Origin of the sequence: Bradyrhizobium sp. WBAH42, from assembly GCF_024585265.1 — a bacterium.
Taxonomy (GTDB): Bacteria; Pseudomonadota; Alphaproteobacteria; order Rhizobiales; family Xanthobacteraceae; genus Bradyrhizobium.
The window spans coordinates 6780929-6896271 of sequence record NZ_CP036533.1 but is presented as its reverse complement, the minus strand read 5'-3'; the positions used below and the strand labels follow the sequence as shown (position 1 = coordinate 6896271).

100 protein-coding genes and 3 pseudogenes (2 of these 103 running past the window's edge) are annotated in these 115343 nt (G+C 62.2%); 73 read left to right on the top strand and 30 right to left on the bottom strand.

Annotation, left to right across the window (positions count from 1 at the left end):
* From sctT to DCG74_RS32590, 4 genes are all read left to right on the top strand, one after another.
* Positions 1–470, top strand: the 3' portion of a protein-coding gene (sctT, locus tag DCG74_RS32605) for a type III secretion system export apparatus subunit SctT (RefSeq protein ID WP_172787700.1). The gene continues 352 nt to the left of window position 1, outside the view; the window shows 470 of its 822 coding nt (coding positions 353–822); the start codon falls outside the window, past its left edge; its stop codon occupies positions 468–470.
* Complete coding sequence (locus DCG74_RS32600) at positions 467–1504, top strand: EscU/YscU/HrcU family type III secretion system export apparatus switch protein (RefSeq protein ID WP_172787699.1); 1038 nt, start codon at positions 467–469, stop codon at positions 1502–1504. Before sctT ends, DCG74_RS32600 begins: the two co-directional genes overlap by 4 nt.
* Positions 1505–3671: 2167 nt before the next feature.
* Positions 3672–4412: a glycosyl hydrolase gene (locus DCG74_RS32595; protein WP_172787698.1), complete on the top strand. Its 741-nt coding sequence runs from the start codon at positions 3672–3674 to the stop codon at positions 4410–4412.
* An 824-nt stretch (positions 4413–5236) separates the two neighbouring features.
* Positions 5237–5386 (top strand): hypothetical protein, encoded by a 150-nt coding sequence (locus DCG74_RS32590; RefSeq protein ID WP_246708926.1) that lies wholly within the window; start codon positions 5237–5239, stop codon positions 5384–5386.
* Between the two features lie 361 nt (positions 5387–5747).
* Here the strand turns inward: DCG74_RS32590 and DCG74_RS32585 are convergent, their stop codons facing one another.
* The 5 genes from DCG74_RS32585 to DCG74_RS32565 all read right to left on the bottom strand — a co-directional run bounded on the left by DCG74_RS32585 (position 5748) and on the right by DCG74_RS32565 (position 15282).
* Positions 5748–8180 (bottom strand): hypothetical protein, encoded by a 2433-nt coding sequence (locus DCG74_RS32585; protein ID WP_172787697.1) that lies wholly within the window; start codon positions 8178–8180, stop codon positions 5748–5750.
* Between the two features lie 1234 nt (positions 8181–9414).
* Positions 9415–10077: a CpaD family pilus assembly lipoprotein gene (locus tag DCG74_RS32580; protein ID WP_172787696.1), complete on the bottom strand. Its 663-nt coding sequence runs from the start codon at positions 10075–10077 to the stop codon at positions 9415–9417.
* Positions 10078–10086: 9 nt separating this feature from the next.
* Entirely contained in the window at positions 10087–11499 is a 1413-nt protein-coding gene (locus DCG74_RS32575; RefSeq protein ID WP_172787774.1) for a type II and III secretion system protein family protein, read from the bottom strand.
* A gap of 69 nt (positions 11500–11568) precedes the next feature.
* Complete coding sequence (locus DCG74_RS32570) at positions 11569–12258, bottom strand: response regulator transcription factor (protein ID WP_172787695.1); 690 nt, start codon at positions 12256–12258, stop codon at positions 11569–11571.
* A gap of 2046 nt (positions 12259–14304) precedes the next feature.
* On the bottom strand, positions 14305–15282 hold the full coding sequence (locus DCG74_RS32565; protein ID WP_246708925.1) for a hypothetical protein: 978 nt from the start codon (positions 15280–15282) through the stop codon (positions 14305–14307).
* 693 nt (positions 15283–15975) lie between these two features.
* Between DCG74_RS32565 and DCG74_RS32560 the strand changes: the two genes are divergently transcribed.
* Entirely contained in the window at positions 15976–16410 is a 435-nt protein-coding gene (locus tag DCG74_RS32560) for a VirK family protein (protein ID WP_172787693.1), read from the top strand.
* A 987-nt stretch (positions 16411–17397) separates the two neighbouring features.
* Here DCG74_RS32560 and DCG74_RS32555 read toward each other — a convergent pair.
* Positions 17398–18306 carry a hypothetical protein gene (locus DCG74_RS32555; protein ID WP_172787692.1) on the bottom strand — a complete coding sequence of 303 codons (909 nt, stop codon included), beginning with the start codon at positions 18304–18306 and terminating at the stop codon, positions 17398–17400.
* Between the two features lie 2329 nt (positions 18307–20635).
* Between DCG74_RS32555 and DCG74_RS32550 the strand changes: the two genes are divergently transcribed.
* The 5 genes from DCG74_RS32550 to DCG74_RS32530 are packed head-to-tail and all read left to right on the top strand — an operon-like array spanning position 20636 to position 27242.
* A complete protein-coding gene (locus DCG74_RS32550; RefSeq protein ID WP_172787691.1) occupies positions 20636–21976 on the top strand; it encodes an NtaA/DmoA family FMN-dependent monooxygenase in 1341 nt (446 codons plus the stop codon).
* Positions 21977–22010: 34 nt separating this feature from the next.
* Positions 22011–23699 carry an ABC transporter substrate-binding protein gene (locus DCG74_RS32545; protein WP_172787690.1) on the top strand — a complete coding sequence of 563 codons (1689 nt, stop codon included), beginning with the start codon at positions 22011–22013 and terminating at the stop codon, positions 23697–23699.
* A 4-nt stretch (positions 23700–23703) separates the two neighbouring features.
* Positions 23704–24660 (top strand): ABC transporter permease, encoded by a 957-nt coding sequence (locus tag DCG74_RS32540; protein WP_246708924.1) that lies wholly within the window; start codon positions 23704–23706, stop codon positions 24658–24660.
* Complete coding sequence (locus tag DCG74_RS32535) at positions 24657–25520, top strand: ABC transporter permease (RefSeq protein WP_172787688.1); 864 nt, start codon at positions 24657–24659, stop codon at positions 25518–25520. Before DCG74_RS32540 ends, DCG74_RS32535 begins: the two co-directional genes overlap by 4 nt.
* Positions 25521–27242, top strand: a complete 1722-nt coding sequence (locus tag DCG74_RS32530; RefSeq protein WP_172787687.1) for an ABC transporter ATP-binding protein — start codon at positions 25521–25523, stop codon at positions 27240–27242. It abuts the gene before it with no gap.
* Positions 27243–27767: 525 nt separating this feature from the next.
* Here DCG74_RS32530 and DCG74_RS32525 read toward each other — a convergent pair.
* Positions 27768–28169: a hypothetical protein gene (locus DCG74_RS32525; RefSeq protein ID WP_172787686.1), complete on the bottom strand. Its 402-nt coding sequence runs from the start codon at positions 28167–28169 to the stop codon at positions 27768–27770.
* An 81-nt stretch (positions 28170–28250) separates the two neighbouring features.
* On the opposite strand from DCG74_RS32525, the gene DCG74_RS32520 reads away from it, so the two are divergent.
* The 18 genes and pseudogenes from DCG74_RS32520 to DCG74_RS32435 all read left to right on the top strand — a co-directional run bounded on the left by DCG74_RS32520 (position 28251) and on the right by DCG74_RS32435 (position 46334).
* Positions 28251–28580, top strand: coding sequence for a pentapeptide repeat-containing protein (locus DCG74_RS32520; RefSeq protein WP_257187453.1), 330 nt, complete (start codon positions 28251–28253; stop codon positions 28578–28580).
* 3 nt (positions 28581–28583) lie between these two features.
* Positions 28584–28874 (top strand): pentapeptide repeat-containing protein, encoded by a 291-nt coding sequence (locus DCG74_RS32515; RefSeq protein ID WP_257187452.1) that lies wholly within the window; start codon positions 28584–28586, stop codon positions 28872–28874.
* 93 nt (positions 28875–28967) lie between these two features.
* Positions 28968–30512: pseudogene (locus DCG74_RS32510) on the top strand (VCBS domain-containing protein); the annotation flags it as partial.
* 561 nt (positions 30513–31073) lie between these two features.
* Positions 31074–33539 (top strand): hypothetical protein, encoded by a 2466-nt coding sequence (locus DCG74_RS32505; protein WP_306558286.1) that lies wholly within the window; start codon positions 31074–31076, stop codon positions 33537–33539.
* Positions 33540–34057: 518 nt separating this feature from the next.
* Positions 34058–34273 carry a hypothetical protein gene (locus tag DCG74_RS32500; RefSeq protein ID WP_018318137.1) on the top strand — a complete coding sequence of 72 codons (216 nt, stop codon included), beginning with the start codon at positions 34058–34060 and terminating at the stop codon, positions 34271–34273.
* Between the two features lie 105 nt (positions 34274–34378).
* Complete coding sequence (locus DCG74_RS32495; protein ID WP_172785657.1) at positions 34379–34885, top strand: prepilin peptidase; 507 nt, start codon at positions 34379–34381, stop codon at positions 34883–34885.
* Position 34886: 1 nt separating this feature from the next.
* Complete coding sequence (cpaB, locus tag DCG74_RS32490) at positions 34887–35852, top strand: Flp pilus assembly protein CpaB (RefSeq protein ID WP_172785656.1); 966 nt, start codon at positions 34887–34889, stop codon at positions 35850–35852.
* The gene (locus DCG74_RS32485; RefSeq protein WP_172785655.1) at positions 35852–37057 is read left to right on the top strand and encodes an AAA family ATPase; all 1206 of its coding nucleotides are present in this window, start codon (positions 35852–35854) and stop codon (positions 37055–37057) included. The genes cpaB and DCG74_RS32485 overlap by 1 nt, the downstream gene beginning before the upstream one ends.
* On the top strand, positions 37054–38499 hold the full coding sequence (locus DCG74_RS32480) for a CpaF family protein (RefSeq protein ID WP_172785654.1): 1446 nt from the start codon (positions 37054–37056) through the stop codon (positions 38497–38499). The genes DCG74_RS32485 and DCG74_RS32480 overlap by 4 nt, the downstream gene beginning before the upstream one ends.
* Positions 38496–39428 carry a type II secretion system F family protein gene (locus DCG74_RS32475; RefSeq protein ID WP_172785653.1) on the top strand — a complete coding sequence of 311 codons (933 nt, stop codon included), beginning with the start codon at positions 38496–38498 and terminating at the stop codon, positions 39426–39428. The genes DCG74_RS32480 and DCG74_RS32475 overlap by 4 nt, the downstream gene beginning before the upstream one ends.
* Positions 39425–40333, top strand: a complete 909-nt coding sequence (locus tag DCG74_RS32470; RefSeq protein WP_172785652.1) for a type II secretion system F family protein — start codon at positions 39425–39427, stop codon at positions 40331–40333. The genes DCG74_RS32475 and DCG74_RS32470 overlap by 4 nt, the downstream gene beginning before the upstream one ends.
* A gap of 2 nt (positions 40334–40335) precedes the next feature.
* On the top strand, positions 40336–40983 hold the full coding sequence (locus DCG74_RS32465; protein ID WP_172785651.1) for an isoprenylcysteine carboxylmethyltransferase family protein: 648 nt from the start codon (positions 40336–40338) through the stop codon (positions 40981–40983).
* 38 nt (positions 40984–41021) lie between these two features.
* Positions 41022–41453, top strand: coding sequence for a hypothetical protein (locus tag DCG74_RS32460; RefSeq protein WP_104464028.1), 432 nt, complete (start codon positions 41022–41024; stop codon positions 41451–41453).
* Positions 41454–41462: 9 nt separating this feature from the next.
* Positions 41463–42800, top strand: coding sequence for a pilus assembly protein TadG-related protein (locus DCG74_RS32455; protein WP_172785650.1), 1338 nt, complete (start codon positions 41463–41465; stop codon positions 42798–42800).
* Complete coding sequence (locus DCG74_RS32450) at positions 42800–43216, top strand: TadE family protein (RefSeq protein WP_172785649.1); 417 nt, start codon at positions 42800–42802, stop codon at positions 43214–43216. The genes DCG74_RS32455 and DCG74_RS32450 overlap by 1 nt, the downstream gene beginning before the upstream one ends.
* A gap of 433 nt (positions 43217–43649) precedes the next feature.
* A complete protein-coding gene (locus DCG74_RS32445) occupies positions 43650–45305 on the top strand; it encodes a type II and III secretion system protein family protein (RefSeq protein WP_172785648.1) in 1656 nt (551 codons plus the stop codon).
* Positions 45306–45317: 12 nt separating this feature from the next.
* A complete protein-coding gene (locus tag DCG74_RS32440) occupies positions 45318–45716 on the top strand; it encodes a hypothetical protein (RefSeq protein WP_172785647.1) in 399 nt (132 codons plus the stop codon).
* A gap of 201 nt (positions 45717–45917) precedes the next feature.
* The gene (locus DCG74_RS32435) at positions 45918–46334 is read left to right on the top strand and encodes a tetratricopeptide repeat protein (RefSeq protein WP_167772265.1); all 417 of its coding nucleotides are present in this window, start codon (positions 45918–45920) and stop codon (positions 46332–46334) included.
* 37 nt (positions 46335–46371) lie between these two features.
* Here the strand turns inward: DCG74_RS32435 and DCG74_RS32430 are convergent, their stop codons facing one another.
* Together DCG74_RS32430 and DCG74_RS32425 are read right to left on the bottom strand one after the other, a co-directional pair.
* Positions 46372–47142, bottom strand: coding sequence for a hypothetical protein (locus tag DCG74_RS32430; protein ID WP_172785646.1), 771 nt, complete (start codon positions 47140–47142; stop codon positions 46372–46374).
* Between the two features lie 212 nt (positions 47143–47354).
* On the bottom strand, positions 47355–47573 hold the full coding sequence (locus tag DCG74_RS32425; RefSeq protein ID WP_172785645.1) for a hypothetical protein: 219 nt from the start codon (positions 47571–47573) through the stop codon (positions 47355–47357).
* A gap of 218 nt (positions 47574–47791) precedes the next feature.
* On the opposite strand from DCG74_RS32425, the gene otnK reads away from it, so the two are divergent.
* The 10 genes from otnK to DCG74_RS32375 all read left to right on the top strand — a co-directional run bounded on the left by otnK (position 47792) and on the right by DCG74_RS32375 (position 58895).
* On the top strand, positions 47792–49078 hold the full coding sequence (otnK, locus tag DCG74_RS32420) for a 3-oxo-tetronate kinase (RefSeq protein WP_172785644.1): 1287 nt from the start codon (positions 47792–47794) through the stop codon (positions 49076–49078).
* Positions 49075–49722, top strand: coding sequence for a class II aldolase/adducin family protein (locus DCG74_RS32415; protein WP_172785643.1), 648 nt, complete (start codon positions 49075–49077; stop codon positions 49720–49722). Before otnK ends, DCG74_RS32415 begins: the two co-directional genes overlap by 4 nt.
* Before the next feature lie 13 nt (positions 49723–49735).
* Positions 49736–50524 (top strand): shikimate dehydrogenase, encoded by a 789-nt coding sequence (locus DCG74_RS32410; protein ID WP_172785642.1) that lies wholly within the window; start codon positions 49736–49738, stop codon positions 50522–50524.
* Between the two features lie 100 nt (positions 50525–50624).
* A complete protein-coding gene (locus DCG74_RS32405; RefSeq protein WP_172785686.1) occupies positions 50625–51734 on the top strand; it encodes an ABC transporter ATP-binding protein in 1110 nt (369 codons plus the stop codon).
* Positions 51731–52609: an ABC transporter permease gene (locus tag DCG74_RS32400; protein WP_246570736.1), complete on the top strand. Its 879-nt coding sequence runs from the start codon at positions 51731–51733 to the stop codon at positions 52607–52609. Before DCG74_RS32405 ends, DCG74_RS32400 begins: the two co-directional genes overlap by 4 nt.
* Positions 52606–53400, top strand: coding sequence for an ABC transporter permease (locus tag DCG74_RS32395; protein ID WP_172785641.1), 795 nt, complete (start codon positions 52606–52608; stop codon positions 53398–53400). Before DCG74_RS32400 ends, DCG74_RS32395 begins: the two co-directional genes overlap by 4 nt.
* Before the next feature lie 52 nt (positions 53401–53452).
* Complete coding sequence (locus DCG74_RS32390; protein WP_373569538.1) at positions 53453–54502, top strand: ABC transporter substrate-binding protein; 1050 nt, start codon at positions 53453–53455, stop codon at positions 54500–54502.
* A gap of 43 nt (positions 54503–54545) precedes the next feature.
* A complete protein-coding gene (locus tag DCG74_RS32385; RefSeq protein ID WP_172785639.1) occupies positions 54546–54896 on the top strand; it encodes a hypothetical protein in 351 nt (116 codons plus the stop codon).
* A complete protein-coding gene (locus tag DCG74_RS32380) occupies positions 54886–57147 on the top strand; it encodes a N,N-dimethylformamidase beta subunit family domain-containing protein (RefSeq protein WP_172785638.1) in 2262 nt (753 codons plus the stop codon). The genes DCG74_RS32385 and DCG74_RS32380 overlap by 11 nt, the downstream gene beginning before the upstream one ends.
* Positions 57148–57218: 71 nt before the next feature.
* Complete coding sequence (locus DCG74_RS32375) at positions 57219–58895, top strand: N,N-dimethylformamidase beta subunit family domain-containing protein (RefSeq protein ID WP_246708816.1); 1677 nt, start codon at positions 57219–57221, stop codon at positions 58893–58895.
* A 109-nt stretch (positions 58896–59004) separates the two neighbouring features.
* On the opposite strand, the pseudogene DCG74_RS32370 reads toward DCG74_RS32375, so the two are convergent.
* Positions 59005–59709 (bottom strand): annotated as a pseudogene (locus tag DCG74_RS32370) (GntR family transcriptional regulator); the annotation flags it as partial.
* A 166-nt stretch (positions 59710–59875) separates the two neighbouring features.
* Between DCG74_RS32370 and DCG74_RS32365 the strand changes: the two are divergent.
* Entirely contained in the window at positions 59876–61102 is a 1227-nt protein-coding gene (locus tag DCG74_RS32365; RefSeq protein WP_172785637.1) for an aminotransferase class III-fold pyridoxal phosphate-dependent enzyme, read from the top strand.
* Between the two features lie 76 nt (positions 61103–61178).
* Here DCG74_RS32365 and DCG74_RS32360 read toward each other — a convergent pair whose 3' ends face one another.
* The 3 genes from DCG74_RS32360 to DCG74_RS32350 form a co-directional block, all read right to left on the bottom strand.
* Positions 61179–61337 carry a hypothetical protein gene (locus DCG74_RS32360; protein ID WP_172785636.1) on the bottom strand — a complete coding sequence of 53 codons (159 nt, stop codon included), beginning with the start codon at positions 61335–61337 and terminating at the stop codon, positions 61179–61181.
* Positions 61338–61373: 36 nt separating this feature from the next.
* Complete coding sequence (locus DCG74_RS32355; RefSeq protein WP_172785635.1) at positions 61374–62957, bottom strand: amidohydrolase family protein; 1584 nt, start codon at positions 62955–62957, stop codon at positions 61374–61376.
* A gap of 190 nt (positions 62958–63147) precedes the next feature.
* A complete protein-coding gene (locus DCG74_RS32350; RefSeq protein ID WP_172785634.1) occupies positions 63148–64413 on the bottom strand; it encodes a D-amino acid dehydrogenase in 1266 nt (421 codons plus the stop codon).
* A 425-nt stretch (positions 64414–64838) separates the two neighbouring features.
* On the opposite strand from DCG74_RS32350, the gene DCG74_RS32345 reads away from it, so the two are divergent.
* Together DCG74_RS32345 and DCG74_RS32340 are read left to right on the top strand one after the other, a co-directional pair.
* On the top strand, positions 64839–65813 hold the full coding sequence (locus DCG74_RS32345; protein WP_172785683.1) for a LysR family transcriptional regulator: 975 nt from the start codon (positions 64839–64841) through the stop codon (positions 65811–65813).
* Between the two features lie 95 nt (positions 65814–65908).
* Positions 65909–66037: pseudogene (locus DCG74_RS32340) on the top strand (amino acid ABC transporter substrate-binding protein); the annotation flags it as partial.
* Between the two features lie 31 nt (positions 66038–66068).
* On the opposite strand, the gene DCG74_RS32335 reads toward DCG74_RS32340, so the two are convergent.
* A complete protein-coding gene (locus DCG74_RS32335) occupies positions 66069–67409 on the bottom strand; it encodes an aspartate aminotransferase family protein (protein ID WP_373569537.1) in 1341 nt (446 codons plus the stop codon).
* A 23-nt stretch (positions 67410–67432) separates the two neighbouring features.
* Positions 67433–68380: a GntR family transcriptional regulator gene (locus DCG74_RS32330; protein WP_172785632.1), complete on the bottom strand. Its 948-nt coding sequence runs from the start codon at positions 68378–68380 to the stop codon at positions 67433–67435.
* Between the two features lie 67 nt (positions 68381–68447).
* Here DCG74_RS32330 and DCG74_RS32325 point away from each other — a divergent pair, with 67 nt between their 5' ends.
* From DCG74_RS32325 to DCG74_RS32305, 5 genes are read left to right on the top strand one after another with little or no spacing between them, the layout of a single operon-like run.
* Positions 68448–69608 (top strand): C45 family peptidase, encoded by a 1161-nt coding sequence (locus DCG74_RS32325; protein ID WP_172785631.1) that lies wholly within the window; start codon positions 68448–68450, stop codon positions 69606–69608.
* Positions 69608–71173: an ABC transporter substrate-binding protein gene (locus tag DCG74_RS32320; protein WP_246708830.1), complete on the top strand. Its 1566-nt coding sequence runs from the start codon at positions 69608–69610 to the stop codon at positions 71171–71173. Before DCG74_RS32325 ends, DCG74_RS32320 begins: the two co-directional genes overlap by 1 nt.
* Before the next feature lie 13 nt (positions 71174–71186).
* Positions 71187–72131, top strand: a complete 945-nt coding sequence (locus tag DCG74_RS32315) for an ABC transporter permease (RefSeq protein WP_172785630.1) — start codon at positions 71187–71189, stop codon at positions 72129–72131.
* A complete protein-coding gene (locus DCG74_RS32310; protein WP_172785629.1) occupies positions 72128–72940 on the top strand; it encodes an ABC transporter permease in 813 nt (270 codons plus the stop codon). The genes DCG74_RS32315 and DCG74_RS32310 overlap by 4 nt, the downstream gene beginning before the upstream one ends.
* Positions 72937–74544 carry an ABC transporter ATP-binding protein gene (locus DCG74_RS32305; RefSeq protein ID WP_172785628.1) on the top strand — a complete coding sequence of 536 codons (1608 nt, stop codon included), beginning with the start codon at positions 72937–72939 and terminating at the stop codon, positions 74542–74544. The genes DCG74_RS32310 and DCG74_RS32305 overlap by 4 nt, the downstream gene beginning before the upstream one ends.
* 271 nt (positions 74545–74815) lie before the next feature.
* Here the strand turns inward: DCG74_RS32305 and DCG74_RS32300 are convergent, their stop codons facing one another.
* Positions 74816–75796 (bottom strand): LysR family transcriptional regulator, encoded by a 981-nt coding sequence (locus tag DCG74_RS32300; protein ID WP_172785627.1) that lies wholly within the window; start codon positions 75794–75796, stop codon positions 74816–74818.
* A 102-nt stretch (positions 75797–75898) separates the two neighbouring features.
* Here DCG74_RS32300 and DCG74_RS32295 point away from each other — a divergent pair, with 102 nt between their 5' ends.
* From DCG74_RS32295 to aroQ, 11 genes are read left to right on the top strand one after another with little or no spacing between them, the layout of a single operon-like run.
* A complete protein-coding gene (locus tag DCG74_RS32295) occupies positions 75899–76843 on the top strand; it encodes a ketopantoate reductase family protein (RefSeq protein ID WP_172785626.1) in 945 nt (314 codons plus the stop codon).
* Between the two features lie 4 nt (positions 76844–76847).
* Positions 76848–77234: a VOC family protein gene (locus DCG74_RS32290; RefSeq protein WP_172785625.1), complete on the top strand. Its 387-nt coding sequence runs from the start codon at positions 76848–76850 to the stop codon at positions 77232–77234.
* 13 nt (positions 77235–77247) lie between these two features.
* On the top strand, positions 77248–77718 hold the full coding sequence (locus tag DCG74_RS32285; protein ID WP_172785624.1) for a MaoC/PaaZ C-terminal domain-containing protein: 471 nt from the start codon (positions 77248–77250) through the stop codon (positions 77716–77718).
* A complete protein-coding gene (locus DCG74_RS32280) occupies positions 77715–78941 on the top strand; it encodes a CaiB/BaiF CoA-transferase family protein (protein ID WP_172785623.1) in 1227 nt (408 codons plus the stop codon). Before DCG74_RS32285 ends, DCG74_RS32280 begins: the two co-directional genes overlap by 4 nt.
* A 3-nt stretch (positions 78942–78944) precedes the next feature.
* Entirely contained in the window at positions 78945–79772 is an 828-nt protein-coding gene (aroE, locus tag DCG74_RS32275) for a shikimate dehydrogenase (protein WP_172785622.1), read from the top strand.
* 15 nt (positions 79773–79787) lie between these two features.
* Positions 79788–80642, top strand: a complete 855-nt coding sequence (locus DCG74_RS32270) for a shikimate dehydrogenase (protein ID WP_172785621.1) — start codon at positions 79788–79790, stop codon at positions 80640–80642.
* Positions 80643–80693: 51 nt separating this feature from the next.
* Positions 80694–81362: an amino acid ABC transporter permease gene (locus tag DCG74_RS32265; protein ID WP_172785620.1), complete on the top strand. Its 669-nt coding sequence runs from the start codon at positions 80694–80696 to the stop codon at positions 81360–81362.
* Between the two features lie 11 nt (positions 81363–81373).
* On the top strand, positions 81374–82030 hold the full coding sequence (locus DCG74_RS32260; RefSeq protein ID WP_172785619.1) for an amino acid ABC transporter permease: 657 nt from the start codon (positions 81374–81376) through the stop codon (positions 82028–82030).
* 51 nt (positions 82031–82081) lie between these two features.
* Positions 82082–82909: a transporter substrate-binding domain-containing protein gene (locus DCG74_RS32255; protein ID WP_172785618.1), complete on the top strand. Its 828-nt coding sequence runs from the start codon at positions 82082–82084 to the stop codon at positions 82907–82909.
* Positions 82910–82966: 57 nt separating this feature from the next.
* A complete protein-coding gene (locus DCG74_RS32250) occupies positions 82967–83713 on the top strand; it encodes an amino acid ABC transporter ATP-binding protein (RefSeq protein ID WP_172785617.1) in 747 nt (248 codons plus the stop codon).
* A gap of 13 nt (positions 83714–83726) precedes the next feature.
* Positions 83727–84176: a type II 3-dehydroquinate dehydratase gene (aroQ, locus tag DCG74_RS32245; protein WP_172785616.1), complete on the top strand. Its 450-nt coding sequence runs from the start codon at positions 83727–83729 to the stop codon at positions 84174–84176.
* A gap of 94 nt (positions 84177–84270) precedes the next feature.
* Here aroQ and DCG74_RS32240 read toward each other — a convergent pair whose 3' ends face one another.
* Complete coding sequence (locus DCG74_RS32240) at positions 84271–85155, bottom strand: LysR family transcriptional regulator (RefSeq protein WP_246708813.1); 885 nt, start codon at positions 85153–85155, stop codon at positions 84271–84273.
* Positions 85156–85291: 136 nt separating this feature from the next.
* Here DCG74_RS32240 and DCG74_RS32235 point away from each other — a divergent pair, with 136 nt between their 5' ends.
* The 4 genes from DCG74_RS32235 to DCG74_RS32220 all read left to right on the top strand — a co-directional run bounded on the left by DCG74_RS32235 (position 85292) and on the right by DCG74_RS32220 (position 90033).
* Positions 85292–86962 (top strand): MFS transporter, encoded by a 1671-nt coding sequence (locus tag DCG74_RS32235; protein ID WP_172785614.1) that lies wholly within the window; start codon positions 85292–85294, stop codon positions 86960–86962.
* Positions 86963–87005: 43 nt separating this feature from the next.
* Complete coding sequence (locus DCG74_RS32230) at positions 87006–87878, top strand: MBL fold metallo-hydrolase (protein WP_172785613.1); 873 nt, start codon at positions 87006–87008, stop codon at positions 87876–87878.
* Positions 87879–87895: 17 nt separating this feature from the next.
* The gene (locus DCG74_RS32225; protein WP_172785612.1) at positions 87896–88867 is read left to right on the top strand and encodes an alpha/beta hydrolase; all 972 of its coding nucleotides are present in this window, start codon (positions 87896–87898) and stop codon (positions 88865–88867) included.
* A 308-nt stretch (positions 88868–89175) separates the two neighbouring features.
* Positions 89176–90033, top strand: a complete 858-nt coding sequence (locus DCG74_RS32220) for an SDR family oxidoreductase (RefSeq protein ID WP_172785611.1) — start codon at positions 89176–89178, stop codon at positions 90031–90033.
* Positions 90034–90111: 78 nt separating this feature from the next.
* On the opposite strand, the gene DCG74_RS32215 is transcribed toward DCG74_RS32220, so the two are convergent.
* Positions 90112–90627: a ferritin-like domain-containing protein gene (locus DCG74_RS32215; protein ID WP_172785610.1), complete on the bottom strand. Its 516-nt coding sequence runs from the start codon at positions 90625–90627 to the stop codon at positions 90112–90114.
* An 87-nt stretch (positions 90628–90714) separates the two neighbouring features.
* Between DCG74_RS32215 and DCG74_RS32210 the strand changes: the two genes are divergently transcribed.
* The 5 genes from DCG74_RS32210 (at position 90715) to msrA (ending at position 94796) form a co-directional block, all read left to right on the top strand.
* The gene (locus DCG74_RS32210; protein ID WP_172785609.1) at positions 90715–90909 is read left to right on the top strand and encodes a hypothetical protein; all 195 of its coding nucleotides are present in this window, start codon (positions 90715–90717) and stop codon (positions 90907–90909) included.
* A 125-nt stretch (positions 90910–91034) separates the two neighbouring features.
* Positions 91035–91217 carry a hypothetical protein gene (locus DCG74_RS32205; protein WP_172785240.1) on the top strand — a complete coding sequence of 61 codons (183 nt, stop codon included), beginning with the start codon at positions 91035–91037 and terminating at the stop codon, positions 91215–91217.
* Between the two features lie 170 nt (positions 91218–91387).
* Positions 91388–93709: a molybdopterin guanine dinucleotide-containing S/N-oxide reductase gene (locus DCG74_RS32200; protein WP_172785608.1), complete on the top strand. Its 2322-nt coding sequence runs from the start codon at positions 91388–91390 to the stop codon at positions 93707–93709.
* A 19-nt stretch (positions 93710–93728) separates the two neighbouring features.
* The gene (locus DCG74_RS32195) at positions 93729–94151 is read left to right on the top strand and encodes an OsmC family protein (RefSeq protein ID WP_172785607.1); all 423 of its coding nucleotides are present in this window, start codon (positions 93729–93731) and stop codon (positions 94149–94151) included.
* Between the two features lie 129 nt (positions 94152–94280).
* Complete coding sequence (msrA, locus tag DCG74_RS32190) at positions 94281–94796, top strand: peptide-methionine (S)-S-oxide reductase MsrA (RefSeq protein ID WP_172785606.1); 516 nt, start codon at positions 94281–94283, stop codon at positions 94794–94796.
* Here the strand turns inward: msrA and DCG74_RS32185 are convergent.
* The 7 genes from DCG74_RS32185 to DCG74_RS32155 form a co-directional block, all read right to left on the bottom strand.
* Positions 94793–95944, bottom strand: coding sequence for an MFS transporter (locus DCG74_RS32185; protein WP_172785605.1), 1152 nt, complete (start codon positions 95942–95944; stop codon positions 94793–94795). The genes msrA and DCG74_RS32185 overlap by 4 nt on opposite strands.
* A 467-nt stretch (positions 95945–96411) precedes the next feature.
* Positions 96412–97638, bottom strand: a complete 1227-nt coding sequence (locus DCG74_RS32180) for a Zn-dependent hydrolase (RefSeq protein ID WP_172785604.1) — start codon at positions 97636–97638, stop codon at positions 96412–96414.
* Entirely contained in the window at positions 97631–98416 is a 786-nt protein-coding gene (locus DCG74_RS32175; protein WP_172785603.1) for an ABC transporter ATP-binding protein, read from the bottom strand. The genes DCG74_RS32180 and DCG74_RS32175 overlap by 8 nt, the downstream gene beginning before the upstream one ends.
* Complete coding sequence (locus DCG74_RS32170; RefSeq protein ID WP_172785602.1) at positions 98413–99186, bottom strand: ABC transporter permease; 774 nt, start codon at positions 99184–99186, stop codon at positions 98413–98415. Before DCG74_RS32170 ends, DCG74_RS32175 begins: the two co-directional genes overlap by 4 nt.
* Before the next feature lie 61 nt (positions 99187–99247).
* Positions 99248–100192, bottom strand: coding sequence for an ABC transporter substrate-binding protein (locus tag DCG74_RS32165; RefSeq protein ID WP_172785601.1), 945 nt, complete (start codon positions 100190–100192; stop codon positions 99248–99250).
* A gap of 105 nt (positions 100193–100297) precedes the next feature.
* Positions 100298–101023 (bottom strand): histidine utilization repressor, encoded by a 726-nt coding sequence (gene hutC / locus DCG74_RS32160; RefSeq protein WP_172785600.1) that lies wholly within the window; start codon positions 101021–101023, stop codon positions 100298–100300.
* Positions 101020–102378, bottom strand: coding sequence for a formimidoylglutamate deiminase (locus DCG74_RS32155; protein WP_172785599.1), 1359 nt, complete (start codon positions 102376–102378; stop codon positions 101020–101022). The genes hutC and DCG74_RS32155 overlap by 4 nt, the downstream gene beginning before the upstream one ends.
* Positions 102379–102465: 87 nt before the next feature.
* Here DCG74_RS32155 and hutI point away from each other — a divergent pair, with 87 nt between their 5' ends.
* The 3 genes from hutI to hutU are packed head-to-tail and all read left to right on the top strand — an operon-like array spanning position 102466 to position 106917.
* Positions 102466–103680, top strand: coding sequence for an imidazolonepropionase (gene hutI / locus DCG74_RS32150; protein ID WP_172785598.1), 1215 nt, complete (start codon positions 102466–102468; stop codon positions 103678–103680).
* Positions 103677–105236 carry a histidine ammonia-lyase gene (hutH, locus tag DCG74_RS32145; RefSeq protein WP_172785597.1) on the top strand — a complete coding sequence of 520 codons (1560 nt, stop codon included), beginning with the start codon at positions 103677–103679 and terminating at the stop codon, positions 105234–105236. The genes hutI and hutH overlap by 4 nt, the downstream gene beginning before the upstream one ends.
* 10 nt (positions 105237–105246) lie before the next feature.
* Positions 105247–106917 carry a urocanate hydratase gene (gene hutU / locus DCG74_RS32140; protein WP_172785596.1) on the top strand — a complete coding sequence of 557 codons (1671 nt, stop codon included), beginning with the start codon at positions 105247–105249 and terminating at the stop codon, positions 106915–106917.
* 9 nt (positions 106918–106926) lie between these two features.
* Here hutU and DCG74_RS32135 read toward each other — a convergent pair whose 3' ends face one another.
* The 4 genes from DCG74_RS32135 to DCG74_RS32120 form a co-directional block, all read right to left on the bottom strand.
* Positions 106927–108936, bottom strand: coding sequence for a bifunctional diguanylate cyclase/phosphodiesterase (locus tag DCG74_RS32135; protein ID WP_172785595.1), 2010 nt, complete (start codon positions 108934–108936; stop codon positions 106927–106929).
* Between the two features lie 275 nt (positions 108937–109211).
* Positions 109212–109484 (bottom strand): TonB-dependent receptor plug domain-containing protein, encoded by a 273-nt coding sequence (locus DCG74_RS32130; RefSeq protein ID WP_172785594.1) that lies wholly within the window; start codon positions 109482–109484, stop codon positions 109212–109214.
* A 63-nt stretch (positions 109485–109547) separates the two neighbouring features.
* Positions 109548–110678 (bottom strand): hypothetical protein, encoded by a 1131-nt coding sequence (locus DCG74_RS32125; protein ID WP_172785593.1) that lies wholly within the window; start codon positions 110676–110678, stop codon positions 109548–109550.
* Between the two features lie 237 nt (positions 110679–110915).
* Entirely contained in the window at positions 110916–111275 is a 360-nt protein-coding gene (locus tag DCG74_RS32120) for a hypothetical protein (RefSeq protein WP_257187450.1), read from the bottom strand.
* 87 nt (positions 111276–111362) lie between these two features.
* Here DCG74_RS32120 and DCG74_RS32115 point away from each other — a divergent pair, with 87 nt between their 5' ends.
* Positions 111363–112172 (top strand): substrate-binding domain-containing protein, encoded by an 810-nt coding sequence (locus tag DCG74_RS32115; RefSeq protein WP_172785592.1) that lies wholly within the window; start codon positions 111363–111365, stop codon positions 112170–112172.
* Here DCG74_RS32115 and DCG74_RS32110 read toward each other — a convergent pair.
* Positions 112146–112844: an ABC transporter permease gene (locus DCG74_RS32110; RefSeq protein WP_172785591.1), complete on the bottom strand. Its 699-nt coding sequence runs from the start codon at positions 112842–112844 to the stop codon at positions 112146–112148. The two genes, DCG74_RS32115 and DCG74_RS32110, sit on opposite strands and share 27 nt — an antisense overlap.
* A 326-nt stretch (positions 112845–113170) precedes the next feature.
* Between DCG74_RS32110 and DCG74_RS32105 the strand changes: the two genes are divergently transcribed.
* The 3 genes from DCG74_RS32105 to DCG74_RS32095 form a co-directional block, all read left to right on the top strand.
* Positions 113171–114022, top strand: a complete 852-nt coding sequence (locus tag DCG74_RS32105) for a 3-hydroxybutyryl-CoA dehydrogenase (RefSeq protein ID WP_157283960.1) — start codon at positions 113171–113173, stop codon at positions 114020–114022.
* Positions 114023–114160: 138 nt separating this feature from the next.
* Positions 114161–114625, top strand: coding sequence for a group III truncated hemoglobin (locus DCG74_RS32100; protein WP_172785590.1), 465 nt, complete (start codon positions 114161–114163; stop codon positions 114623–114625).
* Positions 114626–114870: 245 nt separating this feature from the next.
* Positions 114871–115343 carry the 5' portion of a ubiquinol-cytochrome c reductase iron-sulfur subunit gene (locus DCG74_RS32095; protein ID WP_172785589.1) on the top strand. The gene runs 181 nt beyond the window's last position, so only the first 473 of its 654 coding nucleotides appear in the window; the start codon lies at positions 114871–114873; the stop codon falls past the right edge of the window.

The window sequence follows — 115343 nt, the reverse complement described above, 5'->3', positions numbered from 1 at the left end:
GAATTTCAAGCCAAGTTGCGGGGGAGGATCCCGCGACGCATAGCCAAGCGTCCGGAACCGGGCTTTTTCTCGGTATTACCGCAGTTACGATCTTCGTTCTGGTCGGCGGGCTGCAGACCATGGTGAGCGGCCTTTATGGCAGCTACCTAGTGTGGCCTGTCTATCAGTTTCTGCCTGCCGTCACAGCGCAAGGGGCAATGGAATGTCTGGCCCTTCTCGACCGTATCATGATGACGACGTTGTTAGTCGCCGGGCCGGTGCTGGCCCTGCTGCTGCTGATCGATGTCTCGGTCATGATGCTGGGCCGTTTTGCATCTCAGCTCAAGCTGAACGATCTCTCCCCAATGATCAAGAATGTTGCATTCGGGGTCATCATGGTCAGCTACGCCATTTATCTGCTTGAATACGCCGGAGCTGAAATCCTGACCTCGAACAACATGCTCGAGGATCTGCAGAAGCTCTTGAAATGAGCTCTACGAGTGAGGAGAAAAAGCTTCCTCCGACGCCCAAGAAGCTGCGCGATGCCCGCAAGAAGGGGCAGAGCGCGCGCAGCTCGGATCTGGTGAGCGGCGTCAGCGCCTGTGCCGGTTTCGCCTGCCTGTGGTGGCGAGCGGGTGCGATCGAGGACAAGTGGCAGGAGACGGTCCGTCTAGTCGATAAACTGCAGGAGCAGCCGTTCACAAGCGCGGTGCCACAAGCGCTCAGCGGCTTGCTAGAACTTTCGATTGCCACGGTCGCTCCGTTGCTCGCCGCTGCCGTGACAGCAGCTCTTCTGGCCAATGTCCTGGCCAATGGCGGCTTTATGTTCGCTTCGGAGCCGCTCAAGCCGAAGCTCGAGAAACTGGATCCCATCAAAGGCTTGAAACGCATCGCCTCGAAACGTTCGGCCATCGAGCTGGGCAAGACCCTGGCTAAGGTGGTGTTGCTTGGTGCGACCTTCTTTCTCACCGTGATCGCGAGCTGGAAAGCGCTGGTGTACCTGCCAGTCTGCGGCATGGGCTGTTTTGGCTTCGTCTTCACCGAGGTTAAGCTGCTGATTGCGATTGCCGCTGGAGCTTTTCTGGTCGGCGGATTGGCTGACCTCCTAATCCAGCGCTGGCTGTTTATGCAGGACATGCGCATGACGGAAACGGAGGCCAAGCGGGAGAACAAGGAGCAGCAAGGCAATCCGCAGGTGAAGCGTGAGCACCGACGTCTGCGGCAAGAATCGGCCAATGAGGCTCCGCTCGGAATCAGTCGGGCCACGTTGATATTGCGGGGGCCGACAACGTTGATTGGGTTGCGCTATGTGCGCGGCGAGACCGGCGTGCCGGTCTTGGTTTGCCGTGGCGAAGGCGAAGCTGCTTCACAACTACTTGGTGAGGCGCGCGCGCTGCGCCTCACCATTGTGGATGACGATGTCCTGGCGCGTCAGCTGCTCGGCAAAGCAAAGCTCGGCAACCCTGTTCCCTCGCAATATTTCGAGTCGGTCGCAAAAGCGCTCTATGCGGCGGGGCTAGTGTAAATCATTCTGTCCTGACGCTGCGATCTGCAGCCAGGCGCTCGATGAACGCTCGGACGTTCCGCAAGGCGACGATGCGCTAGCCCGAAAGCCTCTGGGCCGCGGCCTCGCCGACCGGATCACCGCGTCAGCTGCGGCGCCAAGCGGCGCCACAACCTGTTCGCCCATTTCGAGAGCTTCAGCGCCTACAACTCAGCCGGCCTGTACCGCCGTGGGTAGAGGAGTCCTGCCATTCGGTCGACAAGCCGGTAGTGCTGATCGTCCACTAAGACGGCTGCCATCTGGAGCATGCTCTCTGTCGCCTATCTCGAGCCGCGCTGCTACAGGTTCATAGTCACAGCGTTTATACGTCTCAAGATCGGCCCGAGTGCCACATTGCGCCGCACACGTTCGAGAGCCGCAGGACATAATCCTGCGTGCGGGGAGAAAAGCAAGCCTCCAGCTAAACTCGGGGCTAAGGGTATTGCAGCCATTGTCCATCGACGCCGTCTTCCCGCGCAGGGTGCTTACAACGTCGATTGCTTCACCTAACCGTACTCGCTAGCTGACACCGGACAAGCTTCGGCTACATCGCAGGTTCGCGCCGGCAGTTAGCTCGTCCTATCGAAGCATGGCGCATTCGGTCGAAGAACCTCTGGATGATCCCGTATAGATCGCGTTCACTCCCTCCTTTGCTGGCACGTGACCAAATGAGGTAGGTATCGCGTGTTGGCAATTGTGGTACCTTGTAGGGGATGATCGAAATGAGCCGAGGTGTGGAGCGCTGCAGTGGCTTCTGCTGACCCGCCAAAATTCCTACGATTGCTCTGAACTCAAGATGCCGCGAGTTATCTAGCTCGTATTGCCGTAGATACCTCTGTTTGTCGAATAGATCGCTTGTTGGGCGGAGGGAGGCAGAGGCTGCGCGCTCAAGGGGGCACAGATCCGGTTGGGCGGCCGATGCCGGGATGAGTGATGACGTGATCGCCACAAGTCGGGGCGTCGGCCACTTGGTGGTCTGCCACCCTTCGACGTTTTTGTCGAAGGCAACCTGGCGGAGAACCAAAGCGAAGAGCCGCCTACCGCGCAGAGTGCGAGCTCAACGACAAGGAAGAGGCCCTCCTGGGGGCCGCCTGCAGTCCTCCGACAGGCCGGGTGCTGGACACCGGAGCTGCTGGCTGGCGCGATCCTCAGGCTGACGTGGTACCAGAGCTTGTCGCCGGAACGTCGTTCTCACTCTCGACCGCGACTGGCCCACACGGGCCGCTTTCGTTTTGGGAATTTTCGGGTCTCGTCAGCTTTCAGTAATCCAGCCCGGATACAGAGCCGTTGTGGTTAACGGGACGTGGCAGGGACAGCGCTATCTATCCAGAACGGTCAGCGCCGAGTCACGCTTTCCGCTAAACTCAACGGCAGCGCGGGGCGGCAGGGATAGTGCCTTTAGCCAACCTCCCAAGTCGGTAGGCGCCAGGCCGCCCCCGCGCTGCTTCCTGTCGCTGACCTTCTGCAGTCAGCTTTAGTGGTTTTAAGCGTTCGGAGGGTGGACATGACGGCTTCAACTCAACATCTTCGACTTATGCGCCCAAGTGCGGCGCAACCAGCCGTTGCCAAGTTTGTCTCTTTATGTGCCACCGAGCTTTCAGCACGGAGATCAGTGGGCGCCGGAAGAACTCAAGTTGCGAATGGGTTTGCACAAGCTTCTGCCATCCGTGTCTGAGCCAAAGAAAAGTCTCGCTCTCGGGGACGTGAACTACACAGCCAGTATCGGGCCGCCGGACTCGGAACACGAGATTTTTCTCCGCAGAAACTGAACTGGCTTCCGATTGAAGTCAGCTAAGACGGCGAGTCGTGCCCGCGCTGCCTGCGATCCGAAGCTGATGCCCGAGCCACGTGAAGCGACCACCAGTCTTGGGGCTATAGCTTCGTCGCCTTGGCCGAGGGTCTGCAGAACGCGCTGTGGTGGCTCGGCGGGCCAGCGCGTGAGCATCGCACCGGGCCAAGGCTGCTCAGTGACAATGGTTCGAATTGCGTGGCGGACGATCTGGCCGAGTGGCTCGACCCGAGGGCATGCAGCAGGTGCGAGGCGCTCCGTACGTCATCAAGACAAGGAAGAAGATTCGCCGTTCTCTGACTGGCCTCACTTTTGCTTGCTGCTCGTTCGCTGGAGGGCAGATCTGAGGTGGAGATTAGAATGTCTGCATTGTCGACGCTTAACGTACTTGCGCTTCCTTTGGCGACAATGATTGCGCTATTCCCAGCATCCGCAAAAGCGCCGATCTGGAGTTCGAGCGATCAGTATGGTACTTTTTCCCTTGATGGTTATTCCTGGAACAACGACGTATATGGTCAAGGTGTTGGGCCTCAGACGATCTCAGTGTATTCGATCAATCAATGGAGCGTGCGGTCGAATCAACCTGATACTGATGGCATTAAGAGCTATCCCCACGGAGCTTTCAATGTCGGGAAACCGCTGAGCGCGATCAACGACCTCAGGTCAAGCTTTAACCAGAGCGTCCCGACTGGCGGCCGTTGGAACTTCGCCTACGATATCTGGGATAGCTCAAATGCCTATGAGATAATGCTTTGGACCAACTACACCGGAAATCCCGACGGAAGCGGTGATGTTAAGCCCATTTCTTACAAGTATAACTCTTCAGGGACCGCCGCGATTCCAGTCTACACAGGCGTGAATGTGGGGGGAGCCACTTGGAACGTGTTTGAAGGCTGGAACAAACACAAGGTTATTTCGTTTCTGCGCAGCTCCAAAACCAACAGCGAGACTGTGGATATCAAGAGTATCCTGCAATGGATAAAGTCGAAAGGATACTTCGGCGACATAATCGTCGGCAGCGTCCAATACGGCGTTGAGATAACCTCGTCCCCAGGCGGACAAAACTTCGACGTCAATCATTGGGCTGTAATCTCGAAGTGACTACCTTGGGACCTACGAGCGGGGACAGCGGCAAAGGCAGTGCCAGAGCCGTTGTTCGAGCTGAGGTCGGGAGTCGGACTGGTCCATACTACCTGTGAAGTCGTCGAAGGTAGGGGACGCATCGAGGGAAGGGACCAGCCCGAGGGGAGCCTGCTTCCGGCCGGGGCTGAATCCTCACATGGCGCTTGATGCTGTGCATACGGTGATCACGAACCAGCACGTGAACTGGGTGCTCGATGCCGACATACCCAGCTGCTTCGACTCGGTCGACCACGAGTGGCTGTTGCGGATGGGGGCGCACAGGATCGCCGATCCTCGCATCTTGCAGCTCATCGGGCTGTGGCTGCGAGCCGCGTTCTTTAGAGCGGCGAGAAGCAAGAGACGGACAGGGGCACGCCGCAAGCGGCGGGCATCAGCCCGCTCTTTACCAACATCTTCCTGCACTAAATCCCCGATCTCTGGAGCCAGAAATGGCGTCATCGCCACGCACGCGGTCTTATCGTGATCGTGCGTTACGCGCACGACTTCGTCATGGGCTTCGAGAACAAGGCAGATGCGCGGGAAATGCTCTCTTTGCCCTCAAGGCGGGGCTGGCCGGCTTCGGCCTGATGCTTCATGAGGTCAAGACGCGGCTGATCGAGTTTGGCCGGTTCCGCGGCCCTCTCGCGTCAGCGGCGGCGAGCGGCGGCCAGAGACCTTCGCCTTCCTCGGCTTTACCCATTACTGTGGGCGGAACCGAGATGGCCGGTTCATCGTGAAGCAAAGACGGAAGGGAAACGCCTGACGCGCAAGCTAACGGCGTTGCGCCAGGAGGCCTAGCGCTCATGCACGCGCCACTGGCAACGCAGCACGAGTGGCTCGCCGCCGTTCTGCGCGCACACTATGGCTATTATGGCAGGCCGCACAATTGTCCAGCGCTCGACGGCTTCCACCGCGAAGTGCGTCCGACCTGGATGTTGTCTGAGACCGCGTAGCCAGAAAAGTCGGCGCATGGGCTGGCCGGAGTTCGAGACCCTGACGGCACGCTTCCGCCTGCCAACTCCACGCATCACTCGCACATGGGCGCAGGCGCGGATATGACGCGGGTTACCCTCGGGAAGAGCCGGGTGCGGGAAAGCCGCCTGGCCGGATCTGTGAGGGCAAAGCCAAATGGCCGAGCTCCTCGACCACTTGCTCTGCAGAGCGCCGTGCTGCCGAATGCTTACTTGATTGATAGCTGCTTGAGATCATGGTGGCACTGGAAAGGTCGGATTGGCTCATCGCCCGGCATCGTTGAAGCGTCCATCTAAGATCTCAGGAAGGAGGAGCTGTCCGAGGTGCCGAGGAGCCCCTCATTCAGCCAAATTGTGGCTGATGGAAGAGAAGAACGCGGCCTCCCGGTAGGCTTTCTGCCGTGTAGAGCTGACCGTGGATAAAAAAAGCGGTCATTGGGACGTCCCGGCTCGGCAGAAGGCCTAGACTCTGCAGTGTGTCGATCACGGCAGGCGAAGCCTCTTGGGAGGCGTGCGTCCATCCGTCGCTCAAGAACTCTCCCAGTTCAGGCGCTTGCGGGACTGGCTGATGGCCTGATGCAGGTGCGGCAGACGACAGAGGAAGGTTCGGCGCCAGCACCGAGGGAGCGTCCCCGCTCCATTCGAAGGGAGCCGCCGAATCAAGGCCTGGCGCCAGACCGCCGTAGATATCTGAGCGAGTCCTCGGTGCCGCAGGCGTAGCTTCGCCCGGCAAAGCGGGCCGAGGGTGATGAATGAGCTGAACGTCCTTGGGCCCTGCCGGTCCCAATATGGCCGTGTAGCGTTCGCCGCCGATCTCAAAGTTCATGATTGGATGTTCCGCAACAGGCAAGAAGTCCCACTGGCCCAAGGTGGTCAGCATCATGTCGGGGGCCAGCTGGGTGCGATGGGAAAAATTCTTGGGAACGGCGAACGAAACATCGAACGTATCACCGACAGCGGGCGACCGCAGATGGACGAGCTGAACATCATTAAGTCCTCCCGGTCCCAAGACGGCCATATAGCGTTCACCTCGAATATCGTAGGCCTTTACCCGCTGTGCTGCATCCGGCAAGAGGCCCCAGCGGCGAAGCCTGTGCATCATATTCGGCGCGGCCTGAGTCCCATGGGAGAAATCTTCGGGGACGCTCAAAGACGCATCAAAGGGCTCGCCAGCTGCCACGAACGTCTGCTCAAGCGTGGTCTGGGCCCCAGCGCCTTCGTTCATCATCTGCCGAAAGTGGTCTTCAGAGGCGGAATTCGGCTCCCTCGAGCTCGCCTGCCAAGTGGCGGCATCGAAAAGCTCTTCCTGAGCAACACTTTGCACCGGCGAGGGGACGGTTGAACTCATCGTTGGCCAAGGCAGCAGTGCATCGAAGGTTGGCGCCGGCATGAGGTTCTCGCGATCCGCGGCATCGAAAAGCGCGTCCTGAGGGACACTTTGCACCGGCGAGGGGATGGTTGAACTCATCGTTGGCCAAGGCACCAGTGCATCGAAGGTCGGCGCCGGCATGAGGTTCTCGCGATCCGCGGCATCGAAAAGCGCCTCCTGAGGGACACTTTGCACCGGCGAGTGGATGGCTGAACTGATTGTTGGCCAAGGCACCAGTGCATCGAAGGTCGGCGACGGCATGAGGTTCTCGCGGACCGCGGCATCGAAAAGCGCGTCCTGAGGGACACTTTGCACCGGCGAGTGGATAGTGGAACTCATCCTTGGCCAAGACACCGGTGCATCGGAGGTCGCCCCCGACAAGAGCTTCTCGCGGTCCGCGGCATCGAAAAGGGCTTCCTGAGCGACACTTTGCACCGGCGATTGGGGCATTGAACTGACCGTTGGCCCAAGCATTGTCGCGGGCAAGAGGTGCTCGCCATCCGCGGCATCGAAAAGCACATCCTGGACGACACTTTGTACAGGAGAATGGGCTAACCCCACTCCATGCCAGACCTGCGGAGCATTGAACCCGGGCGGCAATGAGCCGCGCCCCTCCGCAACGTTTACTGTCGGCTGCTCATCGGCCGGCCGCATGGGCGAGGAAGCGGACGGCTGAGTGACCTTGCGCGAACTGCCTCCTTCCCCGCCCAAATTGTTCTGCCTGATCGCGCGATAGTCGCGAAAGGCGTTCAAGGCGGTGATGAGGGCCTTGTCATTCGGAAACAATTTGTGCGCGTGGCCAAGCAGGATATCATCATTGAGCTCGGCAATGGACAGGGGGCGGAGCGCTGCCGCCAACCTCCGCAGAGCGCTCGCATAGCCCTCGGCTCTACTCTTGCCGATCCGTCGACCAAAGCGTGCCTCGGCAGCGTCCCTGATGAGATTCTCATCTTTCCTGGAAGGACGATAATGTGTTGAGAGAGGGCCAGCGTTGGCGTCGGGCTCGCGATACCGACTGACCATTGACAATGCTGGGGCGATGATCTTATCGCCTGGCAGCAGCTTCTCAGCGTAGCGGGTCAACGTATCGTCATCCAGCCCAGAAATTGATTTGCCAGACTTCTTCAGTGCGTCCGCCAAGTTGCGAAGCCGACGATCATAAATTTCGACGGTGGTTTTACTCGGCGGCTGCCCTCGATCGAGAGCCGCGGCCGACGCCGCTTGGATGAGGCGATCGTCTTCCTGAGTGACATCATATAGCGCCGCGTGAGGATATACGGGGCCCGCTTCTCGCACGCCTGCCAGGTGCTGCTCAAACGCCGCATTCGGCTGCTCCGGCTGTTCCACGGTCGCGTCTGACGCAGTGAACTCTTTATCGGCTGGGTTGATCGTGTTGAATCGGTCCATGGTCAGTCCGCTGGCATCGTTCTCTCGTTACTCCGCTACTCACGTTAGCTTTCCAAAATCTGACGTGGCCAGGCGGAAAGGTAGAATGAAAGGGGAATACGGCGGGCGTGCGCTGTAGCATCGCTCGAGCGGGCAAAGAAAGCGCCGGATGAAAAACAGCGTCTTCAACTGAAGTGTTGAGCTGCAATGGTGGTGTGCGCCACAGACGTTCGCTACCGTCTTGATCTTCAGATCTCGGTCCCTTTACAGCGCGATGATCGTGAGGACCGGGCCACCCGGGGGCTTTCTATTAGTCGGAGGTCGGGCGCGAGGCGGCGACGGGTCGCTCGCTCCTTGAACCAACGAGATATCGGTATAGGCGGCACCAGAATTGAGCGCACTCTTGCGCGTTCCTGACAAGCATTCCCAGAAACGCGCGCTTTCAATAAAGCTCGCCATCTCTGGTTGGTGGTCGCCTGCTGCGAGAATAGAAGCGAAACGAAGTCATTCGTATACCACCTCGGTCCATGTTCGGTTTCAACACCCGCTCCGATATGCTGGGCGGCAGATTAGCTCAGGGATTGCCGACGGCTATTGATCCATGAAGCCAGAGCCCGAGCGCTTTTGACTGCTGATGGACGGGGCGTTCTATTGAGAGGCAACGCTAGCTTGTGAAGCCGCGCGAATTCAGGCACCCAGGACAAACCATGCTCTTGTTCGTTTAATCCTGTGTGCCCCTTACACAGCGTTCAAGGGGGCGGCAACTGTGATACTCGCGTAACGGGACATTCCATCGATCGGATGGGACGACGATGATGCAAACCAGCTGCCGAGCGGGTTACTGAAATGGAGCTAGAAATGGGCGCTCCCTAGCCATAACGCCGCGGGGTCAAACGACCGGTGGTCGCCACGCCTAAGTCACCCTCTTGGACACGCCCATAGACCCCAAACTCTCTCTTCCGGCGTCGATCTCGCATAAGCGGGTCCGGTCACGCTTTCACTGTCGAAGCGCTCAGGGTGGTGATGGCGACCTTCTTGAGCACGCGCACGGGACGTGGAATTTCCGGACGAGATCCATTGGTGCGGGTGAACAAGATCCACCATCCGTTCTCGATCTGAGCCGTGCGGCACGTTGCGCTTGATCGTCACCACTCCCAAACCATAGCGCGGCTTTGCGCGTCACGATCGACTCGTCTCTCCTTGCTGGCCACATGGAGGGCAGCGGTGTTGATTTCCAGACATTCGCCAAAAACTGCTATCGGAGCGGCTGTACATTCGGTGCTGTCGTTCCCGCCGCGTTCGGGGCTGCCGTACCTGGTCCCTCTTCTCCGTTGCTCTTGTTACGCGGGGGGAAGGTACCGTAGTTGGCCAGAGGAATGGCGGCGCGATCGCCATTACTTGTGATCACAGATCGATTATCCAGCAGGTCGAGCGGATCGTTTACCATAACTGCCAGATTGTTCTTGGTCGAGCAACCAAGCGTGGGTTCGAACGAATTGTCGTTCACGGCTGGTCCGACGATCAAAAGCGACGGACAGATCGGAGGATGGGCATCAAAGGTGATCGCCTCGATCCTCACGCCGGAACGGGGCGGCAAATCGACGGGGGAAGCGGACAGGCGGATGTTATAAGGAGCAACGCCCATGGCGCGGGCCTCGTGCGCCACTTGGGCAATGAGCCTGGGTGAGCCGGTGACATCCACATGGAGTGCATCCCGCCGGCCGCCGCTGACGTTCGCGATAAAGCTCCGCAGCTGATGCTTTTCGGAGCCACGTAGGCTCTGCAGGAACAAGATACGTTTCTTCTGCTCGACTTGTATTGCTTGTTCAGCCGGCCCGAGATGGATCGAGGCACTATTTGCGCAGCCGCCCAATGTTGTCCCAATAACGATCAAGTGACACAAATGTCGTAAGGTCATTGACGATCCTCATTCGATGATAAAGCCGGCGCTGCCGGTCAATCCTGGTGCGCTGGTGCGAGGCGCATCGCGGTCCCGCGGCGGCCGGGCCACCGTGTTCGTCAAAATGCGCCCCGCGTCTGAAGGAGGTGAGATGCGGTCCGTCGGCGCACTCATCTTGTTTGGGTTCGATGCCGGCCGCACGATGTAGGGCGTGACAATAATGACCAGCTCGGTTTCACGTTTTTGAAAATCTGAGGAGCGAAACAGCGCCCCTAGGATCGGCACATCGCCGAGCCAGGGAAACTCGCGGATGTCAGTGTTGAAGTTGCGCCTGATGAGGCCGCCGATTGCAAAGCTCTGACCGCTGGCTAGCTCGACAACGGTGCTCGCGCGTCGCGTCGAGAGTGCAGGGACCGCCATGCCATTGATTCTGACTTCGCCTTCGCTCGACAATTCGCTGACTTCGGGTTTCACACGTATATTGATCTGGTTGTTGTTAAGCACAGTCGGGACGAATTCCAGGCTCACGCCGAACTGCCGGAATTGGACGGAAACCTGTCGATTGTCCTGCATGACTGGAATCGGGAATTCTCCGCCGGCGAGAAAGCTTGCGGCTTCGCCGGACATTGCCGTCAGATTCGGCTCAGCCAGGATTGAGGCGAGGTGCTCGCTCGCGAGGGCGTCGAGAAGAGCGCTGAGGTTGGTATTGCCGGCGCTAACCCCGATCCCGATCGTGCCGCCGCCGCCGGCCGCGCCGGCCCCCCCCTCTTTGCCGCTAATGAGGAAAGCGCCGCTTGGGCCGGAGGCAGTGAAGTGGATATTGAGATCCTTGACCGCGCTGCGGGAGACTTCTGCCACCCGTACGCTGAGATTCACCTGCAACGAGCTAGCGACCTGTATCTTGTTGGCAACCAGCGCGCCCGCCCCAAGAAACTGCTCAGTGACCTTCCTGGCGTTCTCGACAACATCGGCATTGGGCGCGGTCCCGCTAAGAATCGCGCCGCGGGGGGTATAGCTGACTTGTATCGGATAGTCGCCGACCTCGGCCTTCAGCGCGGCCCGCAGATCCTCGATCGGTTGAGTAACGACAATACGCAGCTCAGCCAGAGCCTCTCCCTTGTCGTTCAGGGCGAACAGGCTCGTCCGTCCCGACTTTTTGCCAAAGACGAAGATCGTGGTGTTCGACGGCGCCTGATAGTCCGCAATCGCCGGGTCCGCGACAAAAATGCTCGCAGCCGGTCCGGTCAGATGAACTGTCTTGCCCTGCGAGGATGCAAGGCTAAGCGTGCCAGTGGTGCTGCCAAATCCCGCGCGTGGCTGTTCTGCTTTGCCATCTCGCTTTGTCTGAGCTGTGGCAGCAAACGGAAATAACAGAGCGACTGCGCAGAGGGCGTAGCAGAGACGGTGAAAAGTGGCATGGTGCGAGCGGCCTGCCACCATGGACGGCTCATCAGCGCAGGCGGCATTGTCAACGATGTTCAAGGGAGTATCGCTTTCAGGTTCGATTGGCTAGGCAGCCGAGGCTGCGCCAATGAGTTCAAGGGTGTAACCGACACCGCGCGCGGTCTTGATCCTGAGTGTTGCACCCGCCTGGCTCAAATGCGTGCGCAAGCGATAGATGCCGACTTCCAGCGCATTGGTCGAGACTTCGTCGTCAAATGCATACAAGCTATCTTCAAGCGATGCGCGCGGTACGGTACGGCCCGCTCGGTTGAGCAGATGTTCAAGAATGCACACTTCCCGGCGCGCAATTCTGAGGATACGACCACCGACCGATACCTGTCGCGCGATCGGATCGAAATGCAGATTCCCGAATGTCACCACCGGCGCCGTCATTTGCGTTGACCGTCGTAAAATCGCTCGCATACGAGCAATGAGTTCGTCGGTAGACACGGGCTTAGGCAGAAAATCATCCGCGCCCGCATTGAAAATCGCAATCCGCCGGCCGAGATCATTGAGACTGCTCATCATCATGGTGGGCATTGACCGTCCCTCGCGCCGCAACTGCTTCAGCCAGTCCAATCCGTCGCCATCGGGCAAAGCCGATTCGAGCAGGACCATGTGGTAGTTCGCGCAATCGAGCGCGGCCGCCGCCTCATCCAGCGTGCGTGTTACGTCGACGGCGAAGCCGCAACTTAGCAGCACTTCCTTCACGTGGCGGGCAAAGTCCGCATGATGATCAACCAGAAGAATTCGCATTTCATTGCCTCTCGTCCATCCACGAAGACCTGAGCGCGTCACGGTTGAGCATGGGGCTCGATGGGACTGAGAGGAGGCTGGACTGGTGTGAGTTTGGACAGCCGAAACGAGAGGGCGGAGCATGTTGACTGGCGATCAACATCTGCGGGTCGATTGTCGTCGGATGGACCACGGACCGCTGTGGCCTGCTTACGGCGTCGGCGCCGCTCAAGATGCCCCTCATGCCAGATCTGACTTTGTTTAAGAGACTGGCAACTGCGGCAGCCCGCTGAAGCGTCCGTGGGCCGAACGCGGCCGTTCTTGCACGCACTGACCCGGCCCCCGCAGTACGAATAGCGCCGAGCCGCGTAAACGAAACCAAAGCGCGGGAGACGATCGGATTTGTTGCTGAACAGATGAGCGAAACCGACATGGAAACTCCCCAATTCGTCTTGGTCTGCGGCCAGTCTTGCTGGGCTGTCGAGCCTGTCGTGTCGTGAAGTCACGACAGTGCAAGTCTTTCCGGTATTCATGGACACCTCACGCGAGGCAGCTGGCCACTGGCTTCACAGGCCGAGATGCACGCCGAAACGATCAATGCCCCTCGCGGTCGGAAGAGCACCCTCTCGCTCGCAATTGTTCGGACGCAAGGTGTCAACCGTGCTGAAGGTCTGACGCGCCCGAGGTCCCCGCATACCTCGCAGCCCGGCGAAAGCTGCGAGCCATTGCAGAAACGAGCTCCACAGTTTTGCCATCGCGCATAGATCCCGGTGCCTACACCAGAACCATTTCGCCTCACGGAGTGCAGGGCGCCAGAACGATCGGATCTCGATTTCGGAGTTGGAGTGTGCCCCGCAAGGCCGAGATAGCGGCTGCCAGCGTTCTTCTCGCACGGCGCATCTTGATTCGCTTGGGATAGCATCGGCGCTGCATCCTTCGATCTCCACATGGGCGATGTGGGACGCTCGTCCTGGAGAGGAGCTATCCAGCAGCATGATTTGGCGGCGCAGCGGAGTATTGTTCTTTTGAGACGTTCGCAATTCTTGCTACCTGTCAGGAAGAGTTCACGCGAGCGGGGTCGGTGTCGCGGTTGTCAGAAATCCTACAATCTGACGCTAGGTGAGGTTCAAGTGCTTTTGACCGCTGGTCCGTGGCAGTGCTCTTGAACTCGCAACGACTCTTTGGCCATGACGACACGTCCTAACCAAACTATCGAGTTGCGCGTCGCGCGCGTCCATCTCCTCAATGTCATGAGCATATCGTCGGTCCAAATCAAAGCTTAGCTTGAGTCCAAGGCGATGACAGTGTGTGAAGGCGGTCGTCTTTGCTGGCCCTTTAGGTGTGACGTCGCGGTCGTGCGGTCGACTTCGTGCGTGCGATTTCAGCAGGGGGACAGTGGCGCCCCGTAATGCGATCTGAGGCGCAGGAGCTAACCTCTGCGATGCAGGCGCCGGAGCTCGCGAGCTGAGTTAACAGGCAAGGGACTGGAAGGGTTGCGAAACGACATTCTTGAATGCTGCCTCCATGCATCACGAGCGACTATGGAGCTTTTAGGCAAGATCGGCAAAATCGATTGTTTTGATGGAACGCATCCAGGTGGCGAATAGACCATTCTGCTGCGGCACGGCTTGCCGCGTGAGTGAGACTTTATTGACTTGATCTTTGATACGATCCTGTTCGATCTCTTGCGATTGATCGCACCATCAATGGCAGGTCGAGCTGCGGAAACGATCGATGCGCGGCCTTAGCGGCTCGCGTCATCTGAACTTTCTTCCGAATGGTGTCGGCGGCGGCTGGATCGATGCGAGGAGGCCGCAGCACTCGAATGAGGCCGGGGAAGAACAAACAATGGCACGTGTGTGTCCTCGCCACAATGTCGGGTACATCTTGCGATGTGGGCGCCCCTTCTTCCCCCGCACGGGTCAAGGGATAGGTATCAGAGACTGTGGCCAAGCCATTATCGTTGTTCGTGAAGTGGGCTCGCGGGGATGACCCTTCCTTCGGGTGGTCATCTAATCAGCATTAAGGGACCTACGAGCATGGCGCAGTCGCCAGTTGGACTAATCGTTACTCTCCAGTCTTCCGCTTGAAGGGATTGTCTTCGCTGGCGACACGATAGGTTTCCAAATTGCCGCCCAGGAACAAGCGCTCTGTCTCACTAGTTGGCGTTCTGCCAAGCGAGCACATCAAATCCACATCCCCATCGATGTTGTCGCTATCCTCCACATTCATTGCAAGGCCAATACTGCTCAGTACGTCGTCGGGCGTCCACACCGCAGACTTCGGCACGACGTAGGTATGCAGCATGTTGGCATTGTTTGCGATCGCTCTCGACCAGTGGTCGCGGGAAACGCTGAGTTTCGAAGGGTCTTCGACCAACGACACGAATGGAGAAGCGGTCTTACCGCGCATATGCCATCCAGCCTGCCGTGCCAGGTCCAGGGGATATCGCTCCAGAGGGTCCCCAATGGACGAATGATCTCGCGCCGTGTTACGGACGTGTGATATTGCAGATGTCGTGGCTTCCGTGCGCGGTTTGCAATCGCTGTCCTGGTTCTGGAAACGATGCAGCTTGAGATATGTCGATGCCGCTATATTGTCGTAAATGCGATCCCGGTCGACACCGTTGTCCGCCGCTGGCGTCCATCGCGCTGATTGCTTTTCGGCGAGGGCGATCTCGTTCTTGAGCTCTTGGAGCGTGGCGCCCATTAGCGTTGCCGCAAGCTGGGCGCGCGCGCCGACAAATGATGGAGCTGGATAGCGACTGGTTTCCGAGGCCGCCGCGCCTGGCCCAGACGAGGAGCTGGCGGTGGCGAAAGGTGCCGCTAAGGGGAGTGAAGCCGAGGTTGGGTAGACCGAATCTACATCGTCTAGAGTCAAGTCATGCAGCTGCTGCTCGAAGCTTGCTGGGTCGTTTGAACTGTGCGCCGGCGCGCTGATCTGGGCGTTAAGCTCATCCTGAGGCACGTGGACCCGGCGCGGCTCCTGTGGCGGGTTGTGAACCTCAAAGGGAGTGTCTGCGGCATTTCCTGGATCAACATTCATCTCCGTCTCCCTTCGAAGTGCAGGCGGTCGGCGTCGATCGTTGCAGGTGCAGCTTTCGAGAAGCTGACGGATCAGGAAGGAGGTCATTTAGCTCTGGAAGGAATCGAATAGATTCAGGCAACGTGGCGAACGGTCAGCTGGACGGAAGCCGCGCGAAGCGACGGATCATAATACGGTGCTGCCTTGTGCCTTCCGGCATTGGTGTTCGATCAGGCCGAGATCGGGTCCGCTGGGTGAGCTTTTTCGGACCGCCGCGTCGGGTTCGCTCCACCACCTCATTGCGGACGCTTCATCTAGGGAGACGGCCCTTGCACAGCAAGACGGGCGAACTGGCGCTTGCCGGTGGTCGAGTGTCTTTCGTAGATCGTCTCCTTATGCAGATGTGAGAACTGCATTCTCTCGCCCGTTAGGACTGCGACGGACAAGCGCAACCGGCTTCCGTTTTGTTGTTTCCAAGCGGAGGACGAGGCTGGATCAAATCGTTGTAGTCGACGTGCGCGAAGCTAAGCCACTTCGGCAAACCTGACCTACGAGGTTGTGATGTCGGAATAGCTATCACAGCGACTTGCGCCTCATTGCGACAGGCTGCTTCTGTACAGGCGCGAGCGCGCGTTTGTCTGGAATCAGACAGTGGCTTGCGAGCACGACGTCTTTAAAAGCGCATCTGCGGTACTTATCGAGGGAGAAGAGCATATGAAGTTTACTGGCCGAGCACTAACGATCCTGTTGTCCTTGCTTTCGGCCGCGAGCGCGCCGGCGAGAGCCGACGAGCCCTCGCCGAAATACACCGAGGTGCTTAGTGCCCTCCAGGCGGGTAAGAATGTAAAGCTCATACTAGACATGAGCCGCTGTACCACAGCGGAGGGTGGCAAGCCTGCGTCGGCGACGCAAGCCGGTCTGGTCATCAATGCCTTCAGGGTGACCGTCCAGAACGGCATCAGCTTCGCCAATGCTCATCAAACGGTCGACAGCTCCGGACATGCCGTGACCGAGTACATCCGCCATAGCCTTAGCCGCGAAGGCAAGCTGACGGTGCGAGCCTCGAAACTTGTCGTCGGGACCACCGAACTCGTGAACCAGGGCGAATTCATCTGCGAACTGCCGGATGGCGCAAAGTTCATCTGGTAACGAAGAGCATAGAGCAGGGGGCGCTTCAAGGACTTAATCCTTTAATGGCGCGGACACCTTCGCACGGATACGCATCCTTTCGATCGTCAGGACCGATCAGAGTGTTTCTGACGGTCGTTTCGTCGGGCGAGGATCAAGTTGCACGAACGTGCTGCTCAGGTAACTCATGAGGGCCGCCGATCTAGATTCGATATCAGGGATTGGAAGATCGGCGGTTCAGGCAGTCGTCGGAGGGGGGGAGCAAGGCTCTCACTTGAACGCTTCAGATGAGCTCGCCAAGGACGCCCTCACGCAGTCTGCGGTCATCGTAAGAACATTCCAAGTCGATCCAGCCGCGGGCTCGCGTTGATGACACTCGACCTAGGCCCCCCAGGATGCGCTCGTATCCTTCATCCGCCTCTTTGGGGGTCCTTTCACCTTGAAATCTCAGTGCTGCCGAATGCAGCCACAAGGTGATTGAACCATCCCGCTTAAGATCATTTGAGCTGGCCGCTATGGGTTTGCTCAGTCGTAAACTGCGTTCGCGCGCAGATCAAAGCTCTCTGAGCAAACGATCCGTGGTTTCGGCAGCTTGGGCAACTGCTCGAGGTGCCGATGAGCACATCGTTCAGCCAAATTGCGCGCCAACGGAAGAGCTGAGCGCGGCCATCGGTTGGGCTGATCGCGTTGTATCGATCCATGCTGCGGTCGGCGGGCATGGCTACCTCGTTCTGTCGCTACTCAGTTAGCTTCGCAAAACCTCGACCTGGCCAGGCGGAAAGTAGATTGAACAATGATCGGCAAGGGCGTTCCAACCCGCGGATAAGTGCGGCGAACTTAGAGACGATACAGGTTCTGGCTGAAACTCTCATGTTTCCGAGCGCGGTACTCGGCCAGTCCCCCGCGCTGGCCAGTTGGGCCGGAGTATTATTGGTAGCGTGAAACGCTACTGTTTGATTTTTCCGAGCGTCGGAAAAGGCAAGTCACCCTTTCCGAGGCCTGTACCACTCAGTCGTTTGTTCCTGACGTTTTGTATGGATTTGATGCGCTAGCGGTCCGATAGTCATCCAGGTTCCCGCCCAGAAATAGTACCTCACGCTCCTCGGTTGGGGTATCGCTCACCCAAGCCAGAGCGGGTTCGTCATTCTCAGTCCCGTCCTCGAGAATACTGACGATGTCTTCCGCCGTCCATGTTGTGACTTTCGGGACCGTGTAGGTGTGCAACTCATTCGCGTTTTCGGCGATTGCTTTGGCGCCATACTCGTTGTCATCGTCGGGCGAAAGGAGCAGTTGTGAGGCCTCCTCGGACAGTGACACAAAAGGCGAAGAACTGGTACCTCCCCTCATGTGCTCTGCCGCTGTGCGACCCAGATCAAGTCGTTGGCCTCCCCATATATTCCATGGGGCGGCTTCGTAACGCAAAGCCGCCATGGAACGCAAATGGGCCATCTCGCTTTGACGGTCCAACGCATGTGGCTTGCAATGGCTGGCGTGGTTTTGAAAGCGCTGCAGCTCCACGTATGACGATCCCACCACGTCGTCATAAACGCGGCCACTATCGACGCGGTCGACCGACGATCCACTCGCTCGTGACCATTTTGCTGATCTTTGCGCAGCGAGCTCGATTTCTCTTCTGAGTTTCGCAATGTTAGCGCACGTCAGCGTTGCGGCAAGTTGAGCGCGCGTTCCGACAAAGGATGCAGCCGTGCACCGTTCATTCTCCGGGATAGCTTGCGCTCTCTTGTTACCGTCTGTTACCGTCCGGCTCGATCCAGCCCCGGGTGAAGCCAATGCTGCGAGGATTGGCTGAGACTCTCTAAGCCGCTGCTCAAAGTCTGCTTGCGCTGTCTCTTCCTGTTGCGGCTCGAGGTGATCCATCCGAGCCTCGGATCGGTTGACGTCCTCAAATGGGTCCATGTCGGTCTCCCTTTGCTAGCCTTGTCAATATCATTCGTACGAAGTTGATCCGATAGGGATCAGAAACCGAGATGCCCGCAATGTCGTTAAGACGCACCGGCTCCGGTTCTCGAACCGATCGATGTGTCGAGGGCGTATGGGTCGGAGTGACCGCCGATCCTAATCATTCTTCTGTTCCAGAGTGTGGGCCATCAAGTCGGCCTGCTGTCCGGATAAAGATGCTGCCATGCTAGAAGGCTTAGCTGTCGAACAGCTGACCAGTCTCATTGCTTGAAGAAAACGCGGTCTCCTTTCCGACTACCCCCGCGAGCCTGTTGTTCATTGCAGAGCAGAGTTTGGGACCATCGTCGCTATCCGCTCCACGCCAGCGCCGTGTGAAGGTCCGGGGAAAAGCAGCGCGGCGGAAGCGCCGCTATCGGTGAGCTTGAGCGGCGTGGAGAAGTATGCCTGGGCCAGCTTGCATCGGCTCCGAGTGGATCTCCTTTAAGTGCTCGTCAAGATGCTAGCTGTGATCCGAACAGCTGAGCCTGGCCGCAGACGTCGGGCTCGTGTCCGGGCCGGGGAGGCGTGAAGCTCATTCCTCTGTCGGGACTGCTGAAACGAGACCTCGCGTAGGTGCGCCGGGCGCTGGCCGTAAAACAAGAGCCGGGCGTGCGATTGCGATTCACGCATCCGCAACACATGGGGAATGGCTTAACTGACAACAATAAAACGCTGTGCGGGCGCGAGACGTTGAACTGCCAACCAGAGCTTGGCCGGGCCACAAACGATTCGGGTGCATAGACTCCGCGGCGGCAAGAACTGGCGCACGGGTGCCTCGGTTCGGAAAAGAAAAACGGGGCGTTGACGCTTGCAGCCGATGCGCCACACAATGCACCGACAACGTCGGTCGCGCCTTACAAGCATATCGCCCGCGCAAGCCTTTGGTGTGACCTGCAGGCGCAGCTGAACAAAAAGTCCTAGGGCAATCATAAGTCTTCCTGGGTCGATCCAAACCGACCAGCCCGGATAGCCGAAGGAAGCGGCTCTTGGCGCTCGGGGAGTTTCATTTCTGTTGCTAATGGCGGGACGGCGGTGACTTAGGTCAGAACGCCGGGCCTGCGTTCGTCCACCATGCTGGCGCGCAGCGTGTCGTCCGTGATCTTTCTCGCTGGAGGTGGCCGCAGACCTCGAGGCTAGCCAGACGGTTCGAAATGGCATTGATGAAGCTGATAGCCTGCGATTCATCACGAAGGCGCGCCCGACCCCATCTGCCGGTAAGTGACGCAGTCCGATACCCAACTGAGTGATTTCGTGAACGGTGATGCTCCCGATGTTTTACGCTCCAAGGCGTTTGTCTTCAAAAGTAACTGAGTCCCGTGCACATAGCGCGGCGCTCTCATGAGGGAGGCCTCGAGGACGGGCATTCTTGCAAAGTCGTGTCGCGGTCGGTCATCATGCCGTTAGAAAAAGCGAGAACATGCAGCGCCTGCAGGACAATCAAGCGAAGATCCGGAGGATCTTCGAATGCAGCAGGCGCCACGGTGGTGCAGAACAAAGCTCAGCGCCCAAGCATTGCCTTAACGAGGCATCTATAATCTAGAATGTTTCATCGCATTATTGGATGGTTGGCTTGGCGCGGCCTTATTGATCGGATGTCGCTTTGCAACGGGGCAGTATGCGGTTGATCAACAATGTCTCGCGAAATCTGTGGTGTGTTCTCGAGCGCATCAATTCATGTCCTTCGCTTTGAGCCGGCGCTGCCAATTAAAGTCGCTACAATCACGCAGCGCATGTTCGAGGAGCCTGATCCGAGACCATTTGGGCTAAGCGATGAACAGATAGACGTGGCAATAGAAGGGGATGCCAACAGACGATAGTAGATTGAAATACTCAACTATTGCGTTTGTATGGTCTCGACCTCTAAAGATCCTCTAGTCGATCCTTGCTCGCCCGATCGCGAGTCCAAACGTTCCGATCGCGAATGGGCATCAGAACACCTTGCTGAGAAAGAGCTGGCTCGTTGATGAATTCTGGAGCGCCGATGTGAGTGTACTCGTGTGGGATCAAATAGCCGCTGGAACTGGCTGTCACGACGGCGTCAATCGGCAACCGCCGTGGTCGAAGCTCTTGCGGGCTGCGCCCGCGCGCAGAACATCACAGCACGCAGCCGAATTTTTCTTCGGTGATAGTTCTCTAACATCAGCCGACGGTTTGTTATCGCTGCCTCAAATCGGCTGCCCGGCGCACATTCAGCGTGAGCTTGCGCGAAAGGGCAGGGCGGTCGCTGACATTGACTTGTCCTCAAGGCCCACCAAGTGGCTAAGAGGCCGCCGCATTAGGGGTTGTGATGTCTTCGGTTAACTCCATGCTTCATCTCGGCCTAAATCTTCATGGCGCTGGTGGCCATTCCGCCGCGTGGCGCTGGCCAGGTACAAATCCAAGCGCCTTTTTCGATATCGAGCACTACGTCCGGGCTGCGAAGGTTGCGGAGCGTGGTCTGCTGGATGCTGTATTCCTCGCCGATACTCCCGCGATAAGTTTCGACATTACGCACCAGCCACCGCTGAATGGGCTCGAACCTACCCTCGTTCTTGCGGTGATTGCACGCGAAACGCAGCGGATTGGCTTGATCGCGACAGCGTCGACGACCTACAATGAGCCATACAATCTCGCTCGGCGTTTCCAGTCGCTGGATGTCATCAGCCGTGGCCGCGTTGCCTGGAACGCAGTCACGACGTCGAGCCCGGCGACGGTAGCAAACTTTGGCGGTCGAGAAGTCGGGCGAGCGGATCGCTACAGACGGGCCGAGGACTTCGTTGAAACGGTCCGTGCTCTCTGGCTGAGCTGGAGCGGCGAGGTGGTCATCGCCGATCAGGCTGCGGGAGTTTACGCAGATCAGAGTCAATTCCGCCTGCTCGATCCCGATACCAATAGTTTCGGCATCCGAGGCCCACTGACGCATCCCGCTTCGCCCCAAGGTCACCCAGTCATCGTTCAGGCGGGCGGTTCGGATCCCGGACTACGGCTTGGTGCCCGCAGTGCAGATGTCGTGTTTGCGGCCGCCGGGGACTTGACGACGGCTCTGCGGGAGGCAGAGCGCCTGCGTGCGCTCTCTCGGCAATTCGGCCGCTCTGCGGGTCCGCTCATCCTGCCGGGCCTTGTCACCTGTATCGGGAGCACCGAGAAAGAAGCGGCTCGTCGCAAAGAAAAGCTTGATGGGCTGCTCGATCTGGAGCGCGCCACTGGCGCGCTTGCAAGAAGCATGGGTGTGGCGGTCGAAAAGCTCAGCCTCGAAAGGCCAATCCCGGAGGAGGTTCTGCCTGATGCAGATCATGTTCCGTTTTCTGTCGGTCACCATCGCACGATTGAAGCTCTGGCGCGTCAAGGTCGGACGGTTCGCGAGATCATCAGCAGCGTTCAAGCTTTTGGCCACCGCTTGCTTGTGGGTACACCCGAGCAGATCGCGGAGTCGATTGAGGCATGGTTCCGCGCCGGCGCGGTCGATGGTTTCAACATCATTCCGGATGTTCTCACCGATGGCACTTCAGCGTTTGTCGACAATGTGGTTCCCATCCTGCAGAAGCGCGGGCTGTTTCGCAAAGAATATCTGGGACAGACACTGCGAGAGCATTTCGGCATCTCTACTCCGTTCGAGCCGGCACGAGCCACAGCGAGCTCACCGCTCTGACGCTTCCTCAACACCAAATCTCTGGAGCCTGGATATGCATTTAGCCAATGCGCGGTCAGCGAGGCGCTTCACTGGCAAGTCCAACCGTCAAGCAAGAACAGTAGCGGCTACCCTTGTCATGCTCTTGGGCCTGTCCCAATTGGCACCCAGCGTTCATGCGCAGGAAGGCTTAGCCGGCAGCGTCAAGCGAGGAGGCGTTATTCGTTACGGGCATTTTCAAGAGCCTGCCTGCCTGTTCGGAGGATGGGTGCAGCAATGGTATCTGCAACGCCAGTACAGCGATAATCTGGTTGCGCGCAACGAGGACGGCAAGATCTTGCCATGGCTGGCCGAGTCTTGGACCATCTCCGACGACAAAAAGGTGTACACATTCGAGATAAAGCCGAATGTAAAGTTCACTGACGGGACCGCCCTCGATGCGCACGCCATCGCTGACAATATCAACGGATGGCTCAGCAATAACCCCGATCTTCGCAATCCGACTGCTGCTCCTTATCTCGGCGAGAGCTTCGAATCGGCAAGGGCGATTGCTCCTCTGAGATTGGAAGTAAAATTGAAGGTACCGTTCCAGCCCTTGCTGAACGTCTTCGCCCAATCCTCACAAGGCATTCTCTCGCCATCGGCACTCAAACGTGGACTTGCGGTCAATTGCGAGAACCCCGTCGGTTCAGGTCCATTCATTGTCGACAAGTGGCACCATGGGCGAGAAGTCACCTTCCGCCGCAATCCCGACTACAATTCGGCGCCGGCCACCGCAAAACATCAAGGGCCGGCTTACGTTGACGGGATTAGTTGGAAGTTTCTGCCAGATCAGACTGTCCGATACGGTTCGCTGATCGCGGGCGAGACCGATGCCATATACGACATTCCGGCTGTCGCATGGAAGGACGCCAACTCCCGCCTTCCAGTATTGCGGCACCTGACCGGGGGCACCCCTCTGCGCCTCGCTTTGTATACGGCCCGGCCCCCATTTGACGACGTGCTCGTCCGCAAGGCCTTTGCCTATTCTACTGACCGAAAGGCCGCGGTCGGCACATCCTTCCTCGGCTCTTTACCGTTCGAAGGCAACGGTGCGCTAAGTCAGAGCTCGCCGGAATACCTGCCTGAACTCGGGCAGTCCTATGGGTACGATATTCGCAAAGCCAATCAGCTGCTTGATCAGGCTGGTTGGACTGAGAGAAATCCTAACGGCATTCGCGTCAAGAACGGTCGTCCGCTGATCGTGCGCATTTCCTATTCGTACGCCTTTCTGAAGCCGGATGGCGAGCAAGCCTTGCAAGTTGTCCAGCAGCAGGCGAAGGCGGCCGGTTTTGACGTACGTCTTCAACCCACCAATCCGGCTGACTTCTTCGCCGGGAAAAACCTCGGACCCGATGATTATGAGGTCGTTCTCCTCTATTGGGTTGCCCCCGGCGCTGAGATATTCCGGATCTCGTGGAAGCCCGATCAGAATGGCGAGCCCAATCGCTTCAATCCCTCACGCTACCAGGATTTGATGCTTTGGGACATCATTCAAAGGGCGGAACAGAATTTCAATGGAGCTGAACGTACCGCCCTTTATCAGCAGGCGGAACGGAAGATCGTGGATGAGGCACCCGTTATTGGCCTTACTGTGCTGGACGTAACTTTGGCGACCAAGCCGGCCCTGAAAGACGTTTGGCTGGACCGTGGGTCAGTTGGCGAACCTGTCTTCTATGATGCGCATTTTGACGACAAGAAATGATGCCATGAAGATAGCAACCCATCATCCCAGTGTTTGGTTCACGCGCCGGATATTGTCCGGCGTGGTGGTGGTGTGGGCTGCCGCAACGTTTGCGTTCTTAATTCAGTGTGTGCTGCCTGGCGATCGCGCCCAGATCATCATTAATGTGACAAGTGGCAACGTCGGACCGGCATCCTCGGCAGAACTCGCGGCGATCAATGCGAAATACGCCTTTGATCAACCGCTCGTGGTTCAATACGGAAAATACATACTGGGAATCCTACATGGAGATCTTGGTGAATCCTACCAGCAGCATCGGCCTGTCGCAGGGATCATCACGGAGCAGATTGGGCCTACGATTATTCTGGCGGTCGCCGCGCTGCTGATCGCATGGATTATCGCCATCCTGACAACCTTGTTCATCGCCGGCAGAGACAACATATGGTCGAAGCTGCTCAATGACACGCGAGTCTTTTTGGCAACAGTGCTGCCTTACTGGCTGGCCACAATTTTGCTGGTTGTTTTTGCGGTAAAGCTGCGCATTCTTCCGGTCATCGGTGGAAATTCTCCGGTCGGGCTCATTCTGCCGACACTTGCGTTGGCTCTTGAACTCTCGGGCTTTTTCGGACAAGTCGTTCAGAACGAGTTCACGCGCGTGCTCGAGCAGCCATTCGTCACGTCCGCGCGGGCCAGAGGTATGAGTGATTTTGGCGTCAGGCTTCGCCATGTCCTCCGCCACGCCGCATTGCCCGGGATTACTTTGTCAGGCTGGGCGCTCGGCAAACTCCTTTCGGGCGCGATTTTGATCGAGGTGGTTTTCGCTCGTCAAGGCCTAGGTGGAGTCCTCGTCGCTGCAACGTCCTCGAGAGACGTTCCGATTGTCTCGGGAGCTGTTTTGATCTCTGCGGGCGTATTCGTTCTTGCCAATTTGATCGTCGATCTGACTTACCGGCTGGTCGATCCGAGGATCAAGCTGACATGAGCATGTTCGCCGAAGTCACCATATCTCGTTCGCTCAAAGAAGTCCTGGCAATCACGCGCCATGTTCCCTTCCGGGTTACCGTCTCTCTTATCATAATTGGCCTCTTTGCCTTCGCGGCTATGGCCCCAAAGGTACTGCAGACGCACGATCCGCTCGCTATTGATTTGAGATCGTCATTGCAGTCTCCGTCGATCATTCATTGGTTGGGAACTGATCAATTGGGGCGAGATCTTTACTCTCGAATAGTCGAGGGAACGGGCCAATCCCTCGCCATCGGACTTGGCGCAACGGCGCTGAGCATGTCCATTGCCATCGTTTTCGGCGTCGCCGCAGCGCTTTCTGGTGGCGTAGTCGACAGCATTCTTAGCCGGATTGTCGACGTGCTCTTCGCGATTCCCACGCTCTTGCTCGCCCTTGTGTTCGTGACCGTTTTTGGCCCGTCGGTAGTGACTGAGGTCATAGCTGTCGGAATCGGCACAGCGCCAGGCTATGCGCGCATGATCAGGGGCCAGATGCTTGCCATCAAAGGGACAGGGTATGTGGAGGCCGCCAAGGTGCTGGGTCATCCATTTCCCCGTATTGTCTGGAGGCATATTCTTCCGAACGCCATGAGCCCGCTGACGGCAATGATGACGATCGGCGTAGGCCAGGCGATTATATGGGCCTCGGGTCTTGCTTTTCTAGGCCTGGGCGTCGCTCCCCCGGCCCCTGAATGGGGCGCGCTGCTCAATGCCGGGCGCAACTATGTGATCTACGCCTGGTGGCTGGAGATCATACCCGGTTTGGCGGTGACGGCGTTTGCTCTCAGCGTCACCATTGTCGGGCGCCATCTACAGGACCGTCTGGAAGGAAAAACGTGAATGTCCCAGGGCGGCCCCCAGCCTCTCTTGCAGCAGGCAGACCTCCTCACAGCCGATTCGCTGCGTGTTTCTTTCGGGCGCGGCATCGCCCAGAAAGCGGCTGTGCGCAGTATATCCTTCTCCCTGCGGCCGGGACAATGTCTTGCGATTGTCGGTGAATCCGGCTCGGGCAAGAGCGTAAGTGCGCGGGCTCTCATAGGCCTTGCTGGTCGCCACGCCAATGTTCATGCACGCCAGCTGAGCTTCGAGGGGACGGACCTGATCGGCCTGAACGATCGTGCCTGGCGGCGCATCCGCGGCAACAAGATTGGCTTCGTATTACAGGATGCACTCGTCTCGCTTGATCCACTTCGGCCGATCGGCAAAGAGGTTGGTGAAGGCTTACTCCTCCACAATGCGGTATCATCCCGCGACGAGCTCGCGCAGCGGGTCATTGCTCTCCTTAAGCTCGTCGGTGTCCCTGAGCCGGAGACGAAGGCCGAGCAGCTGCCGCATCAATTATCCGGCGGTCAGCGTCAGCGAGCTCTCATCGCGGCGGCTCTTGCACTCGATCCACGCGTCCTCATCGCCGACGAGCCGACTACCGCGCTCGACGTGATGGCGCAGGCTCATGTGCTGGCACTCCTCCAGGAAACCAAAGCCAGGGGCAAGGCGCTGATCCTGATCAGTCACGATCTGGCTGTGGTCTCCCGCGTGGCGGATGAGATCCTCGTCATGCGAGGAGGCGAGGTCGTCGAACGCGGCCCCGCCGTCCAGATATTCAAAGATCCGCGACACCCCTATACTCGTCAGCTGCTGGACGCTGTGCCATCAGGCCGGCCGCGCGGCTCACGTCTCTCACCATCGACTATTCTGCGCTTGCCTGGCCGGCAAACACAGCCCCCCGTGCAATCGTTGCCGCCAGCTCGTTCCATCCTGCTCGAAGCGACAGGTCTGGTTAAGCGCTTTGAGGGCCCGGATGGCACTTCACGGGCGGCTGTGGACGGCGTCTCCTTCGAACTGCGATTCGGAGAGACTTTGGGCATCGTCGGTGAGTCCGGATCAGGAAAATCGACGATGGCGCGCATGGTCATGGCACTGGATAAGCCTGACGATGGAGTCGTTCAGTTTGCAGGCCGGCCTTGGAGCACGCTCGCGGAACGCGAACGGCGGGCTCGGCGGCGGGCAATATCGATCATCTACCAAGATCCTCTTGGCTCGTTTGATCCACGATGGACGGCCGGACGCATCCTATCCGATAGTCTTTCGGGCGACGTCGAGAAACGGCAGCGGCAGGAGCGCGTTATTGAGCTGCTCGATATGGTCGGACTATCCGAGGCCTTGCTGGACCGACGGCCGCTCGATCTCTCGGGCGGCCAGCGCCAGCGCGTTGCGATAGCCCGCGCGATTGCACCAAATCCTGCCGTTATCGTCTGCGATGAACCCGTTTCGGCGCTCGATGTCTCAATCCAGGCGCAGGTTTTGGACCTGCTCGGCTATTTGAAGGACCGCCTCGGCGTAAGTTATCTCTTCATCTCGCATGATCTCAGTGTTGTTCGTCATATCAGCGACCGCGTCATAGTTATGCGCCGGGGGAGAATCGTCGATAGTGGCACCACTGAAGAGATTTTTCGTAATCCACAGTCGGATTATACCAAGAGCCTTATCGCGGCCATGCCGCGCCTAGTGCGTGTTGGACGGAGTGGTCATTCAGCTACGATCCTCGAAGAAGGCATCGCGTGAATGCCTTCGAATTCGACTTCCTTTCTCCAAAATTGTCTGTCGCCGATCGCGGGGGCAGCCGCGTTTGCCCGCGATTTGGTCGCGATTGCGCCCTCGCTCATCGCTCGGAAAGGACAATCTGTGGATCACGGGTTAAAGCAGGGGACCGGCCGGCGCGCGAAGCAGGCCCGGCCGAGTTCGAATATACGCTAAGCAAGAGGCTGACGATCCGCACCTGTGGAGTTGCAAGCCATCAATTGCCTGCCCGCAAGGAGTGCGGCTCTTGCTCTCCTGCAAACGAGCTCGGAATCTTCGCTTTCACGATAGCCTAGCCACGGTGCGGTTCCCGACAAAGACCGTGTTTGTCAGATTCGAAACATTCGGCGTCAATTTTGAATTCATGACGCCCTGTTCAGTTCGCTAATTTCGACTGACGAGGCTGGCACGGTCGTTGCTACCGATAAGGTGATGGCGGGTTGAGTGCAGCCGTTGATGAAGGATCACTTTTCCGCCCGCAAGCCGCGGGTCCATTCTGAAAAAGAAGACCTAGAATTTTGCGCATTCGGTCTGATGGAGAGTGATGTGGAGTTTCCCAGAGCTGACGAAATAAATCGCACTGTCAGATATATCGGCACTGTCAACGGACAGATCGTTATCGAGGTTGGCGGGCTTGGTGAACAATCGCGCCGAGTAGCGGTGGGGACGCATGACTAGGATGCGGCTGACGTGTTCAAGCGTCGGCTGCGAAGAACAGGCAACAGGAGCCTCATCGGCGCATCGTGTCGCCAATTCGCAGACGAGTTCACCGCAAAGCGCATAGCGTGGGTGCACGCCCAGCACAAAGAGGTCAATAAAAGGACCTCCGAAATCCGGCAATACGGAACCCTCGGCATGTCGCATAGGATCGGCGCTGATAGCGAGTGCACCGTGAATGAAGGGGCGGAGCATTGCTCAGATCCGAAGAACGAGCTTTCATCAGATGGCGAGTTCGTTCGGTACTGGAGCCGAGCTGCCGATAGGCTGCGCGCAGTGGCTGCTGTCGACAGGCGAACCGAGGAGGCGATCAAAAGGACCGGGATTAGTTTGCAGCTATCCTCCGAGAACTTTAGCGGTCACGACCTCTCAGATTTCCCGATGCGGCGCTGTACCCTCAATCGCGCGCAGCTGTACGGAGCAAAGTTGGACCGTGCAGACCTTTCTCAGGCGAACCTTATCTGTCCGGGGCTAGAGCGGGCAAGTTTCCTTGGCGCCAAGCTTGATTTTGCCTATATGCACGCCATGGCAGCGCAGGTCTGCAACTTCGATGACGCCAGTCTGCGCAATGTAATTGATGCAACCGGCAGCCTGTTTCATGGTTGAAGTATGAAAAGAACACGCTTTGACAACGCGATGCTCAGCGGGCTCCTCCTTTATCAGTGCGACGCGAGTGATGCTGTATTCGATGGCGCAGAATTGCAGGGGTCAACTATCAATGAATGCTTCCTTCCTTCCGCTTCCTTTCGCTTTGCTAAGCTGAGCCAAGTCACGATCACGAAGACGCATCTGGCGGATTGCTCGTTCTTCCAGTCAAAGGGAGACTGTTTATCGATCGTAATCGGCATGAGCCCCCCACCTGGGCATCGCGCGAATGAGCTGCGATACAGCCTGGTATGACCTGTTTTTTTGGAGGTGGGCTATGGCAGATGCCATGCATGAAGCCATGCTTGATGCCAGGCAGGAAGGCGGCTCCTATGTCAGGCCCATGTCGTAGCGCAGAGCAATGTTCCCGGGACCTACGGCGACTTCACGATCGATGCCAACGGCGCCTGGAGCTACACCGGCAATGGCGCCCATAACGAGCTCACCGCCGGCCAGCAGGTCCAGGACCAATTCACGGTCACCAGCCAGGACGGCACCGCGAGCGGTACCGTGACGGTGACCATCACCGGCGCCAACGACGCGGCCACCGTCTCGTCGGACTCGAAGTCCGTCACGGAAGGTGACACTGCCGCCGCATTGAACGCCTCCGGTCAGTTGACGATTGTGGATCCCGACACCGGCGAAGCCCATGTCGTGGCGCAGAGCAACGTCCACGGCACCTACGGCGACTTCGCGGTCGATGCCAATGGCGCCTGGAGCTATACCGGCAACGGTGCGCACAATGAGCTCACCGCCGGCCAGCAGGTGCAGGACCAGTTCACGGTCACCAGCCAGGACGGCACCGCGAGCGGCACGGTGACGGTGACCATCACCGGCACCAACGACACTGCCACGGTCTCTTCGGACTCGAAATCCGTCACCGAGGGCGATACCGCCTCCGCGCTCAACACCAGCGGCCAGCTCACCATCACCGACCCCGACACCGGCGAAGCCCATGTCGTGGCGCAATCGAACGTCCACGGGACCTACGGCGACTTCAGCATCGATGCCAACGGGACCTGGAGCTATACCGGCAACGGCGCGCACGATGAGCTCACCGCCGGCCAGCAGGTGCAGGACCAGTTCACGGTCACCAGCCAGGACGGCACCGCGAGCGGCATCGTCACGATCACCATCACCGGGACCAACGACACCGCGGCCGTGAGCTCGGATTCGAAGGCGGTCACCGAGGGCGACACCGCAGCTGCGCTCAACACCAGCGGCCAGCTCAACATCAGCGATCCGGATACGGGCGAAGCCCATGTCGTGGCGCAATCGAAGGTCCACGGCACCTATGGTGACTTCACCATCGATGCCAACGGCGCCTGGAGCTATACCGGCAACGGCGCCCACGATGAGCTCACCGCCGGCCAGCAGGTGCAGGACCAATTCACGGTAACAAGCCAGGACGGCACCGCGAGCGGCATCGTGACGGTGACCATCACCGGGACCAACGACGCCGCGACCGTCAGCTCGGATTCGAAGGCGGTCACCGAGGGCGACACCGCAGCTGCGCTCAACACCAGCGGCCAGCTCAACATCACCGACCCCGATACGGGCGAAGCCCATGTCGTGGCGCAGAGCAACGTCCACGGCACCTACGGCGACTTCGCGGTCGATGCCAATGGCGCCTGGAGCTACAGCGGTAACGGCGCGCACGATGAACTCACCGCCGGCCAGCAAGTGCAGGACCAGTTCACGGTTACCAGCCAGGACGGCACCGCCACCGGCACGGTGACGGTGACCATCACCGGCAGCAACGATGCGCCGGTGCTGAATGCCAATGGCGGTTCACTGTCCTATACCGAGGGGCAGGCGGCGACCGCGATCGATACCGCGCTGATCGTGTCGGATGTTGACAGCACAAATCTGACCGGCGCGACGGTCTCGATCACCGGCAACTTCGCCTCCGGCCAGGATGTGCTCGGTTTTACCGATCAGAACGGCATCACCGGCAGCTATAACGCCAGCACCGGGGTGCTGACCCTGACGGGTTCGTCGAGTGTGGCGAACTACCAGGCGGCTCTCCGCTCCGTGACATATTCGAACTCCGGTGACAATCCGTCGGGCGCGACCCGCACCATCAGCTACCAGGTTGACGACGGCCAGACGGTCAGCCACGCCAGCAATATCGTGACCTCGACAGTCACCGTCATCCCGGTCAACGACGCGCCGGTGAATACGGTTCCGGGAGCACAGACGACAAACGTCAACACGACAAAGGCGATCACTGGACTTAGCATCTTCGATGCCGACTCGGACGGCGCCACTGAAACGATCACGTTGTCCGTAACCGACGGCACCTTGACCGTTTCGGGAGGTGCCGCAGGGATCAGCGGCAGCGGAACGTCCACGGTGACGCTGACCGGAACAGTCAGCGCGATCAATTCCACCCTGGCCTCGACGGTCAGCTACGTTCCGACACCGAACTTTGCCGGAACGAGCACTCTGACGATGACAACGAGCGACAATGGCCACACCGGAGCGGGTGGTGCATTGACCGATGTCGATACCGTGACCATTTCGGTCACGAGCCCCAGCCCCTTCGCTCTCACGACCGGCACCGATACGGTCATCTATGCATCGGGCACCAATACTGTGACCGGCACGCAATCTCCCCTAACGCTAAACAACGGTGACATGCTGACTGGGGGAGGCGGTACGGACACTCTCGCAGTCAGTGGCGGCGGTTTGGGGCCATTCACCTTCGGCGATGGTGCTGGAAGCATTGGGCTGACAAATTTCGAGACAATAAGTCTGAGTGACAGCAACAACGGAAATCACACTGACGCCTTGACGTTCCTTTCGACATTCCAAAACGGAGGAACGCTCACAATCGATGGATCTGGCATCACTGGTAACGGCGACCTGGTCGTAGACGCCAGCGCAGTCACGTCTGGATCGTTTGTCATCATGGGCAGTTCGGGAAACGGCGGTGATGATACCCTCAAGGGCGGTTCCAGTAACGACACGATCAACGGTGGCGCAGGTACTGGTGCGGATCGGATCGTGGGTGGTGGTGGCGCAGATGCGCTGACTGGTGGTGGTGGAAACGATACATTCGCCTATCTCCGTGTCACCGACGCCGGTGACCACATCACCGACTTCAGCACCTCAGGGGACAAGCTCGAATTCACGGTAACCGCCGGGCGTTTCGTCATTGGTGATGTCGATACAAGTGTTGAAAACGTCAGAACGGGCAACAACGCTGCGATAAATCTCGCCAACACCGAAGTCGGCATCAAAACAGACGCATCCGTGACGACAGCGACAGTTCAATCAACGATCAACGGTTACTCGAATATCACGACAGGAGCCCTGTTCGTATTCCACAATTCGACAGTCGGCCACGCGCAGGTCTACTACGATCCCAATCCGAGCGTGGCCGGCGGCGCGATACTCGTCGCAGATTTGGACAATCTGACCACTCTGGCCAGCATAACCGGTACCTTCAGCGCGGCGGACTTTGCGTTTGGAACGGCGCTTGCTCCTGCGGGCGTATCGGGGCAGCCCATCAATCTGGGTCTGACCAACTCGCCGGCCAACGAGGGGCAACTCGCCACGGTCACTGTCGCCAGCATGCCCGCCGGCTGGACGCTGAATGGTGGGACGCTGCTCGGCGATGGCAAGTGGACGATCGAGACGACCGACGTCAGCTCGCTAATGGTGACATCGCCAATCAGTTTCGTCGGAGCTTTGCACCTCGACGTGACCGTGACTTGGATGCAGCCGGACGGCTCGGCTGTCATCGAGACATTCGCCGACAATGTTGAAGCTTTTGCAACGGGCTCCCCCATCATCGCCATTTCCGGCGATGACTATCTCACAGCGTCAGGTGGCAGCGATCTACTTGTATTCTCTCGGCCGATCGGCCACGACGTCATCTATAATTTCGACATTGCGCATGATCAGATCGATCTGATCGGCTACGCCGGCTTCAAGACGTTCGCCGACGTCCAGACGCAACTGTCTAGCGACGATGACGGTGATGCCGTCATTACGCTGGCCGATGGTCAAACGATCACCTTGAATGGCATCGATGCCGCCTCGCTCGCAGCGGACGACTTCGTGTTCGACTTTGAGCCCACAGTCGACAACGCCGCCACAATGATGATCGGCAACGGCGCAATGCTGCCTTGGTCCGGTAACATCCACAATACGGGCACGATCTCGTTGAACGCGACCGGCGCGGAGACCGACCTCCAACTTGTCGGGCACGGCATTCTGCTTGAAGGTGGCGGTCAGGTGCTGTTGTCCGACAATAGCGAGAATACTATCAGTGGAGCTGTTTCCGACGTCACGCTGACCAACATCGATAACACCATTTCGGGAGCCGGACAGCTTGGCGAGGGGACATTGCGCCTTGTCAACCAAGGTACAATCAACGCCACGGGCACCAACGCGCTCGAGATTGACACCGGTAGCAACATCATCGTCAATTCCGGAACGATTGCTGCCAGCGGCAGCGGCGGTCTGGTCATCGACAGCAACGTGGACAATTCGGGGCTGCTGTGGGCGCATGGCGCCAACATCACTCTCAATGGCACCGTAAGCGGCAGCGGCACCGCCCTGATGGATGGCGTGGCTACGATCGAATTCGGAGCAGCTTCATCTGCGCATGTTGCGCTTGATGCCGCGGCCACCGGGACAATCGTGCTCCATGACTCCTTCGACTTCAGCGGCGTCGTGTCCGGGTTCAACGAAGATGACCAGCTGGATCTGCTCGACGTCGCATTCGGGGACGGCACGACTACAAGTTATGTCGCAAATCAGGCCGGCACTGGCGGAATCCTTTCGGTGACTGACGGCGTTCATACCGCCAATATCAGCTTGCTGGGCCAGTACGATCCCGCGAGCTTCCAGGCTGAGGCAGATAAGAACATGGGAACGCTTATCAGCTACCACGCGGATCTCGTCTGACGCGTAGCGGGGAAATGGCTAAGGGTGCCGACTGCAAAGTCGGTACCTGGTTCGCCTGGATATCCTAACGCCTTGCCGACTGCCCTGGTGCATCCCGCCGTTTCTGAGTAGCCGGCATCTCGCTGGGCTTGAGCGAATCCCGCGCCAGTTGCGACTTTTCGCACGTCGTGAAAGTTGCTTCATGCGTGCCGAGCGGGCGCAGCGTCAATTAATGTTATTATAGCGATGCTCATCCGTAATAATCCGGTGGTTCTTTGCCGACACCAGCCAGTGCTCTGCCCGGGATTCGATTGTTAGGTTAGCTATCGTCTTTGTATTACGACGTTTTTGTCGTCTCCTGGATGGTCGTGACGGGCTCGTTTTGCGATGGTTATTCAAATCAGACATTAATACATTAAATGTTGACGATAATAAATATTTAATGGATAGTTTACCGCTGGCGGGGCCGGAAATAAATCCGCAGCCGCTGAAGTTGCCGAGCTGTCTGTAAATTCATCTTGAAAGAAGGGTTTCCTCCTATGTTGCATCATTTCATCGAGACCAAGGAAGCGTTGAAGCGTCTGCGGACGGACCAGGACGGCGTGGTGTCATTCGAATACATCATCGTCGCGGTTTGCATCGTTGGCGCAGTAGGTGCCGTGTTCGGCGGTGGAGCTGGTGGCCAAATCGGGGCCGCCCTGACGACCGGGATCACCGCTATCACCACCGCCTTCGCCACCGCGATCGCTGGCTGAAGCGGCCATTTGACACCAGAGGGGGGCATCGGAATGTGTCCCCCTCTCGAATGTTCCTTCCTGCGTTCCTAGTGTGCCTTCCACCTCTTTGAGGCATGCATTTTCATGACTTGGGTTTCATACGTCGCCTCGATACTGGAAATCCTGTTGTTGCTCTACGTCGCAACGATCGACGTCGCGACGCGCCTGATCCGAAACGAAATGTGTCTGGCGCTGGCGGCGCTCGGGATCGCCAGTCAATTGCCCAATCCCATGCAAGTTGCCGAGTCGCTGATATCGGCCGCGATTCTCTTCCTGCTGCTGTTCGTCCTCTACGCGCGCGGAGGGATTGGCGGCGGCGATGTCAAATTGCTGACTGCGCTGGCGATCGGGTTTCCAGTGACCGGCCAGATTCAGCTCCTGACCATAACTGCGCTGGCCGGCGGCGTTCTTGCCCTGGTGCATCTGATGATGCGCCACCTGCCTCATCCCAAACTGGCACCCGCCAGATCGTCACTCCCGCGCCGGGTCTACGCGATCGAACGTTGGCGTCATTTGCGACACGCCCCGCTGCCCTACGGAGTTGCAATAGCGTGCGGGGGTATCTGGACGATTTTGAGCAAAGGATTGTGAGATGTCATCCGCGTTGCGTCTGTCGATCATCATGGTGCTTCTGCTCGCAACCACGGCGTTCGGGCTTATTGCCTATAACATGAACCTGCCGAAGGCGCCCGCTCCGGCCCCGGTGCAAGTCACGGAGACGGCCCCGGCACCGGCACCGGCGACGACCGCCGGATACTTCGTCGCGGCGCGTTCCTTGCCGAAGGGAACTTTGGCTCGCGAAGAAGATTTCACGGTGCGATCGGTGCCACCGGAGCGCATTCCTCAGGGCGCGATCCTTGAAACGCCCGAGTCCAAGGCCGGACTTCCCGGTTCTCTGATCCGCAGGTTCGTTGAAGCAGGCAGTCCCGTGACGTTGCAGGACATTCTGCGTCCGCGGGATCGAGGCTTCCTGGCCAGCGTCCTGGCACCGGACAGCCGTGCCATCAGCATCAAGGTTGACGAGGAGGCGGGCGTCTCCGGCCTGATCAGGCCGGGTGATCATGTGGATGTCGTATTGACCCAGGTATTCGAGAAGGTCGACACCGCACGTCGAGCCCTCAGCGAGACCGTTCTGCGCAACGTTCGAGTGATCGCGATCGACCAGGAGATCGTGCAGGGTGCACGACCAATTGGCGGAATGGCAGGCAAGCAAACGCAAACCGTGTCCCTGGAGCTTGCGCAGGAGCAGGTCAAGAAAGTCACCGTCGCAAAGCAGCTCGGAACACTGTCTCTGGCCGTACGTGCAGCAGTCGATCAATGGGACAAGGCCGACACTGGCGCGATGTCAAGCTGTGATGTGTCCCCGGAACTTGCTCGTCAGTACGCGATCGCACGTCAGAGAACGGCAGTCGTCATTCATTCGGGCGGCGAGACCAAGCAATATACGGTCAGAAAGCAAGACGAGGACGCTCTCGTCAGCTGCGAGGGGGCCTCGGAAGTTGTGCACCAGACCGCAACGGCCGAAGCTTATGCCAACAGGTTTTCGGAGAAACGTTGATGAACATTGCCATAGCCGCTCCGCCCGAAGAATCGACATCGATCGTCACGCGTAACCGCATCGTCTGTTTCGTAAACGACGAGATCAGCGCCGCGGCTTTGCGCAAGGGCCTCGAAGGCGCCAACCTCTCGATCAGGCGCGGCACGATCCGCAATGCGATACGGATGCTGGAATCCGACACAGACCTGTTCGCGCTGGTAACAGACATCAGCGGCATCGATGATCCCTTCACTGAACTGGAAAGGCTGGCCGGCCTCTGTCCGCCCGATGTCCGTGTAGCTGTGATTGGCGAGAACAGGGAGATCACCTTCTACCGTGAGCTTCTGGAGCTCGGCCTGGCCGAGTATCTGCCGCGGCCGCTCACGCGCGATTTGGTGCTGGACCAGCTGCGCCCCAAGCTGCTGGGCGATACGGCGGCCAACCAGATCGATCGTGGTGGGCACGTGGTCTCGATCTGCGGAGCACAGGGCGGCGCCGGTGCCACGAGCATCGCGATCAATCTGGCGCTGCAGCTTGCCGAGACCACCAAGGCCAAGGTGGCGCTGCTTGACCTTCATCTGCAGGGCGGCGAAGCCGCCGTGATGTTGGGTGTCCGTCCCGGGCCGGGGCTGCGCATCGCCCTGGAGAATCCGATGCGGGCGGACACGCTGTTCCTCGAGCGGGCAGCAATCGAAGTCAACGAGCGGGTCTGTCTGGTCTCGGCCGACGAGGATCTCGATGCGCAGCTCGAAATCACGGAAGCCGGCGTACGACACGTGCTGGGTCTGCTCCGTCAACGATTCAACTACATCGTTGTCGATGTGCCCGTCCCGTTCCCGCCATCGATCTATCCGGTGATTACGCTTTCCCGTCACGTGATGGTGCTGCTCGAAGCCGAGGTGACCGGACTTCGCAACGCCCACGCACTGCGCACCGCCGTCATCAACATCGCCGGCAAAGATCGGGTCTTTACCTTGCTCAACCGGGCCGGTCGTCCCGGTGGACTTCCCAGGGCGGCAGTTGTCAAGGCGATGGGCGCCGAGCCGGACATCGTCGTTCCCGATCTCGGCAAGGGGATGACCGAGGCGGTCAATCTCGGAATTCCAGCTCTGAAGCACGTCAGGAAGTTGCGACGTCACCTGGCACCGATTGTACGGGAGATCAGTGGTGTCGGCGCCGAGCGGAAGAGCTGGTGGAGGAGGGTGCTCACAGCACATCTGGGATGAAAAAGTTCGGTCGGCGTGAGGAAGAGGCGTCCGTTTTTGCAGCTGCGTTGGGGACCGGGCTGCCTGGTCCTGCGGCAGGCTTGCCTCTGTCGATGCCCAACGTTGCTGCATCCGCGCCGAGCGCGCCTCCACTCGTGTCAAACGTGCCCGCATCCGCGCCGAGGCGCGACGAACCCCCGATCCACCACCCGGTGATACCGGCTTCGTTGCGTGAACGGGTCATCGAGCAGATCGAGCCAGCGGTGGCCGCAACTGTCTCGCGCGAAGTTCTTCGGCGGCAGATCGAGGAAATCATCCATCAAATTGCCAACCAGGAGCGGCTCGAGCTGTCGGGGCGCGAGCAGCTTCAGCTTGCGGACGAGATTGCCGACGACATGACGGGCTACGGGCCGCTTCGTCCGCTGCTGCTCGATCAATCGATCAACGATATCATGGTGAACGGTCCGAGCAACGTCTACGTGGAACGAAGCGGCAGGCTGGAACGAATCGCAGTGCGATTCCGCGACAATGATCATATCGCCTCCGTCGCTCAGAAGATTGCCGCGCAGGTTGGCCGGCGCGTCGACGAATCCAGCCCGATGGTGGACTGCCGCCTGCTGGATGGCAGCCGCGTCAACATCATTCTCCCGCCGCTGGCGATCCATAGTCCGTGCATCTCCATCAGGAAGTTTCCAACCCGGCGTTTGGACATTGCTGGATTGATCGAAAATGGCTCAATGACCGCGGCCATCGGAAAACTGCTGGAGATCGCCGCCCGGTCTCGGCTCAATGTTCTGGTCTCCGGCGGTACCGGATCCGGCAAGACGACGCTCCTGAACGCGATGAGTCAATTCATCGATCACAGCGAACGCATCGTAACGATCGAGGATGCGGCAGAGTTGCAGCTTCAGCAGCCGCACGTGATCAGCCTGGAGACCCGGCCTCCCAGTCTGGAGGGCACAGGGCAGGTGACGCAACGCGATCTGCTGGTGAACGCCCTGCGCATGCGTCCCGACCGAATCGTGGTCGGCGAAGTCCGCAGCGCGGAAGCTTTCGACATGCTCCAGGCGATGAACACCGGCCATGACGGTTCGATCTCCACGGTCCACGCCAATAGTACCCGGGACGCCCTGACCCGCATCGAAAACATGGTGCAGATGGGACAAGTCAATCTACCGTCGCGAGCCATTCGAGCGCAGATCGTCGCTGCGCTCGATCTCATTGTGCAGGTCGAACGCATGCGGGACGGGCAACGTCGTATCGTTCAGATCAGTGAGGTCATCGGCCTCGAAGGGGAGGTGATCACCACCAATGACATCGCAGCCTTCGAATACAAGGAGGAGGATGAGCAGGGTCGTCTATCGGGCACCTATAGGTGCAACCTTGCAACTCCGAAATTCAAGAGCCGTCTTGTCTATTACGGGCTGGATGGAGCGTGGGCCGAGGCAATGAGGCAGATATGATGCCGGAGTCCGTAATCGCGTCCTTTCTGGCGCTCGCGATGTGCGCGGCAGCCATTTCGCTGTGGCTCGATGCTCGGGAGCGACGCATCAATCGCCGGCTGGCGGTTGCTCTGCCAGCTTCCCATCCAGTCAACCTACCATCCATTCGCCGGTTGGAGGCGGGGTCTTCGTCGCTGTTGCTCCATCGCGTGGCCAATTACAATCGCGAGATTCCTTACGCCTGGCATCCAATCTATGTGCTGCTTGCCGGTGCCATCGCAGCAGCAGCAATCCTTTACACCAATCGCCTGCTGGGATTCTCCATTCTTTACGTGTCGGTCGCGGCGGCAATTGCCGCCATCGTCGTCGTGCGAGGCCTCTTCGGATGGCAGCAACGTCGCTTCGCCAGGCAGCTCTTTCGACAGCTGCCTGATGCGATCCAGCTCGTGACGAGCACCGTTCGATCGGGTCTGCCTGTGCACGAAGCTTTTCGCGCCCTCGCGCGCGACATGCCGCAACCAACAGCTGGGCAGTTTGCCATCGTATGCAGCGAGGTGAACCTTGGAAGACCTCCGGAGGACGCCGTCCAAAGTGTCTATCGGCGAACGCAGGTGGCGGAATATGCGATGTTCGCGGTGACCCTTGCAGTTCAGTTGAAGTCGGGTGGTAGCCTTGCGGAGACCTTACAGAACCTGGGAGACACCGTGAGGCAACGTGTTGCACTGGCTGCTCGGGCCAAGGCGCTGGCAGGAGAGGTGATCTTTTCCTCGCGGGCGCTGACGATCTCGCCCTTGCTTGGGGGCGGGGTGCTATACGCGGCCAATCCGCAAACGGTCGACCTGTTGTTCACTGATCCCGTTGGAAACAAGCTGCTGGCTTACGCAGTGGTCTCGGTGCTTGTCGGGGCCTTGGTGATAAGTTGGATGGTCAGACGGGAAACGGCACTATGACGCTCGGTCTTGGTCTGGTGGCTCTCGCATTGGCAGCTGGTGCTGCGAGCTGCGTGTTGATCATCCGCGAAATGCACATTCGCGCGTTGGACGTGCGGGTCTCGAACGCCGTGATGGGCGTTGCTGGACGGTCAGCGCCCTTCCAAGACATGACCGGTTGGTTTTCGTCGCTTGGGATGCGGTACCGCCGCTTCTACGCAGAGGAAAATCTGGATCAACTGCGAGCGATTCTTCAATCATCCGGTTTCAATCACCGTCGAGCCCTGCCGACCTGGATCGGTGTCAAGGCCGTCAGCATGTTCTTATGCCCGATCATTGCCGGAGGGGTCGCTCAGCTCTTGGGGAAGCCGCTGCTGGACGTGCTTGTCTTCACACTGATGGGCGTGGCGGTCGGAATCGTGGGACCGCGGTTGATACTGGCGATGCTGAAGCGGCGGTTTGATGCGGCCATTCGTCTGGGCACGCCGGATATGATCGATTTGCTGGTTGTGTGCAGCGAAGCGGGAATGGGCCTGGAGAGCGGGCTGGCACGCGTTGCGCAGGAAATGAATGAGACCAATCCCTCCATGGCCGGGGTTTTGAGGAATCTTCTTGATGATCTGCGGATACTGCCTAGCCGCAGCGAGGCATTCGAGAAGCTGGGAGCTACGTCGGATGGGCTGCGCCGATTCGGGACTATGCTCGCCCAAAGCCTGCAATACGGGACGCCGATTGGCCAGGCGCTGCGGAGCATCGCCGTCGACCTGCGGCGGGAACGTATTACCAAGCTCGAAGAAAGAGCACACAAGCTGGGCGCCAAGCTGACCATTCCCATGGTGCTGTTCCTGCTTCCAGCCATGTTCGTCATTTTGGGAGGAAGTCCCATTCTGCATCTCGTACGTTCATTTGCCAGCTTCGGTAAATAGCCATGAGCACCGTTGTCCTGTCGAAAGCCTCCTCTTACGATCGGACGATGCAGCTGTTCGGCGGCATGTGGTTCATGTTGCTGGCACTTGGCGTCGCCTTCAAGATTGGCTCGTCGCCCGATGATCCCTGGCCCTCGCTCCTGTCGAGTGTGTGCCTTGCGATCTTCTACGTACTGCTGGCTCTGTTGACCATCACGCGGCCGCCGGCAAAGGCGCAGGCGGAAGGTCTTCGCCCGAGAATAGCGGCGTTCGTCGGCACTTACATGCCATGGTCGATCGCGCTCTTCGGCAAGACCGACCAGGCGCTCCCAAACCTCGCATCCACCGCTTGCGTGTTGATCGGCATGATCATGATGCTGGTCACCATCAGGCATCTTGGCAGGTCGTTCAGCTTGGTGCCACAGGCGCGCAACGTGGTGCAAACGGGTCCGTATCGGTGGATCAAGCACCCGCTCTACCTTGCGGAAGAAATCGCGGTATTGGGTGTGGTGCTGAAAAACCCGTCGCTGCTGACCGCTATCCTGCTCGTCCTGCATATCGGCGTCCAGATTTGCCGAATTCATTACGAAGAGGACCTGCTTCGGCGCAACTGCCCTGAATATTCGAGTTACGAAGCCTCGCGCTGGAGGGTGATCCCCTATGTTTGGTGAGTGCCGTTCCGGTCGACGACTGCGGTCGAGGTAGGCTCATGAGCCACAAGAAGTCGTTCATCGTGGATCAACGCGGGGCCGTCGCGTTTGAGACATTGATCGTCTACCCGGTTTTGGTGGCGTTCCTGCTCATGCCGCTCGCCGACTTGGCTGCTGCAGGCTTCCAGTTTATCTCCGCATGGAGCGCATTGCGCTCCTTCGGGCAGTATGTGCAGTACGCTAATCCGCTCGCCCCTGACGGCACGGTGAGCTGGAAGACAGGGCTACAGACGACAGTCGCCGGTCATGCGATCAGCAACCTTCAGGTTTTGTGCGGAGACGCAGGGGCCACCTGTTCGCCAGGCAATCTGGAGTCTCCCAAGTACATTACATTCTCGACAACCATCACCTTGGCTCCAATTGTGTGGAGAGGGGTGCTGTGTCCCACCACTTGTACCTACACGCTGCCTTACTCAGAACGGTTCCAGTAGGGGGCTTCCATGCGTAGTCTACTCCGTTCCCAACGTGGCTCCATCGCATTCGCAACAGTCATCGCTCTCGTGCCTCTCATCGGAGTCGTCGCACTCGGGGCGGAGGCCGGATCGTGGTACGTCACCCGCCAGCATGCGCAGAACGCGGCCGACTCGGCCGCCTATTCGGGCGCATTGCGGCTTTCATGTATAATGGCGGGTGCGGACTGCGACACGCAATCAGTGGATTATCGCGGCAAGGAATTCGCGGCACAGAACGGATTTTGCAACTCGAGTCCCAACGACGCTACCGGCTATCCGGGCAGAAACTGTCCGACAACCCTACCGACCGGAATCTCGCGGGCCGTGCAGATCGATATCGGCGACTACAGTGCGGGCACGTTCACAACACCACCTGCAGGCACCGGCAACGCCGTTCGCGCCAGGGTCAGCCAGCAACAACCGGCGTACTTGGCGGCAGTGCTGGGTTTGACCACCGTCAACATCCCCGCCCAAGCCATTGCACTGGTCCAGCAGCCGACCAAGGCGTGCGTCCTCGCGCTTGGACCTGATTCAGGCGCACTCAAGCTGGCTGGCAATCTCAGCAACAACGGAACTGGCTGCGCGCTGATGTCGGATACGAGTGTCCAACTCGCCAGCACTCCATCTTTCACCGGCTCGGGATGGGCGGTCTATGGTGTAAGTGGCTGCACCCCGTCAGGCACCTGCAGCGGTCTTAGCGTGCCGCACAACTATTTCATGACGTACGCTAGCAATCCGCTCAGCAAACTGGACACCGCATCGTTCAACAGCAGGACGGGCAATACAAATATGCCATGCACCCTTCAGGCGGATGGCTGGAAGCATTGCGCGCCAAATAGCGCCGGGACTGGGGCTTACGGCAGTTTCACGGTGCAGAACGGCGACAAGTACGTTTTGGACCCGGGAACATACTTCTTCTACAAAGCAAATATAAAGATGACTGGCGGACAACTGAAAGGCGTAGGCGTAACCCTCGTCTTGCTCGGAGACTCGCAGCTTACCATCAACGGGGGTACGGCTGATCTTTCCGCACCTGCCACTAACACGTTCTCCTCCGATCTAGATGGCGTCCTGATCGACGATCAGGCTCCGAGCAAGACCAGCAACAAGGTCACCATCAACGGTGGCGGTCTGGTTAGCCTGGGCGGGGCAATCTACTTTCCCAAGGTCGACGTTAGCTGGGCCGGAACGACTTCCAGCACCAATACGACCTGTTCACAAGTGATCGCCAAAACCATCGACATGAGCGGTGGCGGCTATCTCAGCACGGAAGGCTGTGCTCCGGCCACGATTATTTACACCCAAGTTGTCGCTTTGGTGCAGTAATGAGAAAGCTCGACAATCGCGGTATGGCGCCGTTTGAATTCATCATGGTGTCCGTGGCGTTTTTCACGTTGATATTCGTCATCTTCGATCTCGGACGTTATGCCATCACGATGCAATCCTTGCGGACGCTCGCGAGTGCTGGCGCCCGTGCGGTCATGATCAGCTGCTATACGCCTGCCTTGCTTCAAAGCCCGCCGCAGTCGCCGGCCGGCTGCACCGGGGATCCCCTGTCCACCGCCGCCAAGCAGAACGCTGCCCCCTTCTTGTTTTTCGGAGGTCTGACGCCAACGCTGACCGTTGGGGCCAACAGCAACAGCCTGAGTGTTACAGCTTCCCAGGCAAACTTTACGATGCTGATGCCCATATGGGGCACAGCGCTCAATGCGCCGAGCGCCTCCAACCAGATTCCCTTCTAGCGCAAATATGGCAGCAAGTCTGACATGTTTCCCCCGGCAGTGCCTCGTGGCCGCGGCATGCGGGCCAAACGCGCGGATGCGGAATTACCCGGCCAAGCGAATCGCCAAGCGTGCGACCGACCGTCCTTCGATCGCAAAGCGACGACCGGAGCGCGTGCCCAGAGCGGTCGCGCCGCGGGATAGTTCCCCACAACCAGAGAGAATGATGCGCGCTGGCAACATTGCAGGGTTTTCTTTCTGCTTGCGGCTGTGCGGTAAGTATCTCGTCTTGCAAGCTGCCTGCATGAAGGACGATGATCTTGGAAGCACGTAGTAACGAATTGTAGTGGGACAGATCGTAAGCTCTGCGACGTGGTACGCGGAGGAGAATTGTTGAGGGCATCGAGCACGTAGATTTGCGGGGATGGCCGCGGATTACAGTGGGGGGACTCGAATGGGTGGTGATCGCGTTTCGGGTAGGGCTGCAGGGAGGCTTCTCGCCTTTGGCGTGATGGGTCTTGGTGCGGCGCTCGCCTCCTTTGCGACCCCTGACCGCGCGACGGCTGCAGACCGGCGGGGGTCCTCCGGCGGCGTCTTCGTCAGCGAAATGAACGACGTCCAGCGGGTCAAGCTCGTCGTCAACAAGTCACGCACCTTCAAGGTCGATACTGCTTTCGCAACCATCGTGGCCGGCTCGCCTGATATTGTGGACGTGAAATCGCTCAGCGATCACCTCATTTACGTGCAGGGCAAGCAGACCGGCACAACAAACGTCATACTATTTGATTCATCGATGAAGCAGATCGGGATCCTCGACGTCGAGGTCGTGATCGATACCGGAAATCTACAGCAGAACATCCGGACCAGCACCGGTGGCCACGGTATTCGCGTGTCGGCTTCCGAGGGACAGGTCGTGCTTAGCGGGACCGCAGCCGATGCCGTTACCGCCGAGCGGGCCATGGCGATCGCCACCAGTACGGTCGCGAAAGGGGGCGTCGTCGTTAACGCGATGAGCGTCGCGGCGCCGCAACAGGTGATGCTCGAGGTGCGCTTTCTTGAGGTGAGCCGGGAGGCTGGACGCAACTTGGGCGTCAATCTCTATGCGGCGAATGCCAATGGGACGAACGTTGGCAACAGCGGGCTGGGCGGTGTGACACGCGCCGGTCGAGCACCGATTGGTGGAATCAATACCGCCAACGGTCCTCTCGGTGCCGGGGGAGGAGCTGTCGGCGCTCCGCCGACGGGTAGTCTTCCGATCCTCGGAACTCTGGGGACGCTTGCCGGGACTGCAGGGGGGGTCGCGCCGGCACCGTTCGGAAGTCTGTTGACCAGTCTCATTCGAACCAGCAATGGCGGCTCGGTGGATTTGTTGATCTCCGCGCTGGAAACCAAGGGATTGGCCCGCCGACTGGCCGAGCCAAACTTGACCACGCTTTCCGGCGATGCCGCCCGCTTCCTGGCTGGCGGTGAGTTTCCAGTGCCCATACCGACCCAGACGACGAACGGCTTTCCGACCATCACGATCGACTACAAGAAGTTCGGCGTCGAACTGGCTTTCGTGCCAACCGTGCTATCGCGCGGTGTGATCAATCTTCGCGTCGAGCCGTCGGTCAGCGAGCTTGATTTCACCAATGCAGTGACGATCCAGGGGACGACTGTTCCAGCATTGACCCGCCGCGACGCGCGCACCACGGTCGAGCTGCGCGACGGCCAGAGCTTTGCGATCGCCGGCCTGCTGCAAACCCGCAACCGTCAGGACGTTTCGCAATTGCCCTGGATCGGCTCGGTGCCCGTGCTTGGAGCCCTGTTCAGCAGCAAGTCGTACCAGCAAGAGGAAACCGATCTCGTCATCATCGTGACGCCACGCCTGGTCGCGCCGGCCGCACCCGGTCAGCAACTGGCGTCGCCGCTCGACTCCCGCCTTCCGGCCAATGACGTTGATTTCTTCCTCAATGGCCAGATGGAAGTCCGCAAGCGTTACCATGACTACGTCAACTCCGGAGGCGAGGTGAAGGGACCGTATGGCCACATCATCGCGCCTGAACTCAGGGCCCCCGTCGTCGTCCCGGCCGCGAGTGCCGATCAGACGGTCGTCAAAACTCTAAACTAGAGGACGCGCGAGATGACGATCAGGTATCTGGCTCTGTTTGCGCCCTTCCTCCTCGGGGGATGTTACGGCGTCGCCGGTCATGACGAGGTGGATCGCTACTTTCAGCGTTCCGACACCATCACGATGAGTGCCGGCAATGCCAAGGAGGTCAACGCCGTCACCCATACAATCCATCCATGGCCGCGATACGTCGGCGATCGCCGGATCGCATACGATGCTCGACGCGTGGGCTCCGCGGTGACGCGTTACGGCAATCAGCAACAGCCGGTGGATCAGCTTCCCGACATGGGCGATCCGACGAAACTCATGGGCCAGCGGCCTCCGGTCACGCAGAATGTCAACGTAACTGGATTGGGTGCGGGAGCATCGGCGGGAGTATCGGTGCCAGTCGGCCGGGCAGAGGGCAGGTAGCGACTTCAGGTAATTGAGTTGGGCGATGGGATATTTTGAGTGCGGTGCAGTGAGTCCGCTGGGCCGGGCGGGGACAAAATTATGCGACGTGCCATTCTACTGCTGACCTGTTGCTGGCTGGCGCCAGGCCTTGCTGCTTGTGACTATACCACGCGGGAGGCTGCCATCGTGGCTCCGGTCGAGCCACCGGGCGGAGACCCCGTGCAGGAGCCGACCGACGTCAAGTACTACCCGTCGGACGAGCCCGTGCGGCTGGGCCTGGAGCATTACAATCGCGGCAGTTACGGACTCTCACAGCGCTATTTCAAGGACGCCGTCGAGAAATCACCCAAGGACGTCACGGCTTGGATTGGACTTGCGGCGAGCTACGACAAGCTGCGTCGTTTCGACCTTGCTGACCAGGCCTATGCCCGAGCGATCCGGCTCGGCGGCGAAACTGTGCAAGTCCTAAATGACCAGGGATATTCGTACATGCTGCGCGGCAATCTGAGTGCGGCGCGCCGAAAGTTTGAGAAGGCCTATTCGCTCGATCCAGGCAACCCGGTTATCGCCAATAACCTCGAGCTTCTCAATGGCAGCCGGCGGTTCATTGAAAGACCACCAAACAACCAGCCTTAAGAGGGCGATCGGCTACTGCGATCGCGGCCAGTTCTCGTCAATTTGGCCCGATCACAGCATCAGCGTGACGGCTGCCGCTGCGGATGATGACAACAACGCCATTGCGAATGGTAAATCTTGCGCCGAGCAGTTTCCGCACCTTCTCCGTGATCGGAGAGGGAAAGGGAACGGTTTCTCCCACGACGGGATCGCCGACCCTTATCGTTTCAGTCGCGGGGCCCGCAACTGGTGCAGGCTTGATATGGTCTCGGATAAGCTGAATCTCTTCACGTGACAGGACAAGCGGAGCCTGGTCAGGTTGGGTCTCCAACGGCGGCCTGGGTGTTCCACTGCTTGCCTTTTCGCGGATCTCATTGGCGCTTGCGATCTGATCGAGCCTGGCTACGCGTAACTTGAGCGCGATGATATCACGTTGCAGTGTTGCGATCTCCAATTTGCGCGCGTTGACCTGCATGATGACAATGATCGCGCAAACGCAACTCACGACGAAGCCGACGCTCAGCAGTGCGATCAACCACCGCTCGAAGTTTCCCATCGACCCTCCGGTCGTCCGGGGGAGTTGATCGCGCTGGAGATGGCGCCGCCAGATGCGACGTGCTCGGTCGATCCAATTGGGAGATCCCGTTACGCCGGTCGCCGCCTGGCCCGACCCAAACTGCGCGGGCGACGAGGCGGCTTGCTCTCGGGCTGGATCAACGACCGACGCCGTGTCGACTTGCTCAAGCCCTCGATTCTCAGGGACGCGATCCGCCGTTGTCAGATGAGCGGCAGGGTGGAAGGGATCCATCTGCTTATCGAGCCGGCCCATCTCCGCTCTCCATGCGGCCATCCATCAACTTCAGCAGTTCCGCCGACGCAGCTCGAATAGGGTACCCGAGGACTCGATCAATCGGAACGGAAAAGGCTCCAAACCGCCCCCTTGAGCTGCTCTAAGAGTAGTTTCAAGAGATAGGCCGCCAACTAGATGCCAGGATTCACCCCGCGGATGCTCCGACCACGCGGATGCTGCGACCAGTAAGTTCATTGATTGTTCTCAACCCGAGGCTGCCTCTTAATCAGCGAGTCCCAGGTTCGAGCCCTGGTGCGCCCACCATCGCGAAAGCGGTCTTCTTCAATAAATTGCGGGAAGAACTGCCGAGCCCGAAACGGCTCTCGTGCGACCTTTCCCGCGGCCAGATTGCCGTGCGAATCTTCCTTCGTTTCATCATTTCGCCCCTTCCGATTGAGCAGATCGATCACGTGCTCGTCGTTAGAGGCGGTGTGTGCACAGGCGGCGGACGAGAGCCGGCGCGGTCTCACATGTCCGAAGTCTGTGGTCGCGACACGTCGGTTCGACTGTTCGCTCTCCGCCATCTTGCCAGCCGCACTCCGGGACCTTTACCTCGGGAAGTCTTGCCAATATTTGATATATCATGTATCAACGTTCGCAGACTATCTGCTCGAGATCTGCGGGACGCATGACGAAGCTTATCTTCGGGGTGGTGGCGGACGATTTGACCGGCGGCATGGAAACGGCCGCGATGCTGGTCGCTGCCGGCATCGAATGCGGATTTGTCACCGACCCCGATCTGGTTCGCGGCTGCGGCGATGTGCCGGCTATCGTGGTCGCGCAGAAGACGCGGGTGATCCCCGCGAGCGAAGCCGTCAGCATGACGGCGAAGGCGGCACGGGCGCTGCTTGCGCGGGGCGCGAGGCAAATCTTCTTCAAATATTGTGCGACGTTCGATTCCACCGACCAGGGGAATATCGGCCCCGTCTCCGATCTGCTGATGCAGCTGACCGGCGCCGAATACACCGCCTTTTGCCCGGCTTCTCCCGCCCTTCGAAGGAGTGTCTACAACGGTCATCTCTTTCTCGGCACCGAGCTGATCTCGGACTCGCCGAAACGCAATGATCCGCTGACGCCGATGACCGATCCCGATCTGGTCCGGGTTCTGCAGCGTCAAACGCGGGCCAAGGTCGGCCTTCTGGCGCATTCGCAGGTCAACGCCGGCGCGGACTCGGCCGGTCGCGCGATCGCGGAAGCGGCGGCTCGGGGTATCCGCTACTTCATTGCGGACACGATCTACGATCGGGATCTCGATACGCTTGCCACGCTCACCTGTGATTGGAAGCTGATGACAGGCAATGCGACGATCGTGCAGCACTACCCGGACATCTGGAAGGCGCGGGGGCTCATCGCCGCGGCCAGGAGACCGCCCAGTTTGCGCGCGGTTGGTGGCGGCGGCGTGGTTCTCGCCGGGAGTTGCGCCGAGCGGACGTTGGAGCAACTTGCTGAATTCGAGAAGAGCCATCCCTTGCTTCGCATCAATCTTCTGAACGCTGAAGATGCGGCGGCGACGGTTGGCGACGCGCTCGACTGGGCGCGGCCGCGGCTGCGGAATGGTCCTATCGGCTTCGCCACTTCGGACACGCCCGAGGCCGTCAAGATGGCTCAGGAGCGATACGGTCGTGAAGGCGCGGCGAAGCTCGCCGAGGCCATTCTTGGTCGACTCGCTGTCTCTCTTCGTAGCGTCGGCGTACGGCGCTTCGTGGTGGCCGGTGGCGAGACCTCTGGTGCGATCGTCGAGCAGCTCGGCATTCGACGTTTGCGGGTCGGTCCCTATGGCGGACCCGGCATCGGCACCGCGGTGACTGAAGACGAGGATCCGTTGGCCCTTTGTCTCAAGTCCGGCAAGCTGGGCCCCGTTGACCTGTTCGCGACGACGCTCGAAGCAATGTTGAATCCGGAGGCAGCCAATTGAACGAACGCGAACTCAGGCAATCCGTGCTGGATATCGTGGCCCGCCTCGAGGCCAAGGGCTTCAACCACGGCAGCAGCGGAAATGTCAGCACTCGCATCGGAGAAGACATTCTCATCACGCCGACCGGCGGCCATAGCAGCAACACCACCATCGACGGTCTCGTCCGTTTGAAGCGCGACGGAACGGTGGTTGGAGACGGCTTGCCCTCCAGTGAATGGCACATGCATCTGGCGATCCTCAACGCCTATCCGCAAGTGAACGCGGTGGTGCACACCCATGCCGATTGCTGCGTCGCGCTGTCCTGCCTCGCAAAGCCAATCCCGGCATTCCACTACATGGTCGCCAGTTTTGGTGGCAACGATGTGCCTTGCGCACCCTACGCCACGTTCGGCACCAGGGCTCTCGCCGACGGCGCCGTCGCGGCGCTGAAACAACGCAAGGCCTGCCTGCTCGCGAACCACGGGATGATTGCCGTCGGCACAGGGCTGCAGGCGGCCTTCGACCTCACCGTGAAGCTCGAAACCCTTGCCCGGCAGTATCTGCTCGCCTGTCAGGCCGGCGCACCCGCGATCCTTGCCGACGACGAAATGGCGCGGGTGGTCGAACGCTATGGCAGTTACGGCCGCGCTGCTCTGCCGGCCTGAGAAGGACTAGTCCATGGAGATCACCGGCAAGACCAAGATCATGTTTGTGCTCGCCGACCCGATCGATCATGTGCGGGCGAGTGCGGTCATGAATGCCTATTTCGGATCGATCGGTGAGGATCTGGCGGTGTCGCCGATCCATGTCCTGCCCGGCGATCTCGGCCAGGTCGCCGCAAGCATCAGGCTCATGCGCAACGTCTTCGGCTTCGGCGTCACGATCCCGCACAAGACCGGCGTGATCGAGCATCTCGATGAGATCACGCCGACGGCGCGACTGATTGGCGCGGTCAATTTCGTGAAGCGGACGGCGGAAGGGCGCCTCGTCGGCGACAATCTGGATGCGAGGGGATTCATCGCCAGCCTCGCGCAGCATGAAATTGCGGTGCGCGATCGGAAGGTGCTCCAGGTCGGTGCCGGTGGCGCGGGGCGTGCAACTGCATTCGGACTGGCGGAGGCCGGCGCGCGCGAACTCACGATCATGAACCGGGATGAGGAGAAAGCTCGTGCGCTTGCGGCTGCCGTGGCGGCGCATTATCCCGCCACGAAGGTCAGCGCCGGCCGCGCGGAGGCGCGCGCATTCGATCTCATCGTCAATACGACGTCGCTCGGCATGAAGCCGGATGATCCGCTTCCGCTGGACATCGAAGGTGTCGGTCCCGGCGCCACCGTCAGCGACATTATCGTCAATCCTGCAGTGACCCGGCTTCTTGCAAGGGCGGCTGCGCAGGGCGCAAAGGTCGTCGGCGGAAAGCCTATGCTCGACGCGCAGATGGCCCTTGTCGCAGGGTTCATCGCGCGATAACCTGATATATCAAATATTATATCGAAGTCGCTGGGGCGGCTTTGGATTGGGTGCAAGGGCCGCCCGAGGGCAGGCGAAAGGGAAGCGAGGCTTCGTGAATATTGCATCGGCCAGGCAATCGGCGTCGGGCGCATCGATCCGCATCAGTCGCTTGGAGAAGCGCTTCGGTGCCGTGTCCGCCGTCGATGGCGTCGATATCGATATTGCTGCCGGTGAGTTCATCGCCCTGCTCGGACCCAGCGGCTCCGGAAAGACGACGATCCTGATGAGCGTTGCGGGATTCGAATTCCCGACCAGCGGCACCATTCACGTCGATTCCGAAGACCTGACCTATGTTCCTTCGAACAGACGCAATCTGGGAATGGTGTTCCAGAACTATACGCTGTTCCCGCACATGTCGATTCTCGACAATGTCGCCTTTCCCTTGAAGATGCGCGGTCTCCGGACGGCCGAACGTCACGCGCGCGCCGAAGCCGCGCTCGCAACCGTGCGTCTGGCAGGCTATGGCCACCGTCGTCCGAATGAGCTTTCCGGCGGTCAGCAGCAGCGCGTGGCGCTCGCGCGTGCGATCGTCTATCAGCCGCGCGTCCTCCTGATGGATGAGCCGCTCAGTGCGCTCGACAAGAATCTGCGCGAAGACATGCAGCTCGAGATCAAGCGATTGCACGCCGAGCTTGGCATCACCGTCATCTTCGTCACCCACGACCAAAGCGAGGCGCTGACCATGGCCGACCGGATCGCCGTCCTGAGGGATGGCAAGATCCAGCAGATCGGGCCGGCGCGCCAGCTGTACGAAAGGCCCGCGAATCTCTTCACCGCCGGCTTCATCGGCGAGATGAATTTCGTCGACGTTGCCGTCCAAAGCGTCGGCGACGGCATCTCTGTGGCGCTGCCCTGGGGTGAAATATGGCGCCTGCCGGCCACGGCGGCCGTCGAGCCGGTTGCAGCCGGCGAGGCGGCGGTGCTGGCCGTGAGGCCCGAGCGGCTGCAACTCGGCGCCAATCCCGCCGGGCAAGTCATCACTGTGACGCTGAGCGACACCGTCTATGCCGGGGCAGCCCTGCTTCTGATCGGACGTCTGCCTGACGGCACCGAGATGCGCGCGCGAATCCCCGGCGCCTCGCAGCTCAGCTCCTTGGCCCAGGGTGACGTTGCGACCTTCACTATCCCTACTGAGGCGATGCTGCTCTACCGGGGAAAGCGGCGATGACGGAGGCGAGGCGATCGCATTTCTGGCATTCCGACGGCCGCCGGCTGAGCGGCCTGTCGACGTTGCTGCTGCTCCTGCCGTTCTTCGCCATCATCGCCTTCGTCTTCGTCTATCCGATCCTGCAGCTCCTGGTGATCAGCATCCTCGAGCCGCATCCGACCTTGGATAATTACGCGCGCGTCGTCGAAAATCCGGTTCACATGCGCGTCCTGATGCGCACGCTCTGGACCGCAACGCTGGTGACCGCCTTGTCGGTCATCCTCGGCTTCCCGGTCGCCTATTACATGAGCCGGGCGAAGGGAACGGTCGCCGCCCTTGTCGCGGTCTGTGTCATCCTGCCGCTCTGGTCGAGCGTCCTGGTACGCACCGCCGCCTGGTCATTCCTGTTCCAGCGCAACGGGCTGATCAATTCGGCGTTGATGTCTCTCGGACTGACGTCACAGCCGTTCAAGCTGCTTTACACCCAGAGCGCCGTCGTCATCGCCATGACCCACGTGCTCTTGCCGTTCATGATCCTGCCGATCTACGGCGCATTGCGCAGCATTCCGAACGACTATGGGCGTGCGGCCGCCGTGCTCGGCGCGACGCGCCTGCGGACCTTTCTGGAAGTCATCCTTCCCCTGAGTCTGCCGGGCGTCGTCTCCGGTTCGCTGCTCGTGTTTCTCACGGCGATCGGCTTCTTCATCACGCCCGCCCTGCTTGGCTCGCCGCAGGAGATGATGATCTCGACGCTCGTTTCGAAGCAGATCCGTGAGGTGCTCGATTGGCCCTTCGCTGCGGCGCTGGTCGGGGTACTGACCGTATTCGTGACGCTGCTGGCGATCGTCTTCAGCAAGACGCTGCGGTTCGACCGGCTGATGGGGAATGCCTCGTGAAACCGCCGACCGACCGCGGATCGCTTGCGCTGGGGGCCTATGTCTATGCCGTGCTGGCCTTCATCATCGTGCCTCTCGTCATCGTCATTCCAATGTCGTTCAGCCAGAACGACTATCTGGCATTTCCGCCGTCCGGCTTCACGCTGAAATGGTACGCGGAATATTTTGACAGCAGGCAATGGCGTGCCGCCACCTGGCTCAGCGTGCAGGTCGCCTTGCTGACCGCTCTTTTCGCGTCGGTCATCGGCACAGCCGCGACCTATGCAATGATCCGCGGCCGCAGCCGGCTGGTCACGGCTTTCCAGATCCTTTTGATCGGGCCGGTCATTGTGCCGCATATCGCGCTCGCCGTCGGCCTCTATCTGTTTTTTCAGACGATCGGTCTCTCCGGCACCGTTCCAGGCTTCGTGCTGGCGCATACGGTGCTCACCTTGCCGTTCGTCGTTTTCACGATGGCCGCCGCCCTGGGAAAGGTCGATGCCAATCTGGAGGCGGCCGCCATGAGCTGCGGCGCGACACGCTTCCAGGCCTTTCGCCTGGTCACGCTGCCACTCGTCCTGCCGAGTCTCGCCAGCAGTGCGCTGTTTGCCTTCATCATCTCCTTCGACGAGCCGGTGGTGTCGTTCTTTCTGTCCGGTGTGCGCCAGAAGACGCTGCCGCGCCGAATGTTCGAGGACATCGAGCAGAACCTGACGCCGGTGATTCCCGCGATCGCAACACTGCTGATCGTCCTATCCATTTTGATTCTGCTGGGGGCCCATGTCCTCCGATCCCGCAGCGTCACCCGATAGCGAGCCAGTGAGAACCAGAGAGAGGAGATCGTCGATGCTGAAAACAGGTTGGATGTGGAATTCGGCAGCTGTCGTGCTTGGTTTGGTTCTTTGTGGAGCGTTGCCGGCTGCCGCTCAAAAACTGGAAGACCAATTGGTGATTGCCACGACCGGTGGCCTGATGGGCAACACCCTCGCGAAATATTTCTACGATCCCTTCAACAAGGCCAAGAATGTCGAAATCGTCCCGGTCGCGATCGAGGTCCCCGACCAGTGGGCGCGCGCCAAGGCGATGCAGCGAACCGGCAAGGTGGAGTTCGACATCGTCACGGCGACGGGTCCCGACCTGGTCGGACGCACCGACATGCTCGAGAAGATCGACTGTGCGAAACTGCCCAGCGTCCAGAAGTTCGGCGTCTCCGACGCCTGTCAGCCCTACGGCGTTGCTCGCACGACCGGCGGCATGCTGATCACCTACAATACCGAAACGTTCAAGAACAAGGCGCCCAAGACATGGGCCGACTTCTGGGACGTCAAGCAGTTTCCCGGGCCGCGCGGGCTGCCAGACACCGGCGACAGCGATTGGTGGGTGCCGGTGGCCGCGCTCCTCGCCGACGGCGTCAAGCCGGAGCAGCTTTTCCCGCTGGACATCAATCGCGCTTACAAGAAGCTGGACGAGATCCGTCCCAATGTCGCGGTGTGGTGGAAGACAGGCGACCAGGTGCAGCAGATCATGCGCAGCCGCGAGGTCGTCATGGCCATGAGCTATTCAGGCCGCGCGCTCGCCGTTGTGAAGGAGGGCGTCCCGGTTGCGATGTCTTGGGACCAGGCCATTCGCGACACCGGTTACATGGCTGTTCTCAAGGGTGCGCCTGACCTCAATGCCGCCATGGCCTATCTCGACTTCTTCTATGCAAGCTCCGACGCGCACGTGCCGTTCATGCGCGCTGTCAACTATGCGACGGCCAGCAAGTCGGCCATCGAGCTGTTGAAGCCGGAAGAGCGCAATCTCTACGCGACCTCGCCGGAGAACTACGAAAAGCTGGTCAAGCCCGATTTCGCCTGGATCGGCGAACATCGTAACGAACTGCGGGAGCGGTGGATGGCCTGGCTGACACGTTAAACCGCATTAGCTGCCATTTTGCGCTTGTAAGTGAGGACCGACCATGGATCACACCAGTGACCCCGGCGCGCTGCGCTACGTGATCGATCCCGGAAGGCTCGATCTCGTCAAGGAGTTCCGCGCAAGTCCGCTCGGCGTGCATAGTCCGGAACTTCGCAAGCTGTTGGCGCGGATGCGATGGGGCAAGCCGGAAGGGCGGCTTGTTCTGATCGTGCTCGAGCCTGGCAAGGCCTGGCGGCTGTCGCGCATCCCCAAGCGTCGGGGCGATCCGATGCCTTTCGTCGATGATCGCGTCTTCACCTCACTTGTTGAAGCGGAGTGGCATGTCTTCAAGCTGCGCTGGCAAGAGATGACGGGAACGACGCTGCCTGCGGAGATTTCCGGTGATCTATAAGACCAACGAGTATCTCGGCTATCCGGATCGCATCAGTGTCCCGGCAGGCGAGGCCGTCAGATTCCAGCTTAGCAGCAAGCGCCCGAGCGTGAAGGTCGAGGTGCTCAGGCTGCGCTGCGGCGATGTCGACACCAACGGCCCGGGCTTCAAATATGAGGTAATGACGAGCCCCATTGACGGTGAGCATGCCTGCCTCGACCAACCGATCCGCCCGGGATCCAATGCCGTCATTGACCACGACGGTGTACTGGTCCCGACCGGCGCGCATTGGTGTTTCGGAGCCTATGTGTACCCGACGCGGATCGCGGACAATGCCAAGGCCTTGATGGGAAATTGGTGCGAGCGTTCGGCGCGCGGCTATGCGCTCCAGCTCGACGAGGAGGGGCAACTGGTCCTGGTGCTGGGCCAGGTGAGCGGTACGCCGGCGCGTTTTGCCCTCGACGTCAAGCTACGGCAGCGCGTCTGGGCATTCGTATCGTGCGCGCTTGACCTTGCGCAGGGATCGGCCTCCTTGTCGCTGATCGTTCCGGCAGACGGCGTTCGGCCGGCCGCTGCCTATTCGAAATCGTTCGCGCTGCCGCACGCGCCCGCGCTCGATTCCGGCCTGCCGTTCCTGATCGCGGCCCATCATGCGAATGGGGATTGCCAATATACCTCGCACTTCGACGGCAAGATCGAAGCTCCGCGTGTCTTTTCGTGTCGGTTGGACGCAGAGGCGCTGCGGGTATTCGACGGCCGGCAGCGAACGGGAGCGAGCGATGCCGGGCTTGTCGCCTTCTGGGATTTCTCGAACGGAATCTCGTCGCTGTCGATCAAGGACCTTTCGCCGAACGGCCTGCATGGCAGCCTCCGCCAGTTGCCCCGCAGGGGCGTCACCGGCTTTCACTGGTCTGGCTCCGTCCACGACTGGCGGCTGTCGCTGCAGGAATATGCGGCGATTCATTTCCACAGCGACGACATCTACGATTGCGAGTGGCAGACCACTTGCAGGCTCGATGTGCCGGCCCACTGGCGATCCGGCGTCTATGCGCTCCGGCTGACGTCAGGTGGCGACAATCCCGACCGGGACTGCGAAAGCTACGTCACCTTCTTCGTGACGCCGGGCAAGGCGTCCAGACGCGCGGATCTCGTCCTGGTCGCTTCGGTTGCGACATATCTGGCTTATGCCAACAGCGCGCTGCGTCTCTATCAGGTTCACTTCGAAACGCTAATGGAGCACGTTCTGTGGTTGCCGCAAGATGACGTCTTCATGCAGGAGAACCCGGAGATCGGCCAGTCGACCTATGATTGCCATGTCGACGGCTCGGGGCGGGCGTACAGCTCCTGGCTGCGGCCCGTCCTCAACATGCGTCCGCGCGGCTACTGGTTCAATTTGATCAACGACACCCACATCCTCGACTGGCTCGAGGAGAAGGGGATCGCCTACGATCTGATCACGGATGTCGAGCTTGACCGGGAAGGAGCGCGGGCGCTCGCCCCTTACCGGGTCATGATGACGCCGACCCATCCCGAATATTACAGCTTCAACATGATGAACGCGATCATGGCTTATCAGAATGCGGGCGGGCGGCATATCTCGATGGGAGGCAACGCATTCTATTGGCGCTGCGGCTTTCATCCGGCCGCGCCCGCCGCGCTGGAAGTTCGCCGCGGCACGGCCGGAACGCGCACCTGGGAATCGGAGCCGGGCGAAGTGCATCTTGCCGGCACCGGCGAGCCGGGCTCGCTGTGGCGGCATTCGGGCTTTGCGCCGCAAAAGCTGGTCGGCGTCGGGTTCTCGGCCATGATCAACGATACCTGCGGCTACTATCTGCGCACCGCCGAAAGCGACGATGCGCGCGTCGCGTTCATCTTCGAGGGCACGGGCCGTCACGAGAAGTTCGGTGATTTTGGATTTCGCTACAATGGTGCCGTCGGCAGCGAGATCGACCGGTACGATCTCGAGCTCGGTACGCCGCCGCATGCGCTGCGGATCGCGACGTCGGAAGGATTGGGCGCGGGCGCGCTGCCCACGCCGGAGGAGTTTCGCACCGTGGTCGACGGACTCGACGGCACGCAGAATGCGCTGGTGCGCGCCGACATGGTGTTCTTCGAGACCGCCCATGGCGGCGCCGTCTTTGCGACGGGATCGATCACCTACGGCATGTCGTTGGGTCACAACAATTACGACAACAACATCAGCACCATCACGTTGAACGTCGTGAATCGCTTTCTCGATCCAAGGCCGTTCGTCATGCCTGCCAAAGCCTAGACTGCGGCCTCGATTTCGGCCCAACATGCAAAATTGCCGTCTCGTCGCCAGATCGAACCAGGGAGGCTGTCATGTCGGACAAGCCTGAGTTTCACCCGCCGGAATTGGGATCCTTCAACGTCGCTCCCCGGAAGGCGCGCCCGATGCATGCGGACGAGCACTGGGCCAGCCAGCCCTGGTATGAGGCTCCGCGCGGCGATCCCGCCGTCGCGGAAGTCTACACCTACACCGATGCGATGTCTTACGACCCGGGAGACGAAGTCGTCTTTCGCTCCTCCGCGACCGCAAAGGCCTGGCGGTTGCAGATCTATCGCGACGGTCTCGAGCCCGAGATGGTGCATGAGGTCGATGCGCTTGACGGCGTGTTCGCGGCTACGCCGTCCGATGCCTATCGCAACGGCTGCAACTGGCCCGTCGCTCATCGCTGGACGTTGCCGCCGGATCTGCGATCGGGCTTTTATCGCGTGGTCTCGTCGTGCGAGCGAGCGAACGGGGCGCGCTTCATCCAGCATCATTTCTTCGTCGTGCGCCCGACCGAGAAAACGCGGCGCGCGAAGATACTGATGATCCTGCCGACGGGCACCTGGACCGCCTACAATGATTTCGGCGGTGCCAATCATTATTTCGGCGTCGAAGGTCCTGAGCGGGACGAGCCGTCGCCGGTGTTGTCGCTGCAGCGGCCATGGACGCGCGGCGTGGTCTGGCTGCCGCCCGGCGCACCGCGCATCTGCGCCAATCCCGCGCCCGAGATGGGCGACGCGCCACGCTATCAGATGAAGGAGTGGGCGTTCTCCAACGGCTTTGGCCAATATTATGCGGCAGCGGGCTGGGCCCAGTTCGATCGGCATTTCGTGCTCTGGGCGCAGAAGGAAGGCTACGCCCTCGACATGATCACCCAGACCGATCTTCACTACCGGCCCGAGCTGCTCGAGGCCTATCCTTGCGTCACCATCATCGGCCATGACGAGTACTGGACATGGGAGATGCGCGAGGCGATCGAGCGCTATGTGGAGGGCGGCGGGCGGCTCGCGCGCTTCGGCGCCAACTTCCTGTGGCAGATCCGGCTCGAGGACGATGGCAAGCGCCAAGTCTGCTACAAGTTCAAAGCCATCCACAAGGACTCGATCGTCGGCACGGACCGCGCGCGTCTGATGACGTCTGCCTGGGAAGATCGCAACGTCCGTTGGCCCGGCGCCTCGACGGTCGGCGTGAACGGTGCGCACGGCCTCTACGCGTCCTGGGGCGGATTCGCGCCGAACGGCCAACGAGGCTTTACGGTCTATCGCCCGGAGCATTGGGCATTTGCCGGCACAGGGCTGCACTATGCCGACATCTTCGGCGACAAGCAGCACATCTTTGCCTACGAGGTCGACGGGCTGGACTACACGTTCCGCAACGGGCTTCCTTTTCCAGTCCCGGCCGAGGGGCAGCCCGAGACCATTCAGATTCTGGCGATGGCGCCGGCCGTCCTGGCCGAAGACGAGCCGCAGGGTGAGGGCTTCCGCTATTACATCCGCAATAGCGACCACGAAGGTCTGGTAGAGTGCATCAACGGTGAGGTCACGCCCGAGGGTCTGGCCCGCTACAAATACGGCTCTGGCATGATGGTGCACATGACCCGCGGCAAGGGCGAGGTGCTGACAGCCGCGACCTGCGAATGGGTGATGGGGCTGAAGCGCGGCGATCCGTACACGCAGCGGATCACCCGCAACATCCTCGATCGTTTCACTGCGCCCCGTTCCGCGTGAGCAACTTTCAGCGACGCCTGGATTTCGCGCGTGCTGCCTTGGCAGGTGGTGCAGCGCGCGTCTTCGTCGCTTCAATATCGACGTCTTCGTCGATGGCCGTCTCGGGTGTCATGAAGCGCGTGCCGCCATGCTTTTCCAGCAACCGAACGAGATTCTGGCCGCCCTCCATCATGTCCGCCTGGATCGACTCGCGAACCTTGTCTGGCCGGCGCTGCCGCAGATTCTTGAGAACGGACAGGTGCTGATGTTCGTTTGGATAGGTTGGGGGGGCGTGCGGATAATGGAAATTCAACAAGGGTCCGTTCCGCATCCAGATATCGTCGAGGATGGCGAGTACTTCGGGAAGCCCCGATCCATCATAGAGACCGCGGTGGAATTGCCAGTTGGCGCGAACCGCGTCGGACCATCTGTGCTCTTTCTCCGCGCTGATCAGCTCGCGGTGAGTGGCCTCCATCCTGTCGATATCGGCGTCCGAGATGCGCGTGGTTGCGTGCTCGGCGGCAAGTCCCTCGAGAAACAGCCTGACGGTCCTGAGCTCGATATACTGCTTGGCGGTCATGTGGGCGACCATGATCGAGCGTCCCGCCTGCATCTCGAGCGCGCGGCCGCGCACGAGCTGCATCAGGGCTTCGCGAATGGGCGTCTCCGACACGTTCATGGTCGCAGCAAGGTCGCGAATCTTGAAGCGATGGCCCGGCCAGAACCGGCCTTCCATCAGCGCCTGGCGCAGATTGTTGTAGACCAGGCTTGTCAGGCTGTCGCGAGCCACCGGGCCCACAGCGCCCTCGCCATGTCTCTGTTCAACGTCAGCCATTCTCGGTCCCCGCAAGGTCTGGGCTGTTTCGGCAATCCCCGCCGATACGGGGGCGGATCCGCACCCTAGCCTTTGATACGAGGTCTACGGGTCCGGGCCGGCAAAGCAACAATTCCCTTGTATCCGACAACATAATATATGATATATCAAAATTGGAGAAGAGAGCATGCCGGAGATGATCAGGACAAGGGATGCTGCCCTGCGGGCGCGGGCCGAAAAGGTTGTGCCGGGCGGGATGTGGGGACATCTCCACGCGGCCAAGTTGCCGGAGACGTATCCGCAGTTCTTCAGCCGCGGCGAGGGCGGCGTGCTCTGGGATGTCGATGGTCATCGCTACGTCGACTTCATGTGCAGCTGGGGTCCCAACCTGCTTGGCCATCACCATCCCGAGGTGGAGGAAGCCGCCGAGCGTCAGCGGCGCGACGGCGACTGCCTCAATGGTCCGGCCGAAGTCATGGTCGAGTTGGCCGAGCTTGTCGTCAATATGGTGGGACATGCCGATTGGACGCAGTTTCAGAAGAACGGCACCGATGCGACGACGACGTGCGTCACGATCGCAAGGGCTGCAACGGGTCGACGAAAGATCCTCGTCGCCAAGGGCGCCTATCATGGTGCCGTGCCGTGGTGCTCGCCGTCGCTTCTCGGCGTGACCGCGGAGGATCGCGCCCATCTCGGATATTTCACGTTCAACGACGTCGAGAGCCTCGAGGCGGCGGCCAGGGCGGCGGGCGATGATCTTGCCGGAATCCTGATTTCGGCGTTCCGCCACGATCTCGGGTGCGACCAGGAACTTCCCACCGCAGAGTTCGCGCGTGCGGCGCGTCGCATCTGCGACAGCAAGGGGGCCGCGCTGCTCATCGACGAAGTTCGCGCCGGCTTCCGCCTGAATGCCGCGGGTAGCTGGGAAGGCCTTGGTGTTCGGCCCGACTTGTCGGCCTGGAGCAAGGCGATCGCCAACGGTCATGCCCTGGCGGCTGTGACCGGAGCCGATTGGCTGCGCCGTGCCGCGTCCCAGGTCTTCGTCACGGGCTCATTCTGGGCCGGCGCCGTCGCCATGGCTGCTGCCGTCGCGACATTGAAGATCGTGCGCAGGGACGATGTTCCGACCCGCCTCGCGCAGCTCGGGCAAACGCTGCGCGATGGCCTCGACACGCGTTCCCGTCAGTTCGGTCTTTCGATCCGTCAATCGGGACCTGTGCAAATGCCGACCCTTTTGTTTGAAGCGGACCCGGACTACCGGAAGGGTTCGGCCTTCTGCAGCGCGATGCTTGCAAGGGGTGTCTACTTCCACCCCAAGCACAACATGTTCCTCTGCGCCGCCCATACCGAGGCCGACATCGCCGCCGCGCTCGAGGCCGCAGAGCACGGCTTTGCAACGGTGGCGGCGCTATGATGTCACGTGGTCAGGCCGCTGAGCTCGGACGCGCGTTGCACGAATGCTCGCTATCGCTGACGATCATCCGTATCGGCTAGATGCCGATGGCGGCCGCGGCATGGTCGAAGTGCCACATGCCGAGATCCTGATCGACGCGACGGTCTACGCTCAGCGCCAGCGGCGGCGCATCATTCGTAAGGCAGCGCAGCGACCGGTACCTCTGAGGGTCGCGCTCCTTTGATACAACATTCATAATCAGGTCGTCATTTGAAAGGCCCTCGGGCGGTCTCTAAGGACAAGTCCCCGGCGCCGGCGTGCGCTTGAGCGCGCGGCCGCTGGCCGCCGTCGTCAGTTGGCCGTCCTGGATCGCCGGCGCGCCGTTGACCAACAGCGTCAGCACACCGACGGTTAGCTCGCGCGGGCGCACATAATCCGCCTTCGGCGCGTAGCGGGCCGGGTCGAACACCACGACATCGGCGAAATAGTCCGGCCGCAGATAGCCGCGGCGGTCGAGCTTGAAGATGTCGGCCGACAGCCCGGTGGACTGACGGATGAACGTCTTCAAATCGATGACCTGGCGCTCCCTGACGTAGACGGCGTATTTGCGCGGAAAGGTGGCGAATTGCCGGGGATGGCCGTCGGTGCCGTCGGAGCCGGTGACGACCCATGGCTGCTTCATCACGAGGTCGACATCGCTGTCGATCATGTTGAAGGAAGCGATCGAGTCGCGCGGGTTGGCGCGCAGGATGCGCACCGCGGCGTCGACCGGCTCAACCTTCCACGCCTCGGCCATTTCCGACAGCCGCTTTCCCGTCCATTCCCGATCGACGCTGGTCAGCAGGATCGAGTCCGGGCCGCCGCGGCGGCGCAAATTCTCGATCATCTCGCCGCGGATTTTCGCCATCTGTGCCGCATCGTCGAAACGTTTGATCATCGCCGCATAGCCGCCATCGACCGCCCAGCGCGGCACCAGCGCCGCATCGAGGCTCGTGCTCGACGCCAGCCACGGATATTGATCCGCCGTCACCTTCTGGCCCGCCGCGCGCGCCGCCTCGATCAGGCCGATCACTTCCGGCACCTGGCCCTGCAGGTCGACGCCGAGCGCCTTCAGATGCGCAAAATGCACCGGCATCTCCGCCTCACGGCCAATCTGGAGCACCTCCTTCGCGGAGTTCATCAGACCAATGGAATACGAGCTCTCGTCGCGCTGGTGGGTGTCGTAGATGCCGCCGCGGCGCGCGGCTTCCTTCGCCACCGCCACCACTTCCTCGGTCCTGGCAAAACTCTGCGGCGCGTAGAACAGCCCGGCGGAAAGGCCGATGGCGCCCTCGCACATCGCTTTGGCAACCAGCGCCTTCATGCGTTCCAGTTCATCAGGCGAAGGCGCGCGGGCATCATGGCCCAGCACCGCCTCGCGGACCGCACCGAAGCCGACATAGCTGACGATGTTGGTGCCGACCTTTTGCGCCTCGAGCTCGGCCTGATCGGCCGCGACGTTGGGCGTACCCCTGCCGTCGACACCGATGAAGATGGTCGAAACGCCCTGCGTCAACCATGGCGCATTCAGCCGCTTGGCCGCATCGCCCGAGCGGATATAGCTTTCGGGATGGGTGTGGACGTCGATGAACCCGGGCGCGACGATCATGCCCTGTGCGTCGATGCTGGCCTTTGCCGCCGGCGCGCCGGCATGCGGGCCGACATAGACGATCTTGTCGCCGCTCACCGCGACGTCGCCGACGAACGGCGCCTCGTCGGCGCCGGTGTAGATCGTCCCTCCGCTGATGAGGAGATCGGCCGTGTCGGCGGCGAACGCAGCGGCAGTCGGGACGAGACCAAAGCAAATGGCGGCAAGAAGGGCAGGCAGGCATTTCATCTGAAAAGTCTCCGTCATGCGCGCAGCAGGCTAGTTCGCGTTCTCCCGGCCAGCCAATGCAAAATTTGCATCGGAGGAGCGTCTGCCGGGCACTCAAGAAGTTCTTCCTCGCCAACAGCCGACCCTTGCGCTCATGGCGGACCTGTTCTGGGATCTCGGCGACAAAGAAAAAACGTATCTGACAGAACCTTCACGCCGCGCGCCGCACCGCAAACGCGCCGGCTTCGATCGCCGCCGGCTTGCCGTCGATCAGGTCAGCGGTGAGGCGGGCGCTGCCGCAGGCCAGCGTCCAGCCGAGCATGCCGTGGCCCGAATTGATGAACAGCCCGGAGAGCGGCGACCACCCGATGATCGGCCGGCTATCGGGCGTCATGGGGCGTAGCCCGCACCATGGCTCGACGTCGCCGCCAGTCGCCATCCCCAGCATTTCCGCCGCCGCGCGGCGCAGGATGTCGAGACGGCCCGGATCGAGGCTTGCATCTTTGCCGTCGAGATCGGCGATCCCGGCAACCCGGATCGCCGTGCCTTGGTCGCGCGCGAGCGGCGCGAACACCAGCTTGCGTTCGAAGTCGGTGACGCTGTGGCGAAGCGCGCTGGCGTCGCGCGCGGGCTGCAGCGTGATGCTGTAGCCCTTGACCGGGTAGATCGGCAGGTAGAATCCGCAAGCTCTTGCAAAGGCGCTCGAGGATGCTCCCATGCAGAGAACGAAGCGGTCGGCTTGCACGCGCCCCTTGGCGGTGTCCACGCCAACGAGACGGCCGCCGGACCGGACCGGTCCGGTCACAGGCGTGTCGAGCAGCCACTCGACATTGTTTCGCTGCGTCAGCCGGTCGGCAAGCGCGGCGCAGAACGCGGCGCAATCGCCGACCTGTTCGGAGGCGGTGAAAATGCCGCCGGCGAGTTCGCGTGCTCCGAGCTTGAGCGCGGGCTCCAGTGCGAGGCACTCGGCCGGCGTGAGCACCTGCTGCGCATGATCAGCGCCGGCCTCGCCGGTGACGGCGCTTCGCGCGGCGTCGAATTCGCTGGGCGATCGGAACAGCACCAGCTTGCCGGCGGTTCGCAATCCAAACGCGAGATCGAGCGTCTGCGAAAGGCGTGTCAATTCGTCCCGGCTGATGGCGGCAAGCGCGAGCTGCGCGGCAACGGTGTCGCGCACGGCGGCCGAGCGGCAGGCGAGCAGGAAGCGCACGCCCCAGGATATCAGCTGCGGATCAAGGCCGGGGCGAATACGCATCGGCGAGCCTCTGGCGATCAGCAGCGAGGGCAGCTTCAACAGTGTCGCAGGCGATGCCAGCGGGGTCACGAAGGCATAGGACAGCTGGCCGCCGTTGGCTGCGCTGGCATCGGCGCCGGTCTCGGCATGGCGGTCGACAATGATCACGTCATGTCCGGCCTCGCTGAGGCACCATGCCGTCGTCAGTCCGATGACGCCGGCGCCGAGGACACAGATTTTCATGGCAGGACTCATTCTGGGCTGTCGCCCGATGCGGCAAGAGAGCTGATCGGGACGAGGAGTGGCGTTGCGGCCGCCAATCTAGGGCGGCCTGATCGCCGCCGGCGATGCCATGTCTGCATCATGCAAAACTTGCATGATTGGCCCCGCCGTAGCACGCTGGGAGCAGTCGGGCGTTATCGGGCGAATGCGGATCGGCGCATGAAAGGCCGGGATTTGAAGCGAATTGGGCGGGGATCGGCGTCGGAAGACCCTGATGCAAGGCTTGCATTGGTCAGGGCATATGCCGCTTCGCTAGGTTGCGCGCCATGGGGCAACCAATACCGTGGCAGCAAGCAATGCCGGTCGACGCGCGCCGTCCCGCGCCGTCGGGAGCAGGGTATCGCGGGGGATCTGCCGCAGCGTCCCGCATCAAGACAGGTCGCGTGATGGAACTGCGCTGGCTGCAGGATTTTCTGATGGTGGCCGAGACCGGCAACTTCACCCGTGCGGCCGAGCGGCGGAACACGTCGCAGGCGGCGTTCAGCCGCCGCATCAAGTCGCTGGAGGCCTGGCTCGGCTTCGATCTGATCGATCGCAGCGTCTATCCGACGCAATTGACGCCGCAAGGCGAGCGCTTTCGCGAGCATGCCGGCGAATTGCTGCGGCAAATGCTCGACAGCCGCGACGAGCTTGGCGGCAAGCCGCTGCGCTCGCATGAGCACATCAGGATCGCACTGCCGTTCGCCATGGCGACGGCGCAGCTGCCGCAGTGGTGGCAGGCCTGGTCCGCCGAGCGGCGCATGAGCTGTTCGGTCGTGGTCGGCAACATCCACGATCTCGTCACCTCGTTGGTGTCGGGCAACGCGGACCTGATGATCTGCTATCACCACGCCCAGCAGCCGATCCATCTCGATCCGGACCGCTACGAGCGCGTGAGCCTCGGCACCGAATATTTGCGGCCCTATGTCAGCGAGGCGCTGGCCGGCAAGGGAGGCATATCGCTGCCGGGCAAGGCGTCGCATCCGGTTCCGCTGCTGATGTATTCGCCCGGTGTCTATTTCGCGCGCCTGGTCGATCTCATCCTGGAGAATGCCCCGATCGCCGGCCAGCGGGTGATCGAAAGCGACATGTCCGATGTGCTATGCGAGATGGCGCTGGCCGGCCGCGGCGTCGCCTGGCTTACGGAAGGCACCGCCGCGGCGCATGGCCGCAAGGGATTGGCGGCCATCGGGGGCAACAAATGGGCGTTGCCGCTATCATTAGTCGCATTCAAGGACCGGACGAATAGCCAGCGCTCGCTAAATCTCTTTTGGTCCGAATTGTGCAGGAATAATCCGGCCCATGCCGCAGGCGGGCGTGCGGAGCAGGTTGCGAAAGTACGGGTCAAATCGCCTGCCAGGCCTTCGAGATCGAGTCGCTGAAGTATCGTTAGTCACACCAAAAGAGGGGGAATTTCGTGAAACACCGTCGGATCAGCTTCTGTCTGCTTGTTGGCGCGTTGTCCGCCGGGCCGGCGATGGCATAGGAACTCACGGGAACGCTGAAGGACGTCAAGGAGACCGGCGCAATCACGCTCGGCTTCCGCGACTCCTCGATCCCCTTCTCCTATCTCGACGACAACCAGAAGCCGATCGGCTACGCCATGGGTAGCGCGCCCTCATGCAGGACGGCGGCCGTCAGCTGATGCTGTTCAATGCGCGGCCAATGGCAGCAAAGATATCGGCGATCTGTTCCTCGGTGATGATCAGAGGCGGCGAGATCAGCAGCGTATCGCCGCTGCCGCGGATCAGGATGCCGTCGTCATAGCAGCGATTGGCGCATTCGCTGCCGCGCGCGCCCGGCGCACCCTCGCGCGGTTTCAGATCGATTGCGGCGAGCAGCCCAATGTTGCGGATATCGAACACATGGGGAAGGTTACGCAAGCCGTGCGCGTGGTTCTCCCACGCCGGCGCGAGGCGGCGCGCCCGCTCGAACAGGCCGAGATCCTGATACACGTCGAGCGCGGCAAGACCGGCCGCGCAGGCCAGCGGATGGGCCGAATAGGTGTAGCCGTGGAACAGCTCGATCGCGTTGTCCGGCCCCTGCATCAGCGCGTCATAGACCTTGCCGCTGACGACGACGCCCCCCATCGGCACGGCGGCATTGGTCATGCCCTTGGCGCAGGTGATGAGGTCGGGCGTCACGCCGAAGGCGTTGGCGCCGAACGCTGCGCCCAGTCGGCCGAAGCCCGTGATCACCTCGTCGAAGATCAGGAGAATGCCGTGCTGATCGCAGATCTGGCGCAGCCGCTCGAGATAGCCGACCGGTGGCGGCAGCACGCCGCCGGAGCCGGTCACGGGCTCGACGATGACGGCGGCGACGGTCGAGGGATCGTGCACCTGCAGCAGCTTTGACAGCTCGTCAGCGAGATGCGCGCCCCATTGCGGCTGCCCGCGCGAGAACGCCGCGTGCTCGGGACTATGCGTGTGCGGGAGGTGATCGACCTCGGGCAGCAGCGGGCCGAAATCCCTGCGGTGGCGGACGATGCCGCTGACCGACAGGCCGCCCCAGCCCATGCCGTGATAGGCTCTTGCGCGCGAGATGAAGCGGATGCGGCTGGCTTCACCGCGGGCGCGGTGATAGCCGCGCGCGATCTTCAGCGCGGTGTCGACCGATTCCGAGCCGGAATTGGTGAAGAAGACGTGGTCGAGGCCGGCGGGCGCGATCTCGGCGATGCGGCGGGCGAGCTCGAAGGCGGCCGGATGGCTCATCTGGAACGAGGAGACGAAGTCGAGCTTCGCCGCTTGCGCCTGGATCGCCTCGACGATGCGCCTTTGCGCATGTCCTGCGTTCACGCACCACAGTCCCGCCATGCCATCGAGAATGCGCCTGTTGTCGTCGGTGACGTAGTGCATGCCTTCGGCGCCGACGAAGATGCGCGGCTTCGACTTGAACTGGCGGTTCGGCGTCATCGGCAGCCAGAACGGCTCCATGACCTCGCGAGTGAGGGGGCTGTTGGAGAAAGCGAGGGCATTCATGGTCATGGCAACTCTTGCAAACGTCAGGAGGATTTGGATGGCGTGTTGGAATTGGCTGGGGCGCGCTTGAGCTTTGCTGCGCCTTCGAGATGCCGGCGCAGCAGCGCGGCTGCGGCCTCGTTCTGGCCCGCTTCGAGCTGGTCGAGGATGGCGAGATGCTCGCGGCAGTTCACGATCACGCGCTCGTGGCCGAAGGTCCAGTCGTAGTTGCCGAAGCGCCGCAGCCGGTTCTGCTGTTGAACCGCGACCAGCAGATAGCGGTTGCCCGATGCGGCGGCGAGGCCTTCGTGGAAGGCCGCGTTCATTTCGTAGAGCGCGATGCTGGCGGTGTCGCTCCATGGCATCGCCAGCATCTCCTGATGACGGCGGCGCATCTCGGCGGCCCAGGCCGGATCGAGCTTGAAGCCCGGCTCGAGCAGGCCGGCCGGCTCGATCAGGAGGCGATAGCGATAGCTCTCGTCGCGCGCCTGCGTATCGGCGAGCGTCGGCTGGAAGCGCCAGCCATGGCCCGGCTTGCGCTGGACCGCGGCGACCTCCGCAAGCTTGCTGAGCACGCGCTGCACGATCGGCCGTGTCGCGTCATAGCGCTGCATGAGGTCGCGCTCGGAAACGTCCTCCGGCAGCCGGCCGGCGCGGCGATCGCGCGCGATGGCGAGGAACAGCCGGTCGGTATCGTCGGGGCTGGGCTTTGGCGGCGCCCTGTGCGCGGCGGGGGCAGTCTCAGCGACGAAATAGCCGCGGCTGGCGCCGGCATGCACGAGCTTGCGCCGCGCCAGCAGCTTCAGCGCGGCGCGCACAGGCGTGCGCGAGACCTGCAGGCGCTCGGCAAGCGCAACTTCGGCAAGGCGCGTGCCGGGCGCGAGCCCTTCGCTCCGGATCAGGTCCATGATCCCGGCCGATAGTTCCCGCTGCAGCCGGCTTGGCGACGCTTTTTCCACGGTGGATTTCGCGGTCGAAGATTTTTGTTTCATGTCAGCACAAAATACATTAGGCTTCATGAGAAAGCAAAAGGAACTTCAAGAAGGAATTTGGCGTCCCATGGTCGAACCCTTTCCGCTGATCGAAATCTCCGGTCCTCCGCGCGAGCGCGGCCGTCAGTACGGGCAGAAGGCGGCGGGCCGCATCAAGAAGGGGACGACGCATTACTTCGCGCAGCTGAAGGAACTCTCGCTCGACTCCAAGGGAGTTGCCGAGCTGGTGCGGGAATATCTGCCGGTCATCGAGGGTTTTGATCCGAGCTATATCGAGGAGATGCGCGGCATCGCCGAGGGCGCCGACGTTCCGTTCGAGGACGTCGTCCTGCTCAACGCCCGTACCGAGATCATCAAGCTTGCAAACCCTGCGATCCGCGCGCGCCTCAAGACGCCGGAGGATCCCGATGGCTGCACCGGCGTCGTCGTAATGCCGCAGGCGGCCGCCAGCGGCCGCCTGATCCACGCCCAAAACTGGGATTGGAAGCGCGAATGCGCGGAGACGGCGGTGGTGCTGAAGGTGCGGCGCGACGACGGGCCGGACCTCATGACCTTCACCGAAGCCGGCGCGCTTGGCCGCTGCGGCTTCAATTCCGTCGGCATCGCGATCACCGCCAACTATCTGGAAAGCGACCGCGACTATCGCCAGGCCGGCGTGCCCTTGGCGCTGATCCGCCGCAAGGTGCTGGAGAACGAGCATCTCGCCCTGGCGATGCGTGCAGTCTATTGCACGAAGAAGTCGGCCGCCAACAACATGATCGTCAGCCATCGCGAGGGCGTGGCGATCGACTTCGAGTGCGCGCCCGACGAGACCTTCCAGGTGCATCCGCAGAACGGCCTTTTGGTCCACGCCAACAACTTCCTCAGCCCCGTCGCGCTCAGCAAGCTGAAGGACACCGGCATCTTCAACACGCCTGACAGCCTCTACCGCGACATTCGCGTCCGCGATCTGCTCCAGCCGCACATCGGCAGCATCACCTTCGACACCGTCAAGAACGCCCTGTTCGACGAGTTCGGCTATCCCTGGTCGGTGTGCCGCCCGCCGCGCCGCAATCTCAGCAACAATCTCAGCGCCACCGTGGCGATGATCCTGATGGAGCCGGCGAGCGGATTGATGCAGGCGGCGCCGCTGCCGGCGCTCAATCGCGAGTTCGCCGAGTACCGGCTCGAGATCGACGAGATCGGGCGCGCCGCATTCGAGCGGTCGGCCGCGGCGAGGGCGTCGTGATGCGCCGGCGTCGGCCGTTACCGGTGTGGGCGGTCGGCCTGGCCGCGCTCGCCCTTCTGGCCATGGTCGGAAAGGCCGGCGCCGAAACGTTGCTGCGGGCGCGGCTCAATGCCGACATCCGTTCGACCGATCCCGGTACCAACCGCGACGCCAACACCGATGGTGTGATGGCGCATGTGGTGGAAGGGCTGGTGGCCTTCCGGGACGATACCTCGATCGGCCCAATGCTCGCCGAGAGCTGGGCCGTCTCGAACGACCGCAAGACCTATACGTTCCGTCTGCGCCAGGGTGTCAAGTTCCACAACGGCGCCTCCATGACCGCGGACGACGTGGTCTGGTCGCTGAAGCGCTGGCTCGACCCCGCGACGCAATGGCGCTGCCTCTCCGAGTTCAGCGCGACAGGCATTGCTCGCATCGAGAAGATCGAGGCGCCGGATCCGCTCACCGTCGCCATCACGCTGGATCAGCCGACGGCACTGTTCCTCCCGACGCTGGCGCGGCCCGATTGCGGCCAGACCGCCATCATCCACCACGATTCCGTCGGGCCCGATGGCAAATGGATCGCCCCTGTCGGCACCGGCCCGTTCAGGCTCGGCGAATGGAAGCGCGGACAATATGTCGATGTCGTCAAATTCGACGGATATGTCTCGCGTAGCGAGCCGCGCACCGGCTACACCGGCGCCAAGGACGTCAAGGTCGACCGCGTGCGCTTCAACGTGATCCCGGACAGCTCTGCGGCGAAGGCCGGGCTGCTCAGCGGCTCGCTCGACGTCATCATGAGCCTGTCGATTCCCGATCTGGAGGAGCTCAAAACGCGCTCGGACGTGCAGCTCAGCATCACCCCGGCGCTCGGCCTCACCGGCATCCTGTTCCAGACCAGGGATCCGCTGCTGAAGGATGTCCGCATCCGCCGCGCCATTGCGCTGTCGATCGACACCGCGCAGATCGTCGAGGCCATCATGCTGGGCACGGCGCGTCCGAACAATTCCGCTTTGCCGCTCGGCAGCCCGTTCTACAGCGAGGCGCAGTCGCATGGCTACACGCAGAACATCGCGGAAGCCAAGAAGCTGCTGGCGGAAGCGGGCTACCGCGGCCAGCCGATCAAGATGATCACCAACAAGCGTTACAGCTTCGTGTTCGACGCCTCCGTGCTGGTGCAGGCGATGGCGCAGACCGTCGGCATCAATATCGAGCTCGAGGTGATGGACTGGGCGGCGCAGCTCGACCGCTACAATCGCGGCGACTACCAGTCGATGGCCTTCGTCTATTCGGCCCGGCTCGATCCGTCCTTGAGCTTCGAGATGCTGACCGGGCCGAAGGCCGCGCAGCCGCGCAAGGTCTGGGACAATCCGGAGGGCCAGGAGATGCTGCGCCAGTCGATGATGATCGACGATGTCGCCAAGCGCCAGGCGCTGTTTGACGAGATGCACAGGCGCTTCATCGCCGATGTGCCGATGATCGTGCTGTTCAACGGCGCCGAGCTGACGGCGCTGCGCAAGAGCATCAAGGGCTATGCCGGCTGGCTCTATCCGGAGCCGCGGTTCTGGGGCGTCACGGTCGAGTAGACGAGGCGTCGGGATGTTGAGTTACCTCGCAAGACGACTGGCCATGACGATCCCGACGCTGCTGCTGGTCGCGGTCGCGGTCTTTGCGCTGGTTCGGCTCATTCCCGGTGATCCCGTCCAGGTGATGCTGGGCGATGCCGCCGATCCCGCGCAGGCGGCGCAGCTCCGCGCCCAGCTCGGGCTCGACCAGCCGATCCCGGTCCAGTTCGTGCACTGGATCGCCAAGCTCGCGGCCGGGGATTTCGGCCACTCCATCACCAACGACCTGGCGGTGCTGCCGCTGATCCTCGATCGCTTCCAGGTCAGCGCCGTCATCGTGCTGGTGGCGGTCGGGCTTGCTGCCTGCATCGCCGTCCCGGCCGGCCTCCTCGCCGCCTGGAAGCAGAACAGCCTGCTCGATCTCTCCGTGGTCGGCGGCGCCACGCTGCTGCTGTCGATCCCGAGCTTCTGGCTCGGCCTGCTGCTGCTGCTGCTGTTCGGCCTCAAGCTGAAATGGCTGCCGGTGATCGGCTATGTGCCGTTCGCGGAGAATTTCTGGCAGGCGGCGACCTTCATCGTGCTGCCGATTGCGACGCTGACCATGGTGGAGATCGGCGTGCTCACGCGCATGGCGCGCGCCGCCTCGATCGAGGTGCTCAGGCTCGAATATGTCACCCACGCACGCGCAAAGGGCGTGCCGGAATGGCGCGTCCTTGCCCGCCACGTGCTGCCCAATGCGTTTGCGCCGACCTGGACCCTGATCGGCCTCGTGCTCGGACATTTGCTGGGCGGCATCGCCGTGATCGAGACAGTGTTCACGCTGCCCGGTCTTGGCCGGCTCCTGGTCGATTCCATCTTCGCCCGCGACTATCCCGTGGTGCAGGGCTGCCTCCTGTTCACGGCGGTGATCTATGTCGTGGTCAATCTGGTGGTCGATCTCTGCTATCCGCTGTTCGATCCGAGGGTGACGGTGGCATGAGGATGCGCGCCAACACCGCGATCGGCGGTAGCTTGATCGCGCTCCTGCTCGGTGCGGCGCTCACGGCTGCATTCTGGACGCCGTTCGACCCGCTCCGCATCAATCTGCGCGCGCGCCTGCAGGCGCCGTCGTCACTGCATTGGTTCGGGACGGACGAGTTCGGCCGCGACGTGCTCAGCCGCATCATGGTCGGGGCCGGCGCGAGTGTCGTGATTGCCCTGATCACGGTGCTGCTTGCGGTGACCGCCGGCATGGCGATCGGCTGTGCGGCCGGTTACATCCGCGGCTGGGTCGATCGCATCATCATGGCGGTCAACGACGCGCTTCTGGCGTTCCCCGGTATATTGCTGGCACTGGCGGTGATGATCGTGGTCGGCGCCAACAAGGCCGGGCTGATCCTGGCGCTTGGGCTCGCCTACATCCCCTCGGTGGTCCGCGTCGTGCGCGGCACCGTGCTGTCGATCCGCGAGAAAGAATATGTCGAGGCCTCGCGCGTCATCGGCAATTCTGAAGCCTATTCGATGTTCCGCCACGTGATGCCGAACGCGATCGCGCCGGTTGCGGTGCTCGCGACCAGCATGTTCGGCTGGGTGCTGCTCGCCGAGAGCGCGCTGAGCTTCCTCGGTCTCGGCGTGCCGCCGCCGGCGCCGACCTGGGGCAACATGCTTGCAGCGAGCCGTCCGTTCATGGAGACCGCGGCCTGGCTCTCGATCGCGCCGGGCCTCTGCATTGCGCTGACGCTGCTCGGCATCAACCTGCTTGGCGATTCTCTGCGTGATCGCCTCGACCCCAGGATGGCGCACGGATGACGCTGCTGTCGGTCGAGAATCTGCGCATTGAGGCCTCCGCCAGCAAGGGGGCGATCATCGAGGATTTGTCCTTTGCCGTCGAGCGTGGCGAGTTCCTCGCCGTCGTCGGCGAATCCGGCAGCGGCAAGACGGCGGCGGCGCGCGCCGTGCTCGGCTTGTTGCCGCCAGGGCTGTGCACGGCCGGCGGCCGCATCGTGCTCGACGGCATCGACCTTGCGAATGTCTCTGCGCGCCAGATGCGGACGCTGCGCGGCCCTGTTGTCGGCATGGTGTTCCAGGAGCCGATGGTCTCGCTCAATCCCGCCATCAGCGTCGGCGCGCAGATGGCCGAAGGCCTCGGCCTGCACGAGCGGCTCGGCAAACGCGAGATCAAGCGCCGCTGCCTCGACATGCTGGCGCGCGTGCAGATTCGCGATCCCGAACGGACCTTCGATGCCTATCCGCACGAATTCTCCGGTGGCATGCGCCAGCGCATCATGCTGGCATCGGTGATGCTGCTGAAACCGAAGCTGCTGATTGCGGACGAACCGACCACGGCGCTGGATACGCTGACGCAGCGCGAGGTGCTCGACCTCATGGTCGGGCTCGCCCGCGACCACGGCACCTCGGTGATGCTGATCACCCACAATCTCGGCCTCGTGTCGCGCTATGCGCAGCGCGCGCTGGTGCTGCGCCAGGGCAAGATGGTCGAAACAGGCACGACGCGGCAGATCCTGTTCTCGCCGCGCGAAGCTTATACCAAGCGTCTGGTCGAGGCCCTGCCGCGCCGCGGCGCCGCGACCAAGGCGCGGCAGGGCGGCGAGCCTCTCGTCAGCGTGCGCGGGCTCAAGGTCGGCTTTGCCGGGCGGCAGCGGTTGTTCCGCCGCGATAACGGCGTCTCCGCCGTCAATGGCGTCGATCTCGATATCGCCATGGGCGAGACCGTCGCCGTCGTCGGCGGCAGCGGTTCGGGCAAGACCACGCTCGGCCGCGCCATGCTGCGGCTGATCCCGACCTCCGGCGGTGAGATCAGGTTCCGGGGCAGGGACGTGACCGCGACCGTCGATCGCGACTTCCGCCTGGCTTCGCAGCTCGTGTTCCAGGATCCTTATTCCTCGCTCGATCCACGCATGCGCGTCGGCGAGATCGTCGCCGAACCGTTGCGCCACGTGCCGAAATTGACGTCGGCTGAACGCGACAGGCGCGTCGAGACGATGCTGGAGGAGGTCGGGCTTGCCGGTTTGGCTGCGCGCTGGCCGCACGAACTGTCCGGCGGTCAGCGGCAGCGCATTGCAATTGCGCGCGCCATCGTGCGCGAGCCGGCCTTCGTCGTGGCCGACGAGCCGGTATCGGCGCTCGACATGACCATCCAGGCGCAGGTGCTCAAGCTGTTCGAGCGGCTGCAGGCGCAATACGGTTTTGCCTGCCTGTTCATCAGCCATGATCTCGCCGCGGTCGAGCAGGTCGCCGACCGCGTCGTGGTGATGCAGGGCGGCAAGATCGTCGAGCAGGGCTCGCGCGACGACGTGTTCGATCGCCCCCGGCATGACTACACCAAGGCGCTTCTCGCGGCCGCGCCCGTCCTGGATTTCGCCGGGGCGACGGCGGAGCGCGCCTCGGGCTGAACTGGATCTTGCGTATGAAACGGTTTGTCGTTGCGTTGTGTCTGGTCCTTGCGTCGCTGTCCGCGGCCCGCGCCGAGAGCGTCCTGCGCAGCATGGTCACCACCGACACTGGCAGGCTCCTGTCGTGGCTACGAGATCTACCCGGTATCTCGTTTCTTACCTGCGAGGACACGGCGGATCAGTACAATTTGAAATCGTAGAGCAGAGGCTTGCAGCATCGCTCTCACGCGATCCGGGATCTGGGAAATGGGACCGGTCACGAAGGCGCGGCTTACGGCTGCAAATCGCGTGGCCTTCGTTTCCTTGGCCGACCGGAACGATGCAGGCCCCTCACGTCCTGCTGTTGAAACAGCTCCCCGCATAAATCGCGCAACCATTGGCTCGCCGGGTCGTGATGGAAGCGGGCGTGCCAATATTGCTTGACGGTAAAGCCGGCGATCGCCAGCGGGCAATCAAGCACGCGCAGTCCGTAATAGTGAGCCAACGTTTCGCCGATGTGCCTTGGCAGGGTGGCGATCAGGTCGGTCGTTCCGACGATTGCCGGTAATCCCAAAAAACCGGGGAGCTCAAGCGCAACGTCAAGGACAATCTGCTGCTCCTTCAGCGCGTCCGCGAGCAATTGATGTCCGGTGCCGGAGCGAATGAGGACGTGCGCCTCACGCCGGAAATCCTTTGCTGAGATGCGGTCTCGGATCCGGGCATGTCCTGCGTTCGCCAAGCAGACCCAATCTTGGGGAAAGAGTGCCTGTTGGAAGTGTCCGGCGTCGAGATCGGAGATGTAACCGAGCGCCAGATCGGCTTCGCCAGACTGCAGCATTCGTGGCGTATCGCCGCCGATCTGCGCTGCCTCGATGCGGATGCCCGGAGCAGCGCGGCGAACGTGGGCGAGTATGGCGGGAAGCAGCGTGATGTGGCTCGCATCCGTCATGCAGATGACAAAGCGGCGCTTTGCAGTCGCCGGATCGAACTGAGGGCGAAGCTCCGCCAGACGCCGCAGCATCTCCAGCGCCTGTCTGGCCGTGCCGATGAGAGCCTCGGCGCGCGGCGTCGGCAGCATTCCCTCCGCAGACCGGATGAATAGGGGATCGTCCAGCTCCTTCCGCAGGCGCGCGAGCCAGATCGAAACGGTCGGCTGACTTTGACCGAGCTTTTCGGCTGCTTTGGTGACGCTGCCGGTGGTGAACAGTGCGTCAAAGAGCCTGAGCAGGCGCGGCTCCAAAAGGTTCGCCTCGGAGAGGGCCAGGTGCTTCATTGCGTTTCGCAATAATGGTTATAAGGATCATAGCATATCCAAATACCAAGCGGCCTGCTAGCACGCTTTCAACGCCAAAATGGGCGAGGGAGAAGCGTCCGGATGAGGATCTGCTTTATCGGAGCGGGGGCCCTTGGCTCGACCATCGGTGGCGCGCTCGCGCGCGGTGGTGCCGAGGTTTGGTTGATCGATCCCTTCCAGGCCCATGTCGACGCGATCAACGCCAGTGGTCTGCGGATGCTCGAAGGTGACGCCGAGACCGTTGTGAAGGTCTCTGCCTGCACCTCAGCGACCCAGGTCGGCATCGTGGCGGACCTCGTCGTCGTCCTCGTCAAATCCTACCACACCCGGGATGCGATCCGGTCGGCCGCGCCGATCATCGGGCCGCAGACGGTTGTGATGTCGCTCCAAAACGGTCTTGGTCACGAGGACATCCTTTCGGAGGAAGTCGGTCGTGACCGCGTCATGGCAGGCAAGACCTACGTTGGCGGCGTGCTGCTCGGCCCCGGTCATGTTCGCTCCGGAGTGGTCGGCAAGGAAACCATCATCGGCGAGCTTGATGGACGCTTGACGGAACGCGCACAGCGAATTTCCGAGACGTTCAATCGTGCCGGCATTCTCACGCTGCTCAGCGACAACATCATGGGCACGATGTGGGACAAGTTATTCATCAACGTCGCCGGAGGAGGAATCACCGCCGTCACCGGCCTGACCTATGGCGGTCTCTATTCGCTGCCGATCCTGGAAGATTGTGCGCTGGCCGCAATCTCGGAGGGCATCGCGGTCGCGCAGGCTGCCGGCGTGAAAATCTCGATTGCCGATCCGCGCCGTGCCTGGACGATGGCGTCCGCTGGACTGCCGCCCGAGTTCAAGACGTCGATGTTGCAGAGCTTGCAGTCCGGCAATCTGACCGAGGTCGATTACATCCACGGCTCCGTCGTGCGCTGGGGAGCCAAGCTCAACGTGCCGACCCCCGTCAATTCCACCCTCGTCGCGTTGGTCAAGGGACTTGAATACGCCCGCAGCGATTATCCAGGAAAGGCCTGAGACGATGTCGCTACCGCGGGCCTATGTCGAACATGTCGCAATCCGCGTGCCGGACGTTGATCGTCACGTCGGCTTCTTCCGTGAGGTGCTTGGTCTCACTATCCGAGACGAGCAACCCGCCGATGGTGCCCGGCCGCGTCAGGTCTGGGTGCTCGGAAGCGTGCAGCTCATCGAAGACCCCAATTTCGTCGGACCGGAGGGGCGTCTCGCCCATCTCGGCATCATGGTCGACGATTACGAAGGTGTGCTCGCCCGTGCTGCCGCGTGGGGCGCCAAGGCGTTGCCTGCCGGGCCAAACTGGCTCGAGCTGCCGGGCGGCCTGAACGTCGAGATCTTGCAAGCCAGCGCAGGCGCCGTGGAAGCCGCCCTGGCGATCAATCCCCGTGCCTAGAGGAAGACGCGACATGACCGATGAGCGCTACTGGGACGATGCCAAGGTGGGTGACGAATGCGTCACCCCCTCGGTGACGGTCACCGAGGCCATGGTGAATGCCTATGCCGAGCTGACGGGAGATTTTACGCCGGTCCACGTCGACGAGGAATACGCCAGGACCACACCATTCGGCACGCGCGTCGCGCACGGGCTGTTTGGCCTGTCGCTGGCCGACGGTTTGAAGACCCGTGCCGACTACCGATTCCTTCCGGGAATGTCGCTCGGCTGGACGTGGGATTTCAAGCTGCCGATCAAGCTCGGCGACACCGTCCACGTGAAGTTCCGCGTCGGTTCAATGCGAACAACCAAGCGCGAAGGGTGGGGCATCGTGGTGCTGCCCTCGGAGCTCATCAATCAACGCGGGGAGGTGGTGCAGCTCGGTGAGCATCGGCTGATGATTCCGATGCGCTCTAAGGCCCAGGCCGCAGGAGAGCAGGCATGACCTCGCAAGATCTACCCCTCAAAGGCATCCGCGTCATCGACTACAGCCATTTCCTGGCAGGGCCCTTCATGGGCCGCTGCCTCGCCGCGATGGGCGCGGAAGTGATCAAGGTGGAGCGTCCGAAGGCAGGCGATGCGGGCCGCGCCCATGGCTATTTCAAGGACGGACAATCCGGCTATTTCCTGCAGCAGAACATGGGCAAGCAGGGATTGTGCATCGACCTGCGCGACAAGCGCGGTCTCGACATGATGATGAAGCTCATCGACACGGCAGATGTGTTCATCGAGAACTACCGCCCCGGCGCACTCGAGCGCCTCGGGCTCGGTTACAAGGCGCTGTCGGCGCGGAATCCCGGACTGATCTATTGCTCGGTTTCCGCCTATGGCCACACCGGTCCCTATGCCGACCGTCCGGGCTTCGGCCTCATCGCCGAGGCGATGTCGGGCGCCCTGGCACAACTGGGCAATCCCGGCGAAGCGCCGCCGCTGCTGCGGATGCCGCTGGCCGACATGTATACCGGTATTCACGGCGTGGCCGCCATCAATGCCGCGCTGGTTGGCCGCGTGTCGTCCGGACGCGGCCAGCATATCGATCTCGCACTGTACGACTGCATGGTCTCGATGCACGACTATGCGGTGCAGCGCTATTTCCTCTCCGGTGGTGCCGACCTGCCGAAGCAGACCGGCAGCGGACAGCCGGACTCGACCGTCTACGGCGTCTTTCCGGCCAGGGACGGCAATCTCGTCATCGCGGCGCAAGTCGACGATGCGTGGCGGCGCTTGGCGATGCTGATCGGAGGAAGCAGCTTGTCATCCGACCAACGCTTCACCACGCCTGCCGCGCGGAACGCCCATTATGCCGAAGCGATGGACATCGTGCGCAATTGGACGTTGTCGCAGCCGTCCCGGGATGCCTGCCTCGCGGCCCTCGACGAAGCAGGTGTGCCGTCGGCTCCCGTGCAGACCATCGAAGAGGTCGTGAAGGATCCGCAGATCCACGCGCGCGGCATGCTGGTCGAGCAGGAGCATCCTGTCCTCGGCAAGGTGACGTTGCCGAACCTGCCGTTCCGGTTCTCCGATTGCGACACCACGGTGCGCACGCCGGCACCACTGCTCGGCCAGGACAATCGCCGCATCGCAGAGTCGCTGGGTCTGTCGGCCGAGCTCGTCGATGCGATGGTGCGCGACGGTGTTCTCTACAACGAAGCCGCGGTGCAGGAGTGAGCCATGAGCGATCGTTATGCGGTGATCGGCAATCCGATCGGCTTCAGCAAATCACCCCTCATTCATGGCACGTTCGCCAGGATGACCAGACAGGACCTTGTCTATGAGGCGATCGAGGCACCACTCGATGGCTTCACCGAACGGGTTGATCAATTCCGGACAGAGGGCGCCAAGGGGCTGAACATCACCGCTCCGTTCAAGCTCGATGCCTTCGAATACGCCAACGAGCTCTCGGAAAGCGCGGAGCGAGCTGGCGCCGCAAACTGCCTGAAGTTCGTCGGTGATCGGATTATTGCTGAGAATTTCGACGGGATCGGCCTCGTGCGTGACATCACGGCCAATCTCGGTCTCAAACTCGCCGGCCGCCGCGTCCTGATGCTCGGCGCCGGAGGAGCGGCGCGCGGCGCGTTGCTGCCGTTCCTGCGCCAGGAGCCGTCCGAGCTGGTTCTGGTCAACCGAACGCTGTCGAAAGCGGTGGCATTGGCCGAAGAGTTTGCCGGCTGTGGTCCCCTGATCGTCAGCGGCTATGCCGAACTGGCCGACCTTGCCGAAGGCTATGACGTCGTGGTCAACGCGACATCGGCCAGCCTGCGCGGTGAAATGCCGCCGCTTCCAGGCAACGTCTTCCGCGGTGCGGAGCTGGCGTACGAACTCGCCTATGGCAAAGGACTGACTCCGTTTCTGCAAGCGGCCCGCGCCGAAGGTGTCGCCAGGCTGGCCGACGGCGTCGGCATGCTGGTGGAGCAGGCGGCCGAAGCTTTTGCCTGGTGGCGCGGCGTCAGGCCGAGCACGGCTCAGGTCATCGCCGAACTGACCGTCCCCCTGAGCTGACCGGCGATGCCGAGCATGCATCCGAAATCCAGCTTCCTCGTCGGCCTGATCGGCAGCGGCATCGCGGCGTCCCGCACCCCGCCGATGCACGAAGCGGCCGCTGATGCCGCGGGCATCCGCTATCTCTACAAGAAGATCGACCTGACGGAGCTGAAACTCGGTGCAGAAGCGCTGCCGGAATTGCTCACGGCGGCAAAGTGGATGGGCTTTGACGGGCTGAACGTGACCCATCCCTGCAAGCAGGCGATTCTCCCGCTCCTGGACGAGCTTGCGCCGGACGCCGAGGCTCTTGGTGCCGTGAACACCGTGGTCATCAGGGACGGTCGAATGAGCGGCCACAACACCGATTGGTTCGGCTTCGCGGAGAACTTTCGCCGCAACATGCAAGGTGCGCCGCTCGGCCGCGTCGTCCAATTCGGCGCGGGCGGTGCGGGCGCAGCGGTCGCGTTCGCGCTGATGAAGCTCGGCGTGCGGGAATTGACCATTGTCGACGTCGACGTGGCCAAGGCGCAGAGCCTGGCCGACAGCTTGTCCCCGCGATTTGCAGAAGGGCGCTTGCGGGCCGGCCAGGATGTTGCAGCGGCCGTGGCTGCCGCAGACGGAATTGTCAACGCGACGCCGATCGGCATGGACAAATATCCGGGCACGCCGCTGCCGACTTCCCTGCTGCGTCCCGATCTATGGGTCGCTGAGATCGTCTATTTCCCGCTGGAAACCGCATTGCTGCGCGCGGCGCGCGCCTTCGGCTGCCGCACCGTCGACGGCGGTGGCATGGCGATCTTCCAGGGCACCGAAGCATTCCGCCTATTCACGGGCATCTCACCTGATCCGGACGTCTTCTTCGCGACCTTTGCATCCCTGGGAGGGTGACACCCGGCCGACGGGCGAGCGGCACGTACAACGCCCGAGAGGAAACGCAAGATGGGCTATACGCTCGATTTCTCGGTGGTTTGGCATGCCATGCCCGCGCTGCTGTGGGGGTGCGTGGGTACGCTGGGCCTGGCGCTTGCCGGCATGACACTCGCAATGTTGATCGGTGTCGCCGGCGTCGCGGCACGCGATTCGAAGGCGGCCTGGTTGCGTGCTCTCGTGATCGGCTTCGTCGAGATCGTGCGCAATACGCCGTTTCTGGTGCAGATCTTCTTTCTGTTCTTTGCCCTGCCGCTCGTCGGATTGAAGCTCAATCCGACAGTCACCGCCATCATCGCGCTCGGCGTCAATGGCGGCGCGTACGCCATCGAGATCATCCGCGGCGGGGTGCAATCCATCCATAAGGGACAGGTCGAGGCCGGCTACGCGCTGGGACTGCACAAAGGGCAAGTGTTCCGGTTCATCGTGCTCAAGCCCGCGCTTCGCGCGATCTACCCCTCGCTTACGGGCCAGTTCATCATGCTGACGCTGACCTCGTCGATCTGTTCGGCGGTATCGGCCTACGAATTGACGTCGGTTGCGCAGCGCATCGAAAGCGACACGTTCCGCAGCTTCGAGGTCTACTTCTCCGTCACCTTCCTCTACCTCGCGATCTCCTGGCTGTTGATGTTGGGCTTTGCGATCATCTCTCACCGCTTCTTCTCATATCCGACACGCTGAGGGAGGCGATCATGACACCGCATTTTGGCCTTCCCGAGTTCGGCTTCCTGCTGCGTGGTCTGCAATGGACCGTGCTGCTGACGCTGGTCGCGTTCGTGGGTGGCTGCACGGCGGGGCTCGCTATCGCTTTGCTGCGCACCTGCGGCCACAGGGGCGTGGAGTGGATGACCCGCATCTATATCGGGATATTCCAGGGCACGCCGCTGCTGCTGCAGCTCTTCGTCGTGTATTACGGATTGGCGCTGACCGGCTTGAAGCTCGACGCGTTCGTAGCGGTGGCGATCGGTTTTACCGTAAATGCCTCCGCCTTCCTCGGCGAGATCTGGCGCGGAGCGATCCAGGCCGTGCCGCGTGGCCAGACCGAGGCAGCGATGGCGCTTGGTCTGCACTATTCGTCGCGCATGCGCGACATCGTGCTGCCGCAGGCGATCCGCATCTCGCTGCCGGCGACCATCGGCTATCTCGTGCAGCTCATCAAGGGCACCTCGCTCGCTGCCATCGTCGGCTTCATCGAACTCGCTCGCGCCGGCCAAATCGTATCGAACCAGACCTTCCAGCCGTTGCTCGTCTTCGGCGTGGTCGGCGCAATGTATTTCATCCTCTGCTGGCCACTCTCGTGGTGGGGCAGCCGGATGGAAGCCAGGCTCGCCCTGGCCAGTCAAAGGTAGGAATGGCGCACCTGCTCAATCAATACAGCCACTACAAGGAGGAGGAATTTCATGTTGTTTTCACTCAATCGTCGCCGGCTCGGCGTTGCGCTTTTGACTCTGGGGGCCATCGCTGTCGCAGGCGAATCGCAGGCGGGCACTCTGGAAGACGTGAAGAAGAAGGGCGTCGTCGTCATCGGCATTCAGGGCGACAATCCACCGTGGGGCTATGTGGATAGCTCGGGAAAGCAGGATGGCATCGATGCCGACATGGGGCGTGCCTTCGCTGAATATCTCGGCGTGAAAGCCGAGTTCGTCCCGCTGGCGGTGGCCAATCGTATTCCGGCGCTGACCACGGGCCGCGTCGACATTCTCTTCGCAACTATGGCCATGCTGCCCGAGCGCGCGAAAGCGGTGCAGTATTCCAAGCCCTACGTCGCCAACGAGATCACGCTGGTCGCCGCCCAGGCAACGCCGATCAACAGCAATGCCGACATGAGGAAGTTCGTCATCGGCGTTCCCAGGTCGTCCACGCAGGATACTCAGGTGACCAACAACGCGCCGTCCGGGACCGAGATCCGCAGGTTCGACGATGATGCCGCCACCATCCAGGCACTGCTCTCCGGCCAGGTCCAGGCAGTCGGCGCGAACCTGTTTTATCCGCAGCGCCTCAACGCCGCAAAGCCGGAACTCGGCTTCGAGCCCAAGCTTCACTTCACCGCCTTGTACAACGGCGCTTGCACCCGCCTGGGCGACAAGGAATGGAACGAGACGGCCAACAAGTTCATCGACCAGATCAAGTCGAACGGCAAGTTGGCCGCTTTCTACGCCAAATGGATGAAGGTCCCGGTCCCGGTCTTTCCGGACTCTGTCCCCGGCGTTCCCTTCACCGTCCAATAGGCACTGCGAGCGGCCGACGCGATCCGCGTCGGCCGCCGCCCAACGGCGGAGACCAGCATGCAGGACGAGATCCTGATCGAAATGAAGGGCGTGCAGAAGTGGTACGGCGGATACCAAGCTCTCCGCAACGTCGATCTCACCGTGCGCAGAGGTGAAAAGATCGTGCTTTGCGGCCCGTCCGGCTCGGGCAAATCGACGCTGATCCGCTGCATCAACCGCCTGGAGCCGATCCAGCAGGGCAGCATCGTGGTGAACGGCCATCGGCTGGACGATAGCATCAAGGCCATCGATGTCGTACGTCAGGACGTCGGCATGGTCTTTCAGAGCTTCAACCTTTTTCCGCATATGACGGTGTTGCAGAACTGTATGCTCGCGCCCATCCGCGCGCGCCGGATCAGCAAGACCGAGGCGGAGGCGACCGCGCGAAAATACCTCGAGCGCGTGCGCATCGGTGACCAGGCCGAGAAATATCCGGCTCAGCTTTCCGGCGGTCAGCAACAGCGCGTCGCGATCGCGCGGGCGCTCTGCATGCAGCCGAAGGTGATGCTGTTTGACGAGCCGACCTCGGCGCTCGACCCTGAGATGGTCAAGGAGGTGCTCGATACGATGATAGGCCTGGCCAATGATGGCATGACCATGATCTGCGTCACCCACGAGATGGGCTTCGCCCGCCAGGTTGCCGATCGCGTCATCTTCATGGCTGAAGGTCAGATCATCGAGGAAGGCGCGCCCGACGCCTTCTTCCGCAATCCTCAGCATGCCCGCACCAAGCAGTTCCTCGGCGAGATCCTTGCCCATCATTGAACGGAGTTATCTCATGAGTCGTCTTGTCTACGTCCTGAACGGGCCAAATCTGAACCTGCTCGGCAAGCGCCAGCCCCACATCTACGGCCACGAGACGCTTGCGCACGTGGAGCGCGATTGCCGAACGCTGGCCGGGGAGCTTGGCCTAGAGCTTCGCTTCCATCAATCCAACAGGGAGTACGAGCTGATCGACTGGATCCACGAGGCGCGCGAGACGGCTGCCGGTATCGTGATGAATCCGGCGGCGTTCACCCATACGTCGGTCGCCATCCTGGATGCCTTGAATACGTTCGAGGGGACAGTGATCGAGGTGCACATTTCCAACGTGCACAAGCGCGAGGAATTCCGCCACCACTCGTTCGTCTCTAAACGAGCCGATGGGGTCATCGCAGGGTTCGGCACTCAGGGTTATCTGCTTGGTTTGCGTCGTGTGGCCAAGCTGCTTGATGACAAGAAGGGGTAGCATCGGATGGCGGCGCGCGTCCGCCTGACGGTGATGGGAGCGGGTGAAGAGACAGCGGTGATCCTCTCGGACTTCGCGTGTTCAGTTCTCGTTGTCAGGTGGCGCAATCCTTGAGTTGCTGCCGAAGCCATTGATGGCCGCGATCGTTGTCGAATCTGGCGTGCCAAGTGGCGTGCAGCGTAAAGGGCCTCGTATCGAAGGGCAGGGGCAGAGATTGCAAGACGTCCTGGTAGCGGCTGAGAAAGCGCTGCGGAAGAGTGCAGACGAGGTCGGTCGACTGCAGCAATAGCGGCACGACGCTGTAGTGCTGAACCGACACAGCGACGCGGCGCGTCAACCCGTCCTTCGCCAGGACATCGTCGATGAAGCCGCGAAAGCCGCCGCCTTCTCCCGAAACGATGACATGCTCCAGGCGCGAATACTCCTTCATCGTGGGCCGTCGCGACCCGCGCGGATGATCCTTGCGCTGGGCCATCATGAATCGCTCTTCGAGCAGCGGCTGTGACGGCATTCCGCTCGGTGCTGCATTCTTCGAAACCAGTGCGACATCCAGATCTCCCGCCTCGAGCTGGCCGGCCAGTTTCGTCGAATCGATCGACCGGAAAGCGAACCGAATGCCCGACAAGCCGTCCCGCCGCGAGAATGAGACCAGCCGCGATCCGACAATGGCGGTTGCGTTGTCGTTCGCGCCGATCGTGAAAGTGCGATCCGATGTCTTCGGGTCGAAACCAGACGGTGTGTCGATGACGTCTTGCACATTCTGAAGCGCGAGTCGCAGGGGCTCTCTGAGCTCGTTTGCCCGCGGGGTGAGAACCATGCCTTTCCCCGATGCGGCAGGCGTCAGCAGCTGATCCTCGAATAGATCGCGCAGCCTCGCCAGCTGGGCGGAAAGTGCCGGTTGACTGATGCCGAGCCGCGCTGCCGCACGGGTGATGTTCCGCTCATCGAGCATCACCGTGAGCGACACGAGCAGCGGCATATCATGCCCCCTGATATTCATCAGGATTATACCCCCTATCTCATCTATCGATTTCAAATATCACACGGCAGCGGTCATCAACGCAAGCCGGGTCATATGTGCCGCGAAAGCGGACAAGACAGCTGCGGGGGTACTGATGAGGAATCTACCAAACGCCGGTCCTGGTGCGGCAGAGCCCACCATCGAGTTGCAGCGAAGGGTCATGATCGCGGCGACCGTCGGTACGGTCATCGAGTGGTACGATTTCTTCATGTATATCTCGGTGGCCTCGGCCATCTCGGTCAACTTCTTCTCGGGCGACAACCCGGTTTGGGCCAACGTCTTCGCGCTTCTCACCTTCGGCACCGGGTATCTCGTTCGGCCGTTTGGAGCGCTGGTGTTCGGCCGCATCGGCGACATGATCGGACGCAAGCAAACCTTTCTCACCACGATCCTGATGATGGGATTTGCAACCGTTGCGGTCGGCCTGGTGCCGAGCTATGCGTCGATCGGCCTGTGGGCGCCCTCGATCTTGATCTTGCTGCGAATGATCCAGGGATTGGCGCTCGGCGGTGAGTATGGCGGTGCCGCGACCTACATCGCAGAGCATGCCCCGCAGGGTCGCCGTGGCTGGCTGACGTCCTGGCTGCAAACCTCTGCACCGATCGGCTTCGTTCTCTCGATGCTCTCCGTGTATCTCATGCGCGCCAGCATGACGCCCGAGGCCTTCAATGACTGGGGCTGGCGCATCCTGTTCATCAGCTCGGTGTTGCCGCTCGCGATCTCTGTCTGGATTCGGTTGAAGCTGCAGGAATCGCCGCTCTTCCTCAAGATGAAGAACGAGGGGACGCTCTCCAAGTCTCCGATCTCCGACACGCTCCGGGCGTGGCCGAATCTGAAGCGCGTGCTGATCGCGATGTTTGCGATGGTGGTCCCCCAGAGCGTGCTGCTGGTCGGTGCTCAGATCTATTCTCTGGTGTTTCTCACCGGCACGGCCAAGGTCGATCCGCAGATCGCGAGTCTCCTGGTCGGTGCGGCCCTGATGCTGACGCTGCCGGTGATGATTTTCTTCGGCTGGCTGAGTGATCGCTACGGCACCAAGATATTCATCCTGGCTGCCTGCGTCATTGGCACCTTCACCTACCTTCCGCTCTACAAGGCGCTCACCTTCTATGCCAACCCCGCGCTGTATACGGCGCAAGCCGTCGTCCCTGTCACCGTGGCAGCCGATGCATCGGAGTGTTCCTTCCAATTCAATCCGGTCGGGACGGCGAAATTCACCACGGGGTGCGACATCGCCAAGAACGCCTTGATACGGTTCGGCGCACCTTATTCCACCAGGTCCGAAGCAAAAGGCGCGGTCGCGACGGTTTTCGTCGGCGCCAGGGCCATTCCGGTTGCCACGGCAGGGCACGCTCCGGACGTCGCGGCGTTCACCGGCAAGCTGAAGCTCGCGCTCGAGGAGGCCGGATATCCGAACCGTGCCGATCCAGGTGCGATGAACTTCGGCATGATCATCCTGGTGCTGGCGGCGCTCAGCACGGTCGCGGGCATGATCTTTGGTCCGCTGGCATCGGCGATGACCGATCTGTTTCCGCCCCAGGTGCGCTACACGTCGGTCTCGTTCAGCTATCACGTGGGCAACGGCTATTTCGGTGGCCTCTTGCCGGCGATTGCCGCGGCCTTCCAGATTGCGAGCGGCGATATATACGCTGGCCTTTACTACTTGATGGTCGTTTCGGCGATCTCGTTCTTTCTCGGCTTGTTCTGGCTTCGATCCGGGCCGGCAGCGGCCAAGGTCCCGTCAGTCGCGACGGCGGCGGCGTAGCGGTCGCGTTTCAATCTGCACAATGCAAGAAAGTCTGTTTCAAATGACCGCAGTGCACGCGATCGGCAACGTTGCCATTCGTCAGGTTATCGAAATGCGAGGTCCGGGTTTCACCCCGGACTTCCTCTTCCCGAATTGGGATCCGTCGGTTCTGGAGACGCACCGAGCGCTGATGATACCGGATTGCTTCGACGAGGCGGAGGGCCGCTTCATCGCCAGCATCCACACCTGGGTTCTGAAAACGCGGCACCACACGATCCTGATTGACAGTTGCGCGGGTAACGACAAGGACCGTCCGATGCTGCCGCGCTTTCATCAGCTGAATCTGCCCTTCCTCGACCGGCTGGCGGAAGCGGGCATCTCACCCGAACAGGTCGATTATGTCTGCTGTACCCACCTGCACGCCGATCATTGCGGCTGGAACACGCGACTCCTCAACGGCCGCTGGGTGCCGACGTTCCCGAATGCCAAGTACGTCTTCTCCAAGGCCGAGTACGATCATTGGTCCGGCCCGGCTGGCAAGGAAGGATTCAGCGCCGGCGTATTCGAGGACAGCGTTCTTCCTGTCATCCAGAGCGGACAGGCTGAAATCGTCGATGGCGAGGCCGCGATCGGAGATGGTCTTACGTTCCATCCAACCCCGGGGCACAGCCCTGGTCACGTCGCTGTCCAGCTCTCCGACCAGGGACAGAAGGCGCTCTTCAGCGGCGATATCATGCATCAGCCGCTTCAGATCTATCGTCCGGACTGGAATAGCGCGTTCTGTGAGCACGGAGAGCGTGCCCGCGCATCGCGCCGCTGGCTTCTCGAGCAGGCAGCGGAAGATCGAGCGACCGTATTCACGGCTCATTTCGCCAACACGTCGGCCGGGCGGGTCACGCGCAGCGGCGATAGGTTCGACTGGCGGTTCGTGTAACCTGAGAGGACACCGAGATGCAAAAATCGATCGCCGACAGCATCATCAGCGAAGAGATGATGATCCCGAGCGACACCTCTGGGATCGAACTCTTCGTTCGCAACAAGCGACGGTCCGACCTGGTCCGGTTTTCGGTCGAGAAGACCGTGTTGTTCGTCGCAGGATCGACCTATCCGGCGTCGACTTCGTTCGATCTTCGTCTGGATGGCGTGTCCTGGATGGATCATCTGGCCCAGCAGGGCTATGACGTCTATCTTGTCGATGTCCGTGGCTACGGCAAGTCGACCCGTCCGTCAGAAATGGAAGAACCGGCGTCCGACAATCAGCCGATCGTGCGGACGCCTGTCGCTGTGCGCGACGTTGCGAGTGCTGCTGCGTTCATCCGGTCACGGCGAAGTGTCGACAGAATCAACCTGATCGGGTGGTCGTGGGGCACGACGCTGATGTCACGCTATGCCTCGGAGAACCTGGCGCACGTCAACAAGCTCGTTCTGATCGCGCCGCAATGGCTCCGGACCACCCCGAGCGCGGCTGATTCCGGCGGACCCCTCGGCGCCTATCGCGTTGTCGAGCGATCGGCGGCCAAGAGCCGTTGGCTCAACGGCGTTCCCGATGACAAGAAGAACGCGATATTGCCGCCGGCCTGGTTCGATGTATGGGCGGAGGCAACTTTTGCCAACACGGGACTTGGGTCGGACAAGCTGCGGGCGCCGAACGGAACGGTTCAGGACAGCCGCGAATATTGGGCATCCGGCAAGCCGCTTTATGATCCTTCCTTGCTCACGATGCCGGTCCTGATCGTCCATGCCGACCTGGATCGCGACTGCCCGATGGATATGGCGCAAACGGTGTTCAGCAAGCTATCGGCAGCGCCGTATCGCCGCTGGATCGAGATCGGCGACGGCACGCACTCGGTATTCATGGAGAAAAATCGCTGGCAGGTCTTCGCTGCGGTCGACGGTTTCCTTGACGAACGAATGCCAGCGTAGGACGCACGCCGCGATGAACGCGCGAGGTGGTTTCCTCTCCAAGGCGCTCGCAAGCTTGGACTTTGGGGCTAGTCTGCTTCGAGGCGGAACCGGCCGACAAATGAGAACTTTGCAAGCATCGGTGAGCGGCATTCACCTGTTTTCGAGGCCGCTCGGAAGCAAGACGGAGTGCGGATCTGAACGACCCGCCTCACGCAAGCTGCGGGCGAACCCTGGTACGTCGCGGAGCCGGGGCACGTCTATCCTCATGCACGGCAGGAACACTTTCGGCGGCGCTCCGTTAGCGCAGCAAACGCCGGGAGTTGTCCATGATCGATTATCCAAAGCCGCCTTATCCTGCGCAGCAGCAGCCGATGCCGGGCTCGACGCGGGCCATGCAGCCGCGACCGGATCACGGCGAAGAGAGTTACAAGGGCGCCGGCCGTCTTGCTGGAAAGAAGGCCATCATCACGGGCGGCGACAGCGGCATCGGCCGCGCGGTGGCGATCGCCTATGCGCGTGAAGGCGCGGACATCGTCATCTCCTATTTGAACGAGGACGAGGATGCGGCCGAGGTCAAGGCGCTGGTGGAGCGGGAGGGACGCAAGGCCGTCCTGATCCCGGGCGATATCAGCAATCCCGAGCATTGTCGCGCCATCGTGCGTCGCACCGTCCAAGAGCTCGGCGGCATCGACATCCTCGTCAACAACGCCGCCCATCAGGCGACGTTCAAGGACATCGCAGATATCAGCGACGACGAATGGCGGCGGACGTTCGAGACCAACATCCACGCCATGTTCTATCTGGCCAAGGCTGCCGTCCCCCACATGCGGCCGGGGTCCGCGATCATCAACACGGCCTCGGTGAATTCCGACATGCCGAACCCGAGCCTTTTGGCTTACGCCACGACGAAGGGTGCCATCCAGAATTTCACCGGCGGGCTCGCGCAGATGCTGGCCGAGAAGGGCATCCGGGTCAATGCGGTGGCCCCGGGGCCGATCTGGACGCCGCTGATTCCCTCGACCATGTCGGAGGAAAGGGTCAAGAACTTCGGCAAGCAGGTGCCGATGCAGCGCGCCGGTCAGCCGGCCGAGCTCGCGACGGCCTATGTCATGCTGGCCGATCCGCTTTCGAGCTACACGTCGGGGGCGACGTTGGCCGTCACCGGTGGCAAGCCGTTCATCTGACCGGAGGTATCTGTTCGCAGCGGAGATCAGGATGGCCGCGCCGCGGGCGCCGCCATCGTCTTGCTCAGTCTGCCTCGATCACGCGGCGTTGGACGCCTTGGCGTTGACGCCTTTGCGCAGGGCCACCGTGTTGAGCTTGGTGTTGGCGGCCTTCTCTTCGTTCAGATTGGTGGTGAGGAAGCGCACGATGTCGTCGTGGCCGAGCTCTTCCGCCCAGGCGATCAGCGTGCCGTACCGGCACATTTCGTAGTGCTCCACCGCCTGTGCGTTGGCGACGATCGCAGCGTCCAGCACGGCCTTGTCCTCGATCTCCCCGGCGGTCTCGTCGGCTTCCTTGATCAGGCCGTCGATGGCCGGACAATGCATGCCGCTCGGCACCTTGCCGAGCTTGGCGAAGACCTTGTCGAGGCGCTCGACCTGCTTGTTGGTCTCTTCCAGATGCGCCTTCAGCCCGGCGACGAGATCCCTGTTGGTCGTCTTGTCGATCATCTTCGGCAGCGCTTTCAGAATCTGCTGTTCTGCGTAATAGATGTCCTGGAGCCCGTGCAGCAGCAGGTCTTCCATCGATTTGATGTCCTTGGTGAAGAATCCCATAAAAGACGTCTCCTTTTCACAATGATGGCAGTGGAACGCGGCGCGGCCGCCGCTGTTCCATTCCCGTGTGCAGATCGGGAGAGCCGAATGAGCGATGGAGTGGATCATTTTGCGGACCTGCTCGGGCGTGCGGCGATGGACGTGTGGGGCGACATGCCTCGCGACATCCAGGAAGCACTGTTCGAGACCGCGATGAAGGGCCGCGACACCGAGCGTGAGGAGCTCGCGCGATTGCTGCACGAGCGGCATCCGCGCACGCTGCATCCGGCCCGGCCAGGCTGACGCAGCGGGTTCTGGAACCAACATGCGATCTCCTGATTGGTGAATCGGGTGGCGCGCCACACGGGCTCCAATGAGCACCGCGCGGGGCGCATCGCCCGAGCCTGTCAATTTGTGAGTCGACCGTCGTGACTGAGATGAATATCGGCAAATGGTACGACCCGATTTCGGAGCGGTGGATCGTGCCTCGCCAACCTCCCGCTATCGCCGCGCTTGATCGGTCGAGCGCGGAGAACGTGCCGGAGGCGAACAAGAGAGAAGAGACGCAGCGGATCTGGAATCTGCTGGTCGATTGCTGCGCACGCGGATGATGCAGCGTCGGCGCCATAACGCGCTCGATGACACTCGGGAGTGTCAACAGCCCTGAGGCTGGCTTTGCGCGGGGCAGGTCAGCGTTCCCGTCAACCCTGATTTCGACGACGTCCGGAGCGGATCGGTATATTACCACCCTTTGCCGACGCCGCCGGAACAAGGATCAGAGATGGACGATACGATTGGCTTCCCCGACCCCGGTCTTGACCTGTCGGACGGCTTCAAGCCGCACACCTCGCATTGGGGCGTGTTCTCCGCGCGCCAGGGCGCGGCCGGGCTGGAGGTCAGGGCCTATGCGGGCGATCCCGATCCGAACGGCATCATCGACAATTTTCCCGGCGCGCTCCGCCACCAGGCGCGCATCGCCCAGCCGGCAATCCGCCGCGGCTGGCTCGAGCGCGGGCCGGGCCCCGACGATCGCCGCGGCCGCGACGAATTCGTCTCCGTCAGCTGGGACAAGGCGCTCGATCTCCTCGGTGACGAACTCGGCCGCATCCGCGACACGCGCGGACCCGGCGCCGTGTTCGGCGGCTCCTATGGCTGGTCGAGTGCCGGGCGCTTCCATCACGCCCAGAGCCAGGTGCATCGCTTCCTCAATATCGCGATGGGCGGCTATGTGCGCTCGGTCAACACCTATTCGTCCGGTGCGTCCTCGGTGCTACTGCCGCAGATCCTGGCCGGCTACGAGGACATCACCAAGCGCAACGTCACCTGGGAGCAGATTGCGACCGAGACGGACATCGTGCTGGCGTTCGGCGGCATGGCGCTGAAGAACTCCATGGTGGCCGGCGGCTCGATCAGCAAGCATGTCGAGCGCGGCGCCATGGCGGCGGCGCGGGCGCGCGGCTGCGAGTTCATCCTGGTCAGCCCGCTGCGTGACGATCTGCCGGTCGAAGCCGGCGCCGAATGGATGGCTTGCGTGCCCGGCACCGACACCGCCTTGATGCTCGGCATCGTCCATACGCTGGTCGGAGAGAACCTGCACGACCAGGCCTTCCTCGATCGCTACACCGAGGGCTGGCCAATCTTCCTGCGCTATCTCAACGGCGAGAGCGACGGGCAAGCCAAGCACGCCGAATGGGCCGCCGCGATCTGCGGCGTCGAGGCGGATGCGATCCGCAAGCTGGCGCGGCGTCTTGCCGGAAAGCGTGCGCTCGTCACCGTCTCCCATTCGCTGCAGCGCGCCGAGCATGGCGAGCAGCCGGTGTGGATGGGCATGGTGCTGGCGGCGGCCCTCGGCCAGATCGGCCTTCCCGGTGGCGGCTATGCCTATTCGCTGGGGGCGATCGGCTATTACGGCCGCCGCGTCAACGACGTGCCGGGGCCGACGCTGGGGCAGGGCCGCAACGGCGTTGCCGATTTCATTCCGGTGGCGCGCATCGCCGACATGCTGCTCAATCCCGGCGGCACGTATCGCTACAACGGCGAGACGCGCACCTATCCGGACATTCGTCTGGTCTACTGGGCGGGCGGCAATCCGTTCCATCACCATCAGGACATCAACCGCCTGCGCAAGGCCTTCGCGAAGGTGGACACGCTGGTCGTGCACGAGCTCGCCTGGACCGCCACCGCCCGCCACGCCGACATCGTGCTGCCTTCCACGATGACGCTGGAGCGCGAGGACATCGGCTATTCCACCAACGACCCGCTCATGGTCGCCATGCACCGGATCGCCGAGCCGTTCGGGCTGGCGCGCGACGACTACGACATCTTTGCCGATCTCGCCGAACCTCTCGGCGTGCGCGAGCCCTTCACCGAGGGACGCACGTCGCGGCAATGGCTGGAGCATCTCTACGAGCCAACCCGCGCCTCGCTGGCGAAGCGCGGCCTGGAGGCGCCTGACTTCGACGAGTTCTGGGCGCGCGGCAGCCTGGTCGTGCCGCAGCAGCCCGACGACGGCGGCCGGCTGCGCCGCTTCCGCGAGGACCCCGTCAATCACGCTTTGCCGACGCCGAGCGGACGGATCGAGATCTTCTCGGCCAAGATCGCAGCGCACGGCGATGCGGATTGTCCGGGCCATCCGGTCTGGCTCGACAAGACCGATATTCCCAAGCGAGGTGCACCGTGCTTCCTCGTCGCCAACCAGCCGGTGACGCGCCTGCACAGCCAGCTCGATTTCGGCGGGCATTCGCTCTCCGCAAAGCATCGCGGCCGCGAGGTCGCGCGCATGAACCCGGTCGATGCACAGGCGCGCGGCATCAAGGACGGCGACATCATCCGCCTGTTCAACGATCGCGGCGCGTGCCTCGCCGCGGTCCACGTCACCGACGGCATCTCGCCCGGCGTGGTTCAGCTTCCGACCGGCGCGTGGTATGATCCGATGGATCCCGAAGACGAGGCGCCGCTCTGCGTTCACGGCAATCCGAACGTGCTGACCCGCGACGTCGGCACCTCGTCCCTGGCGCAGGGCTGCACCGGCCAGTTGACGACCGTCGAGGTGGAGAAGTTCACCGGCAATCTGCCGCCGATCCGCGCGTTCGATCCGGTTTAGGCAAGCAAGGAGAGCTGAGATGATCCGCAAGGCAACAGCAGTCTGGAAGGGCACTGGTCGCGATGGCACGGGCCAACTGTCGAGCGAATCCGGCGTGCTTGCCGCGACGCCCTATTCGTTCAAGACCCGCTTCGAGAACGAGAAGGGCACCAATCCCGAAGAGTTGATCGCCGCAGCCCATGCCGGCTGTTTCACCATGGCGCTTGCCTTCGGCCTGCAAATGGCGGGTTTCACGCCGGACGAGCTCTCGACCGAAGCCGCCGTCACGCTCGAGCCCGAAGGCAAGGGCTTCAAGATCAGCAAATCCGCGCTGACCCTGCGGGCGAAAGTGCCTGGTCTCGACGATGCCGGCTTCGCCCGGTTCGCCGGCGAGGCCGAGAAGAACTGCCCGGTGTCCAAGGTGCTCAACGCCGCCATCACGCTCGACGCCAAGCTGGTCTAGGGCAAGCGTTTGCTTCCGGTCCATCCGGTCCAGGCCCGGGTGGACCCGCGTCAATGCGTGGCTTTCGGCCGGGTGGCCGAAAGCCTATATGATGCACGAGCTGTTTGGCGATCATTGGGAGCACATCACATGACGACGGAACGCGCAGTTTTGGCCGGAGGCTGCTTCTGGGGCATGCAGGATCTGATCCGCAAGCAGCCGGGCGTGATCTCCACCCGCGTCGGCTACACCGGTGGGCACGTCAAGAACGCCACCTACCGCAATCATGATGGCCATGCCGAAGCGATCGAGATCGTGTTCGATCCAGTAAGGACCAGCTTCCGGACCATGCTGGAGTTCTTCTTCCAGATCCATGATCCGACCACGCTCAACCGTCAGGGCAACGATATCGGCACGAGCTATCGCTCGGCGATCTTCTACACCAGCGAGGAGCAGAAGCGGATTGCCGAAGACACCATTGCCGACGTCGAGGCGTCAGGCCTGTGGCCCGGCAAGGTGGTGACCGAGGTCGCGCCCGCGCGCGAGTTCTGGGAAGCCGAGCCCGAGCATCAGGACTATCTCGAACGTTATCCTGACGGCTACACCTGCCACTTCATCCGGCCCGGCTGGAAACTGCCGCGGCGAGCTGCGGCGGTCGGAGGCTAAAACCCGGTCGGGCGCTGCTCCGCGGTGACGATCTGAGCCGTCAACGTGACGAGACCCATCAAGGCGGTGAGCAGCCAAAATGCCATCGGCAGTCCGCCGAGCTGTGCGACGAAGCCGACGCCTGCAGGGCCGAGCAGGACGCCTGCGTAGCCTGCTGTCGTGATCGCCGCGACCGCAAGTCCCGTGGGCATCACCTTTTGCTGCGCCGCCCGGCGGAACAGCACAGGCACGAGGTTCGAGGCGCCGAGCCCGATCAGCAGGAATCCGCCGATGGCGACCGCTGCCACGGGGGCGGTGAGCAGCACCACGAAGCCGGCGATCGCAATGAGGCTACCCCACAGCAATGTCGTGCGGTCTCCGATGCGCGCAACGACCGCATCGCCGCCGAGCCGCCCGATCGTCATCGCGATCGAGAACACGATGTAGCCGACGCCGCCTTGCGCCTCGCTGACGAGCCCGGCGCTGATCACGAGCAGCGCGCCCCAATCGAGCATCGCGCCTTCGACCAGGAAGGTGATGGCGCCGAGCAGCGCCAGCAGCAGCACCGATCCGTGCGGCAGCACGAACAATGGGCCTTCCTGCACCTGCACCGAGCGAAGCAGGCGCGGCCAGGTTACGAGCATCGCGATCAGCATCAGCACGGAGCAGATCAGGGTACAGGCGAGTGCCCCGAGCTGCAGCGAGAGCAGCGCCGTCATCAGCGCGGATCCGGCGAAGCCGCCGATGCTGAACAGGGCGTGGAACCCGGACATCAGCGGGCGTCCCGCGGCGCGCTCCACCTCCACGGCGTGGATGTTCATGGCGACGTCGATCGAACCGAGCGCGGCGCCGAACGCAAGGAGCGCCAGCGCCAGCGACAGCGGCGAGCTTGCGATCGCCAGCAGCGGCAGCACCAGTGTGAGACCAAGCCCGCCCGCGACGATGACCGGCCTGCTGCCGTAGCGCGCGCTGAGAACGCCTGTGAGCAGCATCGCGACGACCGAGCCGATGCCGAGGCTGAGCAGGAGCAGCCCGAGAACCCCGTCGTCGACGGCGAGCCGCGCCTTCGCGAACGGCACCAGCGGTGCCCAGCACGCGATGCCGAAGCCCGCGACGAGGAACGCAAGCCGAGTGGCAAGACGGGTCGCCGGCCGATCGGCAGAAGACATGGGAACTCCGGGGAAGTACAGGCGGGACGGTGGAGAAAGCGGAGAAATGCCGCAGCTTTGTGTCGGCACCGCGTTCAGATTGTCGCAGCTCGTGCCAGCTGCGAGCAACTTGTCGCGATTGCAGGTGGCCGGTAGCCCGGATGGAGCGAGGCGTATCTGCGTGTGACAAGCTCAAATATCGTAGGGTGGGCAAAGCGCAGCGTGCCCACCATTCTCGCTTACTGCCAAGGTTGGTGGGCACGGCGCTATGCGCCTTTGCCCACCCTACGGCACTGAAAGAGCAATGTAGTTGCGTCATACTCCGTCATTGCGAGCGCAGCGAAGCAATCCAGAATCTTTCTGCGGATAGATTATGGATTGCTTCGTCGCATCTGCGCAAAATTGCTACGCAATTTTGTCGCGAGCTCCTCGCAATGACGGGCGGAGAGAGCAGACGCCAAACTCTCGGTCGCGCTCCGGACGCAGCGCTAGCCGCCAAGGATCCGCCGGCACGCCTCGACGAACACCTCTGCGCCCGTCACGATGTCGGCATCCGCCGTGTTCTCGGTCCAGTGATGGCTGATGCCGCCGATCGACGGCACGAACAGCATGCCGGCGGGCATGACGGTTGCCAGCATCTGCGCATCGTGGCCGGCGCCGCTGGGCATGCGGATGGATCGGCCGCCGGCGACGGCCTTGCTCGCGGCCTCGATCGCGTCCTGAAAGCCCGCATTCATCATCGCGGGTGCGCCGGTGCGCAGCTTCGTCACGCTGACGGTGCAGGGGCCCTTGGCACTGGCCTCGTCCGCCATGGTCCGGAGCAATTGCTCCAGCCGCGCGATGACCGTCGGATCGTCGTCGCGAATCTGGAACAGCATCTCTGCGCCACCGGGGATGATGCTCGGCGCGCCCGGATCGAGCGTGATGCGGCCGGTGGTCCAGACCGTGCGCGGGCCGCAGGCTTTCGGAAAACGTTCCTCGATCGCGACGCAGAACTTGGCCAGCGCGAGGCCGGCATCCTTGCGCACCGCCATGCGCGTGGTGCCGGCGTGGTTCTGCTCGCCGGTGAAATTGATCTGGTACTGCCAGATGCCGACGATGGACGTCACGACGCCGATCGCGAGGCGCCCGCTTTCGAGCGTGTCGCCCTGCTCGATATGCGCCTCGAGATAACCGACGTGCCGTCCCGGCTCGGCGGTGATGCGCGGACGCCCCGCGAGCCCCATGTCGGCAAGGGCATCGCGCATGGTGCGGCCGCTGGTGCGGTCGCGGGCGGCTTCGATGTCGGCCTCGGCCACCTGTCCGACATAGGAGCGCGAGCCGAGGAAATGACCGAAATGTCCCTCCTCGTCGCACCAGGCGGCGACCTCGACCGCGCCGTTCACGGAAGCGTCGGCGTTCAGGACGCGCGCGGCCTCGAGCGCATAGACGACGCCGAGCGGGCCATCGAGCCAGCCGGCATAATTCTGGCTTTCCAGGTGCGATCCCGCCAGCAGCTTCGGCCCGGGCTTCGTGCTCGTCCCGAAGACATTGCCGATGCCGTCGATCGTCGCGGAAAGATCGGCCTCGGGCAGCTTCTGAACGAGCCACTCCAGCGACAGCTTGTGCGGCTCGGAGAAGGTCGGCTTGTGCACGCCGGTCTTGTAGGCGCCGATGGCGCGAAGTGCATGGAGGTCGGCGAGAACGCGATGTCCCTCGGTACGAGCGTCAGGCATGTTCGGCAACCTTCAGCGCCTCGGTGCGGATCTCCTCGACCAGCCGTTCCTTGAGCTGGACGAATTCCGGCGTGGTCTTGATCTTGTAGGAGCGGGGATGCGGCAGGTCCACATGGATTTCGGCCTTGATGCGTCCGGGGCGTGCGCTCATGACGATGACGCGGCTGCCGAGGAAGATGGCTTCCTCGATGTCGTGGGTGACGAACAGCACCGTCTTCTGGTCGCGCTCCCAGATCCCGAGCAGCATCTCCTGCATCAGGGCGCGGGTCTGGTTGTCGAGCGCGCCGAAGGGCTCGTCGAGCAACAAGATCTTCGGGTCATTGGCGAGCGCGCGTGCGATCGCCGTGCGCTGCTGCATGCCGCCGGAGAGCTGCTTCGGCCAGTGATTTTCGAAGCCGGACAGTCCGACCTGGCGGATGAAGGCATCCGCGATCTTGTGTCGCTCCGCCTCGGACACGCCGCGCTCGCGCAGGCCGAAGGCGATGTTCTCGCGGACCGTCAGCCAGGGGAACAGCGTGTAGGACTGGAACACCATGCCGCGATCGGCGCCCGGGCCGGTCACCTCGCGCCCGTCCAGCGTGACGCGGCCACCGGTCGGACGGTCGAGGCCCGCGACGATGCGCAGCAGCGTGGACTTGCCGCAGCCGGAGGGGCCGAGGATGGTGACGAAGTCGTTGTTGCCGATGGTGAGGTCGGTCGGCTCCAGCGCCCTGGTCGGCGCGTTGCCGTGGCGCGCGGGGAAGGTGCGCGAGACCTGCTCGATCCTAAGAATAGTCATGCGAGCTTCCAGGGAAACAGCCAGGCGTTGAACGCCTTGAACAGGAAGTCCGAGATCAGGCCGATCAATCCGATCACGATGATGCCGAAGATGATCTGGCCGGTGTTGAGCAGCGCCTGGCTGTCGGTGATCATATGACCGATGCCCGAGGACGAGCCGATCAGCTCGGCGACGATGACGTAAGTCCAGGCCCAGCCCAGCACCAGCCGCAGGATTTCTGCGATCTCCGGCGCGGAGGAGGGCAGCAGCACGCGGCGGATGATGCCGCGGTCGCTGGCGCCGAGCGTGTAGGCGGCCTCGACCAGATCGCGCCGCGTGGCGCCGACCGTCACCGCGACCATCAGGATGACCTGGAACACCGAACCGATGAAGATGACGAGCAGCTTCTGCAATTCCCCGATGCCGGCCCACAGGATCAGCAGCGGGATGAAGGCGGAAGCGGGCAGATAACGTGCAAATGAGACGAACGGCTCGAGGAAGGCTTCGACCGGCTTGTAGGCGCCCATCAGCACGCCGAGCGGCACCGCAATGACGGCCGCGAGTGCAAAGCCGCCGACGACGCGCCAGATCGTCATGCCGATGTCGAACAGGAAGCCGTGCTTGGCGAGCAGCTCGAGGCCCTCCTGCACCATGGTGAGCGGATTGGCGAGGAAGGTCTTCGACACATGGCCGCCGAACGTCGCCCACGACCAGAGGGCGACGAACAGCACGAAGAACGCCAAGCCGTACGCCGCACGCTGCTTCGATGTCACGGGATCCAGGGGACGCATCAAACTGTATCCGAATGGTGCGCCGGCTCCGCCCGAGGCGGAACCGGCATCTTGGAGAACGTTACTTGATGAAGCTCGCGTCGTAGAGGTCCTCGACCTTCGGCGCGGCCTTGATGATGCCGATCTCGAGCAGCAGCTCGGCGGCCTCCTTGTTGAAGGTCAGGAAGTCGCCGGCGAAGAACTTCTGGTTCGCGGCCTTGTCCTGCCAGCGCAGATATTTCGCCGAGTTGCCGAACTGCTCGCCGGTCTGCTTCACGTCGGCGCCCATGATCTCGTAGGACTTGGCCTGGTCCTTGGCGATCATCTCGATCGCCTCGAAGTAGCTGTCGGCGAGGGCCTTGGCGGCCTTGGGATTGTCGGTGAGGAACTTCGGCGTGCAGCCGAACGTGTCCATCACCATCGGATAGTCCAGCGTTGTCGCGATGATCTTGCCCTTGTCGGGCGCGGCACGCACCGTCGACAAATAGGGCTCATAGGTCATCGCGGCATCGTTCTGGCCGGAGACGAAGGCCTGCGCGGCCGCAGCGGGCTCGAGGTTGACGATCGTCACGTCCTTGGTGGTGAGGCCGTTCTTCTTCAGCATCCAGGCCAGCGCGAAATAGGGCGAGGTGCCCGGCGCGGAGGCTGCGACGGTCTTGCCCTTGAGGTCCTTGATCGCGGCGACGTCGTTGCGCACGGCCATGCCGTCGGCGCCGTAGCTCTTGTCGAGCTGGAAGATCTGCTTGGTCGCGACGCCGTTGGCGTTCCAGGAGATCCAGGTCTCGACCGTGGTCGCCGCGCACTGGATGTCGCCGGAGGCGATGGCGAGATGGCGGTCCTTCTGGGGGATCTTCTTGATGGTGACGTCGAGGCCGTTCTTCTTGAAGATGCCCGCCTCCTTCGCCAGCGTCAGCGGCGCGAATCCGGTCCAGCCGGAGATGCCGACGCCGACCTTGACGTCGTCGGCGAGCGCGGGGGTGGCCACCGCGAAGGCAATGATTGTCGCAAATACTTTCGAACTACGCATGATTTTCGTCCTCTTGCCGATCGATGGTTTGACGTCCTGTTGATCACTGTCGGCCCACCTGGACCGTTGCCCGATGCGTTGCACGAATTGTGCCGACATGTCCTCTCAGCCTCCCTTGAATCGGGCGACAAGGCGGTGAGAGTCACCGGGATAGAGCAGGCGCACCGCGGTGATGGTGCGTGCGCTGCGCCAGGTGTAGCGGTCGATCACGAGGCAGGGGGCGCCGACGGCAATGTCGAGCGCTTCCGCCGTGCGGTCGTCCGCAACGATGGCACTGATCGTATGCTCGGCCTCGGTCCATGGGACATGGTGAAGCAGCCAGGAGCCTGGCGGTTCGCGCGAGAAATCGGCGGCCGCGGCGTCGGGCACGGACGAGAGGTCGATCAGCCTGTCCTCGACCGCGAAAGGCACATTATCGGCGCTATGTCGGCAGGTGATCGCGACCACCTTGCCGGCCTTCTTCACGCCGAGGCGATCGCGGTCGGCGGCCGTCGCCGCGCGCAGCTTGCGGCCGATCAGCTCGTAGCCGTAGCTGCGTCCAAGCGCGGAGATCTCGGCGCGAATGTCGGCGATCTTGAGCACCGCCGACTGATGCTGCGGCCGGCGCACGAACGAGCCGGCGCGCCGCCGCCGCTCGATCAGATCGGCTTGCGCGAGCTCCGACAACGCCTTGTTCACGGTCATGCGCGAGCAGCCGTAGCGCGCGACCAGCTCGTGCTCGAATGGAATGCGATGGCCGGGCGGCCATTCGCCGGTCAGGATGCGCTTCTCGATGTCGGCGCGGATGCGCTTGTAGAGCGTCGGCTTGTCGGCATCGCTGACGAGGCTCATGCGACGAGCCTCCGCATCGATGCGTTGAAGCGTTCGCGTGCGGCTTGGCGCAATCCATGCTGACCGCCCTCGACCACCTTGCGGCCGCCGGCCCAGACGCAATCGATGGCGGCGCCGCCGGCGGCGAAGATCCAGCCGTCAATGACGGCATCGTGCGCGCGTCCCGCCAGCGAAGGATGCGCTGCGTCGAGCGTTACGATGTCGGCGCGTGCACCGGGTGTGAGGCCGACCGTCGGCTGCGCCAGCGCCCGCGCGCCGCCGGCGAGCGCTCTGTCGAACAGCGAGCGTCCTGTGGAATGACCTGCGCCGCCGGAGAGCACGTTTCGCTGGCGGTGCTTGAGCCGCTGGCCGTATTCGAGCTGGCGCAATTCGTCGGCTGCGCCAATCAACACGTTGGAATCGGTACCGACGCCGAAAAGGCCGCCGGCGTCGACAAACTCCCGCGCCGAAAAAACGCCGTCGCCGAGGCTCGCTTCCGTAACAGGACAGAGGCCCGCCACCGCACCGGTCCTGGCCAACGCCGTCACTTCCTCACTCGTCATGTGGGTCGCGTGAATGAGACACCAGCGCCGATCGAGCGGGGCGTGCTCCAGCAGCCATTGCACCGGACGCCGGCCCGACCAGGCGAGGCAATCCTCGACCTCCTTCACCTGCTCGGCGGCATGAATGTGCACCGGTCCGCCGTTCGCGAGCGGAATGATCGCCGCAAGCTCGTCCGGCGCCACAGCGCGCAAACTGTGCGGGGCGATGCCGATATTGGCGCCCGGCAGTGCGCTGATCACCTTGCGCGAGGCCGTCATCAATGCGGCGAACTGATCGACCGAGCAGATGAAGCGGCGTTGCCCCGCATGCGGCGCTGCGCCTCCAAACGAGCCATGCGCATAGAAACTCGGCAGCAGTGTCAGCGCAATGCCGGAGGCTTCGGCGGCCTGCGCAATGCGCGCGGCCATCTCGGCAGGGTCGGCGTAGGGCGAGCCGTCGCGGTCGTGGTGCAGATAGTGGAATTCGCCGACGCGGGTAAAACCCTGCTCGAGCATTTCGACATAGAGCAGCGTCGCAACGGCCGCGACGTCGTCGGGCGTCATGGCCAGCGCGAAGCGATACATCGTCTCGCGCCAGGTCCAGAACGTGTCGGTGGAATCGCAGCGCAGCTCCGCGAGGCCGGCCATGCCGCGCTGGAACGCGTGACTGTGCAGGCTTGCAAGTCCCGGAAGCGCGATGGCGTGGCGCTCGTCGCCGGCGGCCGGCGCCACGCCCGGTGTCACCGCCGCGATCGCGCCGGCGGTGACGACCACCTGCACGTCATTGGCCCAGCCCGAAGGCAGGAGCGCGGAAGCGAAATGCAGTCGGGTCATGATTTACACGCCGGCTGGACAGAACCGCCTTACGATTATATGTCTAGACATATAAGTCAAGCATCCCCAGGGCTAATGGATACCCGCATGGCAGCGCGCTTCGACCGGATCTGGCACAATGCCCGCCTCGCGACGATGCGGGCCGATCGTCCCGATCTCGGCGAGATCGAGCATGGTGTCATCGCCGCACGCGGCGGCCACATCGCCTATGCGGGCGCGACAGCGGACTTTCCCGTCGATGCGGACGCGATCGAGCGGATCGATTGCGAGGGGCGCTGGATCACGCCCGGTCTCGTCGACTGCCATACCCATCTGGTCTATGGCGGCGACCGCGCGCATGAATTCGAGCTGCGCCTGAAGGGGGCGAGCTACGAGGAGATCGCGCGCGCCGGCGGCGGCATCGTCTCGACCGTGGCGGCGACGCGCAAGGCCAGTGAAGCCGAGCTCGTGGCAGGCGCGCTGCCGCGGCTCGCCGCGCTGATCGATGAGGGCGCGACCACGGTCGAGATCAAGTCCGGCTACGGCCTCGATACCGAAACCGAAATGCGACAGCTTGCGGCGGCGCGCAGCCTCGGCCGCGCGCGGCCGGTGACGATCCGCACGTCGTTCCTGGGCGCGCATGCGCTGCCGGTCGAGGCCGCTGGCGACAAGGATGGTTACATCGACCGCGTCTGCAAGGAGATGCTGCCGGCGGTCGCAAAAGCGGGCCTCGCCGACGCCGTCGACGCCTTCATGGAGGGCATCGCATTCTCCGCCGAGCAGACCGCGCGAGTGTTCGAAACGGCGAGGGGACTTGGACTGCCGGTTAAGCTCCATGCCGACCAGCTCTCGAATCTCGGCGGCGCTGCGCTTGCCGCGAGATTCTCGGCGCTCTCGGCCGATCATCTCGAGCACACCGATGAGGCCGGTGCCGTCGCAATGGCGAGCGCCGGCACGATGGCGGTGCTGCTGCCCGGCGCGTTCTACTTCATTCGCGAGACGCAGAAGCCCCCGGTCGAGACGTTCCGCAAGCACGGCGTTCCCATGGCGCTGGCGACCGACTGCAATCCCGGCAGTTCGCCGCTGACCTCGCTGCTGCTCGCGATGAACATGGGTGCGACCCTGTTCCGGATGAACGTGGCCGAGTGCCTTGCCGGCGTCACCCGTGAAGGCGCGCGGGCAGTCGGTCTCCTGAATGAGACCGGCACGCTGGAAGCCGGCAAATGGTGCGACCTTGCGATCTGGGAGATCGAGCGGCCCGCCGAGCTGGTGTACCGCATCGGCTTCAATCCGCTGCACAAGCGGGTATGGAGGGGGCAGTGACGGAGCAGGAAACAGCGATCGTCGTCAAGCCGGGAACAGTGAGCCTCGACGATCTCGCGCGCGTGCTCGAAGGCGCCCCCGTCGTGCTCGATCCTTCGTTCTGGCCGCGTGTCGAGGCGGCTGCGCAAATCGTTACGCGAGCTGCGCAGGCGGACGTCCCCGTCTACGGCATCAACACCGGTTTTGGAAAGCTGGCCTCCAAGCGCATTCCGCCGGACCAGACCGCGCTGCTCCAGCGCAACCTCATCGTCTCGCATTGCTGCGGCGTCGGCCCGGCAACGCCGGAGCCGATCGTGCGGTTGATGATGGCGTTGAAGATCGTCTCGCTCGGGCGTGGCGCCTCCGGCGTGCGCCGCGCGGTGATCGAGCAGTTGCAGGACATGCTGGCCCGTGGCGTCTGTCCGCTGGTGCCGCAGCAGGGCTCGGTCGGCGCCTCCGGCGATCTGGCACCGCTCGCGCACATGACGGCCGTGATGGTCGGCGAGGGGCAGGCGATCGTTGACGGGAAGACCGTATCCGGCGCCGACGCACTCGAGGTCGCCGGCCTCACGCCGCTGACCCTCGGGCCGAAGGAAGGCCTCGCGCTGATCAACGGCACGCAATTCTCGACCGCCTACGCCGTATCAGGCGTGCTGCGCGCATATCGCCTCGCCCGCGCCGCACTCGTGACCGGCGCACTGTCGGTGGATGCGGCGATGGCCTCGACGGCACCGTTCCGCCCCGAAGTCCAGGCGCTGCGCGGCCATGCCGGCCAGATCGCGGCGGCCGCGACGCTGACCGCGCTGCTCGACGGCAGCGACATCCGCCTCTCGCACCTCGAAGGCGACGAGCGTGTGCAGGATCCCTATTGTCTGCGCTGCCAACCGCAGGTCGCAGGCGCCGCCCTCGATCTGATCACGCAGGCCGCGCGCACGCTGATCGTCGAGGCCAATGCCGTCACCGACAACCCGCTGGTGCTGGTCGAAACCGGCGAGATCGTCTCCGGCGGCAATTTCCACGCCGAGCCAGTGGCCTTCGCCGCCGACGCGATCGCGCTGGCGCTGTCGGAGATCGGCGCGATCAGCGAGCGGCGCATCGCGACGCTGGTCGATCCCGCGCTCAATTTCGGCCTGCCGCCGTTCCTCACCCCCGATCCCGGCCTCAATTCCGGCTTCATGATCGCCGAGGTGACGGCGGCCGCGCTCTATGCCGAGAACAAGCAGCGTGCGCTCGCCTGCTCGATCGATTCGACGCCGACCAGCGCCAACCAGGAGGACCATGTCTCGATGGCCGCGCATGCCGCGCGGCGCCTGTCCGACATGGCCGACAATCTCGCCGCCATTCTCGGCATCGAGCTTCTGGTCGCCGCCCAAGGCATCACGCTGCGTGCGCCACATGCGACCAGCGCGCCGCTGGTCACCGTCATTGCCGCGTTGCGTGAGCAGGTGCCTGCGCTCGCTGCCGATCGCTACATGGCCGGCGATCTCGCCAAGGCCGCTGCATTGATCGAAGCCGATGCGCTTCCGGCTGCCGCGGTCGCCCAGCTTCGTTTCGATCCGTTTCCGAGACTCGTCTGAAGAGGTCCACATGAACCGCCGACTGGACAATGACCGCACCATCCGCGCTCCCCGCGGCAGCGACATCAGCGCCAAGAGCTGGCTCACGGAAGCGCCGTTGCGCATGCTGATGAACAATCTCGACCCAGACGTTGCGGAGCGCCCGAGCGAGCTCGTCGTCTATGGTGGCATCGGCCGCGCGGCACGCGACTGGGAAAGTTTTGACCGGATCGTTGCGGCCTTGCGCAAGCTGGAAGCCGACCAGACGTTGCTGGTGCAGTCCGGCAAGCCGGTCGGTGTCTTCCGGACCCATGCCGACGCGCCGCGCGTACTGATCGCGAACTCCAACATCGTGCCGCATTGGGCCACGCTCGATCATTTCAACGAGCTCGATCGCCAGGGTCTTATGATGTACGGCCAGATGACGGCGGGCTCCTGGATCTATATCGGCAGCCAGGGCATCGTGCAGGGCACCTATGAAACCTTCGTCGAGGTCGGCCGTCGCCATTATGGCGGCAGCCTCGCCGGCAAATGGATTCTCACGGCCGGCTTGGGAGGCATGGGCGGTGCGCAGCCGCTGGCCGCGACCATGGCCGGCGCTTCGATGCTTGCAGTCGAATGCCAGCCGAGCCGCATCGAGATGCGCCTACGGACCGGCTATCTCGACCGGCAGGCCGCAACGCTCGACGAAGCGCTCGCGATCATGGCGGACGCCGCGAAGACGAAGAAGGCGGTCTCGGTCGGCCTGCTCGGCAATGCCGCCGAGATTTTCCCCGAACTGGTCCGCCGCGGCGTCAAGCCTGATATCGTCACCGACCAGACCAGCGCCCATGATCCGATCAACGGCTACTTGCCGAAGGGCTGGACGCTCGCTGAGTGGGAAGCCAAGCGTGCGTCCGATCCGAAGACGGTGGAGCGCGCCTCCAAGACGTCGATGGTCGAGCATGTCCAGGCCATGCTGGACTTCCATGCCCAGGGCATTCCGACGCTCGACTACGGTAACAATATCCGCCAGATGGCGCAGGACATGGGCCTGAAGAACGCGTTCGATTTCCCCGGCTTCGTGCCCGCCTATATCCGTCCCCTGTTCTGCCGCGGTATCGGGCCCTTCCGCTGGGCCGCGCTGTCGGGCGATCCCGACGACATTTTCAAGACGGACGCCAAGGTCAAGGAGCTGATGCCCGACGACAAGCATCTGCACAATTGGCTCGACATGGCCAAGGCGCGCATCAAGTTTCAGGGCCTGCCGGCGCGGATCTGCTGGGTCGGCCTCGGCGATCGCCATCGTCTCGGCCTTGCCTTCAACGAGATGGTGGCGCGCGGCGAATTGAAGGCGCCGATCGTGATCGGTCGCGATCATCTCGACAGCGGCTCGGTGGCGAGCCCCAACCGCGAGACCGAGGCGATGAAGGACGGATCGGATGCGGTGTCCGATTGGCCGCTGCTCAATGCGCTGCTCAATTGCGCCAGCGGGGCGACCTGGGTCTCGCTGCATCATGGCGGCGGCGTCGGCATCGGCTATTCGCAGCATGCCGGCATGGTGATCGTCGCCGACGGCACGCCCGAGGCGGCGAAGCGGATCGAGCGCGTGCTGTGGAACGATCCCGCCAGCGGCGTCATGCGTCATGCCGATGCCGGCTACGACATCGCGATCGACTGCGCCCGCGACAAGGGGCTCGATCTGCCGAGCCTGGCGAGGTAGACGAGGGGCTTAGGCCACGACCTTGGCCTCGGTGCCGTCGAGGCGCCGGCTCTCCTTCGCCAGATGGTCGCCAATCGCATCGGCCGGCATGGGCTTGGCGAAATAATAACCCTGGATGAAGTCGCACCCCAGGCGGCGCAGGGTGTCGAGCTGAGCACGGGTCTCGACGCCCTCGACGACGCAGGCGATCTCCATGTCGTCGCAGAGGCCGGTGAGCGATTTGATGATCTTGTGGCTGACGGGATTCTCGTTGATGTCGGAAACGAAGCTGCGGTCGACCTTGATCTTGTCGAGCGGCAGCCGGTGCACGTGGCTCAACGACGAATAGCCGGTGCCGAAATCGTCCAGCGAAATGCCGCAGCCCATTGCCTTCAGCGTTGCGATCGATTGCTGCGCGCGGACGAAGTCGAAGGTGACGGCGGTTTCGGTGATCTCGAAATCGATCCGCTGTGGCGGCAGCCCGCTCTTCTCGATGATGGCGATCAGCGGCAAGATGCCTTCCGCCGCGCAGACGTCGTGTGCAGAGAGGTTGAACGAGAGGCGGATGTGATCGGGCCACGTCCTGGCGACGGCGAGTGCGCGCACCAGCAGCGCTTGCGTCAGCGGCCGGATCAGACCGATGCGCTCGGCAGCCGGAATGAAATCGGCCGGAGAGACCAGGCCGAGGCGGGCGCTGCGCCAGCGCGCCAGCACCTCGAAGCCGGCGGTGTGCTCGCTCATGGCATCGACGATCGGCTGGAACACCAGGTCCATCTCGGTGGCGAAATCAGTGGTGCGCAGCAGGTTCTCGATGACCCCGCGACTGCGGATCTCGGCCTCGAGCTCGCTCGAGAAGATCACGGTGCGGCCGCGCAGATGGCGCTTGGCATGGTAGAGCGAATAATCGGCGCATTCATACAGTGCTTCCGCGGTCGTGGCCGATTGCGGAAACAACGCAAAGCCGATCGAGCAGGACAGCCCCGTATGAGCGGTATCGAGCTGATAGGGAAGCTTGACCTGGTCGCCGATGCGCTGGCCCAGCCGTAGCAGATCCGCATCATTGGGGTCGCCGCACACGACGAGGCCGAACTCGTCACCGCCGAGTCGGGCGAATTCGACCCGGTGCGGACCAAAACCCTCGCAGACCTCGCGGATGCGCCGGCCGGCCTCGATCAGGACGCGGTCGCCGACTGAGTGGCCGTAATTGTCGTTGATCGGCTTGAAGCCGTCGAGATCGATGATGCCGACTGCGACCCGGACTTTCCTGCGTTCGGCATCGGTGAAGGCGCTCGACAGCTCGGCGAAGAAGCGGCGGCGGTTCGGTAGCTCGGTGAGTGAATCGAGATTGGCAAGGCGGAAGTTCTCGTCAGAGAGCGCCTGCGTCGCCGCCTGTTGCGCGAGCAGCGACTTGCGGCTGGCGACGAGATCGGCGAAGTCGCGATAGTAGATGAACAACACCGTCACCATCGCGCCGGAAACCAGGAGGTTGTTGACCGCGATCGCCTTCAGCGTCGGCTCGCCCGTGGCGAAGAAAAACAACACATAGGGAACGTCGACGATCAGCGTCACGATCAGCGCCGCCGAGCGCAGATGCATCAGCGAGAAGATGCAGCCGATCACGGTGACCGCCATGTAGAAGGCGACCTGGCTCTTGGCGAAGGGATCGCCGTAGGGGTACAGCGCGAACGACCAGGCGGTGAAGCCGGCACCGATCGGCAGGGTCAGCCAATTGGTGGCGCGCAGATTGCGCAGGATGTCGGCATCGCTGCGAACGAGCCGGCGCTGGCGTAGCCACCAGAAGGTCCGTGAGCCTGCGAGCACCGTCAGCACGGCCGGCACGATCGTCGTCAGCCAGTCCGGCGCCACGTTCACATAGGTGTAGGCGACCGCAATCGTGTTGCTGATGAGAATGAAGTAGAGCAGTGGGATCTGCTTGGAGAAGGCATCGAACTGCGCGCGTGTGAGATCCGGATTGTCGGCGGGAACGCGAAACAATCGCATCGCGGCAGCAAGACGAGATTTCAATTCGGCAACAGGCATTGAAATACGAGCCCCAGATCCCTGAAAAACGGGGCAATCTTGCACGGCACGGGTAAAGGGCCCGTTAGATCGACGCTAGCCGGGCTCGGCCAGCACTGGTTGCGCGCTGCCTCAGGATCTTCCGGTCGCGTGCATTGGTGAGGTCCCGTTAAGGATAGCCGGCGGCAAGGGGCGTGCGTCTCAGGCACGTCGTCCGAAATCGCCGCAGCTACGCCCTGCTCGCCATGGGTGTCAGCGAGTGCTCGGTGCGGGCGACCGAGAGCGGTGCAAGCGGCCTAGCGTCCGATCGTCACACCTGCGGTCGAGCGCATGGCGTCCCGCAGGCTGGTCGCCCTCTTGTCGTCGAGAACCTGCCGCGTCAGCACGGTGGTCTGGCCAGGCGTGTCGAGGATCGACTCGCCGCGCGAGGAGGAGAGCCGATCGGCCTTGTAGGGAGCGGCCGGATCGGTGGCGGGCCCAGTCATGTGATGCGGCCGCTTGCCCGCGGCGAGCGCCGGCTGCGAGACAGCAAGCGCGATCACGACAAAGAGCAATGGTCTTGCGTGCATCTGGGATCTCCCATGTCGGGACATCAGCCTAGCACATTCTCGTGGTGGTCGCAGACGAAAGGATCAGGCGAGAACGGCCTGGCGCTCGCGCGCCGGCTCGCGAATCCGCTCGATGCTCCGCGGCTCGGCGAGCCGCGTGAAGCTCCGATGGCCCGCCTGCACGGGGGCCTCGACGATGACGCCCTCACAGACGATCTGTCCGCCGAGCATCCTGAATTCCAGCTTGTCGTAGCGCGGCATTGTCTCGCCGGCCGCCGGCGGCAGCAGCCCGACGCTTCCCTGGATGTTCAGCGCGGCCTCGCCGGTGCCGTGAAGCTGCGGATTCCACATCCTGATTCCGCTCTCGGCCCAGCGCTGCCGGATCAGCGCGGCGCGGTCGGCGGGCTCTACGGCGCGCGCGCGAACTTTCGGTGCGCTGCGGATCTCTGGCGAAGGAGACGTGAGAGCCGGAGCTGGTTCAGCTTCCGCGACGTCGCTGGATGACTCGTTGGCTACCGCCGCAATGGCCGTGGCGAGCGGAACATCATTTGCGGGCGTCGGCGCGATTGCGACAACGGGCGCCGGATCGATCTCGGCGCTGGCTTCAGAGACAACAGCCGCCACGTTCTCGACGTCGACCGGGATTGCTTCGGCGGCATCGGGTACGAGATCGAGGGATACGTCGGGCGAGGGGGCAGCCTCGATGATGAGGGCAGGGAGATCGGCCGAAGCGGTCGCGACGTCTGCTGATGAAGCCACAATCTCTTCTGCGGTGGCAGAGTCGATCTCTGCAGAGATTCCAGCAGGCGATGCATCATCGTCCACGACGGCGAGATCGGAGGCTGCAACTGGCTCGTTCTCCACACCGGCCGATGCAGCCAACGCCTCCTCGGTCGCTGGCGGCGCCGCAGGCGCCTCGATTGCCGTTGCCAACTCTGAAGATGAGTCGCCGATGCAGGTATCGTCGGCCGCAATGTCCGCGACGACCGACACAGCCGCATCGTTCTCCGCGACCGGAGCGGTGGCGGCGAGATCAGCCTCATCGTGGACTGGATCATAGCTGATCTCGGCGATTGGCTCTGGAGTAGTGCTGGCAACGTCTTCGGCGATGGCAGATGAAGCCTCTGCAGTCGGCGCGACGTCGAGGTTGCCGCTGTGCGGCACAGGCCGAAGCCGGGAAAACGCCCAGTTCACCGCTGGAATGCGGCGCAGCAACGATATCAGTCTCGAAAGCACTGGGAGTTGTCCAAGAGGTGCTCGGCGTGAGGCAATCGCTGATTCGTCAGCAATGTGAAAACCTGCCCCGGCCGTCACACCCGTGTCAACGTAGGCAGGACCAATTGCAGAACATCCGCGCATCCATTCTGCGGGGCGAATGCCGCTCCGCAGAGTGGAGTGCCGTTCGCGATTGCTTCAATTGACTCGCATCCCTAGAGATATTGGATCCTCAGGTCACTTGCCGGAGCCGGTGCCGCCGGTACCCGCACTGCCGCCGGCCTGGCTGCTCATGTTGTTGGTGTCGCTGCCGCCGGCCGAAGGCGACTGCGCGCCCTTGCCGTCGCTGGCCTCGTTCTGCATGTTCGATGAACGTCCTGTCGTCATTCCCTTGGTTGCCGGGCCTCGCGATGAGGGGCCGACATCGCCCTGACCGGATGCGCCGGGTGCGGGTTGTGTCTGCGCGAAAGCGCCACCTGTCGCCAGCGCCATGACGCATGCGGCTGCCAGGATGATCTTCTTCATCGGATTCTCCTTGACTTGCATCCCGGACAACTCGCATGCGCAGACCACGTTCCTGCCGATGCGCGGCAGCACTTGCTCTCGTTGCGATCCAAGTCGGGGTTCCCGTCGTCGTCGCGAGCCGCTATTTCAGAACCGTCATTGTCTGATCGGGGACGGCGCATGAGGAAGCTTGCCACCATCGGAGCGGTTCTGCTCTGGTCCACCATCGCATCCGCACAGGATCGCACCATCACCGTGGCGTCGACCACCTCGACGGAACAGTCGGGGCTGTTCGGCCATCTGCTGCCGCTGTTCGCGAAGGCCGAAGGCATCGGCGTGAAGGTCGTCGCCGTCGGCACCGGCCAGGCTCTGGATATCGGGCGGCGCGGCGATGCCGACGTGGTGTTCGTCCACGACAGGCCCGCCGAGGACAAGTTCATGTCCGAAGGGCAGGGCGTGAAGCGCTTCGACGTCATGTACAACGACTTCGTCATCGTCGGCCCCAAGAGCGATCCAGCGCAGATCTCGGGCAGCAAGGACGTGGTCGAGGCGCTGCGCAGGATTGCGACCGCGAAAGCGCCGTTCATCTCGCGCGGCGACAAGTCCGGCACGCATGCGGCCGAGCTGAGGCTCTGGAAGGAGGCCGGCGTCGACCTCAGTGCCGGCAAGGACACTTGGTATCGGGAGATCGGCCAGGGCATGGGCCCGGCGCTGAACATGGCCTCGTCGTGGAACGCCTACCTCCTGTCGGACCGCGGCACCTGGCTGTCGTTCAAAAACCGCGGCGAACTCGCCATCCTGACCGAGGGGGACAAGCGGCTCTTCAACCAGTACGGCGTCATGCTGGTGAATCCTGAAAAGCATCCGAACGTGAAGGCCAAGGAGGGACAGGCCTTCATCGACTGGCTGATTTCGCCGCAAGGGCAGGAAGCGATCGCCGGGTACAAGGTCGGCGGCGAGCAGCTATTTTTCCCCAACGCGCCCCACTAGGACGAAGGCGACGGTCGACACCGCGACGCTGAGTGCGAGCAGGATCAGCCCGAGTCCGAGCGCCAGCGGCAGGTCGCCTTTGCTGGTTTCCAGTGCGATCGCCGTCGTCATCGTGCGGGTGAAGCCGCGGATATTGCCGCCGACGATGATGATGGCGCCGACTTCCGCGATGGCGCGCCCGAACGCGGCGAGAAAGGCCGTCAGCAGCGAGGTCCGGCCGAGCGCGAACAGCAGGGCCATGCTGCGCAGGGCCGACAATCCGTCGATCCGCGCCAGGTCGCCATACTCCGCCCACAACAGGCTTGCCGGCCGGTGCACCAGCGCCACCACGATGGGCGTCGCCAGCAGCGTCTGCGCGATCACCATGGCGGCTGGCGTGAACAGCAAGCCCGCCGCCCCGAACGGGCCGGACCGCGACAGCAGGAGATAGAGGGCGAGCCCGACCACGACCGGTGGAAGGCCGAGCAGCGCATTGGTCAGAATGACGATGACTTGGCGTCCCCGGAAGCGGGTGATCGCAAGCAGGGCTCCAAAGGGGGCGCCGATCAGAAGTGCGAGGATGCTGGCGGTCAGGCTGACCCTTACGGACAAGGCGACGATGCCCAATAGCTCGGTGTCGGCCTCGCCGATCAGCGCAAAGGCGGCACCGATGGATCGTGCGAAATCGTTCATCCGTCTCGGGCCAAGCTCCTGTTCCGCGGCAGCCCCGCGCCGCCCTTCTCGCTGCTGCCGCTGCCATAATCAAGGCCCGCGGTAGCCCCCAACGGTTGGGCAGCCCCACGGGGGGTTGGAGCAAGGCTCAGGATGACCGGAAAACGCGGCCAGGGACCCACAATCGAGGCAACTGGCCGCCCCCGCGGGCGGCTTTATTCCGGCCTCGGATGCGCTAAGGAACAGGATCGGGTCGCGCCAGCCGAACGGCGGTGCTAGACCCTGATGCAGGAACAATGGGGCCGGGCTGCAACTGGCTCGCCCGCAAGGATGAAGGATGTGACGCAATGATCCAGACCGTTGGCATCATCGGGGCAGGGACCATGGGGAACGGCATCGCGCAGGTCTGCGCCGCCGCGGGCCTGTCGGTCGTGATGGTCGATATTTCCGACGCGGCGGTGAACCGCGGCCTGTCGACCGTCGGCGGAAGCCTCGAGCGGCTGGTCAAGAAAGAGAAGATGTCGGCGGCCGACCGCGAGGCGACGCTCAAGCGCATCACCGGCACCACCGACCGGGCGAAGCTGTCGGATTGCGACCTCGTCATCGAGGCCGCTACCGAGAACGAGGAGCTCAAGGTCAAGATCCTGAAGGATCTCTGCGCCACGCTGTCGCCGCGCACGCTGGTCGCAACCAACACCTCTTCGATCTCGATCACGAAGCTCGCGGCGGCGACCGACCGTCCCGACCGCTTCATCGGCATGCACTTCTTCAACCCGGTGCCGGTGATGGCGCTGCTCGAACTCATCCGTGGGCTGCAGACCTCGGACGACACTCATGCGAAGGCGCTGGATTTCGCCAAGCGCGTCGGCAAGGTGGCGATCACGGCCAAGAACAGCCCGGGCTTCGCCGTCAACCGCATCCTGTGCCCGATGATCAACGAGGCGATCTTCGCGCTGCAGGAGGGCATCGCGACGGCGGAGGAGATCGACGCCGGCATGAAGCTCGGCTGCAACCATCCGATCGGGCCGCTCGCACTTGCCGATCTCGTCGGGCTCGACACCATGCTTTCGGTGATGGAGGTCTTTTACAAGGGCTTCAACGATCCTAAATATCGGCCAGCCCCGCTGCTGAAGGAGATGGTCGATGCCGGCCATCTCGGCCGCAAGACCGGGCAGGGCTTTTACACCTATACCGCCTGATGAAGGCATTGGCGGCGGGCACCTAGCGTCCGCCGTCAGATCCCCGCAATTTGCGCTGCGACAAAGACGCCGCGCGCAATTGGCCCGACAATGTCGAACGGGCAGCCTGCGGGAACAACGGAACGGATAACAAAGGACATGTCGGATCGACTGAAGGCCGAGCGGGAAGCTGCGGCCGCGCGGCGGAACCTGTTGACCCAGGATGCGATCGAGCGCACCGGGATCACCGAGGAGATGATCGCAGAACTCGTCACCCGCTTCTACGGACGCGTGCGTGAGGACACGCTGCTCGGGCCCGTCTTCGCCGTCGTGCAGAACTGGGACGAGCATCTCGCCAAGCTCAGGGATTTCTGGTCGTCAGTCGTGTTGATGAGTGGCCGCTATCATGGCTCGCCGATGCGGGCACACCTGCCGCTGAGCCTGGCCGGAGGCCATTTCGATCGCTGGCTCGAGCTGTTCGAGCAGACCGCGCGCGAGGTCTGCCCGCCGGCGGCGGCTGCGCTGTTCATCGACAAGGCGCGTCGTATCGCCGACAGTTTTGAAATGGCGTCGGCAACACTTGCGGGCCGCATCGCTTCGCCGCGTCACGTGCTCAGGTCGTGAATACAAAATGCCTGCCTGAGAAAGGTGCAGCTCGCGTTGCGTGATGGCGCGCCGCACCAATTCCCGCAGCATCGATCTGATCTGCAAAATCATCATGCCGTTCGCGCAATGCGATGTAGAATTCGCGAAAACGCGCTGGAACGCATTTAGTCTTGCTCAATCAACGCGAGCAAAGCCACATTGATGCACTGCGGCGCCAAGTCTTCGCCTTGTTTTCGGCAGAGTTCCAGTGCCTGCTAACGGGCATGGCTCGCGCATCGGTCGATACTAATTCACAATCCTCAGAGAGTGCTGCGGAACCCGACGTCGATGCGGGTGCCGAGCAGACGCGGCGATCCATGCTGCTCGGTGCGCTCGCGACGACAGCGTGCCTCGGCTGTTCCACCCAGGCCCGCGCAGGTGAGGATCCGCCCGGCTCGGATGAGCGGCCGCAGAAAGGCGACCTGCTCGTCTTCTCCGAAGGTGACCAGGAGGGAAAGCTCATCACCGCGGCCGATCTCAAGGCCGGCGGACCGCCGGTCCATGCCTGGCCGAAGGACCCCACCTCAGCGGTGGTGCGCAGCGCCTCACGGCTCAACGAGATCCTGATCATCAAGCTTGATCCCGCCGACCTCGACGAGAAGACCCGCGCGCGGGCCGTCGACGGCATCATCGCCTATTCGGCGATCTGCTCGCATGCGGGCTGTCCCGTCACCGCCTGGGTGAAGAGCGATGTCGG

Excerpts from the sequence above, each read along its gene's own strand:
- DCG74_RS32495 (WP_172785657.1), top strand. The coding sequence starts at position 34,379 with ATGACTTGGGTTTCATACGTCGCCTCGATACTGGAAATCCTGTTGTTG.
- DCG74_RS32110 (WP_172785591.1), bottom strand. The coding sequence starts at position 112,844 with ATGAACGATTTCGCACGATCCATCGGTGCCGCCTTTGCGCTGATCGGC.
- DCG74_RS32365 (WP_172785637.1), top strand. The coding sequence starts at position 59,876 with ATGCCGGAGATGATCAGGACAAGGGATGCTGCCCTGCGGGCGCGGGCC.
- hutI (WP_172785598.1), top strand. The coding sequence starts at position 102,466 with ATGGCAGCGCGCTTCGACCGGATCTGGCACAATGCCCGCCTCGCGACG.
- DCG74_RS32350 (WP_172785634.1), bottom strand. The coding sequence starts at position 64,413 with ATGAAAATCTGTGTCCTCGGCGCCGGCGTCATCGGACTGACGACGGCA.
- DCG74_RS32470 (WP_172785652.1), top strand. The coding sequence starts at position 39,425 with ATGACGCTCGGTCTTGGTCTGGTGGCTCTCGCATTGGCAGCTGGTGCT.
- DCG74_RS32355 (WP_172785635.1), bottom strand. The coding sequence starts at position 62,957 with ATGAAATGCCTGCCTGCCCTTCTTGCCGCCATTTGCTTTGGTCTCGTC.
- DCG74_RS32450 (WP_172785649.1), top strand. The coding sequence starts at position 42,800 with ATGAGAAAGCTCGACAATCGCGGTATGGCGCCGTTTGAATTCATCATG.
- msrA (WP_172785606.1), top strand. The coding sequence starts at position 94,281 with ATGACGACGGAACGCGCAGTTTTGGCCGGAGGCTGCTTCTGGGGCATG.
- hutU (WP_172785596.1), top strand. The coding sequence starts at position 105,247 with ATGAACCGCCGACTGGACAATGACCGCACCATCCGCGCTCCCCGCGGC.
- DCG74_RS32105 (WP_157283960.1), top strand. The coding sequence starts at position 113,171 with ATGATCCAGACCGTTGGCATCATCGGGGCAGGGACCATGGGGAACGGC.
- DCG74_RS32325 (WP_172785631.1), top strand. The coding sequence starts at position 68,448 with ATGGTCGAACCCTTTCCGCTGATCGAAATCTCCGGTCCTCCGCGCGAG.
- DCG74_RS32185 (WP_172785605.1), bottom strand. The coding sequence starts at position 95,944 with ATGTCTTCTGCCGATCGGCCGGCGACCCGTCTTGCCACTCGGCTTGCG.
- DCG74_RS32310 (WP_172785629.1), top strand. The coding sequence starts at position 72,128 with ATGAGGATGCGCGCCAACACCGCGATCGGCGGTAGCTTGATCGCGCTC.
- DCG74_RS32390 (WP_373569538.1), top strand. The coding sequence starts at position 53,453 with ATGTGGAATTCGGCAGCTGTCGTGCTTGGTTTGGTTCTTTGTGGAGCG.
- DCG74_RS32480 (WP_172785654.1), top strand. The coding sequence starts at position 37,054 with ATGAAAAAGTTCGGTCGGCGTGAGGAAGAGGCGTCCGTTTTTGCAGCT.
- DCG74_RS32195 (WP_172785607.1), top strand. The coding sequence starts at position 93,729 with ATGATCCGCAAGGCAACAGCAGTCTGGAAGGGCACTGGTCGCGATGGC.
- DCG74_RS32515 (WP_257187452.1), top strand. The coding sequence starts at position 28,584 with ATGAAAAGAACACGCTTTGACAACGCGATGCTCAGCGGGCTCCTCCTT.
- DCG74_RS32545 (WP_172787690.1), top strand. The coding sequence starts at position 22,011 with ATGCATTTAGCCAATGCGCGGTCAGCGAGGCGCTTCACTGGCAAGTCC.
- DCG74_RS32590 (WP_246708926.1), top strand. The coding sequence starts at position 5,237 with ATGCACGCGCCACTGGCAACGCAGCACGAGTGGCTCGCCGCCGTTCTG.
- DCG74_RS32175 (WP_172785603.1), bottom strand. The coding sequence starts at position 98,416 with ATGACTATTCTTAGGATCGAGCAGGTCTCGCGCACCTTCCCCGCGCGC.
- DCG74_RS32135 (WP_172785595.1), bottom strand. The coding sequence starts at position 108,936 with ATGCCTGTTGCCGAATTGAAATCTCGTCTTGCTGCCGCGATGCGATTG.
- DCG74_RS32475 (WP_172785653.1), top strand. The coding sequence starts at position 38,496 with ATGATGCCGGAGTCCGTAATCGCGTCCTTTCTGGCGCTCGCGATGTGC.
- hutC (WP_172785600.1), bottom strand. The coding sequence starts at position 101,023 with ATGAGCCTCGTCAGCGATGCCGACAAGCCGACGCTCTACAAGCGCATC.
- DCG74_RS32280 (WP_172785623.1), top strand. The coding sequence starts at position 77,715 with ATGACCTCGCAAGATCTACCCCTCAAAGGCATCCGCGTCATCGACTAC.
- otnK (WP_172785644.1), top strand. The coding sequence starts at position 47,792 with ATGACGAAGCTTATCTTCGGGGTGGTGGCGGACGATTTGACCGGCGGC.
- DCG74_RS32360 (WP_172785636.1), bottom strand. The coding sequence starts at position 61,337 with ATGAATGTTGTATCAAAGGAGCGCGACCCTCAGAGGTACCGGTCGCTG.
- DCG74_RS32290 (WP_172785625.1), top strand. The coding sequence starts at position 76,848 with ATGTCGCTACCGCGGGCCTATGTCGAACATGTCGCAATCCGCGTGCCG.
- DCG74_RS32235 (WP_172785614.1), top strand. The coding sequence starts at position 85,292 with ATGAGGAATCTACCAAACGCCGGTCCTGGTGCGGCAGAGCCCACCATC.
- DCG74_RS32220 (WP_172785611.1), top strand. The coding sequence starts at position 89,176 with ATGATCGATTATCCAAAGCCGCCTTATCCTGCGCAGCAGCAGCCGATG.
- DCG74_RS32130 (WP_172785594.1), bottom strand. The coding sequence starts at position 109,484 with ATGCACGCAAGACCATTGCTCTTTGTCGTGATCGCGCTTGCTGTCTCG.
- DCG74_RS32100 (WP_172785590.1), top strand. The coding sequence starts at position 114,161 with ATGTCGGATCGACTGAAGGCCGAGCGGGAAGCTGCGGCCGCGCGGCGG.
- DCG74_RS32260 (WP_172785619.1), top strand. The coding sequence starts at position 81,374 with ATGACACCGCATTTTGGCCTTCCCGAGTTCGGCTTCCTGCTGCGTGGT.
- DCG74_RS32200 (WP_172785608.1), top strand. The coding sequence starts at position 91,388 with ATGGACGATACGATTGGCTTCCCCGACCCCGGTCTTGACCTGTCGGAC.
- DCG74_RS32550 (WP_172787691.1), top strand. The coding sequence starts at position 20,636 with ATGTCTTCGGTTAACTCCATGCTTCATCTCGGCCTAAATCTTCATGGC.
- DCG74_RS32270 (WP_172785621.1), top strand. The coding sequence starts at position 79,788 with ATGCATCCGAAATCCAGCTTCCTCGTCGGCCTGATCGGCAGCGGCATC.
- DCG74_RS32170 (WP_172785602.1), bottom strand. The coding sequence starts at position 99,186 with ATGCGTCCCCTGGATCCCGTGACATCGAAGCAGCGTGCGGCGTACGGC.
- DCG74_RS32445 (WP_172785648.1), top strand. The coding sequence starts at position 43,650 with ATGGGTGGTGATCGCGTTTCGGGTAGGGCTGCAGGGAGGCTTCTCGCC.
- DCG74_RS32375 (WP_246708816.1), top strand. The coding sequence starts at position 57,219 with ATGTCGGACAAGCCTGAGTTTCACCCGCCGGAATTGGGATCCTTCAAC.
- DCG74_RS32250 (WP_172785617.1), top strand. The coding sequence starts at position 82,967 with ATGCAGGACGAGATCCTGATCGAAATGAAGGGCGTGCAGAAGTGGTAC.
- DCG74_RS32210 (WP_172785609.1), top strand. The coding sequence starts at position 90,715 with ATGAGCGATGGAGTGGATCATTTTGCGGACCTGCTCGGGCGTGCGGCG.
- DCG74_RS32410 (WP_172785642.1), top strand. The coding sequence starts at position 49,736 with ATGGAGATCACCGGCAAGACCAAGATCATGTTTGTGCTCGCCGACCCG.
- DCG74_RS32385 (WP_172785639.1), top strand. The coding sequence starts at position 54,546 with ATGGATCACACCAGTGACCCCGGCGCGCTGCGCTACGTGATCGATCCC.
- DCG74_RS32240 (WP_246708813.1), bottom strand. The coding sequence starts at position 85,155 with ATGCCGCTGCTCGTGTCGCTCACGGTGATGCTCGATGAGCGGAACATC.
- DCG74_RS32265 (WP_172785620.1), top strand. The coding sequence starts at position 80,694 with ATGGGCTATACGCTCGATTTCTCGGTGGTTTGGCATGCCATGCCCGCG.
- DCG74_RS32570 (WP_172787695.1), bottom strand. The coding sequence starts at position 12,258 with ATGCGAATTCTTCTGGTTGATCATCATGCGGACTTTGCCCGCCACGTG.
- DCG74_RS32155 (WP_172785599.1), bottom strand. The coding sequence starts at position 102,378 with ATGACCCGACTGCATTTCGCTTCCGCGCTCCTGCCTTCGGGCTGGGCC.
- DCG74_RS32230 (WP_172785613.1), top strand. The coding sequence starts at position 87,006 with ATGACCGCAGTGCACGCGATCGGCAACGTTGCCATTCGTCAGGTTATC.
- DCG74_RS32535 (WP_172787688.1), top strand. The coding sequence starts at position 24,657 with ATGAGCATGTTCGCCGAAGTCACCATATCTCGTTCGCTCAAAGAAGTC.
- aroQ (WP_172785616.1), top strand. The coding sequence starts at position 83,727 with ATGAGTCGTCTTGTCTACGTCCTGAACGGGCCAAATCTGAACCTGCTC.
- DCG74_RS32320 (WP_246708830.1), top strand. The coding sequence starts at position 69,608 with ATGCGCCGGCGTCGGCCGTTACCGGTGTGGGCGGTCGGCCTGGCCGCG.
- DCG74_RS32565 (WP_246708925.1), bottom strand. The coding sequence starts at position 15,282 with ATGAATGTTGATCCAGGAAATGCCGCAGACACTCCCTTTGAGGTTCAC.
- DCG74_RS32115 (WP_172785592.1), top strand. The coding sequence starts at position 111,363 with ATGAGGAAGCTTGCCACCATCGGAGCGGTTCTGCTCTGGTCCACCATC.
- DCG74_RS32485 (WP_172785655.1), top strand. The coding sequence starts at position 35,852 with ATGAACATTGCCATAGCCGCTCCGCCCGAAGAATCGACATCGATCGTC.
- DCG74_RS32555 (WP_172787692.1), bottom strand. The coding sequence starts at position 18,306 with ATGGACCCATTTGAGGACGTCAACCGATCCGAGGCTCGGATGGATCAC.
- DCG74_RS32335 (WP_373569537.1), bottom strand. The coding sequence starts at position 67,409 with ATGAATGCCCTCGCTTTCTCCAACAGCCCCCTCACTCGCGAGGTCATG.
- DCG74_RS32440 (WP_172785647.1), top strand. The coding sequence starts at position 45,318 with ATGACGATCAGGTATCTGGCTCTGTTTGCGCCCTTCCTCCTCGGGGGA.
- DCG74_RS32540 (WP_246708924.1), top strand. The coding sequence starts at position 23,704 with ATGAAGATAGCAACCCATCATCCCAGTGTTTGGTTCACGCGCCGGATA.
- DCG74_RS32460 (WP_104464028.1), top strand. The coding sequence starts at position 41,022 with ATGAGCCACAAGAAGTCGTTCATCGTGGATCAACGCGGGGCCGTCGCG.
- DCG74_RS32215 (WP_172785610.1), bottom strand. The coding sequence starts at position 90,627 with ATGGGATTCTTCACCAAGGACATCAAATCGATGGAAGACCTGCTGCTG.
- DCG74_RS32595 (WP_172787698.1), top strand. The coding sequence starts at position 3,672 with ATGTCTGCATTGTCGACGCTTAACGTACTTGCGCTTCCTTTGGCGACA.
- DCG74_RS32345 (WP_172785683.1), top strand. The coding sequence starts at position 64,839 with ATGGAACTGCGCTGGCTGCAGGATTTTCTGATGGTGGCCGAGACCGGC.
- DCG74_RS32300 (WP_172785627.1), bottom strand. The coding sequence starts at position 75,796 with ATGAAGCACCTGGCCCTCTCCGAGGCGAACCTTTTGGAGCCGCGCCTG.
- DCG74_RS32465 (WP_172785651.1), top strand. The coding sequence starts at position 40,336 with ATGAGCACCGTTGTCCTGTCGAAAGCCTCCTCTTACGATCGGACGATG.
- cpaB (WP_172785656.1), top strand. The coding sequence starts at position 34,887 with ATGTCATCCGCGTTGCGTCTGTCGATCATCATGGTGCTTCTGCTCGCA.
- aroE (WP_172785622.1), top strand. The coding sequence starts at position 78,945 with ATGAGCGATCGTTATGCGGTGATCGGCAATCCGATCGGCTTCAGCAAA.
- DCG74_RS32505 (WP_306558286.1), top strand. The coding sequence starts at position 31,074 with ATGACAACGAGCGACAATGGCCACACCGGAGCGGGTGGTGCATTGACC.
- DCG74_RS32530 (WP_172787687.1), top strand. The coding sequence starts at position 25,521 with ATGTCCCAGGGCGGCCCCCAGCCTCTCTTGCAGCAGGCAGACCTCCTC.
- DCG74_RS32330 (WP_172785632.1), bottom strand. The coding sequence starts at position 68,380 with ATGAAACAAAAATCTTCGACCGCGAAATCCACCGTGGAAAAAGCGTCG.
- DCG74_RS32400 (WP_246570736.1), top strand. The coding sequence starts at position 51,731 with ATGACGGAGGCGAGGCGATCGCATTTCTGGCATTCCGACGGCCGCCGG.
- DCG74_RS32225 (WP_172785612.1), top strand. The coding sequence starts at position 87,896 with ATGCAAAAATCGATCGCCGACAGCATCATCAGCGAAGAGATGATGATC.
- DCG74_RS32285 (WP_172785624.1), top strand. The coding sequence starts at position 77,248 with ATGACCGATGAGCGCTACTGGGACGATGCCAAGGTGGGTGACGAATGC.
- DCG74_RS32305 (WP_172785628.1), top strand. The coding sequence starts at position 72,937 with ATGACGCTGCTGTCGGTCGAGAATCTGCGCATTGAGGCCTCCGCCAGC.
- DCG74_RS32580 (WP_172787696.1), bottom strand. The coding sequence starts at position 10,077 with ATGACCTTACGACATTTGTGTCACTTGATCGTTATTGGGACAACATTG.
- DCG74_RS32295 (WP_172785626.1), top strand. The coding sequence starts at position 75,899 with ATGAGGATCTGCTTTATCGGAGCGGGGGCCCTTGGCTCGACCATCGGT.
- DCG74_RS32560 (WP_172787693.1), top strand. The coding sequence starts at position 15,976 with ATGAAGTTTACTGGCCGAGCACTAACGATCCTGTTGTCCTTGCTTTCG.
- DCG74_RS32585 (WP_172787697.1), bottom strand. The coding sequence starts at position 8,180 with ATGGACCGATTCAACACGATCAACCCAGCCGATAAAGAGTTCACTGCG.
- DCG74_RS32165 (WP_172785601.1), bottom strand. The coding sequence starts at position 100,192 with ATGCGTAGTTCGAAAGTATTTGCGACAATCATTGCCTTCGCGGTGGCC.
- DCG74_RS32455 (WP_172785650.1), top strand. The coding sequence starts at position 41,463 with ATGCGTAGTCTACTCCGTTCCCAACGTGGCTCCATCGCATTCGCAACA.
- DCG74_RS32315 (WP_172785630.1), top strand. The coding sequence starts at position 71,187 with ATGTTGAGTTACCTCGCAAGACGACTGGCCATGACGATCCCGACGCTG.
- DCG74_RS32600 (WP_172787699.1), top strand. The coding sequence starts at position 467 with ATGAGCTCTACGAGTGAGGAGAAAAAGCTTCCTCCGACGCCCAAGAAG.
- DCG74_RS32575 (WP_172787774.1), bottom strand. The coding sequence starts at position 11,499 with ATGGTGGCAGGCCGCTCGCACCATGCCACTTTTCACCGTCTCTGCTAC.
- DCG74_RS32180 (WP_172785604.1), bottom strand. The coding sequence starts at position 97,638 with ATGCCTGACGCTCGTACCGAGGGACATCGCGTTCTCGCCGACCTCCAT.
- DCG74_RS32500 (WP_018318137.1), top strand. The coding sequence starts at position 34,058 with ATGTTGCATCATTTCATCGAGACCAAGGAAGCGTTGAAGCGTCTGCGG.
- DCG74_RS32430 (WP_172785646.1), bottom strand. The coding sequence starts at position 47,142 with ATGGGCCGGCTCGATAAGCAGATGGATCCCTTCCACCCTGCCGCTCAT.
- DCG74_RS32255 (WP_172785618.1), top strand. The coding sequence starts at position 82,082 with ATGTTGTTTTCACTCAATCGTCGCCGGCTCGGCGTTGCGCTTTTGACT.
- DCG74_RS32525 (WP_172787686.1), bottom strand. The coding sequence starts at position 28,169 with ATGCTCCGCCCCTTCATTCACGGTGCACTCGCTATCAGCGCCGATCCT.